General features: G+C 72.4%; 103 protein-coding genes, 1 tRNA gene and 1 riboswitch (1 of these 105 cut by a window edge). Of the genes, 68 read left to right on the top strand and 36 right to left on the bottom strand.

Annotation, left to right across the window (positions count from 1 at the left end):
- Positions 1-477: the 3' portion of a metallophosphoesterase family protein gene (locus ACIQ6Y_RS03070; protein ID WP_404032030.1), read on the top strand. The gene continues 423 nt to the left of window position 1, outside the view; the window shows 477 of its 900 coding nt (coding positions 424-900); its start codon lies off the left edge, out of view; the stop codon is at positions 475-477.
- 4 nt (positions 478-481) lie between these two features.
- Here ACIQ6Y_RS03070 and ACIQ6Y_RS03065 read toward each other — a convergent pair whose 3' ends face one another.
- Both ACIQ6Y_RS03065 and ACIQ6Y_RS03060 read right to left on the bottom strand, forming a co-directional pair.
- Positions 482-724: a hypothetical protein gene (locus ACIQ6Y_RS03065; RefSeq protein WP_404032028.1), complete on the bottom strand. Its 243-nt coding sequence runs from the start codon at positions 722-724 to the stop codon at positions 482-484.
- A 77-nt stretch (positions 725-801) separates the two neighbouring features.
- Positions 802-1461: a helix-turn-helix domain-containing protein gene (locus ACIQ6Y_RS03060; protein ID WP_404032026.1), complete on the bottom strand. Its 660-nt coding sequence runs from the start codon at positions 1459-1461 to the stop codon at positions 802-804.
- A 223-nt stretch (positions 1462-1684) separates the two neighbouring features.
- Here ACIQ6Y_RS03060 and ACIQ6Y_RS03055 point away from each other — a divergent pair, with 223 nt between their 5' ends.
- Entirely contained in the window at positions 1685-2350 is a 666-nt protein-coding gene (locus ACIQ6Y_RS03055) for a hypothetical protein (protein WP_404032023.1), read from the top strand.
- A gap of 169 nt (positions 2351-2519) precedes the next feature.
- On the top strand, positions 2520-4571 hold the full coding sequence (locus ACIQ6Y_RS03050; RefSeq protein ID WP_404032021.1) for a phosphocholine-specific phospholipase C: 2052 nt from the start codon (positions 2520-2522) through the stop codon (positions 4569-4571).
- 72 nt (positions 4572-4643) lie between these two features.
- On the opposite strand, the gene ACIQ6Y_RS03045 is transcribed toward ACIQ6Y_RS03050, so the two are convergent.
- The gene (locus ACIQ6Y_RS03045) at positions 4644-5579 is read right to left on the bottom strand and encodes a hypothetical protein (protein WP_404032019.1); all 936 of its coding nucleotides are present in this window, start codon (positions 5577-5579) and stop codon (positions 4644-4646) included.
- Positions 5576-6343 (bottom strand): phosphatase PAP2 family protein, encoded by a 768-nt coding sequence (locus tag ACIQ6Y_RS03040; protein ID WP_404032016.1) that lies wholly within the window; start codon positions 6341-6343, stop codon positions 5576-5578. The genes ACIQ6Y_RS03045 and ACIQ6Y_RS03040 overlap by 4 nt, the downstream gene beginning before the upstream one ends.
- A gap of 183 nt (positions 6344-6526) precedes the next feature.
- On the opposite strand from ACIQ6Y_RS03040, the gene ACIQ6Y_RS03035 reads away from it, so the two are divergent.
- On the top strand, positions 6527-7138 hold the full coding sequence (locus ACIQ6Y_RS03035) for a TetR/AcrR family transcriptional regulator C-terminal ligand-binding domain-containing protein (RefSeq protein WP_404032014.1): 612 nt from the start codon (positions 6527-6529) through the stop codon (positions 7136-7138).
- A gap of 148 nt (positions 7139-7286) precedes the next feature.
- Here the strand turns inward: ACIQ6Y_RS03035 and ACIQ6Y_RS03030 are convergent, their stop codons facing one another.
- Positions 7287-8351, bottom strand: a complete 1065-nt coding sequence (locus ACIQ6Y_RS03030; protein WP_404032012.1) for a DUF2510 domain-containing protein — start codon at positions 8349-8351, stop codon at positions 7287-7289.
- A 294-nt stretch (positions 8352-8645) separates the two neighbouring features.
- On the opposite strand from ACIQ6Y_RS03030, the gene ACIQ6Y_RS03025 reads away from it, so the two are divergent.
- Complete coding sequence (locus tag ACIQ6Y_RS03025; protein WP_404032010.1) at positions 8646-11315, top strand: ATP-binding protein; 2670 nt, start codon at positions 8646-8648, stop codon at positions 11313-11315.
- Positions 11316-11401: 86 nt separating this feature from the next.
- Here ACIQ6Y_RS03025 and ACIQ6Y_RS03020 read toward each other — a convergent pair whose 3' ends face one another.
- Positions 11402-12406: a DUF3048 domain-containing protein gene (locus tag ACIQ6Y_RS03020; RefSeq protein WP_404032008.1), complete on the bottom strand. Its 1005-nt coding sequence runs from the start codon at positions 12404-12406 to the stop codon at positions 11402-11404.
- Between the two features lie 184 nt (positions 12407-12590).
- Here ACIQ6Y_RS03020 and ACIQ6Y_RS03015 point away from each other — a divergent pair, with 184 nt between their 5' ends.
- Positions 12591-13781 carry a zinc-dependent alcohol dehydrogenase gene (locus ACIQ6Y_RS03015; protein WP_404032005.1) on the top strand — a complete coding sequence of 397 codons (1191 nt, stop codon included), beginning with the start codon at positions 12591-12593 and terminating at the stop codon, positions 13779-13781.
- A 1-nt stretch (position 13782) separates the two neighbouring features.
- On the opposite strand, the gene ACIQ6Y_RS03010 is transcribed toward ACIQ6Y_RS03015, so the two are convergent.
- Positions 13783-14853, bottom strand: coding sequence for an ATP-dependent DNA ligase (locus tag ACIQ6Y_RS03010; RefSeq protein ID WP_404032003.1), 1071 nt, complete (start codon positions 14851-14853; stop codon positions 13783-13785).
- A gap of 50 nt (positions 14854-14903) precedes the next feature.
- A complete protein-coding gene (locus tag ACIQ6Y_RS03005) occupies positions 14904-15155 on the bottom strand; it encodes a nickel-binding protein (protein ID WP_404032000.1) in 252 nt (83 codons plus the stop codon).
- Positions 15156-15259: 104 nt separating this feature from the next.
- Here ACIQ6Y_RS03005 and ligD point away from each other — a divergent pair, with 104 nt between their 5' ends.
- A complete protein-coding gene (gene ligD / locus ACIQ6Y_RS03000; protein ID WP_404031998.1) occupies positions 15260-16285 on the top strand; it encodes a non-homologous end-joining DNA ligase in 1026 nt (341 codons plus the stop codon).
- 45 nt (positions 16286-16330) lie between these two features.
- Positions 16331-17365 carry a LacI family DNA-binding transcriptional regulator gene (locus ACIQ6Y_RS02995; protein WP_404031996.1) on the top strand — a complete coding sequence of 345 codons (1035 nt, stop codon included), beginning with the start codon at positions 16331-16333 and terminating at the stop codon, positions 17363-17365.
- On the opposite strand, the gene ACIQ6Y_RS02990 is transcribed toward ACIQ6Y_RS02995, so the two are convergent.
- Positions 17362-18144, bottom strand: coding sequence for a VOC family protein (locus tag ACIQ6Y_RS02990; RefSeq protein WP_404031994.1), 783 nt, complete (start codon positions 18142-18144; stop codon positions 17362-17364). The two genes, ACIQ6Y_RS02995 and ACIQ6Y_RS02990, sit on opposite strands and share 4 nt — an antisense overlap.
- A gap of 184 nt (positions 18145-18328) precedes the next feature.
- Here ACIQ6Y_RS02990 and ACIQ6Y_RS02985 point away from each other — a divergent pair, with 184 nt between their 5' ends.
- The gene (locus tag ACIQ6Y_RS02985) at positions 18329-18574 is read left to right on the top strand and encodes a WhiB family transcriptional regulator (RefSeq protein ID WP_404031992.1); all 246 of its coding nucleotides are present in this window, start codon (positions 18329-18331) and stop codon (positions 18572-18574) included.
- A 55-nt stretch (positions 18575-18629) separates the two neighbouring features.
- Here ACIQ6Y_RS02985 and ACIQ6Y_RS02980 read toward each other — a convergent pair whose 3' ends face one another.
- The 3 genes from ACIQ6Y_RS02980 to ACIQ6Y_RS02970 all read right to left on the bottom strand — a co-directional run bounded on the left by ACIQ6Y_RS02980 (position 18630) and on the right by ACIQ6Y_RS02970 (position 22363).
- Positions 18630-19604 carry an acyl-ACP desaturase gene (locus ACIQ6Y_RS02980; RefSeq protein WP_404031990.1) on the bottom strand — a complete coding sequence of 325 codons (975 nt, stop codon included), beginning with the start codon at positions 19602-19604 and terminating at the stop codon, positions 18630-18632.
- Positions 19605-19821: 217 nt separating this feature from the next.
- Positions 19822-20598, bottom strand: coding sequence for a dimethylargininase (ddaH, locus tag ACIQ6Y_RS02975; RefSeq protein WP_404031987.1), 777 nt, complete (start codon positions 20596-20598; stop codon positions 19822-19824).
- A gap of 139 nt (positions 20599-20737) precedes the next feature.
- Complete coding sequence (locus ACIQ6Y_RS02970; protein WP_404031984.1) at positions 20738-22363, bottom strand: ABC-F family ATP-binding cassette domain-containing protein; 1626 nt, start codon at positions 22361-22363, stop codon at positions 20738-20740.
- Between the two features lie 341 nt (positions 22364-22704).
- Here ACIQ6Y_RS02970 and ACIQ6Y_RS02965 point away from each other — a divergent pair, with 341 nt between their 5' ends.
- Positions 22705-23544 carry an isocitrate lyase/phosphoenolpyruvate mutase family protein gene (locus ACIQ6Y_RS02965; RefSeq protein ID WP_404031982.1) on the top strand — a complete coding sequence of 280 codons (840 nt, stop codon included), beginning with the start codon at positions 22705-22707 and terminating at the stop codon, positions 23542-23544.
- Positions 23545-23564: 20 nt separating this feature from the next.
- Here the strand turns inward: ACIQ6Y_RS02965 and ACIQ6Y_RS02960 are convergent, their stop codons facing one another.
- Complete coding sequence (locus ACIQ6Y_RS02960; RefSeq protein WP_404031979.1) at positions 23565-23981, bottom strand: SsgA family sporulation/cell division regulator; 417 nt, start codon at positions 23979-23981, stop codon at positions 23565-23567.
- A gap of 228 nt (positions 23982-24209) precedes the next feature.
- Here ACIQ6Y_RS02960 and ACIQ6Y_RS02955 point away from each other — a divergent pair, with 228 nt between their 5' ends.
- Both ACIQ6Y_RS02955 and ACIQ6Y_RS02950 read left to right on the top strand, forming a co-directional pair.
- The gene (locus ACIQ6Y_RS02955) at positions 24210-25310 is read left to right on the top strand and encodes a WD40/YVTN/BNR-like repeat-containing protein (protein ID WP_404031976.1); all 1101 of its coding nucleotides are present in this window, start codon (positions 24210-24212) and stop codon (positions 25308-25310) included.
- Positions 25311-25381: 71 nt separating this feature from the next.
- The gene (locus ACIQ6Y_RS02950) at positions 25382-25705 is read left to right on the top strand and encodes a plasmid stabilization protein (protein ID WP_404031974.1); all 324 of its coding nucleotides are present in this window, start codon (positions 25382-25384) and stop codon (positions 25703-25705) included.
- 3 nt (positions 25706-25708) lie between these two features.
- On the opposite strand, the gene ACIQ6Y_RS02945 is transcribed toward ACIQ6Y_RS02950, so the two are convergent.
- Entirely contained in the window at positions 25709-26005 is a 297-nt protein-coding gene (locus ACIQ6Y_RS02945; protein WP_404031972.1) for a YciI family protein, read from the bottom strand.
- A 42-nt stretch (positions 26006-26047) separates the two neighbouring features.
- On the opposite strand from ACIQ6Y_RS02945, the gene ACIQ6Y_RS02940 reads away from it, so the two are divergent.
- Positions 26048-26743, top strand: a complete 696-nt coding sequence (locus tag ACIQ6Y_RS02940) for an endonuclease V (protein WP_404031970.1) — start codon at positions 26048-26050, stop codon at positions 26741-26743.
- A 163-nt stretch (positions 26744-26906) separates the two neighbouring features.
- A complete protein-coding gene (mmpA, locus tag ACIQ6Y_RS02935) occupies positions 26907-27053 on the top strand; it encodes a morphogenic membrane protein MmpA (protein ID WP_404031967.1) in 147 nt (48 codons plus the stop codon).
- A 7-nt stretch (positions 27054-27060) separates the two neighbouring features.
- Here the strand turns inward: mmpA and ACIQ6Y_RS02930 are convergent, their stop codons facing one another.
- Positions 27061-28230, bottom strand: coding sequence for a saccharopine dehydrogenase family protein (locus ACIQ6Y_RS02930; RefSeq protein WP_404031964.1), 1170 nt, complete (start codon positions 28228-28230; stop codon positions 27061-27063).
- Between the two features lie 91 nt (positions 28231-28321).
- Between ACIQ6Y_RS02930 and ACIQ6Y_RS02925 the strand changes: the two genes are divergently transcribed.
- From ACIQ6Y_RS02925 to ACIQ6Y_RS02905, 5 genes are all read left to right on the top strand, one after another.
- Entirely contained in the window at positions 28322-28702 is a 381-nt protein-coding gene (locus ACIQ6Y_RS02925; RefSeq protein WP_404031962.1) for an MmcQ/YjbR family DNA-binding protein, read from the top strand.
- A 142-nt stretch (positions 28703-28844) separates the two neighbouring features.
- Positions 28845-30005 carry a CaiB/BaiF CoA transferase family protein gene (locus tag ACIQ6Y_RS02920; protein WP_404031959.1) on the top strand — a complete coding sequence of 387 codons (1161 nt, stop codon included), beginning with the start codon at positions 28845-28847 and terminating at the stop codon, positions 30003-30005.
- A complete protein-coding gene (locus ACIQ6Y_RS02915) occupies positions 30002-31216 on the top strand; it encodes an acetyl-CoA C-acetyltransferase (protein ID WP_404031956.1) in 1215 nt (404 codons plus the stop codon). Before ACIQ6Y_RS02920 ends, ACIQ6Y_RS02915 begins: the two co-directional genes overlap by 4 nt.
- A 38-nt stretch (positions 31217-31254) precedes the next feature.
- Positions 31255-33435 carry a 3-hydroxyacyl-CoA dehydrogenase NAD-binding domain-containing protein gene (locus ACIQ6Y_RS02910; protein WP_404031953.1) on the top strand — a complete coding sequence of 727 codons (2181 nt, stop codon included), beginning with the start codon at positions 31255-31257 and terminating at the stop codon, positions 33433-33435.
- Between the two features lie 178 nt (positions 33436-33613).
- A complete protein-coding gene (locus ACIQ6Y_RS02905; RefSeq protein ID WP_404031950.1) occupies positions 33614-34729 on the top strand; it encodes a glycoside hydrolase domain-containing protein in 1116 nt (371 codons plus the stop codon).
- Between the two features lie 215 nt (positions 34730-34944).
- On the opposite strand, the gene ACIQ6Y_RS02900 is transcribed toward ACIQ6Y_RS02905, so the two are convergent.
- Positions 34945-35661, bottom strand: a complete 717-nt coding sequence (locus tag ACIQ6Y_RS02900) for a MerR family transcriptional regulator (RefSeq protein WP_404031947.1) — start codon at positions 35659-35661, stop codon at positions 34945-34947.
- Positions 35662-35882: 221 nt separating this feature from the next.
- Between ACIQ6Y_RS02900 and ACIQ6Y_RS02895 the strand changes: the two genes are divergently transcribed.
- From ACIQ6Y_RS02895 to ACIQ6Y_RS02880, 4 genes are read left to right on the top strand one after another with little or no spacing between them, the layout of a single operon-like run.
- Positions 35883-37352, top strand: coding sequence for an amino acid permease (locus ACIQ6Y_RS02895; RefSeq protein ID WP_404031945.1), 1470 nt, complete (start codon positions 35883-35885; stop codon positions 37350-37352).
- A gap of 43 nt (positions 37353-37395) precedes the next feature.
- Entirely contained in the window at positions 37396-37875 is a 480-nt protein-coding gene (locus tag ACIQ6Y_RS02890; protein ID WP_404031942.1) for a macro domain-containing protein, read from the top strand.
- Positions 37876-37893: 18 nt separating this feature from the next.
- Positions 37894-38382, top strand: a complete 489-nt coding sequence (locus ACIQ6Y_RS02885) for a hypothetical protein (protein WP_404031940.1) — start codon at positions 37894-37896, stop codon at positions 38380-38382.
- Between the two features lie 59 nt (positions 38383-38441).
- Positions 38442-39362: an adenosine kinase gene (locus ACIQ6Y_RS02880; RefSeq protein ID WP_404031937.1), complete on the top strand. Its 921-nt coding sequence runs from the start codon at positions 38442-38444 to the stop codon at positions 39360-39362.
- A 7-nt stretch (positions 39363-39369) separates the two neighbouring features.
- Here ACIQ6Y_RS02880 and ACIQ6Y_RS02875 read toward each other — a convergent pair whose 3' ends face one another.
- Positions 39370-40890, bottom strand: a complete 1521-nt coding sequence (locus tag ACIQ6Y_RS02875; RefSeq protein WP_404031935.1) for a M1 family metallopeptidase — start codon at positions 40888-40890, stop codon at positions 39370-39372.
- A gap of 478 nt (positions 40891-41368) precedes the next feature.
- Between ACIQ6Y_RS02875 and ACIQ6Y_RS02870 the strand changes: the two genes are divergently transcribed.
- Positions 41369-43009, top strand: a complete 1641-nt coding sequence (locus ACIQ6Y_RS02870; RefSeq protein ID WP_404031932.1) for an ABC-F family ATP-binding cassette domain-containing protein — start codon at positions 41369-41371, stop codon at positions 43007-43009.
- An 11-nt stretch (positions 43010-43020) separates the two neighbouring features.
- Here ACIQ6Y_RS02870 and ACIQ6Y_RS02865 read toward each other — a convergent pair whose 3' ends face one another.
- The 3 genes from ACIQ6Y_RS02865 to ACIQ6Y_RS02855 form a co-directional block, all read right to left on the bottom strand.
- On the bottom strand, positions 43021-44190 hold the full coding sequence (locus ACIQ6Y_RS02865) for a serine hydrolase domain-containing protein (RefSeq protein ID WP_404031929.1): 1170 nt from the start codon (positions 44188-44190) through the stop codon (positions 43021-43023).
- A gap of 293 nt (positions 44191-44483) precedes the next feature.
- Positions 44484-46886 carry a Tex family protein gene (locus ACIQ6Y_RS02860; RefSeq protein WP_404031926.1) on the bottom strand — a complete coding sequence of 801 codons (2403 nt, stop codon included), beginning with the start codon at positions 46884-46886 and terminating at the stop codon, positions 44484-44486.
- Between the two features lie 100 nt (positions 46887-46986).
- Positions 46987-47124, bottom strand: coding sequence for an LPFR motif small protein (locus ACIQ6Y_RS02855; protein WP_404031924.1), 138 nt, complete (start codon positions 47122-47124; stop codon positions 46987-46989).
- Between the two features lie 118 nt (positions 47125-47242).
- Between ACIQ6Y_RS02855 and ACIQ6Y_RS02850 the strand changes: the two genes are divergently transcribed.
- Positions 47243-48202, top strand: coding sequence for a GlxA family transcriptional regulator (locus tag ACIQ6Y_RS02850; protein ID WP_404031921.1), 960 nt, complete (start codon positions 47243-47245; stop codon positions 48200-48202).
- A 20-nt stretch (positions 48203-48222) separates the two neighbouring features.
- Positions 48223-48858 (top strand): DJ-1/PfpI family protein, encoded by a 636-nt coding sequence (locus ACIQ6Y_RS02845; RefSeq protein ID WP_404031919.1) that lies wholly within the window; start codon positions 48223-48225, stop codon positions 48856-48858.
- Here ACIQ6Y_RS02845 and ACIQ6Y_RS02840 read toward each other — a convergent pair.
- Positions 48845-49594 carry an enoyl-CoA hydratase/isomerase family protein gene (locus ACIQ6Y_RS02840; RefSeq protein WP_404031916.1) on the bottom strand — a complete coding sequence of 250 codons (750 nt, stop codon included), beginning with the start codon at positions 49592-49594 and terminating at the stop codon, positions 48845-48847. The genes ACIQ6Y_RS02845 and ACIQ6Y_RS02840 overlap by 14 nt on opposite strands.
- 291 nt (positions 49595-49885) lie before the next feature.
- Here ACIQ6Y_RS02840 and ACIQ6Y_RS02835 point away from each other — a divergent pair, with 291 nt between their 5' ends.
- Positions 49886-50395, top strand: coding sequence for an ATP-binding protein (locus ACIQ6Y_RS02835; protein WP_404033669.1), 510 nt, complete (start codon positions 49886-49888; stop codon positions 50393-50395).
- Positions 50396-50505: 110 nt separating this feature from the next.
- On the opposite strand, the gene idi is transcribed toward ACIQ6Y_RS02835, so the two are convergent.
- The 3 genes from idi to galE all read right to left on the bottom strand — a co-directional run bounded on the left by idi (position 50506) and on the right by galE (position 53304).
- Positions 50506-51099, bottom strand: coding sequence for an isopentenyl-diphosphate Delta-isomerase (gene idi / locus ACIQ6Y_RS02830; RefSeq protein WP_404031913.1), 594 nt, complete (start codon positions 51097-51099; stop codon positions 50506-50508).
- 164 nt (positions 51100-51263) lie between these two features.
- Entirely contained in the window at positions 51264-52205 is a 942-nt protein-coding gene (locus tag ACIQ6Y_RS02825) for a cation diffusion facilitator family transporter (protein ID WP_404031911.1), read from the bottom strand.
- 127 nt (positions 52206-52332) lie between these two features.
- The gene (gene galE / locus ACIQ6Y_RS02820) at positions 52333-53304 is read right to left on the bottom strand and encodes a UDP-glucose 4-epimerase GalE (RefSeq protein ID WP_404031908.1); all 972 of its coding nucleotides are present in this window, start codon (positions 53302-53304) and stop codon (positions 52333-52335) included.
- 306 nt (positions 53305-53610) lie between these two features.
- On the opposite strand from galE, the gene ACIQ6Y_RS02815 reads away from it, so the two are divergent.
- From ACIQ6Y_RS02815 to ACIQ6Y_RS02725, 19 genes are all read left to right on the top strand, one after another.
- Positions 53611-55398, top strand: coding sequence for a DUF5941 domain-containing protein (locus ACIQ6Y_RS02815; protein WP_404031905.1), 1788 nt, complete (start codon positions 53611-53613; stop codon positions 55396-55398).
- Positions 55395-56147 (top strand): sugar phosphate nucleotidyltransferase, encoded by a 753-nt coding sequence (locus tag ACIQ6Y_RS02810; RefSeq protein ID WP_404031902.1) that lies wholly within the window; start codon positions 55395-55397, stop codon positions 56145-56147. Before ACIQ6Y_RS02815 ends, ACIQ6Y_RS02810 begins: the two co-directional genes overlap by 4 nt.
- Positions 56135-57196, top strand: a complete 1062-nt coding sequence (locus ACIQ6Y_RS02805) for an iron-containing alcohol dehydrogenase family protein (protein WP_404031899.1) — start codon at positions 56135-56137, stop codon at positions 57194-57196. The genes ACIQ6Y_RS02810 and ACIQ6Y_RS02805 overlap by 13 nt, the downstream gene beginning before the upstream one ends.
- Complete coding sequence (locus tag ACIQ6Y_RS02800) at positions 57174-57953, top strand: CDP-alcohol phosphatidyltransferase family protein (protein WP_404031896.1); 780 nt, start codon at positions 57174-57176, stop codon at positions 57951-57953. Before ACIQ6Y_RS02805 ends, ACIQ6Y_RS02800 begins: the two co-directional genes overlap by 23 nt.
- Before the next feature lie 5 nt (positions 57954-57958).
- Positions 57959-58840 carry a glycosyltransferase family 2 protein gene (locus ACIQ6Y_RS02795; RefSeq protein WP_404033667.1) on the top strand — a complete coding sequence of 294 codons (882 nt, stop codon included), beginning with the start codon at positions 57959-57961 and terminating at the stop codon, positions 58838-58840.
- A 111-nt stretch (positions 58841-58951) separates the two neighbouring features.
- Positions 58952-59881 (top strand): ABC transporter permease, encoded by a 930-nt coding sequence (locus ACIQ6Y_RS02790; protein WP_404031893.1) that lies wholly within the window; start codon positions 58952-58954, stop codon positions 59879-59881.
- Positions 59874-60650: an ABC transporter ATP-binding protein gene (locus ACIQ6Y_RS02785; protein WP_404031890.1), complete on the top strand. Its 777-nt coding sequence runs from the start codon at positions 59874-59876 to the stop codon at positions 60648-60650. Before ACIQ6Y_RS02790 ends, ACIQ6Y_RS02785 begins: the two co-directional genes overlap by 8 nt.
- 374 nt (positions 60651-61024) lie before the next feature.
- Complete coding sequence (gene hpnC, locus ACIQ6Y_RS02780) at positions 61025-61936, top strand: squalene synthase HpnC (RefSeq protein WP_404031887.1); 912 nt, start codon at positions 61025-61027, stop codon at positions 61934-61936.
- Positions 61933-62883 (top strand): presqualene diphosphate synthase HpnD, encoded by a 951-nt coding sequence (gene hpnD / locus ACIQ6Y_RS02775; protein WP_404031884.1) that lies wholly within the window; start codon positions 61933-61935, stop codon positions 62881-62883. Before hpnC ends, hpnD begins: the two co-directional genes overlap by 4 nt.
- Before the next feature lie 130 nt (positions 62884-63013).
- Positions 63014-64453 carry a hydroxysqualene dehydroxylase HpnE gene (gene hpnE / locus ACIQ6Y_RS02770; RefSeq protein ID WP_404031881.1) on the top strand — a complete coding sequence of 480 codons (1440 nt, stop codon included), beginning with the start codon at positions 63014-63016 and terminating at the stop codon, positions 64451-64453.
- A complete protein-coding gene (locus ACIQ6Y_RS02765) occupies positions 64450-65589 on the top strand; it encodes a polyprenyl synthetase family protein (RefSeq protein WP_404031878.1) in 1140 nt (379 codons plus the stop codon). The genes hpnE and ACIQ6Y_RS02765 overlap by 4 nt, the downstream gene beginning before the upstream one ends.
- A 124-nt stretch (positions 65590-65713) precedes the next feature.
- Entirely contained in the window at positions 65714-67705 is a 1992-nt protein-coding gene (gene shc, locus ACIQ6Y_RS02760; protein ID WP_404031875.1) for a squalene--hopene cyclase, read from the top strand.
- Complete coding sequence (locus ACIQ6Y_RS02755) at positions 67705-68346, top strand: 1-hydroxy-2-methyl-2-butenyl 4-diphosphate reductase (protein WP_404031873.1); 642 nt, start codon at positions 67705-67707, stop codon at positions 68344-68346. The genes shc and ACIQ6Y_RS02755 overlap by 1 nt, the downstream gene beginning before the upstream one ends.
- A 5-nt stretch (positions 68347-68351) precedes the next feature.
- The gene (hpnH, locus tag ACIQ6Y_RS02750) at positions 68352-69374 is read left to right on the top strand and encodes an adenosyl-hopene transferase HpnH (RefSeq protein ID WP_404031870.1); all 1023 of its coding nucleotides are present in this window, start codon (positions 68352-68354) and stop codon (positions 69372-69374) included.
- A gap of 4 nt (positions 69375-69378) precedes the next feature.
- Positions 69379-70494, top strand: coding sequence for a flavodoxin-dependent (E)-4-hydroxy-3-methylbut-2-enyl-diphosphate synthase (ispG, locus tag ACIQ6Y_RS02745; protein WP_404031867.1), 1116 nt, complete (start codon positions 69379-69381; stop codon positions 70492-70494).
- Between the two features lie 36 nt (positions 70495-70530).
- On the top strand, positions 70531-72441 hold the full coding sequence (gene dxs / locus ACIQ6Y_RS02740) for a 1-deoxy-D-xylulose-5-phosphate synthase (RefSeq protein WP_404031864.1): 1911 nt from the start codon (positions 70531-70533) through the stop codon (positions 72439-72441).
- Positions 72438-73847 (top strand): aspartate aminotransferase family protein, encoded by a 1410-nt coding sequence (locus ACIQ6Y_RS02735; protein ID WP_404031861.1) that lies wholly within the window; start codon positions 72438-72440, stop codon positions 73845-73847. Before dxs ends, ACIQ6Y_RS02735 begins: the two co-directional genes overlap by 4 nt.
- Positions 73848-73945: 98 nt before the next feature.
- On the top strand, positions 73946-74602 hold the full coding sequence (locus ACIQ6Y_RS02730; protein ID WP_404031859.1) for a helix-turn-helix domain-containing protein: 657 nt from the start codon (positions 73946-73948) through the stop codon (positions 74600-74602).
- A complete protein-coding gene (locus ACIQ6Y_RS02725) occupies positions 74599-74718 on the top strand; it encodes a DUF6126 family protein (protein ID WP_404031856.1) in 120 nt (39 codons plus the stop codon). Before ACIQ6Y_RS02730 ends, ACIQ6Y_RS02725 begins: the two co-directional genes overlap by 4 nt.
- A gap of 21 nt (positions 74719-74739) precedes the next feature.
- Here the strand turns inward: ACIQ6Y_RS02725 and ACIQ6Y_RS02720 are convergent, their stop codons facing one another.
- Positions 74740-75534: a tyrosine-protein phosphatase gene (locus ACIQ6Y_RS02720; protein WP_404031853.1), complete on the bottom strand. Its 795-nt coding sequence runs from the start codon at positions 75532-75534 to the stop codon at positions 74740-74742.
- Positions 75535-75973: 439 nt separating this feature from the next.
- Positions 75974-76132: riboswitch (cyclic di-AMP (ydaO/yuaA leader) on the top strand.
- Between the two features lie 5 nt (positions 76133-76137).
- Between ACIQ6Y_RS02720 and ACIQ6Y_RS02715 the strand changes: the two genes are divergently transcribed.
- From ACIQ6Y_RS02715 to ACIQ6Y_RS02705, 3 genes are all read left to right on the top strand, one after another.
- Entirely contained in the window at positions 76138-77079 is a 942-nt protein-coding gene (locus tag ACIQ6Y_RS02715; RefSeq protein ID WP_404031850.1) for a peptidoglycan DD-metalloendopeptidase family protein, read from the top strand.
- 325 nt (positions 77080-77404) lie between these two features.
- Complete coding sequence (locus ACIQ6Y_RS02710; protein ID WP_404031848.1) at positions 77405-78121, top strand: DUF6250 domain-containing protein; 717 nt, start codon at positions 77405-77407, stop codon at positions 78119-78121.
- A 145-nt stretch (positions 78122-78266) separates the two neighbouring features.
- Positions 78267-79052 (top strand): SGNH/GDSL hydrolase family protein, encoded by a 786-nt coding sequence (locus tag ACIQ6Y_RS02705; protein WP_404033665.1) that lies wholly within the window; start codon positions 78267-78269, stop codon positions 79050-79052.
- A 338-nt stretch (positions 79053-79390) separates the two neighbouring features.
- On the opposite strand, the gene ACIQ6Y_RS02700 is transcribed toward ACIQ6Y_RS02705, so the two are convergent.
- A complete protein-coding gene (locus tag ACIQ6Y_RS02700) occupies positions 79391-80002 on the bottom strand; it encodes a TetR/AcrR family transcriptional regulator (protein WP_404031845.1) in 612 nt (203 codons plus the stop codon).
- 121 nt (positions 80003-80123) lie between these two features.
- On the opposite strand from ACIQ6Y_RS02700, the gene ACIQ6Y_RS02695 reads away from it, so the two are divergent.
- Entirely contained in the window at positions 80124-81677 is a 1554-nt protein-coding gene (locus tag ACIQ6Y_RS02695) for an APC family permease (RefSeq protein WP_404031842.1), read from the top strand.
- 57 nt (positions 81678-81734) lie between these two features.
- On the opposite strand, the gene ACIQ6Y_RS02690 is transcribed toward ACIQ6Y_RS02695, so the two are convergent.
- Genes ACIQ6Y_RS02690 through ACIQ6Y_RS02675 form a run of 4 tightly spaced genes read right to left on the bottom strand, consistent with a single transcriptional unit; the run spans position 81735 to position 87971 of the window.
- Positions 81735-83753: an acetate--CoA ligase family protein gene (locus ACIQ6Y_RS02690; protein WP_404031840.1), complete on the bottom strand. Its 2019-nt coding sequence runs from the start codon at positions 83751-83753 to the stop codon at positions 81735-81737.
- Complete coding sequence (locus tag ACIQ6Y_RS02685) at positions 83750-84928, bottom strand: Glu/Leu/Phe/Val dehydrogenase dimerization domain-containing protein (protein ID WP_404031837.1); 1179 nt, start codon at positions 84926-84928, stop codon at positions 83750-83752. The genes ACIQ6Y_RS02690 and ACIQ6Y_RS02685 overlap by 4 nt, the downstream gene beginning before the upstream one ends.
- Entirely contained in the window at positions 84925-86814 is a 1890-nt protein-coding gene (locus ACIQ6Y_RS02680; RefSeq protein WP_404031834.1) for a thiamine pyrophosphate-binding protein, read from the bottom strand. The genes ACIQ6Y_RS02685 and ACIQ6Y_RS02680 overlap by 4 nt, the downstream gene beginning before the upstream one ends.
- Positions 86814-87971, bottom strand: a complete 1158-nt coding sequence (locus ACIQ6Y_RS02675) for an acyl-CoA dehydrogenase family protein (protein WP_404031832.1) — start codon at positions 87969-87971, stop codon at positions 86814-86816. The genes ACIQ6Y_RS02680 and ACIQ6Y_RS02675 overlap by 1 nt, the downstream gene beginning before the upstream one ends.
- A 227-nt stretch (positions 87972-88198) precedes the next feature.
- On the opposite strand from ACIQ6Y_RS02675, the gene ACIQ6Y_RS02670 reads away from it, so the two are divergent.
- Both ACIQ6Y_RS02670 and ACIQ6Y_RS02665 read left to right on the top strand, forming a co-directional pair.
- Positions 88199-89392, top strand: a complete 1194-nt coding sequence (locus ACIQ6Y_RS02670; RefSeq protein ID WP_404031829.1) for an MBL fold metallo-hydrolase — start codon at positions 88199-88201, stop codon at positions 89390-89392.
- A gap of 214 nt (positions 89393-89606) precedes the next feature.
- The gene (locus ACIQ6Y_RS02665) at positions 89607-90992 is read left to right on the top strand and encodes a glycoside hydrolase family 5 protein (RefSeq protein WP_404031827.1); all 1386 of its coding nucleotides are present in this window, start codon (positions 89607-89609) and stop codon (positions 90990-90992) included.
- A 288-nt stretch (positions 90993-91280) separates the two neighbouring features.
- Here the strand turns inward: ACIQ6Y_RS02665 and ACIQ6Y_RS02660 are convergent, their stop codons facing one another.
- Positions 91281-91739, bottom strand: coding sequence for a pyridoxamine 5'-phosphate oxidase family protein (locus tag ACIQ6Y_RS02660; RefSeq protein ID WP_404031824.1), 459 nt, complete (start codon positions 91737-91739; stop codon positions 91281-91283).
- Between the two features lie 47 nt (positions 91740-91786).
- Positions 91787-92407, bottom strand: a complete 621-nt coding sequence (locus ACIQ6Y_RS02655; protein ID WP_404031821.1) for a LysE family translocator — start codon at positions 92405-92407, stop codon at positions 91787-91789.
- Between the two features lie 194 nt (positions 92408-92601).
- Here ACIQ6Y_RS02655 and ACIQ6Y_RS02650 point away from each other — a divergent pair, with 194 nt between their 5' ends.
- Both ACIQ6Y_RS02650 and ACIQ6Y_RS02645 read left to right on the top strand, forming a co-directional pair.
- The gene (locus tag ACIQ6Y_RS02650; RefSeq protein WP_404031818.1) at positions 92602-93300 is read left to right on the top strand and encodes a dienelactone hydrolase family protein; all 699 of its coding nucleotides are present in this window, start codon (positions 92602-92604) and stop codon (positions 93298-93300) included.
- Positions 93297-94166, top strand: a complete 870-nt coding sequence (locus ACIQ6Y_RS02645) for a universal stress protein (protein ID WP_404031815.1) — start codon at positions 93297-93299, stop codon at positions 94164-94166. Before ACIQ6Y_RS02650 ends, ACIQ6Y_RS02645 begins: the two co-directional genes overlap by 4 nt.
- A gap of 12 nt (positions 94167-94178) precedes the next feature.
- Here ACIQ6Y_RS02645 and ACIQ6Y_RS02640 read toward each other — a convergent pair whose 3' ends face one another.
- Positions 94179-95510, bottom strand: coding sequence for an erythromycin esterase family protein (locus ACIQ6Y_RS02640; protein WP_404031812.1), 1332 nt, complete (start codon positions 95508-95510; stop codon positions 94179-94181).
- Positions 95511-95912: 402 nt separating this feature from the next.
- Between ACIQ6Y_RS02640 and ACIQ6Y_RS02635 the strand changes: the two genes are divergently transcribed.
- The 14 genes from ACIQ6Y_RS02635 to ACIQ6Y_RS02570 all read left to right on the top strand — a co-directional run bounded on the left by ACIQ6Y_RS02635 (position 95913) and on the right by ACIQ6Y_RS02570 (position 108344).
- A complete protein-coding gene (locus tag ACIQ6Y_RS02635; protein ID WP_404031810.1) occupies positions 95913-97913 on the top strand; it encodes an ATP-binding protein in 2001 nt (666 codons plus the stop codon).
- An 80-nt stretch (positions 97914-97993) separates the two neighbouring features.
- Entirely contained in the window at positions 97994-98428 is a 435-nt protein-coding gene (locus tag ACIQ6Y_RS02630) for a roadblock/LC7 domain-containing protein (protein WP_404031808.1), read from the top strand.
- Between the two features lie 2 nt (positions 98429-98430).
- Entirely contained in the window at positions 98431-98802 is a 372-nt protein-coding gene (locus tag ACIQ6Y_RS02625) for a DUF742 domain-containing protein (RefSeq protein WP_404031805.1), read from the top strand.
- The gene (locus tag ACIQ6Y_RS02620) at positions 98780-99406 is read left to right on the top strand and encodes a GTP-binding protein (RefSeq protein ID WP_404031803.1); all 627 of its coding nucleotides are present in this window, start codon (positions 98780-98782) and stop codon (positions 99404-99406) included. Before ACIQ6Y_RS02625 ends, ACIQ6Y_RS02620 begins: the two co-directional genes overlap by 23 nt.
- Positions 99403-99966: a GAF domain-containing protein gene (locus ACIQ6Y_RS02615; protein ID WP_404031799.1), complete on the top strand. Its 564-nt coding sequence runs from the start codon at positions 99403-99405 to the stop codon at positions 99964-99966. Before ACIQ6Y_RS02620 ends, ACIQ6Y_RS02615 begins: the two co-directional genes overlap by 4 nt.
- Before the next feature lie 167 nt (positions 99967-100133).
- A complete protein-coding gene (tdh, locus tag ACIQ6Y_RS02610) occupies positions 100134-101162 on the top strand; it encodes an L-threonine 3-dehydrogenase (RefSeq protein WP_404031796.1) in 1029 nt (342 codons plus the stop codon).
- Between the two features lie 22 nt (positions 101163-101184).
- Positions 101185-102378 (top strand): glycine C-acetyltransferase, encoded by a 1194-nt coding sequence (locus tag ACIQ6Y_RS02605; protein WP_404031794.1) that lies wholly within the window; start codon positions 101185-101187, stop codon positions 102376-102378.
- Between the two features lie 17 nt (positions 102379-102395).
- Complete coding sequence (locus ACIQ6Y_RS02600) at positions 102396-103292, top strand: LysR family transcriptional regulator (protein ID WP_404031792.1); 897 nt, start codon at positions 102396-102398, stop codon at positions 103290-103292.
- A 294-nt stretch (positions 103293-103586) separates the two neighbouring features.
- Complete coding sequence (locus ACIQ6Y_RS02595) at positions 103587-104960, top strand: B12-binding domain-containing radical SAM protein (protein ID WP_404031789.1); 1374 nt, start codon at positions 103587-103589, stop codon at positions 104958-104960.
- An 84-nt stretch (positions 104961-105044) separates the two neighbouring features.
- Positions 105045-105602, top strand: coding sequence for a helix-turn-helix domain-containing protein (locus ACIQ6Y_RS02590; protein ID WP_404031786.1), 558 nt, complete (start codon positions 105045-105047; stop codon positions 105600-105602).
- On the top strand, positions 105602-106120 hold the full coding sequence (locus ACIQ6Y_RS02585) for a GNAT family N-acetyltransferase (RefSeq protein ID WP_404031783.1): 519 nt from the start codon (positions 105602-105604) through the stop codon (positions 106118-106120). The genes ACIQ6Y_RS02590 and ACIQ6Y_RS02585 overlap by 1 nt, the downstream gene beginning before the upstream one ends.
- 30 nt (positions 106121-106150) lie before the next feature.
- A complete protein-coding gene (locus tag ACIQ6Y_RS02580; RefSeq protein ID WP_404031780.1) occupies positions 106151-106510 on the top strand; it encodes an MmcQ/YjbR family DNA-binding protein in 360 nt (119 codons plus the stop codon).
- A gap of 412 nt (positions 106511-106922) precedes the next feature.
- Entirely contained in the window at positions 106923-108176 is a 1254-nt protein-coding gene (locus ACIQ6Y_RS02575) for an MFS transporter (RefSeq protein WP_404031777.1), read from the top strand.
- Between the two features lie 91 nt (positions 108177-108267).
- Positions 108268-108344: transfer RNA gene (locus ACIQ6Y_RS02570), tRNA-Pro, on the top strand.
- Positions 108345-108405: 61 nt separating this feature from the next.
- Here the strand turns inward: ACIQ6Y_RS02570 and ACIQ6Y_RS02565 are convergent.
- The 3 genes from ACIQ6Y_RS02565 to ACIQ6Y_RS02555 form a co-directional block, all read right to left on the bottom strand.
- On the bottom strand, positions 108406-108837 hold the full coding sequence (locus ACIQ6Y_RS02565; protein WP_404031775.1) for a hypothetical protein: 432 nt from the start codon (positions 108835-108837) through the stop codon (positions 108406-108408).
- Between the two features lie 61 nt (positions 108838-108898).
- Positions 108899-109054 carry a hypothetical protein gene (locus tag ACIQ6Y_RS02560; RefSeq protein ID WP_404031772.1) on the bottom strand — a complete coding sequence of 52 codons (156 nt, stop codon included), beginning with the start codon at positions 109052-109054 and terminating at the stop codon, positions 108899-108901.
- An 85-nt stretch (positions 109055-109139) separates the two neighbouring features.
- The gene (locus ACIQ6Y_RS02555) at positions 109140-112280 is read right to left on the bottom strand and encodes an AfsR/SARP family transcriptional regulator (protein ID WP_404031769.1); all 3141 of its coding nucleotides are present in this window, start codon (positions 112278-112280) and stop codon (positions 109140-109142) included.
- Between the last annotated feature and the right edge of the window lie 219 nt (positions 112281-112499).

Below are 112499 nucleotides of genomic sequence, written 5' to 3'. Positions count from 1 at the left end.
AAGGCCGAGGGGCTGGCCTACGCGCACAGCACCGGCATCGTGTGCAGCGACGAACACCTGCTGCACCCCGACCCCTATCCCACGCGCGAGGCCTGGTGCCGGGCGCGGGTCGAGCTGACCGAGCGCAGGCTCACCGAGGAGGCCGGTGACCTGCCGCTCGTGCTGGTCAACCACTATCCGACGGACCGGCACCCCATGGACATCCTGTGGTACCCCGAGTTCGCCATGTGGTGCGGCACCACACTGACCGCGGACTGGCACCGCCGCTTCCGGGTGGCCGCCATGGTGTACGGCCATCTGCACATCCCCCGCAGCACTGTGCTGGAGTCAGTCCCCTTCGAGGAGGTCTCCGTCGGCTACCCCCGCGAATGGCGCCGCCGCGACCGGCCGCCGGGCATCCCCCGCCCGATCCTGCCGCGCGAGTCGCCCGAGCGGGGCACGCGGATCGAGCCGGACGGGCGGACCGGGCAGGCCTGACGGGTCAGCCTCTGGGCTCGCAGCTCTGCAGCAGCCGGAAGAACTGCTCCTCGTTGCCTCTCAGGCCGGCCTCCGCCAGCGCCTGCTCCGCCTCGGCGAGCACAGCCGGCGGTACGACGGGTGGTCGGCCGGAGCCCGCAGGGCCCTCACCGCCACAGTGGTCGAAGGCGGCCCGTACGGTGTGCAGCAGGCGCAGATACGCCTGGACGGCGGTGCGTTCACGGTCGGTCAGCACGGATGTGGTCATGGGTCGGTCTCCCCGTGTCGGATGCGCCCTCGCACCCTCCAGCTTGCCCGCCACCACTGACAATCCGGCCGAACGGCTCACGCCTCCGGGCGCTTGACGCTCTCCAGGAGCATGTCCAGCCACTCCGCGACCTTGTCGCGGTGCTGGTCGGTGGGCAGTTGGGCGGCCCGCCAGGCGATGCCGCGCACCCCGTGGTCCTGGAGCAGCCGCTCCAGCGGGTCCTCGGGAGCCGAGGCGGCGGCCTCCCGCTCGCGGTCGGCGAGCTTCTGCAGCAGATCCTGCTCGGTGCGCTGGAGGGCACCGGCGAGCGCCTCGCCGTCCTCGGCGGTCAGAAAACCGGCGTGGACACGGAAGAAGCGCTGGATGGCGTCGCAGTGCTCCATGGTCGGGCGCCGGTCGCCGTTGATGAGCGCCCCCGCCTGCTGCCGGGACATGCCCGCGCCGTCGGCGATCTCCTGCTGGGTGTAGCGGCGGCCGTTGGGCTTGAGCCGGGTGCGGCGCAGTAGGTCGAGCCGCTGCACGAAACGGGCCTGCACATCGGGCTCCCCCGCGGGGCGGCCCTGGAGCAGGTCCTTCACGACGGGCTCGGGGACACCGGAGGCCACGGACAGCCGCGCCGTGTCGAACACCTCCGTGTGCGGCACGCCGAGCCGGTCGGCGAGCGCGGTGACACGAGCGACGACGGCCGTCAGGACAGCCGACGCCGTGCCGCCCGGAACCTCGTAGCCATCCGTCACCGACGTGTCTCCTACGTCTCGCACAGCCATCTCGCATGTGGTCTCCGTGAACTTCCCGGAGCGTAGCGGGTGCTTCGAACTCACATCCAGGGCTCGCCACAACTGTGGCCAATTTCAGCCGTCAACAGTCACGGAATGCCACGATAGTTGACATGCCTACGGTCTGAGCAGCAGGATCGGGGCGCCGCGAGAAGGCCGCAGAGGCAAGAGGGGTGACCTCCCGATGGCATATCAGGCAGGTGGGCAGCGGCCGGCGCCGTGGCCCGCCCCCGTCAGTCCCCAGGCCCAGGAGTATCTGCGGGACTACGCCGCGCTCGTGGAGTCCGTCCCCTTTCCCTCACTCGTCGTCGACCACCGCTGGGACGTGGTCCTGGCCAACAGCGCGTTCGAGACACTTTTCCGGGGTGTCGGCCCGCATCCGTCGGCCATGCCCGGGGACAACTTCCTGAGGTTCGTCCTGTTCCACCCCGACGCGGCGTCCGTCCTCGGCGAGCACGAGGCCCGCTGGTGCCTGCCGATGCTGGCCCACCTGGCGTCCGCCCTGGAGCGGCACGGTCACGACCCCGCCCTGCAGGCGGTGCGCCGCGAGATCGCCCAGGACCCGCTCATGGAGGCCGCCTACCGTCAGGGCCTGCCGCACTGGATGCGCGCCATGGGTGACGCGGCCGTGGAGCACGACGGCGCCGTACGGCCCCTTCTCCACCCCGACCCCAGCTGGGGCGCCACCGACTGCCGCATCGTCGACGAGACCCCCAAGTCCCTGCACGTGCTGGGCTACACACGCCTGACGATGCTCCCCCAGGGCCGCCGCCCCGCCCCTCGCGCGGGCCACCGGCGCAACCGCCGCCCGGCGGGCCACCTGACGGTGGTGTCGACCCCCGAGGGCTGAGGTACCCGGGGGCCGCGATCGACGCAAGGGGCCCAGGTACGCCACGCGCCCCTCTGTGTACGGGTGACTTTCACGCAAACGTCGCCGCACCCTTCCCTGACGTTTGCTGCTCTTGGAACACTCCTTTCGCGCACATTCCATCAGCACGAGAGGTTGGTGTCCCCCACACATGCCTGAGGTCAACCGACGTAAATTCCTCCAACTCGCGGGCGCGACCACGGCCTTCACCGCGTTGGCGAGCAGCATCGAGCGTGCGGCCGCGCTCCCGGCCAACCACCGCTCGGGCACGATCGAGGACGTCGAGCACATCGTCGTCCTGATGCAGGAGAACCGTTCGTTCGACCATTATTTCGGCAAGCTCCGGGGCGTCCGCGGCTTCGGCGACCCGCACCCGGTACGGCTCGACAACGGCAAGTCGGTCTGGCACCAGAGCGACGGCACCCGGGAGGTGCTCCCCTTCCACCCGGAGGCCGACGACCTCGGCATGCAGTTCCTCGAGGGCCTCCCGCACGGCTGGACCGACGGGCAGCAGGCGTACAACGGCGGCAACTACGACAAGTGGCTGCCCGCCAAGGGCACCACGACCATGGCGTACCTGACCCGCGAGGACATCCCGTTCCACTATGCCCTCGCCGACGCCTTCACCGTGTGCGACGCCTACCACTGCTCCTTCATCGGCTCCACCGACCCGAACCGCTACTACGTGTGGACGGGCCACACCGGCAACGACGGCCAGGGCGGCGGACCCGTCCTCGGCAACGACGAACTGGGCTACGACTGGACGACGTACCCCGAGCGCCTGGAGCAGGCGGGCGTCTCCTGGAAGATCTACCAGGACATCGGCGACGGCCTGGACGCGGCCGGCTCCTGGGGCTGGATCTCCGACGCCTACCGCGGCAACTACGGCGACAACTCCCTGCTGTACTTCAACAAGTACCGCAACGCGCAGCCCGGCGACCCGCTGTACGACAAGGCCCGCACCGGCACGAACGCCAAGGCGGGGGAGGGCTACTTCGACCGGCTGAAGGCCGACGTCCAGGCGGACAAGCTCCCGCAGATCTCCTGGATCGCCGCGCCCGAGGCGTTCTCGGAGCACTCCAACTGGCCCTCCAACTACGGCGCCTGGTACATCGCCCAAGTCCTGGACGCGCTCACCTCCAACCCGGCGGTGTGGGCGAAGACGGCCCTGTTCATCACGTACGACGAGAACGACGGCTTCTTCGACCACGTGCTGCCCCCGCTGCCCCCGATGTCGGCCGCGCAGGGCAGGTCGACCGTCGACGTCTCGCTCGACCTCTACGCGGGCGACAGCAGGCGCCCGGCCGGCCCCTACGGCCTCGGCCCGCGGGTGCCGATGCTGGTGGTGTCGCCGTGGAGCAAGGGCGGGTTCGTCTGCTCGGAGACCTTCGACCACACCTCGGTCATCCGGTTCATGGAGAGCCGGTTCGGGGTGCGCGAACCGCACATCTCGCCGTGGCGCCGCGCCATCTGCGGCGACCTGACCTCGGCCTTCGACTTCTCCCGCCCGGACAGCCGCCCGGCGTCCCTGCCGGACACCGGCGAGTACGCCCCCAAGGACCGCGAGCGCCACCCCGACTACCGCCCGACCCCGCCCGCCGACCCGAGCCTGCCCCGCCAGGAGAGCGGCCTGCGCCCGGCCCGCCCGCTGCGGTACGCCCCCGCGGTCGACGGCGCCCTGGACGCGGCGGCCGGGAAGTACACGCTCACCTTCGCCTCCGGGGCGCGGGCCGGCGCCGCGTTCTGGGTCACCGGCGGCAACCGCACCGACGGCCCCTGGACGTACACCACCGAGGCCGGCAAGACCGTCTCGGACACCTGGAACACGGCGTACTCCAGCGGCTTCTACGACCTGACCGTGCACGGCCCCAACGGCTTCCTGCGGGTCTTCCGCGGGCCCGGCAAGCAGGCGGGGCCCGAGGTCACCGCGCGCCACACGGGCGACGACATCGAGCTCACCTTCACCAACAAGGGCTCCCTCACCGCCCAGCTGAAGCTCATCGACGGCTACAGCGGTCAGCCCCGCGCGGTCAAGGTGCGCGCCGGCGGCACCGTGCGGCTCACGGTCGACCTGACGGAGAGCCGCCGCTGGTACGACCTGACCGTCACCTCCGACACCATGCCGATCTTCCTGCGCCGCTTCGTCGGCCATGTCGAGAACGGCCTGCCCGGCGTCAGCGACCCGGCGATCATCACCGACTGAGGCCCCGGGCCCGTACGCACAGCTGCCCCGGCCCGCTGCGCGCGGACCGGGGCAGCTGTGCGGATCTGTCGGCTAGGCCACGAGCCGGGCGTCGACCGGTTCGGGTTGCGGGGGAGGAGGCGGCACGGGCGCCCGTCGGCGAAGGGGCTCCGGCCGTCCGTGTGCCTTCCCGGAAGGCTCCGGCTGCTCCGGTGCGCCGCGTGACAGCAGCACCACACCCCACGCCGCCAGCGCCGCTCCCGCCAGGGCCGTCAGGATGCCGGTCGCCCCGCCCTGGAGGTGCTCGCCGAGCAGGGAGAGGCCGATCAGCGCGGCCGCGACCGGGTTGGCCAGGGTGACCATGGCGAGCGGTCCGCCCAGGCCTCCCTTGTACGCGGTCTGCGACAGCAGCAGCCCGCCCGTGGCGAAGGCGGCGACCAGGACCGCGACCCCGATCACCTGGACGCTGAGCAGAGGTCCGCTGCGGTCGGTGGCGGCCACCGTCACCGTCTGGGTCAGCGCGGAGGCGACCCCGGAGGCGAGGCCCGAGGCGGTCGCGTGCCGCAGCCCCGGCCGGGCGCCGGGCCGGGACAGCAGGCCGATGAGCAGCGCGGCGGTGCCCGCGACCGTGAGCGCCTCGGCAGGACTGAGCACGTCGTCCGGCGCGGGCCCCGAGGCCGTGGCGAGCAGCGTGGCGAGGCCCGCCAGCGTGAACGCCGTACCCTGCCACTCGGCCGCGCTCACCCGCCGGCCGGCCACCCGTGCGCCCAGCGGCACCGCGGCGACCAGGGTGAGCGCGCCCAGCGGCTGCACCACGGTGAGTGGCCCGTACTTCAGTGCCACCACGTGCAGCAGCGCGGCGGACGCGTTGAGCAGCACCGCCCACCACCAGGCCCCGCTGCCCAGCATCCGCAGCAGGCCCGCGCCCGGGGAGCGGGAGGCGAGCCGTTCCTGGGCCACCGCGGCGGCGGCGTAGGCGACGCCGGAGAACAGGGAGAGGACGACGGCGAGGGAGAACGCGGCGTTCATCGGCCCGCCCCCACCAGCACGCCGTCCTCGGCCGGGGCGAGCTGCGCGGAGCCGCGACCCGCGGTGCTGACCGTGCGGCGCGGCGCGTGCACCGCCGCCAGGGCGAGCCCGAGCAGCGCGGTCGCGACGATCGCGTCCAGCCAGTAGTGGTTCGCGGTCCCCACGATGACCAGCAGCGTCAGCAGCGGATGCAGCAGCCACAGCCACCGCCACCGTGAGCGGGTGGCGACGATCAGGCCGATCGCCACCATCAGCGCCCAGCCGAAGTGGAGCGAGGGCATCGCCGCGAACTGGTTGGAGAGATGGTCGGTCTGCGGCGGGCCGTAGACCGAGGGCCCGTACACCCGGCCCGTGTCCACCAGGCCGGTCGCCGCGAGCATCCGCGGCGGGGCGAGCGGGAACGCCAGGTGCAGCACCAGCGCGGCGGCGGTGACCGCGGCGAGCACCCGCCGGGCCCACACATAGTGCGCGGGGCGCCGCAGATAGAGCCAGACCAGGAAGGCGGCGGTGGCGGGGAAGTGCACGGTGGCGTAGTACACGTTGGCCGTGTGCACCAGCGAGTCGCCGTGCAGCAGCAGCGACTGCACCGAGGCCTCGCCGGGCAGTCGTACGGTCCGCTCCAGGTCCCACACATGGCGGGCGTTGCGGAAGGCCGCCTCGGTGTGACCCGTGGCGAGCTGCCGGCCGAACTTGTACACGAGGAAGAGCCCTGCGACGAGCAGCAGCTCGCGCAGCAGCGGTGGCCGCTCGGTCCGTGCCTTCATCCCCGGCCCCTTCACTGACGACAGACGGTGTGGTGTGTGTGGTCGTCCGTCGGCGTACCGATACGGGGAAGTACCGATACTGGACTGTACCGATACGCCAGTGTACCGATACGGTTCAGTACCGGTACACTGGCGTATCGGAAAGGTGCGTCACACTGGAGCAGTGACAGGGAGGAAGTGCCGATGACGTCGCAGGCCGCGGACCGACCGGAACAGGTCGCCTCGCGCCGCTCCAAGCTCACCCGGGAACGGGAGCAGGAGTTCTTCGACGCCGTACTCGACCAGATCCGTGAGTGCGGCTACGACGCCGTCACCATGGACGGCGTCGCGGCCAGCACGCGCTGCAGCAAGTCCACGCTCTACCGGCAGTGGAAGACGAAGCCCCAGTTCGTGGCGGCGGCGCTGCGCTCCAACCGCTGCCCGCGCTTCGCCGGCATCGACACCGGCTCGCTCGCCGAGGACCTGCGCCAGGCCGCCCGGGCCGCCGGCGGCACCTCCGACAAGGACCAGAGGCTGCTCCAGGCCCTCGGCCACGCCGTCATGCAGGACCGCGAACTCCAGCAGGCCCTGCGCGAGGCCCTCGTCGACCCCGAGATCAACGCGCTGCGCGACATCCTGCGGCGCGGTGTGGAGCGCGGCGAGGTCCCGGCGGACCATCCCGCGCTGGAGTACATCCCCGCCCAGATGTACGGCGTGCTGCGCGCACGCCCCGTCATCGAGGGCGAGTACGCCGACTCGGAGTACCTGGTCCGGTTCGTCGAGGCCGCGGTGCTGCCGGTGCTCGGCCTCACCTGAAGACCCAGGCCGCCGTCCACGGGATGACTGGACGGCGACCTGACCGCGCCGCACCGTGGGGACGGGGGCGGCGCGCACCCCCCGGCCGGGTGGAGTGCCTCTGGAGCGGAGAGGCACCCCACCCGGCCGTCGTATGCCGTAGGACGCCTCAGACGTCCTGCCCGTCGCCGCCGCCGGAGGACGCCTCGATGCCCTCGGTGACGTCGTCGAGGATCGACAGCGGCTGGTCCACGTCCAGCCCGAAGCGGACCACCACCAGCCGGCCCTTGTCGGCGGGCGAGGGGAACACCAGCGACTGGACGTAGCCGTCCGAGCCCTTGCTGGTGATCGCCTTCCAGCGCACCACATAGCCCTTCTGCCCGGCCACGGTGACCGCCTTCGAGGCCAGCACCTGGTGGGAGGTGATCTCCCCGTAGCTGCCGCCGTAGGACTCCTTGGCGTTCGCGGCGATGTCCGCCTTCGCCACCGCCTCCGGCGTGGTGCCCTTGGTGCCCAGGAGCTCGGCCGGGGCCGAGTACGCGCCGCCCTTGGTGCACTGCTGGGAGGGGTCGGCCGGGCACTTGTAGGTGGTCTCGGACGTCATCTGCGCGCCCACCGTCATCGCCTGGCCCGACCAGCCCTCGGGCACCGGCATGCTGATCGCGTTGACGGGGTCCTGGAGCGTGCCGCCGCCCTCGACCTCGGGCGCCCGGCCGCCGCCGTCCCCGGGGCTCTCCTCGGGGCTCTTCTCGGGGTCCGGCGAAGGCCCGCCGGACCCGCCGCCGTCGCCGAACGGGCCGCCCTGCCCGCCGTCCCGGCCGTCCGGCGCGCCCCGGTCCTGCTGGGTGCCGGCCCGGTCCGAGCCGCCGTCGTCCTTGGTCAGCGCGTACACGCCGACCCCGATGCTCGCGAGCACCGCCGCCGCCACCGCGACCGCTATCCCCGTACGCAGCCCACGCCGCTGCCCGCCCGGAGCAGCGCCGGGCTGACCCGGATAGCCGGGGTAGGCGGGAAACGCGGCCTGCGTCGGCATCGCCGCGAAACCGGGCTGGCCGGGCTGGGGCGGCGGGCCCTGGTACCCCGGCTGTGCCGGCGGCGGCCCCCAGGGTGCGGCCGAGCCCGCGGGACGGATCCGCTCCGTCCATGCCCCGCCGTCCCACCAGCGCTCGGTGGCGGGACCGTCACTTTTCTGCCCGGGGTCGGGGTACCACCCGGGGGGAGTCACCTGCGTCATACCCCCACCGTATGAGGCAACCGTGAAAGCGCGATGAGAGGGCGGCCTCCGCGCCCACGGGATGCGGCGGAACCCGGGCAGTTACGGTCGTACAGCACCGAAAGGGTGTCAACTCCCCCCGGGGCCGCCCCCGATGACGTCGCTCCGTGGCAGCTCACCCGCCCCGCGCGTCGCCCGCGCGCACGCTCCGTCACCCGTGACGGCAACAGCTGCGCCGACCCGCCACCGCCGGGCCCGCCGGACGGCTACGCTCGACCTCTGTACGTCGTCCGGGCGACTTGGGGAGGTAGCGGGATGACGGAGGTACGGCCCACGGCGGCCGCCTCGGCTACCCTGTGGGAGCGTGACGAGGAAGTCGCCGCCATCGCACGGGCGGTCGACACCCTGTGCGCCGACCGCGCGTCCGCGGGCAGCCTGCTGCTGTACCGCGGCGAAGCCGGCCTCGGCAAGACCGCCCTGCTGCACGAGGCCCGCCGCATCGCCGAGGAACGCGGCTGCACCGTCTGGTCCGCCAGGGGCGGCGAGGCCCTGCGGTCCGTCCCCTTCCACGTCGTGCGCCAACTGCTGCAGCCCGCCCTCGTCTCGATGCTGCCCGAGGAGGCCCGCGACTACCTCGACGACTGGTACGACATCGCAGGCCCGGCCCTCGGCATAGTCGAGCCGACGGAGCGTCAGGCCGACCCGCAGGGCGTGTGCGACGGCCTCGTCGCCGCCGTACGCCGCCTCGCCCGGCGCGAGTACCCGCTGGTGCTGCTGGTCGACGACGCCCACTGGGCCGACCAGGAGACCCTTCGCTGGCTCGCCGCGTTCGCCGAGCGCATCGACGACCTGCCCGTGCTCGTGCTGGTCGCCCGCAGGCCCGGCGAGACGGCCGGGGAGAGCGCCCGCTACCTCGAGGAGATCGCCGCCGCGGGCCGGACCGTCACCAACCTCAGCGCCCTCACCCCCGACGCCACCGCCGGACTGACCCGTGTCACCCTCGGCGCCCACGCCGACGCCCCGTTCTGCCGCGAGGTCTGGGCCGTCACCGGCGGCAACCCCTACGAGACCGTCGAACTCCTCGCCAAGGTCCAGGACAGCGAACTGGAACCGACCGAGACCTCGGCCGGTGAACTGCGCGCCCTGAACCGCTCGGCACGCGGCGGCGGACTGGTCGCCCGACTGGAGGGACTCGGCGTCGAGGCCACCCGGTTCGCCTGGGCCGCCGCCATCCTCGGCACCGGCATCTCCGTCGACCTCGTCGCCAAGCTCGCCACCATGCCCCGCAACGAGGCCGCGCGCTGCGCCGAACTGCTCCAGGGCGCCCGCATCCTCACCACACCCGACCAACCCGAGAGCGGCGAGCTGGAGTTCGTGCACCCGCTGATCGCCAGCGCCGTCTACAACTCCATCCCCGAGGCGCTGCGCACCGCCATGCACGGCATCGCCGCCAAGGTCGTCACCGACTCCGGCCTCGGCGCCGCGGCCGCCTCCCGCCATCTGCTCCAGGTCCACCCGGACGACGACGCCGAACTCGTGGGTCAACTGCGCGAGGCCGCCGCCGAACACCTCGCCGTCGGCGCCCCGGACGCCGCCCGCCGCTGCCTGGAACGCGCCCTGGAGGAACCGCCCCGGCCCGAGGTGCACGCCCAGGTGCTCTACGAACTGGGCTGCGCCACCCTGCTCACCGCGCCCGCCACCACCATCGGCCATCTGCGCACCGCCCTGTCCATGCCCGGCCTGGACGGCGCCGAGCGGGTGGACGCCGTCTTCCGCCTCTCCCAGGCGCTCCTGCACAACGACCAGCTGGAACAGGCCGTGCGCACCGTCGAGGCGGAGGCCGCCCGGCACGAGGACGGGCCCGCGAGGCTGCGCCTGCAGGCCGTGCAGTACATGTGGGAGGGCATCTACGCCGGCGAGGCCACGTCCCCCGGCCGCTCCGAGCGGCTGGCCCGGCTCGCCGCCACCTGCACCGGCCGCGACAACTCCGAGCGCGCCCTGCTCATCCTGCGCGGCTTCGACGCCATGACCCACGGCGAGAACGCCGAGGAAGTCGTCGAGCTGTGCGACCGCGCCCTCGTCAACGGCCGCCTCGCACCCGGCCTCGGCTGGACCGACACCGAGTGGGGCATCGAGCTGCTGATGATGCTCGGCAGCTCCTACGCCTACGCCGACCGGCTCGACCGCGCCGAGAGCCTGTTCTCCGAGGCCCTGCGCGCCTACACCACGGCCGGCTGGAGCGGCGGCCACCTCTCCCTGGCCAACGCCTTCCTGGGCCTCGCCTACCGCAGGCAGGGCCAACTGCGCGACGCCGAGAAGGTCCTGCGCGAGTCGCTGCGCCTCGCCGAGCGCGTCGGCCGGGGCCTGCCCCTGTACTGGTCGGCGACCTGCGGGCTCGTCGACACCCTGCTGGCCCGCGGCCATGTCGAGGCCGCCTGGGCGATCGCCGAGCAGTACGGCTTCGCCCCGCCCTACCCCTCCACCATCGTGCTGCCGGACACCCGCTCCGTGCGCGGCCGGCTGCTGCTGGCCGTCGGCCGCACCAAGGAGGGCATCAACGAACTGGGCGAGGCGGAGAAGGCGGCCGTCGCCCGCGGCGGACACAACCCCGTCCTCGCGCCCTGGACCGTCGACCTCGCCCGCGCGCTCGCCGCGGAGGACCCGGCCCGGGCCGCCCAACTGGCCGCCGACGCCCGTCGCCAGGCCGAGCGGTTCGGCACCGACACCGCGATCGGCGAGGCCCTGCGCTGCGCGGCCGCCCTGGAGACGGGACAGGAGAAGGTGCGCCTCGCCGCCAAGGCCGTCGCCTTCCTGGAGGCCTCGCCCTGCCAGTACGAGCACGCGGCCGCCCGGATCGAGCACGGCCTCGCGGCCCGCTCGGTGGCCGAGCTCAACCGCGGCCTGTCCCTGGCCCGTTCCTGCGGCGCGGACGGCCTGGTCGCCCAGGCGCGCGAGGCACTGGAGAGGGGACAGGGACTGAGCTAGTTCATCAGGGCTCGCGTCAGGCTCGGCCCAGGACTTGGCCCAGGCCTTGCTCAAGCCCTGGCTCGGGCCCTGGCTCGGGCCCTGGCTCAGGCCTTGGCGAACACCACCCACACCTGGCCCTCGGCGAAGTTGACCGGCTTGCCGTCCTTTGTCGCGAACCGCGTGCCGTCGGTGGCCGTCGGCCGCGACCAGGTCACGTCGAAGGCCTTGCCGTCGCGCAGCACCTTCGCCCGGCCCGTACCGACCGTCTCGGTGAACGGCGTGTTGTTGCCCAGCGAGTCGAAGTAGTCGGACTTGCGCAGCTTCACGTACTGCACCACGACCGTCGGCGGAGCGAGCCGGCCCGCGTCGGTGGTCGTCGCGCCCACCCCGTCCATCGAGACCAGCCAGCCGTGATGGCTCGCCGACCAGATGAAGGTGAAGCGGGCCGCGGGGTACTTCACCGTCTCGTAGGCGTCGGCTGTTCCGCCCTTTGGCGCGGCGCCGTAGGAGAAGCCGGTGGTCAGCGCGGCGGCGCCGGGTGCCTCGGGCAGCAGCGCGGCGGGCCGCAGATAGAGGTTGTGCGGGGCCGGCCGGTCCGGGCCGCGGTAGAACGCGCCAGACGTGCGCCCCGGCGGCTCCGCCCGCAGCGGCGCCCGGTCGATCAGCGGCATCAGCTTGCTCTGCGCCCCCGAGTAGGCGAGCGTCGGCTGCTCGAACTGGCGCAGCAGCTCCAGATCGGTCTCCCGGGCGCTGCGCACCGGCCCGACCGCCGCCGGCAGCTTGCTCGCGTACACCGCCATCAGCCGGCTCATGCCGCCCTCGACCTGCTCGGCGTAGACGACGTCCGCGCTGTCCAGCCCGGTGTGCGGGCGGGCGCGGCGGGAGTTGTCGATCTTCACCGCGAGGACGGACCCCGCGGCCGCCCGGCTGTGCCCGGGCTTCTGGTCCGGGCTGCTCCCGTCGTCCTTGGAGCCGCCGTTCCCCGAGGTGCAGCCCGCGGCCAGGGAGGCCGCCACCACGGCGGCCAGCAGCGCCGCCGTCGTTCTGCCGCGCCGTGCTCGCGCTCTGTGTGCCGTGCTCACCGTCGCCACCCGCCCGTCCTCTGCCATGATTGTGCGCTTGTCAGGTCATTGCAGGCCATACCCCCTCCCATGGGGTGCCGGGCCGCACATCCCCCATTGGCCGCCCGGAATCGGCCCGATCGGCCCACGCCCGGTTCACCGCGGCCGGCCCGGGTACCCGGGCGGCGGCCGGCCCGGAACGAGCACAGGGACGAGCAGAGGGGATCGCGCGATGAAGGCTGTGACCTGGCAGGGCAAGCGGGACGTACGCGTGGAGGACGTGCCCGACCCGCGGATCGAGGAGCCGACGGACGCCGTCATCCGGGTCACCTCCACCGGGCTGTGCGGCTCGGACCTGCATCTGTACGAGGTGCTCACCGCGTTCATGACGCCCGGCGACATCCTCGGCCACGAGCCGATCGGCATCGTCGAGGAGGTCGGCGCCGGAGTGCCCGACCTCGCGGCGGGGGACCGGGTCGTCGTGCCCTTCCAGATCGCCTGCGGCAACTGCTGGATGTGCCTGAACGCGCTGCCCACCCAGTGCGAGACCACCCAGGTCACCGGCGAGGGCATGGGCGCCGCCCTGTTCGGCTACACCAGGCTCTACGGCTCCGTGCCCGGCGGTCAGGCCGAGTATCTGCGCGTGCCGCAGGCCCAGTTCGGGCCCATCAAGGTGCCCGAGGGCCCGCCCGACGACCGGTTCCTCTACCTCTCCGACGTCCTGCCCACCGCCTGGCAGGCCGTCGCCTACGCGGGTGTCCCCGAGGGCGGCAGCATCGCCGTCCTCGGCCTCGGCCCCATCGGCGACATGGCCTGCCGGGTCGCCCAGGTCCGCGGCGCGGGCCGGGTGTTCGGGGTCGACCTGGTGCCGGAGCGGCTGGAGCGGGCACGGGCGCGGGGCGTCGAGACGTACGACCTCAGGGCGTTCGACGACGAGAAGGAGCTGGTCACGGCGATCCGCGACCAGACCGACGGGCGCGGCCCGGACGCCGTGATCGACGCGGTCGGCACCGAGGCGCACGGCAGCGCCGCCGCCCGCCTCGCCCAGCAGGCTGCCTCCATGCTGCCCCGGAAGATCGGCGGGCCCCTCGCCGAGCGGTTCAGCGTGGACCGGCTCGCCGCCCTCCACACCGCGATCGAGCTGGTCCGCCGCGGCGGCACGCTGTCCCTCGTCGGCGTCTACGGAGGCATGGCCGACCCGCTGCCCATGCTCACCCTGTTCGACAAGCAGCTCCAGATCCGCATGGGCCAGGCCAACGTACGCCGCTGGAGCGACGAGATCCTGCCCTACCTCACCGACGAGGACCCCCTCGGCGTCGACGACTTCGCCACCCACCGGCTGCCGCTGAGCGACGCGCCGCACGCGTACGAGATGTTCCAGCGCAAGCAGGAGGGCGCGGTGAAGGTGCTGATGCAGCCCTGACTCAGGAACGCTCGCCGAGGATCTCCGCGAGGTCGTAGCGCACCGGCTCCTCCAGTTGCGCGTAGGTACAGCTGTCCGCCGTACGGTCCGGGCGCCAGCGGCGGAAGCGGGCCGTGTGCCGGAAGCGCGCGCCGTTCTCCATGTGGTCGTAGGCGACCTCCGCCACCCGCTCCGGGCGCAGCGGCACCCAGGACAGGTCCTTCTTGCCCGACCAACGGCTCGGCGCCCCCGGCAGCCGGGCCGTCTCGTGCGCGGCCTCGTCCGACCAGGCCGCCCACGGATGCCCCGCGACCTCGTCCATCCGCAGCGGCTCCAGCTCCCGCACCAGCTCGGCGCGCTTCTGCATCGTGAAGGCCGCCGAGACGCCGACGTGCTGGAGGGTGCCCCTGTCGTCGTAGAGGCCGAGCAGCAGCGAGCCGACCACGGGGCCGCTCTTGTGGAAGCGGTAGCCCGCCACGACGACGTCCGCGGTGCGCTCGTGCTTGACCTTGAACATGGCCCGCTCGTCCTGGAGGTAGGGCACGGTCAGCGGCTTGGCGATCACACCGTCGAGACCCGCCCCCTCGTACTGCTCGAACCAGCTCTGCGCGGTCTGAAGGTCCGTCGTCGCGGGCGCCAGGTGCACCGGCGGGGTCACGTCTTGCAGCGCCCTGGTGAGCAGGGCCCGGCGGTCGGTCAGCGGGACGTCGAGGAGCGACTCGTCGTCCAGGGCGAGCAGATCGAACGCCACGAACGACGCCGGCGTCCGCTCGGCCAGGGTCCGCACCCGGGAGTCGGCGGGGTGGATGCGCTCGGTCAGCGCGTCGAAGTCCAGCCGCCCCTCACGGGCGATCACGATCTCCCCGTCCAGCACGCACCGCTTCGGCACCCGCTCCCGCAGCGCCCCCACCAGTTCCGGGAAGTACCTGGTCAGCGGCTTGCCGGTACGGCTGCCCAGCTCGACGTCGGCGCCGTCGCGGAACACGATCGCCCGGAAGCCGTCCCACTTCGCCTCGTACTGCATCCCGGGCGGGATCCTCGCCACCGACTTGGCGAGCATCGGCTTCACGGGCGGCATGACGGGCAGGTCCATAAATCGACTCTAAGAGTCGATCGCCGGGCCTGCCCCTGGTGGATACGCCGCTAGACCGACAGCGGCACCGGGTGGATCTCGTCCGGGGCGCCGCCGAGGCGCTCGTGGACCCGGGTCACGGCCTCGGCCGACGGTGCCTCCGTCAGGCAGAAGACCGTCCCTGACTCAGGGTCCGCCCAGGTGTGCTCGATGCGCACACCCATCTCCTGCTCCATCGCGACGGCCGCGTCATGGCCCTGGCGCAGCTGGTCCGCCGTGACGCCGGGCATCCCCCCGTGATGGACGTCCATGAACATCGTCATGACCTCGCACCTCTTCTCCGTACGCGCCGGTTCCTGCTCCTTCCATCCTGCGTCCGTGGAGGTCCGATATGCGAGGTATGGGGCGTACGCATACCGTGACTCGCATGGGTGACGCGGTGGAACTGGAGGCGGGCGGCCGGACCGTACGGCTGTCCAACCCGGACAAGGTCTTCTTTCCCGAGCGCGGCTACACCAAGCTGGACCTCGCGCGCTACTACCAGGCGGTCGCCCCCGGCATCCTGCGCGCCCTGCGCGACCGCCCCACCACCCTGGAGCGCTACCCCGACGGGGTGACCGGCGAGTGGTTCTACCAGAAGCGGGCGCCGAAGAACATGCCCGACTGGATCCCCACCGCCCACATCACCTTCCCCAGCGGACGCAGCGCCGACGAGATGTGCCCCACCGAGGAGGCCGCCGTGCTGTGGGCCGCCCAGTACGGCACGCTCACCTTCCACCCCTGGCCGGTGCGCCGCACCGATGTGGACCGGCCCGACGAACTGCGCATCGACCTCGATCCGCAGCCCGGCACCGACTACGCCGACGCCGTCCGCGCCGCCCATGAACTGCGCGCCGTGCTGGACGAGTTCGGCGGACTGCGCGGCTGGCCCAAGACCTCCGGCGGACGCGGACTGCATGTCTTCGTGCCGATCGAACCGCGCTGGACCTTCACCCAGGTCCGCCGCGCCGCCATCGCGGTCGGCCGGGAGCTGGAGCGCCGGATGCCGGAGCAGGTGACCATCAAGTGGTGGAAGGAGGAGCGCGGCGAGCGCATCTTCATCGACTACAACCAGACCGCCCGCGACCGCACCATCGCCTCCGCCTACTCCGTACGCCCCCGCCCGCACGCCCCCGTCTCCGCGCCGCTGCGCTGGGAGGAGGTCGGGGAGGCCCAGCCCGGCGACTTCGACATCACGACCATGCCCGCGCGGTTCGCCGAGCTCGGCGACGTCCACGCCGACATGGACGAGCACGCCTACTCCCTGGAGACCCTGCTGGAGCTGGCCACCAAGGACGAACACGACCACGGCCTCGGCGACCTGCCCTATCCGCCGGAGTACCCCAAGATGCCGGGCGAGCCGAAGCGGGTGCAGCCGAGCCGGGCGAGGAAGCCGGGGCCGGAGCCCTCCTGATGTCTGGCTATCCTGATCGGCGAGCCGCCGATGAGGAGTTGAGCCGTGACCGAGACCGCTCCGCGCCCCACCCTGGAGGCCGTGGCCGCGCGGGCCGGGGTGTCACGAGCCACCGCCTCCCGCGTGGTCAGAGGCGGCGACGGGGTGCGCGGACCCCTCGTGGAGAGGGTCCTGCGAGCCGTCGAGGAACTGGGATACGTCCCCAACCAGGCGGCGCGCAGCCTGGTGACGCGGCGGCACGACGCCGTCGCGGTCGTCGTCGCCGAGCCCGAGACACGGGTCTTCGCCGACCCGTTCTTCGCCCTCCATCTGCGCGGCATCAGCAAGGAACTGACCGCCCACGACAACCAGCTCGTCCTGCTGCTCACCGAGGGCCGCGAGGACCACGCCCGGGTGGGCCGCTATCTCGCCGCCGGACATGTCGACGGCGCGCTGGTGTTCTCGCTGCACCTCGACGACCCGCTGCCCGGCCTGATCCGGCGGGCCGGGGTCCCGGCCGTGTTCGGCGGACGCCCCGGCTGGGCCGACGGGGCGGACGAGGGCGCCGCGCCGACGGTGTACGTGGACTGCGACAACAGGGGCGGCGCGCGGGACGCCGTACGGCATCTGGCGGGGCTCGGCCGGACGCGGATCGCGCACATAGCGGGGCCGCTGGACCAGACGTCGGCCGTGGACCGGCTCGACGGCTACCGGGACGTGGTGGGCGAGGCCGACCCCCGGCTGATCGCGCAGGGCGACTTCACGCCGGCCGGCGGGGAGCGGGCGATGCGCGAACTGCTTCAGCGCTGCCCCGACCTGGACGCCGTGTTCGCCACCAACGACCTGTCCGCCGCGGGCGCCCTGCGCGTGCTGCGCGAGCACGGGCGGCGGGTGCCCGAGGACGTCGCCCTGATCGGCTTCGACGACCTGCTCCCGGTCGCCGAGCAGACCGACCCGCCCCTGACCACGGTCCGCCAGGACATCGAGGAGATGGGCCGCCGCATGGCCCGCCTGCTCCTCGACCACATCACCGGCGGCGCCGCACCCCACCCCGGCGCCACCATCCTCCCGACGACACTGGTCCGCCGGGCGAGCGCCTAGCGCGCCGCGCTGGTCATGACCGCGAAGCGGGCCCCGTAGGGGTCGGCCAGTCTGGCGACGCGGCCGACGTCGGGGATGTCGGTGGGGGGTGTGCGGACCGTGCCGCCCAGTTCGCGGGCCCGGGCGGCGGTCGCGTCGGTGTCCGTCACTTCGACGTAGACCAGCCAGTACGGGTCGCCCGTTTCGCCGGAGTCCTCGTCGAGCGGGACCAGGCCGCCGAACATGGCGTCCTCGCCCTGCCCGGAGGGGTTGACGCAGGTGTAGGAGCCCCCGGGGAAGCTGACCGAGGACGTCTCCCAGCCGAGCACCTTGTGATAGAAACCGGCGGCCGCGGCGATGTCCGGTGTGTACAGCTCCAGCCAGCGCAGGGAGCCGGGGTCCCGCACCAGGTCCACGCCCTTGTTCAGACGGGGCTGCCAGACGCCGAACGGCACGCCCGCCCGGTCGCCGAGGATCGCCATGCGGCCCTGGTCCGTCACGTCCATCGGCTCGAACACGACCGAGCCGTGCGCCGCCCGTACGGCCTCGGCGGTGGCGTCGGCGTCGGGGGTCTGGAAGTACACCGTCCAGGACGGCGGGCCCTGTTCGGGCGTGGTCTGCATGCCCCCGGCGACGGTCCGGCCGTCGAGCTGGAACAGGCCGTACCCGCCGACCTCGGGGCCGCCCGGGACGAACCGCCAGCCGAACAGGGCGCCGTAGAAGGCAGCCGCGCCGTCGATGTCCGGCGTACCGACGTCGATCCAGTTCGGCGCGCCATGGACGAAACGGGTGGTGAGCATCATCGCCCTCCTCGGCAGGGGTCCGCTGTCCGCACTGCCGAGTCTCGCACCGCCCACTGACAACCGCGCGCCGCCGTGCGCGGCGCGTCCGGGACGGGCATCATCGACCGGCCGGGGGCCCTGCCGGACGTCCGTTGATCCCGCGTTGATCGAACGTTTTTCGCCGCCCGGCACGATCTCGTCCATGCACAACGACACCCTCACCCCGGCCGCGCCCGCCTGGCAGGCCCAGGCCCTGTGCGCCGAGACCGGGGCCGACTTCTTCTTCCCCGAGCCCGGCAGCTCGGTCCGCGAGGCCAAGCGCATCTGCGCCATGTGCGACATGCGCCCGGCCTGCCTGGAGTACGCCCTTGAACACGACGAACGCTTCGGCGTCTGGGGCGGCCTGTCCGAGAAGGAACGCCTGACCCTGCGCCGCACCTCCCGCTGACGCCCTGCGCCGCCGGACGGCCGGGCGGCTGGGCGGCTGGGCGGCCGGGGTCGGCTCAGCCGGCCGCGCGCGCGGCCATACGGGCCTTGCGGGCCGCCAGCTTCTCGTCGAACTTGGCGGCCTCCGCGTCGAGGCCGCCCATGTAGAGGCCCAGCTCCTCCTGGGCCTGGAGGCCCTCGGGGCCGAGGCCGTCGATCTCCAGCACCTTCAAAAAGCGCAGGACGGGCTGGAGGACGTCGTCGTGGTGGATACGGAGGTTGTAGACCTCGCCGATGGCCATCTGCGCGGCGGCCCGCTCGAAGCCGGGCATCCCGTGGCCGGGCATCCGGAAGTTGACCACGACGTCCCGCACGGCCTGCATGGTGAGGTCGGGCGCGAGCTCGAAGGCGGCCTTGAGCAGGTTGCGGTAGAAGACCATGTGCAGGTTCTCGTCGGTCGCGATGCGCGCCAGCATCCGGTCGCACACCGGGTCGCCGGACTGGAAGCCGGTGTTGCGGTGCGAGATGCGGGTCGCCAGCTCCTGGAAGGCGACGTACGCGATCGAGTGCAGCATCGAGTGCCGGTTGTCCGACTCGAAGCCCTCGCTCATATGAGCCATGCGGAAACGTTCCAGCTGGTCAGGGTCCACCGCGCGGGACGCCAGCAGGTAGTCCCGCATGACGATGCCGTGCCGGCCCTCCTCCGCGGTCCAGCGGTGCACCCAGGTGCCCCAGGCGCCCTCCCGGCCGAACAGCGTGGCGATCTCGTGGTGGTAGCTGGGGAGGTTGTCCTCGGTCAGCAGGTTGACGACCAGTGCGATCCGGCCGATCTCGGTGACCTTCGACTGCTCCTTGCCCCAGGCCTCGCCGTCCTCGAAGAAGCCCGGGAAGTTACGGCCGTCGCTCCACGGCACGTACTCGTGCGGCATCCAGTCCTTGGCGACCTTCAGATGCCGGTTCAGCTCCGTCTCGACGACTTCCTCCAGTGCGTACAGCAGCCGGGCGTCGGTCCAGACGGAGGGGCTGCCGAGATGGGGGGAAGTGATCGTCACAGGTACTCCAGGGGGCCACGGGGTCAAGCGGAACGCACCGGCGCGAAGCGCCGGAACCTACGGGATCGTAGGCTACGAATCCGTAGGTTACGAAGCCGTAGGTTAAGGCCGCAGTAAAGAACCCTGTCAAGATCGCTGGTCAGCGGCCTGCGACGGAGATGCAGACAGCCCCGGGACCCGCAGGTCCCGGGGCTGTCCGGTGGGTCGGCTCACCCGATCACGTGTACAGCTCACGCAGTCGCACCGAGAGACATGTCACACAGCCCTCGAGCTTCTCGAACTCGGAGATGTCCACCACGACCGGGGCGTAGCCGAGCGAGGCGTACAGTTCGGCGGTCTTCGGCGCGCTCGCGGCCATCAGCAGCTTGTTGCCGCCCAGCAGCACCACATGCGCCCCCGACTCCTCCGGAACCGGAAGGAAACGCCCGAACAGCGACGGCGTGTCCATCATCGGGATGTGCCCGACGACCGTGCCGTCCGGCAGCGCGGTCACCGCCGTCTTCAGGTGCAGCACCTTCGTCACCGGCACCGACACCACCCGCGCGCCCAGCGGCTCGAAGGCCGCCCGCAACTGCTGCACCCCGGCCGCGTTGGTGCGCCCGCCCCGCCCGACGTAGATCATGTCGCCGATCTTCAGCACGTCGCCGCCGTCCAGCGTGCCCGGCTCCCAGATCCAGTTCACCGAGCAGCCGAGACTCGCCACGGCCTCCTCGACCGCGGCGGTCTCCGCCCGCCGGGACTCCGCGCCGGGACGCGAGATCAGCGCCACGTTCTTGTACATCACGACCGTGTCCTCGACGAACACCGCGTCCGGGCAGTCGTCCGCGGGGTCCACCTCGATGGTCTCCCAGCCGTGCTCGCGCAGCGCCTCGCCGTACGCCTCCCACTGCTCCACCGCGAGCTCGGCGTCGACCTCGGCGCGCTCGATGTGCGTGACGAGGCCGTCGGCGAGACGGGGTCCGGGGCGGCGGATGAGGGCCTTCTTGCTGGGCACGAGGGTGTCTCCGTATCGGTGGGGCTTCACCGGCGCGTCGTGGCTGCGCCGGTTGGCCATCATGCAATGCGGTCCGGTCCGGACAAAACCCCCGGCGTCAGGATGTGGCCCTCCTGAGATACTCCGCGGTAACCGAGCGTCAGGCCGGATACGCGATGTCCTCCGGCGTGATCTCCTTCAGTTCTCCCTCCTCCACCAGCAGCCAGCGCGTGATGCCGATCGACTCCAGGAACGGCAGGTCGTGGCCGGCCACGATCAGCGCCCCCTCGTACGACTCCAGGGCCGAGGTGAGCTGCCGTACGCTCGCCATGTCCAGGTTGTTCGTCGGCTCGTCCAGCATCAGCAGCTGCGGGGCCGGCTCCGCCAGCATCAGCGCGGCCAGCGCGGCCCGGAAGCGTTCGCCGCCGGACAGCGTGGACGCCTGCTGGTCGGCTCGGGCGCCCCGGAACAGGAAGCGCGCGAGGCGCGCCCGGATCCGGTTGTTGGTGGCGCCCGGCGCGAACCGGGCCACGTTCTCGGCGACCGTCAGCCCGTCGTCGAGGACGTCCAGCCGCTGGGGCAGGAACCGGTGCGGCACATGTGCCGTCACCTCGCCCGACACCGGCGCCAGTTCCCCGGCGATCGTGCGCAGCAGCGTCGTCTTGCCCGCGCCGTTGCGCCCGATCAGCGCCACCCGCTCCGGCCCGTGCAGATCGAGCCCGCCCTTGACCCGGCTGCCGTACGCCGGCTGCAGGTCCCGGAGCGTGAGCACGGTCCGGCCCGGCGGTACGGCGGTGTACGGCAGGTCGACGCGGATCTCGTCGTCGTCCCGTACGGCCTCCGCCGCCTCGTCGAACCGCTCCCTGGCCTCGGCGAGCTTCTCCTCGTGCATGATGCGGTGCTTGCCGGCGGACACCTGGGCCGCCCGCTTGCGTGCCCCCATGACGATCTTCGGCTCGCGCTTCTGCTCGTACATCTTCTGGCCGTACCGCTTGCGGCGGGCCAGCTTCACAGCTGCGTCGACCAGTTCGCGCTTCTGCTTCTTCAGGTCGGCCTCGGCCACGCGGACCATCCGCTCGGCGGCCTCCTGCTCGGTGGCGAGGGCCTCCTCGTAGGCGGAGTAGTTGCCGCCGTACCAGGTGACCTCACCGCCGCGCAGATCGGCGATCTGGTCGACCAGGTCGAGCAGTTCACGGTCGTGGCTGACCACGACCATGACGCCCGGCCAGGACCGTACGGCCTCGTACAGCCGCCGGCGGGCGTACAGGTCGAGGTTGTTGGTCGGCTCGTCCAGCAGCAGCACGTCCGGGCGCCGCAGCAGCAGCGCGGCCAGGCGCAGCAGCACCGACTCGCCGCCCGACAGCTCGCCGATCGTGCGGTCCAACTCGATGTGTCCGAGACCCAGTTCGCCGAGGGTGGCGAGGGCGTGCTCCTCGACGTCCCAGTCGTCGCCGACCGTCTCGAAGTGTGCCTCGGACACGTCGCCCGCCTCGATGGCGTGCAGCGCGGCACGCTGTGCGGCGATCCCGAGGGCCTCGTCGACCTTCAGGCCCGTGTCGAGCGTGACGTTCTGCGGGAGATGGCCGACCTCGCCGGTGACGCGCACGGTGCCGTCACTGGGCTCGAGTTCACCGGCGATGAGCTTCAACAGCGTTGATTTCCCCGCCCCGTTGACCCCGACCAGGCCGGTGCGGCCGGGCCCGAAGGAGACGTCGAGGCCGTCGAGCACGGTGGTGCCGTCGGCCCAGGAGAAGGACAGGGAGGTACAGGTGATGGAAGTAGACATAAGGCGCCTCCGCGGTTGCTCGCAGTGATCAAGGGCAAACGCGTGTAGAGACACCGCGGCCACGGAAGGACGAGACGGCCCGGGGCATGAAAAAAGCCCTGTTCGTCGGGGGACAGCTCGAATACCGAGGTCGCACGCGGCGGAACACACCTCAAGAGGTGTGACGCGGTGTCTCAGGACCTCAGTAGAGCAACGTCCTTCTCCGATCGACGACAACAGGACCTTCTACACCGTACGGGCGACCCCTGTGCCTGTCAACGCATTACCGGCGGCGACCGCCCGCACGGCGATGTCGGATTCCTGCCAGACCCCTTACGCCCAGGGCTGGTTGAGTGAACCGCATGACGACGAACCCGCACCCGCTCCACGACTTCGCACTCGCCTTCCGCGCCCTGCACGTCCCCGGCCGCCCCCTGGTCCTGCCCAACGCCTGGGACCTGGCCAGTGCCCGCCTGGTGGAGGACGCGGGCGCCGCCGCCGTGGCCACCACCAGCGCCGGCCTCGCCTGGGCCCTCGGCACCGCCGACGGCGACCGGCTGGAGCGGGACCGCGCGCTCGGGGCCGTCGCCGGGATCGCGGCGGCCGCGCGGGTGCCGGTGACCGCGGACATCGAGAGCGGCTACGCGGCCGACGCGGCCGGAGTCGGCGACACCGTCCGCGCGGTGATCGCCGCCGGCGCGGTCGGCGTCAACATCGAGGACGCCCTGTACGAGCCCGGGGCGGGCCCGCTGCGGCCGGTCGCCGAGCAGGCCGAGCGTATTGCGGCTGCGAGGGAAGCCGCCGACGCCGAGGGCGTGCCGCTGTTCGTCAACGCCCGGATCGACACCTTCCTGCGCGGTGCCGGGGGAGTGGACCTCACCCTGGAGCGAGCCGCCGCGTTCGTGGCCGCGGGCGCCGACGGCATCTTCGTCCCCGGGGCCGTCGACCCGGGGACCGTCAAGCTGCTCGCCGACGGCATCGACGCGCCGCTGAACGTCATGGCAGGGCCCGGCGCGCCGTCGGTCGCCGAACTCGCCGCGCTCGGTGTCGCGCGCGTCAGCGTCGGCGCGGGCCTCGCCCTCACCGTGCACGCGCTGACCCGCCGGGCCGCGCGGGAGCTGCTGGCCGACGGGACGTACGAGGCCCTGACCGACGGGGCCGACTACGGGGAGCTCAACGCCCTGTTCACCGACGAGCGTTGACCGCCCGGGCCGGCCACCGGTCAGCAGGCGTCGCGCATCAGCTCCGCCAGGTCGCGGTCCAGGTCGACCACGAGGTGCTCATGGCCGGCCGGCACCAGTTCCTCGGTCGCGTCCAGGAAGCGCCGCACCTCGGCCGAGTGCAGATGCACCACCGCGGTGCCCTCCGGGGCGCGGAACTCCAGTTCGGTGCGGTCGTAGCCGTACGGCCGGACCCGGACGTCGCCGTGCCCCTCGGCGTTCTCCAGGCCCGCCGCCAGCAGCTCGCGGGCGAAGGTCCAGCACACCTCCACCCCCTCCAGGGTGGCCTGGGCCGGGAACGTCATATGGACGGCGAACGGGTCGCGGCGGTCGTAGTGCAGCGTCGCGGGAATGTGCTGCATCCGCGGCGCGGCGGCCACGAGACGGGCCTCGACGGGCTGATCTATCACGGTGGACAAGGCCTTGCTCCCTTGCGACGGCGGGGACGGGCTTCCGGGTGGATGAGGCCGGTCACAGGAAGAGACGTAGGAACCGGCCGCGGCGTGCACAGGTATCTCCAGTGACCTCTGTCACCGTGTTCCATCACTGCGGCGACTCAGTCCTGCGTTCTGCCCGGCATGCCGGACGGGCCACGGCCCTCTGGACGGGGCCCGGGCGGTCGGCTAGCTTCGCGCGCCATGAGGCGTATGGGGAGCACGCGAGGGACGGGACGGCCGAGGCGCACAGCGAAGGCGGTGGTGGCGGCGCTGGCCTGCGGGGCGGCACTGGCCGCGCTGGCCGCCGTACCGGCGCAGGCGAGGCAGCATGAGCGGACGCCGCACTGGGCGCTGAAGGACACCGGCACCCCCGAGGTCCGCTTCCGGGGCCTGGCCGCCGTCAGCCGGCAGGTCGCCTGGGTGTCCGGCAGCGCCGGAACGGTCCTGCGCACCACCGACGGCGGCGCGAGCTGGCGGAACGTCTCGCCGCCCGGCGCGGCCGAGCTGCAGTTCCGGGACATCGAGGCCTTCGACGCCCGGCGGGCGGTGGTGCTGGCCATCGGTGAAGGCGAGTCCTCCCGGGTGTACCGCACCGAGGACGGCGGGGCGACCTGGACGGAGTCCTTCCGCAACACCGACGCGCGGGCCTTCTACGACTGCCTCACCTTCTTCGACCACCGCCACGGCCTCGCCATGAGCGACCCGGTCGAGGGCAGGTTCCGCATCCTGTCCACCGGCGACGGCGGCCGCACCTGGCAGGTACTGCCGGACGACGGCATGCCCGCGGCGCTGGAGGGCGAGGCCGGGTTCGCGGCGAGCGGCCAGTGCCTGGTCGCCTCCGGGCCCAAGGACGTCTGGCTGGCCACCGGCGGCGGCGCGCACGCGCGCGTGCTGCACTCCGCGGACCGCGGCCTGACCTGGACCGCCACCGACGCGCCGATCCCGGCCGGCGACCCCGCCCGCGGTGTCTTCGGCCTGGCCTTCCGTGACCGTACGCACGGACTGGCGGTCGGCGGCGACTACCGCCCCGACCAGGCCTCCCCGCAGGCCGCGGCCCGCACCCGCGACGGCGGGCGCACCTGGCAGCCGGCCGCGCGGCCCCCGGCCGCCTACCGTTCCGGCGTCGCCTGGCTCCCGCACAGCCGCACCGCCGCCCTCGCCGTCGGCCCCACCGGCACCGACCTGACCACCGACGCAGGGCGCACCTGGCGGACCGTCGACACCGGTTCGTACGACACGGTCGACTGCACCCCCGACCACGCCTGCTGGGCGTCCGGCGAGAAGGGCCGCGTGGCCCGTCTGGAGGACTGACCGCTCCCGCCGCGTGCCGTCACCGCGAAACGCGGGTACCCGGTGACGGCACGTGAAAGGAGTGAGTGCACATGCCACGCGGTTCCAGCCCCAAGCGGGAACGCCAGTACGAGCACATCAAGGAGAGCGCGGAGGAACGGGGAGAGAGCACGTCCCGCGCCAAGGAGATCGCCGCGCGCACCGTGAACAAGGAACGCGCCCGCTCCGGCGAGTCGAAGACCGCGAGCCGCACCTCGACCCAGGACATGTCGTCGGGCAAGCGGGGCGGCCAGCGCTCCGGCAAGGGTTCCCAGGGACCCACCTACGACCAGCTGTACGAGGAGGCCAAGCGCCGCAACATCCACGGCCGTTCGGACATGAACAAGGCGCAGCTGCAGCGCGCGCTGGGCAAGTGAACCTCAGCGGGGCGCCTCGCGGTACCGCTCCAGACCAGGCGCCGTCTTCGTGGCGACGAACTCCGTGACGCGGTAGTCGCTCACCCCGGCGATCACGAACGGGTCGCTCGCGACGACCCGTTCGATCGCCGCGCGGTCCTCGGCGACGGCGATGATCACCCCGCCGTCACGAGGGTCCTTGCGCCCCGACGCCAGGAACCGCCCCTGCGCGTACTGCTCGTCGAGCCAGACCATGTGCGCCGGCAGCACCGCGTCCACGGCCTCCAGCGGGGCGGTGTAGGTCAGTTCGAGGACAAACATGATCGCGAGCCTATCCCGGGGGACCGTACGCTCGTGTCCATCATGACGACGACCGTACGCATCCCCGCGGGCTGGCCCGCGACCGAGGAAGAGGCCCGCGCGGTGCAGGACGAACTGCGCGGTCGAGTGGTCCTGGACGAGCCGGGCCCACCGCCCGGCACGGGCCATGTCACCGGGGTCGACGTGGCCTACGACGACGAGCACGACCTTGTCGCGGCGGCCGCGGTCGTCCTGGACGCGGCGAGCCTGGACGTGGTGGCCGAGGCGACGGCCGTGGGCCGTGTCTCCTTCCCCTACGTCCCCGGCCTGCTGGCTTTCCGTGAGATCCCCACCGTCCGCGCCGCCCTCGACGCCCTGCCGTGCCCGCCCGGCCTCGTCGTCTGCGACGGCTACGGCCTCGCCCACCCCCGCCGCTTCGGCCTGGCCAGCCACCTGGGCGTGCTGACCGGGCTGCCGACGATCGGCGTCGCGAAGAACCCGTTCACCTTCACGCATGACGACCTCGCCGCCTCGCGCGGCTCCACCGCGGCCCTCCTGGCCGGCGGTGAGGAGGTCGGCCGTGCGCTGCGCACCCGCGACGGGGTCAAGCCGGTGTACGTCTCCGTGGGCCACCGCGTCTCCCTCGACAACGCCTGCGCCCACGTCCTGCACCTCACCCCGCGCTACCGCCTCCCGGAGACGACCCGCCACGCGGACGCGCTGTGCCGACAGGCGCTGCGGGGGGCGAGTGGGGGGTGATCCTCCAGCGAGGTGACCCTCCAGCGGGGTGATCCACCGGCGCGGGGACCTTCCGGCGCGGGGACCTTCCGGCGAGGGAGTGACACCTACGTAGGTATCCCACCCCCGGCCTGAGTACGCGTACGGATATCCGGCCACCTCCCTCGCCCGGAAGGCTGGCCGCATGCCTACGCACCGTGCCTCCAAGCCCGTGGCCACTCCGACCCAGCCCGTCGAGCGGGTCGTGACGGCCGCACTGGTCCTCGCCGCGCTCGCGGCCCTCGCCTGGATCGCCGGGATGATCTACACGCTCGCGCAGTGGCCCCTCTAGGCGTGGTTCAGCGGCGTGCCGCCACCCGGAAGGTGATGCCCGCGCGGGTCAGCCGGTCGATGAGTGCGTCGCCCATCGCCACCGCGGTCGTGACCTGTCCGGCCGTCGGGGGCAGATCGTCGAGGGCCAGGGAGAGCGCCGCCTCGGCGAACATCTTCGCCGTCTCGCCGTAGCCGGGGTCGCCGCCGGCGACCTCGGTGTACACGCGCCGCCCGCCGCCCTCGCCGACGAACCGTACGGAGAACCAGCTCCTGGCCCGCTTCTCGGCGCTCGGCCCCTCGCCGGGCTGCAGCCGGTCGGACAGCCAGCGGCGCGCGGCCGGGACCTGCGCGGCCGCGAACAGCGCGCCGACCGCCGCGACCCCGCCCAGCGCGACCGGCAGATGCCGTACGGCGGCGTAGTGGCGGTAGCGGAAGTCGGGGCCGTAGCGCTCCAGCGCCTTGGCCGAACGGCCCACGATCTGCGGGTCGATGGTCGGCAGGGGCAGGGCCCACGCGCCGACCTCGGCGGCGTAGCGGGGCGCACCGGTGGGCGTCGTCGCCCGGCGGCCCATCAGGCGCGGCTCGTGCCGCCGCCGGTCCCGGGCGGCCGCGATCATCTGCCGTCCGCGCGCGAACTGCCCCAGCGCGGAGGCGAAGGTGCCGCCCGAGAAGGTCGCGTCGGCGGTGACGTAGCCGTCCACGGTGAGCGGCACGCCCTCCGGCAGCTGCCGGACGGTGAAGTACGCGCCCAGGTCGTGCGGTACGGAGTCGAAGCCGCAGGCGTGCACCAGGCGGGCGCCCGTCTCCCGCGCGCGGGCGTCGTGCCGGACGTACATCAGGTCGACGAACTCCGGCTCACCGGTGAGGTCCAGATAGTCCGTGCCCGCGTCGGCGCAGGCGGCGACCAGTTCCTCGCCGTAGCGCACGTACGGGCCCACGGTCGAGGCCACCACGCGCGCGTGCCGCGCGAGATCGCGCACGGAGTCAGGGTCGGCCACGTCGGCGCGCAGCACCCCCACCCCGGGCAGGCTCTCGCGCAGCCGCTCCAGCTTCGCCTCGTCCCGGCCGGCGATCGCCCAGCGCAGCCCCTCGGGGGCGTGGGCCGCCAGATACTCGGCGGTGAGTCTGCCGACGAAGCCGGTGGCTCCGAAGAGCACGATGTCGTAAGGACGGTCCGTCCCGTTCAGCCTGCTCATGACACCCCTCGATCCCGCGGCCCGCGCCGTTGTCGGTGGCTGAGGCTAGCGTGAGGAGTGCGGAGCCCGACGACGAGCCCGGAGGTGTGCGGTGGCGGTGGCCCGAAGTGCCCTGAAGAAGTGGGAGAAAGTGCGCCAGTTCGCCCTCGGGCTGCCCGACGCGGCGGAGGACTTCCCGTGGGGCGAGACCGTCGTCAAGGTGAACAAGAAGGTGTTCGTCTTCCTCGGTGTCACCGACGGCGGCCACCCTCTGGGCGTCACCGTGAAGCTCAAGGACGAGACCGCGCACGCGCACGCCCTCAGCGCGCCGGGCGCCGAACCCGCCGGGTACGGCCTCGGCAGAGCGGGCTGGGTCAGCGTCCCGCTGGAGGGGACCGGCTCCCCGAGCGCGGACCTGCTGTGCGACTGGGTGGAGGACAGCTACCGCGCGGTGGCGCCCAAGCGGCTGACGGCCGAGCTCGACGCCCGCTGAACGGCGCCCCGGTCGCTGTCGGGCCCGCCCCCGTCGCCGTAGATTGTCTAAGCGCTTGCTCTTCCGCTCTTGCCGGAAGTGGAACGCGTTCTTAGCATCACTGGTGTTACATCAGAAGTGTCACAAGCGGCTGGGGGCCGGGATGGCGACGGCGAGGACGTCAGGGCAGGGCCCGCTGACAGGCGTGCGCGTGGTGGAGCTGGCCGGCATCGGCCCGGGGCCGTTCGCCGCGATGCTGCTGGCCGACCTCGGCGCGGACGTGGTGCGCGTGGACCGCCCCGGCGGCCCGGGGCTCGGCATCGACCCGGCGTACGACATCACCAACCGCAACAAGCGCTCGGTGGTCGTCGACCTGAAGTCCGCCGACGGGCCCGCGCGGGTGCTCGACCTCGCCGCGCGCGCCGACGTGCTGATCGAGGGCTACCGCCCCGGTGTCGCCGAACGCCTCGGGGTCGGCCCCGCGGACTGCCACGCCCGCAACCCCGCCCTCGTCTACGGCCGGATGACCGGCTGGGGCCAGGAGGGCCCCCTCGCCCAGCGCGCCGGCCACGACATCGGCTACATCGCCGTCACCGGCACCCTCGGCATGATCGGCGCCCCCGACGGACCCCCGGCCGTCCCCGCCAACCTCGTCGGCGACTACGCGGGCGGCTCCCTCTACCTGGTCGTCGGTGTCCTCGCCGCCCTGCACCACGCCCGCGCCACCGGCACCGGCCAGGTCGTCGACGCGGCCATCGTCGACGGCACCGCCCACCTCGCCTCGATGATCCACGGCATGCTCGCCGCCGGCGGCTGGCAGGACCGGCGCGGCGCCAACCTGCTGGACGGCGGCTGCCCGTACTACGGCACGTACGAGACCTCCGACGGCCGGTACATGGCCGTCGGCGCCCTGGAGGGGCAGTTCTACGACGAGTTCCTGCACCTGCTCGGCATCCCCGAACTCGCCCCGGCCCGCGCCGACTTCACCCGCTGGGGCGAACTGCGCGAGGCGATCGCGGCCCGCTTCGGCACCCGCACGAGGGACGAGTGGACGGCCGTCTTCGAGGGCTCCGACGCGTGCGTGGCGCCGGTGCTGTCGCTGCGCGAGGCCCCGCACCACCCGCATCTGGCCGCCCGCGGCACCTTCACCGACCACGGCGGCCTCACCCAGCCGGCCCCCGCGCCCCGCTTCTCCGCCACCCCCACCGCCGTCCGCGGCGGCCCCGCCCTGCCCGGCGCCGACACCGACGACGTGGCCCGCGACTGGGACGTACCGCGACTCCTCGACACCCCCGAAACCCTCGTCGAAAGGCCTCTTCCGTGAGCACCGAAGCGTATGTGTACGACGCGATCCGCACCCCGCGCGGGCGCGGCAAGGCGAACGGCTCCCTGCACGGGACCAAGCCGGTCGACCTGGTCGTCGGGCTCATCCATGAGATCCGTGCCCGCTTCCCCGGCCTCGACCCGGCCGCGATCGACGACGTCGTGCTCGGCGTGGTCGGTCCGGTCGGCGACCAGGGCTCCGACATCGCCCGGATCGCGGCGATCGCGGCCGGACTGCCGGACACGGTCGCGGGCGTGCAGGAGAACCGCTTCTGTGCCTCGGGCCTGGAGGCGGTCAACCTCGCCGCGGCCAAGGTCCGTTCGGGCTGGGAGGACCTGGTCCTCGCGGGCGGCGTGGAGTCCATGTCGCGCGTGCCGATGGCCTCCGACGGCGGCGCCTGGTTCAACGACCCGATGACCAACCTCGCCACCAACTTCGTGCCGCAGGGCATCGGCGCCGACCTCATCGCCACCATCGAGGGCTTCACCCGCCGGGACGTCGACGAGTACGCGGCCCTGTCGCAGGAGCGCGCCGCCACCGCCTGGAAGGACGGCCGCTTCGAGCGCTCCGTCGTACCGGTGAAGGACCGCAGCGGCCTGCTCGTCCTCGACCACGACGAGCACATGCGCCCGGGCACCACCGCCGACTCCCTCGCCAAGCTCAAGCCGTCCTTCGCGGACATCGGGGAGCTGGGCGGCTTCGACGCGGTCGCGCTGCAGAAGTACCACTGGGTGGAGAAGATCGACCACGTCCACCACGCGGGCAACTCCTCCGGCATCGTCGACGGCGCCTCCCTCGTCGCCATCGGCTCGCGCGAGGTCGGCGAGCGCTACGGCCTCACCCCGCGCGCGCGGATCGTCTCCGCGGCCGTCTCCGGCTCCGAGCCCACCATCATGCTCACCGGCCCGGCGCCCGCGACCCGCAAGGCGCTGGCCAAGGCGGGCCTGACCATCGACGACATCGACCTGGTCGAGATCAACGAGGCGTTCGCCGCGGTCGTCCTGCGCTTCGTGAAGGACATGGGCCTGACGCTGGACAAGGTCAACGTCAACGGCGGCGCCATCGCCCTCGGTCACCCGCTGGGCGCCACCGGCGCGATGATCCTCGGCTCGCTGATCGACGAACTCGAGCGCCAGGACAAGCGGTACGGCCTCGCCACCCTGTGCGTCGGCGGCGGCATGGGCATCGCCACGATCGTCGAGCGCGTCTGACCCCCCTTCCCGACGGATCACCACGGAGCAACCTCCCCATGAGCACTCAGCCCACCACCATCCGCTGGGAGCAGGACCGCAGCGGCGTCGTCACCCTCGTCCTCGACGACCCGGACCAGTCCGCGAACACGATGAACGCCGCCTTCCGCGCCTCCCTCGCCATGGTCACCGACCGCCTGGAGGCCGAGAAGGACACCATCCGCGGCATCATCCTCACCTCCGCCAAGAAGACGTTCTTCGCGGGCGGCGACCTGCGCGACCTCATCCGGGTCACCCCCGAGACCGCGCAGGAGCTGTTCGAGGGCGGCCTGGAGATCAAGCGGCATCTGCGCCGCATCGAGACCCTCGGCAAGCCGGTCGTCGCCGCGATCAACGGCGCCGCGCTGGGCGGCGGTTACGAGCTCGCCCTCGCCTGCCACCACCGCATCGCCCTGGACACCCCCGGCACCAAGATCGGCTGCCCCGAGGTCACGCTCGGCCTGCTGCCCGGAGGCGGCGGTGTCGCCCGTACCGTACGGCTGCTGGGCATCACGGACGCGCTGCTGAAGGTGCTCCTGCAGGGGCAGCAGTACAACGCCCGCCGCGCCCAGGAGAACGGCCTGGTCCACGAGGTCGCCGAGACCCAGGAGGAGCTCCTCGCCAAGGCACGCGCGTTCATCGAGGCCCACCCTAAGTCGCAGCAGCCCTGGGACGTCCCCGGCTACCGCATCCCCGGCGGCACCCCGGCCCACCCGAAGTTCGCCGCCAACCTGCCTGCCTTCCCGGCCAACCTGCGCAAGCAGACCGGCGGCGCCCCCTACCCGGCTCCGCGCAACATCCTCGCCGCCGCCGTCGAGGGCGCCCAGGTCGACTTCGAGACCGCCCAGGTGATCGAGGCCCGCTACTTCGTGGAGCTGGCCGCCGGGCAGACCTCGAAGAACATGATCCAGGCGTTCTTCTTCGACCTCCAGGCCGTCAACTCCGGCGCCAACCGCCCCCAGGGCATCGAGCCGCGCCAGGTCCGCAAGGTCGCCGTCCTCGGCGCCGGCATGATGGGCGCGGGCATCGCCTACTCGTGCGCCCGCGCGGGCATCGACGTCGTCCTGAAGGACGTCTCCCTCGAAGCCGCCGTCAAAGGCAAGGGCTACTCCGAGAACCTGTGCGCCAAGGCCGTCTCCCGGGGCCGCACCACCCAGGAGAAGGCGGACGCCCTGCTCGCCCGCATCACGCCCACCGCCGAGGCCGCCGACCTCGCGGGCTGCGACGCCGTCATCGAGGCCGTCTTCGAGGACACCTCCCTCAAGCACAAGGTGTTCCAGGAGATCCAGCACGTCGTCGCCCCGGACGCCCTGCTGTGCTCCAACACTTCAACCCTGCCCATCACCGCCCTCGCCGAAGGCGTGGAGCGCCAGGCCGACTTCATCGGGCTGCACTTCTTCTCGCCGGTCGACAAGATGCCGCTGGTCGAGATCATCAAGGGCGAGCGGACCGGCGACGAGGCCCTCGCCCGCGCCTTCGACCTGGTCCGGCAGATCAACAAGACGCCGATCGTCGTCAACGACTCGCGCGGCTTCTTCACCTCCCGTGTCATCGGCCACTTCATCAACGAAGGTGTCGCCATGGTCGGCGAGGGCATCGAGCCCGCCTCCGTGGAGCAGGCGGCCGCGCAGGCCGGCTACCCGGCCAAGGTCCTCTCCCTGATGGACGAGTTGACGCTCACCCTCCCGCGCAAGATCCGCAACGAGACGCGGCGCGCCGTCGAGGAGGCGGGCGGCACCTGGCAGGAGCACCCGGCCGAGGCGGTCATCGACCGCATGGTCGACGAGTTCGGCCGCACCGGCCGCAGCGGCGGAGCCGGCTTCTACGACTACGACGAGACCGGCAAGCGGGCGGGCCTGTGGCCGGGCCTGCGCGAGCACTTCACGCGTGAGGGCGCACAGATCCCCTTCGAGGACATGCAGGAACGCATGCTGTTCTCCGAGGCCCTGGACACCGTCCGGCTGATCGAGGAGGGCGTGCTGACCTCGGTCGCCGACGCCAACATCGGCTCGATCTTCGGCATCGGCTTCCCGGGCTGGACGGGCGGTGTGCTCCAGTACATCAACGGCTACGAAGGAGGCCTGCCCGGCTTCGTGGCACGCGCGCGTGAACTCGCCGAGCGCTACGGCGACCGGTTCGACCCGCCCGCTCTGCTGATCGAGAAGGCCCAGAACGGAGAGACCTTCACCGACGCACGCTGACACGCCCGTTGATCCACCACGGCCCCGGCACTCCCGCCGGGGCCGTGGTGCATCAACTACGTAATAGGGCTGGAACAGGACGGTACGACCTCTTGCCGCGAACCGGGCGAGGCTCGACTCTTGGGCCACACTCCATTGCGCGCCCAGGGGGGCCGTCATGTCGCACCAGCGCCCTGCCATGCGAAGACTTCTCGCCGTCTCCGCCTCCTGCGTCCTGGGCCCGGCCGCCGTGCTGGCGGCCGCCCCCACCGCCTCCGCCGAACCGACAACTCCCGTCACCTACCCGGCGGGCGCGACCGCGACCCGCCACTCCGGACTCGCCTTCGACACCTGCACGGCCCCGCCGCTCAGCTCGATCCGCGCCTGGAACGCCTCGCCGTACCGCGCCGTCGGCGTCTATGTCTCCGGCGTCAACCGCACCTGCACACAGCCTGAGTTGACCGCGTCCTGGGTGGCGTCGGTGTCCCAGCTGAGGTGGCGCCTGCTGCCCATCCACAAGGGCCTCCAGCCGCCCTGCGGCGCCCGCCCCTCCGACGCCAAGATCAGCAGAACCCTGTCGACCGCGCGCTCCCAGGGCACCGCCGCCGCCACCCAGGCGATCAGCGCCGCCAAGGCCCTCGGCATGCTGCCCGGCAGCGCGCTCTACAACGACATCGAGCACTACGACCAGACCGACACCGGCTGCCGCAACGCCGTCCTGACCTACCTCTCCGCCTGGACCAAGGAGTTGCACCGCGTCGGCTGGGTCTCCGGCGTCTACATGAACCTCAACCTCGGCGCCAAGCAGCTCTCCGACGCCTACACCTCCACCACCTACGCCCGCCCCGACGCCCTGTGGATAGCCCGCTACGACGGGCTCGACTCCCTCAAGGGCTGGGCGAACATCGCCGACTCCAAGTGGGCCCGGCACCAGCGCGTCAAGCAGTACCGGGGCAGCCACGACGAGACGTACGGCGGGGTGAAGCTCAACATCGACAACGACCGGCTCGACGCGCCCGTCGCCACGGTGGCGTACTCCTACAAGGTGACCAGCGCGACCCCGCTCAACGCCCGCACCGGCCCCGGCACCGGCTACCCCGTCGCCGCGACCTACGCCCCCGGCGCCACCCTCAGGGTCGTCTGCCAGACCCCCGGCACCAAGGTCGGCACCACCTCGGTGTGGAACAAGCTCAGCAACGGCCGGTACGTCACCGACCACTACGTCAGCACCCCGTCCAGCACCGGCTACAGCGCCCCGCTGCCCCGCTGCCCCGCTGCACCTACCCCTACCAGGCGACCGCCGCCGGCGGACTGACCGAGCGCAGCGGCCCCGGCAACGGATACGCGGCCGTCGGCACACTCCCCAACGGGGGACTGGCCTGGATCACTTGCCAGCGCCCCGGCACCACGGTCGGCACGACCGCGGTGTGGAACCGGCTCGACAACGGCCACTACGTCAGCGACCGGTACGTGGCCACGCCCAGCTCCACCTCGTACAGCAGGCCCATCCCGCGCTGCTGACAGCAGGGTTCACGCGCAGGGGTCCGTGAGCCACGCGCGCAGCTCTTCCCGCAGCGAGCGCTGAAACGTCGTCAGCAGTGCCTCGACGACCAGCGGATGCATGTGCGCGGAGAGCGACTTCACCTCCTGCGGGGCGCGTTCGGCCACCGCCTCCCGCAGCAGCCGCGACAGGTCGGCCGCCGCCGCCCGCGAGTGCTCGATCAGAGCCGTGCGGGCGGCGAGCAGCGTCTCCTGCGACAGCGGTACGTCGAGCAGCTCGACCCCGAGCCGCAGCAGCCCGGTGTCCACCCGGAAGCGGCCGTCGTCCTCGCGGGCGATCACATCCATCGCCGCCAGCCGCTCCACGTCCTCGTCGGCGAGCGGCCGCCCGGCCAGCCGCGCCAGCTCCTCGCGCGCCACCGACTCCACCGCCTCCGGCGCCCAGGACGCCACGACGGCCCGGTGGATCGCGAGGTCGTGCGCGCTCAGCCCGGGAGGCAGCGCGCGCAGATGGCGCTCGATCGCCGCCAGCGTCATGCCCTGCCGCTGAAGCTCCTCGATGAGCGCCAGCCGGGCCAGGTGCTCCGGGCCGTAGTGCCCGACGCGGCGCGCGCCGATCACCGGGGGCGGCAGCAGGCCCTTGGTGCCGTAGAAGCGCACGGTGCGGACCGTGACGCCCGCACGGGCGGCCAGCTCGTCGACCGTGAGGCTCGGCTCCCCGGTGCCCGTGTCCGTGTCCGTCGTCATGTTCAGCAGTATCGCTGTGACACCGGTGGTGTGACACCCATGGCTGTCATTCCCGTCTCCGCCTGTGAGAAGTAACGCTCTGTGACGTGGCTCACCGCATGCGATGCGAAGGCTGTGGGAAGGTGCTGCCTTGGTCTGTGCCGTGAATCCACGGTGAGGACCATGTCATGCAAGGCCGCTCGGCGTAACCCGCCTGGGCGCACCAGAGAGTGGAAACACCCGTGAGCAAGGACGCCGTGGACACGGCACAGGTCGCCGCCCACCCCCAGGCGACGTCTCAGGCGCCCGCCGACGCGGGCGACGCCGGTTACAGCAAGGGTCTCAAGCACCGCCACGTCAACATGATCGCGATCGGTGGCGCCATCGGCACCGGGCTCTTCCTCGGCGCCGGCGGCCGGCTGCACAACGCGGGCCCGGCGCTCGCGCTCGCCTACCTCGTGTGCGGCGTCTTCGCCTTCTTCGTGGTCCGGGCGCTGGGCGAGCTGGTCCTGTACCGGCCGTCGTCCGGCTCCTTCGTGTCGTACGCGCGCGAGTTCCTCGGCGAGAAGGGCGCGTACGTCGCCGGCTGGATGTACTTCCTGAACTGGTCGACGACCGGTATCGCCGACATCACCGCGATCGCGCTGTACACCCACTACTGGAGCGCGTTCACCAGCATCCCGCAGTGGGTGCTGGCCCTGATCGCGCTGGCGGTGGTCCTCGCGATCAACCTCATCTCGGTGAAGATCTTCGGCGAGATGGAGTTCTGGTTCGCGATCGTCAAGGTCGCCACCCTCGTCGCCTTCATGCTCGTCGGCATCTTCCTGCTGGCCACGCAGCACGAGGTCGGTGGCCAGACGCCCGGCCTGCACGTGATCACCGACAACGGCGGCGTCTTCCCGCACGGCCTCATGCCGGTCGTCCTCGTCATGCAGGGCGTGATCTTCGCGTACGCCGCCCTGGAGCTGGTCGGCGTCGCCGCCGGCGAGACCGCCGAGCCTGAGAAGGTCGTCCCGCGCGCGGTGAACTCGATCATGTGGCGCGTGGGCGTGTTCTACGTCGGCTCGGTCGTCCTGCTGGCCCTGCTGCTGCCCGGCTCGGTCTACTCGGCCGACCAGAGCCCGTTCGTGACGGTCCTGTCGAAGATCGGCGTGGAGGGCGCGGGTGACGTGATGAACCTGGTGGTCCTCACGGCCGCCATGTCGTCCCTGAACTCCGGCCTCTACTCCACCGGCCGCATCCTGCGCTCGATGGCGATGGCGGGCTCCGCCCCGAAGTTCACCGCCCGCATGAACCGCAGCCAGGTCCCCTACGGCGGCATCCTGCTCACCTGCGCGGTGTGCGTCCTCGGCGTCGGCCTGAACTTCCTCATGCCGAGCCAGGCCTTCGAGATCGTGCTGAACCTCGCCTCCCTCGGCATCATCAGCACCTGGGTGATCATCATGATCTGCCACCTGATCTTCGTCCGCCGCGCCAAGGCCGGCGAGGTCACCCGGCCCCACTTCCGCCTCCCCGGCAGCCCGGTCACCGAGATCGCGACCGTCGCCTTCCTCCTCGTCTGCCTCGGCATGATGTGGAACGACCCCGAGGTCGGCCGCAAGACCCTCTTCGCCATCCCCGTCATCGCCGCCATGCTGGTCGCCGGCTGGTACGCCATCCGCCGCCGCGCCGCGAAGACGGAGGCCCAGGAGCTGACGGAGCTCACCAAGTAGCAGCTCAGCGGCCACTGTCAGTGGCATCGCCTACGGTGGCGTCATGTCGGAGATCGTTTACGTCCGAGGTGACGCCACCGTTCCGTCGGTGAAGGGCGCGAAGGTCATCGCCCATGTCTGCAACGACATCGGGGGCTGGGGCAAGGGATTCGTCCTCGCGCTGTCGCGCCGCTGGCCGCAGCCGGAGGCCGCGTACCGCGCCTGGCACCGCGAGCGCGCGAGGAACGACTTCGGGCTCGGCGCGGTCCAGCTCGTCCAGGTCGGGCCCCATGTCTGGGTGGCCAACATGATCGGGCAGCGCGGCATACGGACCGGCAGCAAAGGCGTGCCCGTGCGGTACGAGGCCATCGACGCCGCGCTGGACCGGCTGGCCGGGCCGGTGAGCGAGCTGGGCGCCTCCGTGCACATGCCGCGGATAGGGTGCGGTCTCGCCGGAGGCAAGTGGTCGCGCGTCGAGCCGCTGATCGAGGAGCGGCTGGTGCGGCGGGGGATCGCGGTCACGGTGTACGACCATGAAGGCTGACCGGGAAGCGGGTGACGCATGGAACTGATTCCCCTGGAGATCGGTCCGCTGAATCCCCAGGTGCTGGAGATGGCGGTCGCCCTGGTGCTGTTCGCCGGCTGCTACACCGTCCTGGCCCGGCTGCTGCGCCGGATGAACGACGTGCTCGACATCCGCGAGCAGGCCACGGACGGCGTCGACCGCCAGGCCCGGGAGGCGTACGAGGTGGCCGAGGCCGTCCGCGACACGGCCCTCGCCGTGATCGCCGAGGCCCGGCACGACGCCGCCCGGATCCGCCAGCAGGCCCGGGAGGAGGGCGCGGCCCTCATCGCCGACGCCCGCGCCGAGGGCATACGCGAACGCGACGCCCTGCTCGCCGAGTTTGCGGCCCGCATCGAGGCCGACCGCGCCACGGCGAAGGCCGAACTGCGCCCGTTCGCCTCGGCGTTGGCGGAGGAACTGGCGACCCGTGTCCTCGGCGAACCCCTCGCGCCGGCGCCCCGCACGGCCGCGGCGGAGACACGCTGACCCCACGAGCGAGCCGTTACGCTGCCGACGGGGTCGCGGATCACCAGGAGGGGCCGGACATGAACCGCAGCATCGACGTCCTCGTACTCGGCGGGGCGGGCGTCGACACGATCATCCACGTGCCGCAGCTGCCGCTCCCGTACGCCGACAGCTACATGATCGAGGACGGCATCAGGGCCCGCGCCGGGCAGACCGGAGACTTCGTCGCCCTGGGGCTGAACAGCCTCGGCCTGCGCACCCACCACCTCGACATGCTCGGCGACGACCCCGAGGGCGACCTCGTGCGCGCCCTGCACCGGGACAAGGGCATCGCGCTGACCGCCGTACCGCAGCCCGCCGGCACCAAACGCGCGGTGAACCTCGTCGGACCCGACGGCCGCCGTCTGTCCCTGTACGACAGCAGCCGCGGCCACGCAGACGACCGGATTCCCGAGGACGTGCTGCGCCCCCTGGCCGAGGCCAGCCGCCATGCGCACGTGTCCATCACCCAGCCGTGCGCGCACACCCTGCCGCTGCTGCGCGAGTCCGGCGCCACGATCTCCACCGATCTGCACAACTGGGACGGCGAGAACCCGTACCACGAGCCCTTCGCGCACACCGCGGACGTCGTCTTCCTCTCCGCCACCGCCCTCACCGACCCCGAGGCCGTCATGCGCGGCATCGCCGAGCGCGGCCGCGCCGAGGTGGTCGTCGCCACGGACGGCGCGGACGGCTCCTATCTGCTGACCGGCGGCGAACTGACCCACGTCCCCGCGGTGCCGCCGCCCGCACCGGTGGTGGACTCCAACGGCGCGGGCGACGCGTACGCCGCCGCCTTCCTCTACGGCCGCCTCACCGGCGAACCCCCGCACCGCTGCGCGCTGTACGGCGCGGTCGCGGGGGCGTACGCCTGTACGGTGCCGGCGACCCGGGCGGCCGCCATCCCGGAGGCGGAACTCCTCGCCCGCGTCGGCGAGCTGGAGTCACTGCCTCTGGGCTAGGGCCCGCTCAGTGCTGGTGCTGGTGCTGGTGCTCGTGCACGTCGTTCGTCGCGGCGATCTTCTTCCACGACTTCGGCTGCACGGGCACACCGGCCGACGGAAGTGCCGGCGCGATGGACGCGGTGCGGGCCGCGGGGGCGGCGGGCTTCTCCGGCTGGAACAGCCAGGTGTCGAACAGTGCGTCGAGCTGCTGCCCGGACACCTGCTCGGCGTACGCCACGAAGTCCGCGACGGTCGCGTTGCCGTAGGCGTACCGCTGCGGCCAGCCCTTGAGGACCGCGAAGAACGCCTCGTCGCCGATCTCGTTGCGCAGCGCCTGCAGAGCCAGCGCGCCCCGGTCGTAGACGGCGATGTCGAACTGGTTCTCCGGCCCCGGGTCGCCCGGCTTCACCGTCCAGAACGGGTCGTCCGCGCCGCGCGAGGCGTACACGTAGTCGGCGATCTCCTGCGCCGTGCCCTCACCCTCGTGCTCGGACCACAGCCACTGCGCGTACCGCGCGAAGCCCTCGTTGATCCAGATGTCCTTCCAGCCGGCGACCGACACCAGGTCGCCGTACCACTGGTGGGCCAGCTCGTGCACCACCACGGAGGTGTTCGTGCCGTTCGCGAACTGCCGCGGGCTGTAGAAGGGCCGGGTCTGCGTCTCCAGCGCGTAGCCGGTGTTGGTGTTCGGCACATACCCGCCGAGCGCGTTGTAGGGGTACGGACCGAAGTACTCGGTCAGCCAGTCGGCGATCTCGCCCGAGCGCTCCACGCTCGCCCGCGCGGCCCCGTAGTTGTCGCCGAGGTCCTTGCTGTAGGCGTTGACGACGGGGATGCCGCTGTCGGTGGTCCCGGTGGTGATGTCGAACTTCCCGACCGCGAGCGTGGCCAGATAGGTGGCCTGCGGCTTGTTGGAGCGCCAGTTCCAGCGGGTCCAGCCGAGCCGCGAACTCGTCGACTGCAGACGGCCGTTGGAGATGGCCTGGGTGCCGTCCGGCACCAGCACCGACACGTCGTAGGTGGCCTTGTCCAGCGGGTGGTCGTTGCTCGGGAACCACCACCAGGCCGCCTCGGGCTCGTTCGCCCCGACACCGCCGTCCGCAGTGCGGTGCCAGCTGGTGAAGCCGTACGCCTGCTTCTGCGAGGGCACGCCGTGGTAGCGGACCACCACGGTGACGTCCGTGCCCTTGGGCAGCGGCGTCCGCGGCGTGATCTCCAGCTCGTGCTCGCCCGAGGTTTTGAAGGACGCCTTGCTGCCGTTGACCCGCACCTCGCTGACGTCCAGCAGAAAGTCCAGATCGAACCGTGACAGGTCCTGCGTGGTGCGCGCCAGCAGGGTCGCGGTCCCCTCCAGCTCGTCCGTCGCCGGCTGGTACTTCAGCCGCAGGTCGTAGTGGGAGACGTCGTATCCGCCGTTGCCGTAGGCCGGGTAGTAGGGGTCGCCGATGCCCGGTGCGCCGGGGGAGAAGCCCGCGGCCGATGCCGGGATCGCCAGCAGTACGGTGGCCGCCGCCAGTGCGCCCGGCGCGATGATTCTGCGGTGCACGAAAGCTCCAAGTCGTAGGGGCCCGAAGTCCGTTCGACCCTATTCAGTCCCGGCGCCCCCAGGCGTGTCCATGACCCCTGCTGTCACAGGAATGCCATGCGGTCGAAACAGGCCACCGGTCGCGCCGCGGGTTTCCCAGGCCTGCGCCTGGACGTCCCCTTGCCGGGCGGGCGTCACCTGGGATGGGGGGGCTGCGGATGTCGGTACGTGGGTGGGCCGGGGTGCCGCGCAGGAGCGGTCCGCCGGTGAGGGCGGGGGTGTCGACCTGGAGCGGTCCGCCGACGGAGTCGCGGTCGCCGATGCGGACCGGGGTGTCGACCGGGGCCGGTTCCCTGACGGGGGCGGAGCACCGACCGGCAGCGGCCCACCGACGGGGGGCCGGAGCGCCCACCAGGGCCGGCCCGTCGGCGAGGCGGGCGCGTCGACCAGGATCTGCCCGTCGGCGGCACCCCGCGTGCCGACTAGGATCGGCGTCCTGATGACTGCCACTCTCGTCGCGAAGAATCTCGCCGCCGGACACGGCGACCGCTCGCTGTTCAGCGGACTGGACCTGGTCGTCGCCCCCGGCGACGTGATCGGTCTGGTCGGGGCGAACGGCGCCGGGAAGTCCACCCTGCTGCGGCTGCTCGCCGGACTCGCCGTACCCGAGCAGGGGGAGATCCGGCTCTCCCCGCCCACCGCCACCGTCGGCCACCTCCCGCAGGAGCCGGAGCGCCGGGCCGGGGAGACGGTCCGGGCGTTCCTGGCCCGCCGCACGGGCGTGGCGGAGGCGCAGCGGGTCATGGACGAGGCCACCCAGGGCCTCGTCGACGGCACGCCCGGTGCCGACGACGCCTACGCGGCGAGCCTGGACCGCTGGCTGGGCCTCGGCGGCGCCGACCTGGACGAACGCGCCGAGGAGGTCGCCGACTCCCTGGGCCTCGCCGTCGACCTGGACCAGCCGATGACCTCCCTGTCCGGCGGCCAGGCGGCACGGGCCGGCCTCGCCTCGCTCCTGCTGTCCCGCTACGACGTCTTCCTGCTCGACGAGCCCACCAACGACCTCGACCTGGACGGCCTGGAACGCCTGGAGCGCTTCGTCGGCGGCCTGCGCGCCGGCACCGTCGTCGTCAGCCACGACCGCGAGTTCCTCACCCGCACGGTCACCAAGGTCCTCGAACTTGACCTCGCCCAGCAGCAGATCACCCTCTACGGCGGTGGCTACGAGGCCTACCTGGACGAGCGGGACACCGCCCGCCGGCACGCCCGCGAGGACTACGAGGAGTACGCCGACAAAAGGGCCACGCTCCAGGACCGGGCGCAGATGCAGCGCTCCTGGATGGACAAGGGCGTCAAGAACGCCCGGCGCAAGGCGAGCAACGACAACGACAAGATCGGCCGCAAGTTCCGCAGCGAGGCCAGCGAGAAGCAGGCCGCGAAGGCCCGCCAGACCCAGCGCATGATCGAACGCCTGGAGACGGTCGAGGAGCCCCGCAAGGAGTGGGAGCTGCGTATGGAGATCGCGTCGGCCCCCCGCTCGGGCGCGGTCGTCGCGACCCTGCGGGACGCGGAGGTCCGCCGCGGCGACTTCACCTTCGGCCCGGTCTCCCTCCAGATCGACTGGGCCGACCGGGTCGCGGTGACCGGCGCGAACGGCGCGGGCAAGTCCACCCTGCTCGGCGCGCTGCTCGGCCGCGTCCCCCTCGACGCCGGGCACGCCGCCCTCGGCTCGGGCGTCCTCGTCGGCGAGGTCGACCAGGCCCGCAAGCTGTTCCACGGCACCGAGGCCCTGCTGGACGCGTTCTGCGCCGCGGTCCCCGACACCGAGCCCGTCGAGGTCCGCACCCTGCTGGCCAAGTTCGGCCTGAAGTCGGACCACGTCCTGCGCCCGGCCGCCACCCTGTCACCCGGCGAACGCACCCGGGCCGCCCTCGCCCTGCTCCAGGGCAAGGGCGTCAACCTCCTCGTCCTCGACGAGCCGACGAACCACCTCGACCTCCCGGCCATCGAGCAACTGGAGTCGGCCCTCGACGCCTACGAGGGCACCCTCCTGCTGGTCACCCACGACCGCCGCATGCTCGACGCCGTGCACGTCACCCGCCGCCTGGAGGTCGCCGACGGCAAGGTCACCGAACGCTAGGCCCCGCGAACTCAGGCCTTGCCCTTCAGCAGCGCACACACGAAGTCCTCCTGGACCGCGCGCAACCGCTGCAGCAGCTCGGGCGTCTGCGCCTGGTTGATCTGGCTGGTGACGGAGAAGGTCAGGGAACGGCGTCCGTCGGGCGTGGCAGCGATCAGCTGGGTGTAGCCCGCCGTGTTGCCGGTGTGCCCCAGCACGACCCCGCAGCGGGTCGTGTACCGGAACAGCGCCAGCCCGGCGTCGTTGCGCCCCGGCCCGGCGGGCTCGGACGCGCCGCCCGGGATCCAGCGCCGCTGCTTGCGTACGACGTCGGGCCCGTACAGCCTGCCGCCCACATAGCCCCGTACGAAGCGGGTCATGTCGGTGGGCGTGGACACGATCCCGCCGGAGGCCCACACGCCGGACATGCCGATGAGCTCGCTGACGTCCTCCGGGGGCTCGGTCGGGCTCACCGCATAGCCGTGCAGATACGGCTCCGGCATCTCGTACCCCTGCGGCAGGCTGGTCTGCCGCAGGGCCAGCGGGCGGTACACCAGCTCCTCCAGCAGCCGCTCGTACGGTGTTCCGGTGACGGCCTCGGCCATCAGGGCGACGGCGATGTTGTCGGAGTTGGAGTACTGGTAGCGGCTGCCCGGCGGGAACAGCAGGGTCTGCCCGGCGAAGTCCAGCAGCCGGCGCGAGTCGAAGCGGTGGTGCGGGTCGGCCCGCAGGATCGCGATGAACTCGGGGCTGCGTGAGTAGTCGGGCAGCCCGCTGGTGTGGTTGAGCAGTTGCCGCAGCGTCACCGCGTGCCATGCCTCCGGCAGCCTCGGGAGCAGCTTGCCGAGGGTGTCGCCGAGGTGCAGGTCGCCCGACTGGACGAGGGACAGGGCGACGGCGCCGCTGAACGCCTTCGCCGTACTGGCGATGCGCATGTGGTCGTGCGGGCGGGGCGTCCGGCCCGTCTCCACATCCGCGACCCCGGCCCGGACGACCCGGCTGTGCTTCTCGTCCTGGAGCACCGCGATCACCCCGGGCGGCCCTCCGGGAGTCCGCACCAGCTCCTCCAGCCGCCGCTGCAACCCGGCGTCGTCGCGCGGCGGTTCGGGATGCCCGGCCGCCGTCGCCGGGCCGGGGGACAGCAGAGCGAGACAGAGCGCGATCAGGGACGCGGCAGCAGTCGGGGCAGGACGAGGGGGCATCGATCACTCCAGTACGGCGACGACGGGGAATCCAGCCTCGCCCCGCCCCGCCCACGACGCCCTCCGCGACTGCTGCACTCGGCCCAACGAAGCCGCACCGCCCGGCCCCGGCCACTGGACCCGCCACAACGGAGCCGCACCGCCCGGCCCCGACCGCCGGACCCGCCACAACGGAGCCGCACCGCCCGGCCCCGGCCGCCGGACCAGCCCCAGAGACACGCCACGCCGGCCCGGAGTTGACCCCGGGCCGGCGTCACAGGTCATTCATCCACCGCCTGGCGCTCCGACAGGCGTCAGCGGCCCTTCTTCGGGTTCAGCAGACCCGCCTTGCGCAGGGCGTCGGCCATCGCGCTGTTCGCCGGTGCCGGAGCCTGACGGGAGCCACCGCCACCGCCATTGCCGCCGCCACGGCCACCGCCGTTGCCGCCCCCGCTCCCGCGCCCCTGCCGCTGCTGCGGAGGACGCCCGCCGCCCCGCTGCTGGCGCCGCTCACCGCCGGAGGCCTGCGCCTCGTCGTCCAGGCGCAGCGTCAGCGAGATCCGCTTGCGCGGGATGTCCACCTCGAGGACCTTCACCTTGACGATGTCACCCGGCTTGACGACGTCCCGCGGGTCCTTCACGAAGGTCTTCGACATGGCCGAGACATGCACGAGCCCGTCCTGGTGGACACCGACGTCGACGAACGCCCCGAACGCGGCCACGTTGGTGACGACGCCCTCCAGGACCATCCCGGAGGCCAGGTCGGAGATCTTCTCCACGCCCTCCTTGAAGGTGGCCGTCTTGAAGGCGGGCCGCGGGTCGCGCCCCGGCTTCTCCAGCTCCCTGAGGATGTCGGTGACGGTCGGCAGACCGAAGGTCTCGTCGACGAAGTCGGTCGGCCTGAGCGAGCGCAGCACCGCGGTGTTGCCGATCAGCGAGGCCACCTCCTGACCCGCGGTCTTCACCATCCGCCGCACCACCGGGTACGCCTCGGGGTGCACGCTGGAGGAGTCCAGCGGGTCGTCGCCGCCGCGGATGCGCAGGAAGCCCGCGCACTGCTCGTACGCCTTCGGGCCGAGCCGCGCCACCTTCTTCAGCGCGGAGCGGGAGGTGAAGGGCCCGTTGGCGTCGCGGTGCGCCACGATGTTCTCGGCGAGGCCGGAGGAGATGCCGGACACCCGCGCGAGCAGCGGCGCGGAGGCGGTGTTGACGTCCACGCCGACGCCGTTCACACAGTCCTCGACCACCGCGTCCAGCGAGCGCGACAGCTTCACCTCGGACAGGTCGTGCTGGTACTGGCCGACACCGATCGACTTCGGATCGATCTTCACCAGCTCGGCCAGCGGGTCCTGCAGCCGCCGCGCGATCGACACCGCGCCGCGCAGCGACACGTCCATGTCCGGCAGCTCCTGCGAGGCGAACGCGGACGCCGAGTACACGGACGCGCCCGCCTCGGACACCATCACCTTGGTGAGCTTCAACTCCGGGTGCTTGGCGATGAGTTCACCGGCGAGCTTGTCGGTCTCGCGGGACGCGGTGCCGTTGCCGATCGCGACCAGCTCGACCGCGTGCTCCTGCGCCAGCCGCGCCAGCTTGGCGATCGCCTCGTCCCACCGGTTGGCCGGGACGTGCGGGTGGATGACGTCCGTGGCGACGACCTTGCCGGTCGCGTCGACGACGGCGACCTTCACACCCGTACGGAAGCCGGGGTCCAGGCCGAGCGTCGCGCGCGTGCCCGCCGGGGCGGCGAGCAGCAGATCGCGCAGGTTGGCGGCGAACACCCGCACCGCCTCGTCCTCGGCGGCCGTACGCAGCCGCAGCCGCAGGTCGATGCCGAGGTGGACGAGGATGCGGGTGCGCCAGGCCCAACGGACGGTGTCGGTCAGCCACTTGTCGCCGGGGCGGCCGCGGTCGGCGATGCCGAACCTGTTCGCCACCAGCCCCTCGTAAGACGAAGGACCCTCCGTGGGCTCCTCCGGCTCCAGGACGAGGTCGAGGACCTCCTCCTTCTCGCCGCGCAGCATCGCCAGGATGCGGTGCGAGGGCAGCTCGGTGAACGGCTCGGCGAAGTCGAAGTAGTCGGCGAACTTCGCGCCCGCCTCCTCCTTGCCCTCGCGCACCTTCGCCGCGAGGCGCCCGCGCACCCACATGCGCTCGCGCAGCTCGCCGATCAGGTCGGCGTCCTCCGAGAACCGCTCGGTGAGGATCGCCCGGGCGCCGTCCAGCGCGGCCTGCGGGTCGGCGACGCCCTTGTCGGCGTCGACGAACGCCGCCGCGGCCGCGAGCGGTTCCACGCCCGGGTCGTTCAGCAGCCCCTCGGCCAGCGGCTCCAGCCCCGCCTCGCGGGCGATCTGCGCCTTGGTGCGCCGCTTGGGCTTGTACGGCAGATAGATGTCCTCCAGGCGCGCCTTCGTCTCCGCGCCCCGGATCTGCGCCTGAAGCCCCTCGGTGAGCTTGCCCTGCTCGCGCACCGACTCCAGGATCGCCGCCCGGCGCTCCTCCAGCTCCCGCAGATAGCGCAGCCGCTCCTCGAGCGTGCGCAGCTGCGCATCGTCGAGCATCTCGGTGGCTTCCTTGCGGTAGCGGGCGATGAAAGGCACCGTCGAACCGCCGTCGAGCAGCTCGACGGCGGCCTTGACCTGCCGCTCCCTTACGCCGAGCTCCTCGGCGATCCTGCTCTCGATGGACCCTGCTCCGAGGGACCCGGGTGTCGTCACGATCCCGTACCGCCTTCTACTTCGGGTTGCGCGGCAATTGTGGCAGGTGACACCGACAGCACGGGATCAGGGCAGGCGGACGGGCGTGGCAGGCGGCCCCTCATACGTGGCGCGCACCGCGTCGGCCGCTGGACGAGGCACCCCCGAACAGCCGGGCCACCGCCCGGAAGGGCAGCGTCACGACCGTCGCGATGGCCCCGCCGATCTGGCGCAGAACATCCGCTATGGCTCGGAACACGTCGAACTCCTCTCGTTGCCGTGTCCGCCGGGTACCGCGCGCGTCCCCGCGCACACATGGCAGGAAAGGTGGGGTGCTCGTCATTGCGGCCGTCGGCGGGGTTCCGAAGAATCGAGGCATGGCGCAGCGAACCGTGCTCGTGGTCCTCTTCGACGACGTCCAGAGCCTCGATGTCACAGGCCCCGTGGAGGTCTTCGCGGGGGCGGACACCTGCACGCCGGGGTCGTACGAGATCCGTACGGCCTCCCTGGACGGCGGTCCCGTACGCACCTCCAGCGGCCTGACCCTCGTACCGGACGGGGCGCTGCCGGACGAGGCCGGGCCGGATCTGCTGGTGGTGCCGGGCGGCCGGGGCACCCGCCGCGCGGACCCGCGGCTCGTGGACTGGCTGCGGCGCAACGGCCCGCGCGCCCGGCGGCTGGTGTCCGTGTGCACCGGCGCGATCCTGCTGGCCGAGGCCGGACTGCTGGACGGCCGACGCGCCACGACCCACTGGGCGTACTGCGAGAAGCTGGCCCGCGACCACCCGGAGATCGACGTCGACGCCGACCCGATCTTCGTGCGGGACGAGCACGTGTGCACCTCCGCCGGTGTCACCGCGGGCATCGATCTGGCCCTCGCCCTGGTGGAGGAGGACCTTGGCCGGGACGTGGCGCTCACGGTCGCCCGGCATCTGGTGGTGTTCCTGCGCCGGCCGGGCAACCAGGCCCAGTTCAGCGCGCAGCTCGCCGCCCAGACCGCGTCGCGCGAACCGCTGCGCGACGTCCAGCAGTGGATCACCGAGCACCCCGGCGGCGACCTGTCCGTCGAGGCGCTCGCCGCCCGCGCCCGGCTCTCCCCGCGCCACTTCGCCCGCGCCTTCCGCACGGAGACCGGGCTGACCCCCGGCCGCTACGTGGACCGGGTCCGACTGGAGCACGCCCGCCGGCTGCTGGAGGACACCGGCGACGGCGTGGAGGAGATCTCCCGCGCCAGCGGCTACGGCACACCGGAGGCCATGCGCCGCGCCTTCGTACGCATCCTCGGAACGGCCCCGGCCGAGTACCGGCGCCGCTTCCGCCCCGCGACCACCGAATGACCCCCGACGAAGGGACACCCATGCAGATCGCGATCGTCCTCTACGACCGCTTCACCGCCCTCGACGCCGTCGGCCCCTACGAGACCCTCGGCCGTCTCCCCGACGCCGAACTCGTCTTCGTGGCCGAGGAGTCGGGCCCCGTCCGCACCGACACCGGCGCGCTCGCGATGGTCGCCGACCGCACCTTCGCCGAAGTGCCGCACCCGGACATCGTGGTCGTGCCCGGCGGTCCCGGACAGACGCCGCAGATGGAGAACGTGGCCCTGCTCGACTGGCTGCGCGCGGTGGACGCGACCAGCACCTGGACCACGTCCGTGTGCACCGGCTCCCTGCTGCTCGCCCGGGCCGGGCTGCTCGAGGGCCGCCGGGCGACCTCGCACTGGCTGGCCCTGGACTTCCTGGCGAGCCTCGGCGTGGAGTCCACCGGCGAACGCGTCGTCTTCGACGGCAAGTACGTCACCGCCGCCGGCGTCTCCTCCGGCATCGACATGGGCCTCGCCCTGGTCGGAAGGATCGCCGGCGACGAGCACGCCCAGGCCGTCCAGCTGCTCACCGAGTACGACCCCCAGCCGCCCTACGACGCGGGCTCGCCGGCGAAGGCGCCCGCGCACCTGGTGGAGGAGTTCCGCGGCAAGAGCCGCTTCATCCTGACGTAGTCCAGGTGAAGCGCGGCGGCCTGCGCTCCAGGAACGCGGCGACGCCCTCCGCGGTGTCGCCGCTGCCGCGCGCCTGCTCGGACCAGTGCGCGTCGCGGTCGGTGCGCCCGTTCGCGAACTCCTTGGCGGCGGCCTGGGTGAGCTGCGAGCGGGAGGTCAGGATCCGGGTGAACTCCCCGACGCGCTTGGCGAGTTCGCCCTCCGGCAGCACCTCGTCCACCAGGCCGGTGCGCAGCGCCCGCTGCGCGTCGATCAACTCGCCGGAGAACAGCAGGTACTTGGCGGTGGCCGGCCCCACCAGGGACACCAGTCGGCGTGTGGAGGAGGCCGGGTAGACGATCCCCAGCTTGGCCGGTGTCACCCCGAACAGCGCGCCCTCCTCGGCGAACCGCAGATCGCAGGCCGCCGCCAACTGGGCCCCGCCGCCCACGCAGTGCCCCCGGATCGCCGCGAGCGTCGGCTTCGGGAAGGCGGCCAGCGCCTCCTCGGCGTCCCCCGCGAGCGACTGCGCCCGCTGCGGCGAGCCCTGGAGCGTGGAGATGTCCGCCCCGGCGCAGAAGGTGCCGCCCTCCCCGGTCAGCACCAGCGCCCGTACGGCCGTGTCGGCGGCGAGCCGGTCCAGCAGCGGCGGCAGCGCGGCCCACATGGCGGCGGTCATGGCGTTGCGCTTGGCCGGGTGGTGGATCACGACCGTGGCCACGGACTCGGTGACGCTGTGCAGCAGCTGCGGCTCCATGGGCCGGATGCTAACCCGCACCCCGGTGCGCGCCGCTGTGCGACGGATCACCCGGACCCGGGAAGAACCCCCGGCAAAAAGGGCGAGGCCGCACGCAAACCCGTACAACCCGAAAAGTTCGCGAAGTCGGCATGAGAGGGGCAGGAGCAGTCCCACAACTGACCCTGTCATACGCAGGTGGTCACAAACGCTCGATAGTCGGTGAGTTGTGGTCAGTCATCCGGAGCGGAGCGACTCATTACCAACACTCGACGTGTGGTGACAATCGAGCGCGAGGGTGGCGACCGGACGATGGAGACCCACGGGTGCGGGCCCGCCCCACACCCAGCAGGCGGCGCGGACGCGCCCCTTGAGACGGGTCCGCCGGACCCGCTGCCGTACGAAGGCGTCTGGCGGTTCACCGCCCCCGCCGTGGACGCCTCCGTCCCGCAGGCACGGCACGCCGTGCGGGACCTGCTGTACCGACAGGGCGTGCCCGTCTCGGACGACCTGGTGCAGGGGCTGCTGCTGATCGTCTCGGAGCTGGTGACCAACGCCGTACGGCACGCGGCCCTGCTGTCGCCGATGCTGGCCGTGGAGGTCGCCGTGGGCGCGGAGTGGGTGCGGGTGTCCGTCGAGGACAACCACCCCTACCGCCCGACCGCCCTGGAGGCCGACCACGGCCAGACCGGCGGCCGGGGGCTGCTGCTGGTGCGGGAGATCACCCGTGAGGCGGGCGGCGTGTGCGACGTGGAGCACACGGCGAGCGGCGGCAAGGTGATCTGGGCCGCCCTGCCGCTCAAGCCCACCGCGCAGCCCTGAGGCTCACCGGTCGCCGTGCGGCCCCGAGGCTCACCGACCGTCGTGCGGCCCTGAGGCTCACCGACCACCGCGCGGCCCTGAGGTCCACCGGCCGTCGGGAGCCCTGAGGCTCACCAGCCGGACGCGTCGCCCGTCAGCTCGCGGACCGCCGGGCGCGCGGCGTCCAGGACGGTCATGAACCAGGCGGAGAACACGTCCTTGGCATGCCGCTCGGCGAGCTCCGCGGGCGTCACGAAGGCCGTGTCGCCGACCTCCTCCGGGTCCGGCCGCAGCGGGGACTGCACGAGGCCCACGAAGAGGTGGTTGTACTCCTGCTCCACCAGCCCCGAGTCCGGGTCCGGGTGGTTGTAGCGCACCGTGCCCGCCTCGGCCAGCAGCGACGGGGAGACCCCCAGCTCCTCGTACGTCCGCCGGGCCGCCGCCGCGAAGGGCGCCTCGCCCGGGTAGGGGTGGCCGCAGCAGGTGTTGGACCACACGCCGGGGGAGTGGTACTTGCCCAGCGCGCGCTGCTGGAGCAGCAGCCGGCCACGGGCGTCGAAGAGGAACACCGAGAACGCCCGGTGCAGCTGCCCCGGCGGTTGATGGGCGGCGAGTTTCTCCGCGGTGCCGATCGTCACGCCGTCCTCGTCGACGAGTTCCAGCAAGATCGCTTCCGCGGTGCCCTTCGACGCGTTCGGCGTCGCGGTGGCAGGTGTGATCGGCATACCCATCCTTCGCCTCGGTCCTCGCGCCCCAGTCTGCCGTACGGAACAGGCGCTCCCCGCACTTCCCGCTCGCGGTACGCCATAAGAGGGGCCCGATGGGCGAACTCCGCCCGGGGCGCCGACGCCGGAGTCACCCGATCGGGCCGCGGCAGATCCCCCGAGGGTCAGTGGCAAAGGTGCGCCTCGTGCTCGGCGTGACCGCCCGGCTCCAGCTGGAAGGTGCAGTGCTCGACGTCGAAGTGGCCGCCCAGGCAGCCCTGGAGTTCGTGCAGCATCTTCTCGTGGCCGATCGCGTTCAGGACCTCCCCGCTGACGACCACGTGCGCCGACACCACCGGCATCCCCGAGGTGATCGTCCAGGCGTGCAGGTCGTGCACGTCCTCCACCCCGTCCAGCGCCAGGATGTGCGAGCGCACCTCCGCCATGTCGACGCCCTTGGGGGCCGACTCCAGCAGCACGTCGAGGGTCTCGCGCAGCAGCCGCAGGGTGCGCGGGACGATCATCAGGCCGATCACCAGCGAGGCGATCGGGTCGGCCGGCTGCCAGCCGGTGGTCAGGATCACCGCGGCCGAGATCAGCACCGCGACCGAGCCCAGCGCGTCCGCCGCGACCTCCAGGAAGGCGCCGCGCACGTTCAGGCTGTCCTTGCTGCCGCGCATCAGCAGCGTCAGCGACACGAGGTTCGCGGCGAGACCGACCAGCGCGAAGACGACCACCGGCCCGCCCTCGGTGCCCGCGGGCGTGATGAACCGCTGGACCGCCTCGTACAGGACGTAGCCGCCGACGCCGAGCAGCAGCAGACAGTTGGCGAGGGCGGCGAGGATCTCGGCGCGGGCGTAGCCGAAGGTGCGGTTGGCACTCGCCGGGAGGTTCGCGAAGTGGATCGCCAGCAGCGCCATGCCGAGGCCGAGGGCGTCGGTGGCCATGTGCGCCGCGTCCGCGATCAGGGCGAGGGAGTCGGCGACCAAACCGCCGACGATCTCGACCACCATCACGCCGAGCGTGATCGCGAGAGCGACCCTCAGCCGTCCGCGGTACGCCGCGGTCGCGGTACCGCCCGGCGAGGCGTGCCCGTGCGTGTGCCCGTGGTCATGGCCAGCCCCCATGAAAAACGCCCTCCTGTGTTCGGCCCGGGGCACCCAGTCAACTACGGGAGGGGGGTATCCGGCAACGCGGCACTGAACACCGTTGTCATATGCCCTGACCTGCGCAAACGAACCGCAGGTCAGCGGCTCAGCGAGCGTGCAGCCGCTGCCACCCCTCCCACGCCGACGCGACCATCTCGCGGACGTCGTGCCGTGCGGTCCAGCCCAGTTCCTTCGCCGCCAGGTCGGCCGAGGCGACCGCGCGGGGGGCGTCGCCGGGGCGCCGGCCCTCCACCAGGGCCGGGCGGGTGTCACCGGTGACCTCGCCGATCAGGGTGACCAGCTCGCGCACGGAGACCCCCACGCCACGGCCGATGTTGACCGTGAGGTCGCCCGTGGCGTCCTCGGCGGCCAGGCGCCGGGCGGCCGCGAGGTGGGCCTCGGCCAGGTCGGCGACATGGATGTAGTCACGGATGCAGGTGCCGTCGGGCGTCGGGTAGTCGGCGCCGAAGATTCGCGGGGCCTCGTCGCGGGTCAGCCGGTCGAAGACCATCGGGACGATGTTGAACACCCCGGTGTCGGCCAGCTCGGGCGCGGCCGTGCCGGCCACGTTGAAGTAGCGCAGGCACACCGTCGCGATGCCGTGCGCCCGGCCCGCGGCGCGCACCAGCCACTCGCCGGCCAGCTTGGTCTCGCCGTAGGGGTTCACCGGCGCACAGGGCGTGTCCTCCGTGATGAGGTCCACATCCGGGGTGCCGTAGACGGCGGCGGAGGAGGAGAAGACGAAGCGGCGGATCCCGGCCTCGGCGACCGCGTCGAGGAGTGTGGCCAGACCGCCCACGTTCTCCGCGTAGTACCAGGTCGGCCGCGCGACCGACTCCGCGACCTGCTTGCGGGCCGCGAGATGCACCACTCCGGTGATCCGGTGCTCGGCGAACACGCGCCGCAGCAGGTCCGCGTCCAGCGCGGAGCCCCGGACCAGCGGGACCCCTGCGGGCAGCCGTGCCGGGACGCCGGCCGAGAGGTCGTCCAGCGCCACCACGCTCTCCCCGGCCCCTGCCATGGCCCGCGCCACATGAGCCCCGATGTATCCGGCACCGCCGGTGATCAGCCATGTCATGGTGAGCCACCCTAAGCGGACCACGGGCGGGCGAGCGGGCCGGCCGCAGGTCGCGGAACGGCCGTACGTCGCGAATGTCCGTTCTGGAACCGCGAATTTTGTCTGCCCGGCCCCGGATCACCCATGATGATCGCGACGGAGGTCACGAGCAGACCGTGTCGACCGGACCGTGAACGGCCGGTGAACGCGGCTTTCCCAACATCCGATAGCCTCTGCCGACATGCCGCCCGCCTGGTGCAGCCAAGGGGCGTCCCCATCATGTACATGACCGACGCGGGCGCGTCGGGACCCAGGGAGTGAGTTCGGTTGCCGACCGCCATCCTCACCGGTCAGCCGGTCCCCGGATCGTCGATCGAGGGCGATCTGCGGTCCCTCGGCTTCGACGTCCGCGTGGCCTCCGGCGCCGATGACACCGCGGCCCTGCTGGCGCAGGCCCCGGCCGATGAGCGGGTCGCGGTCGTGGACCCGCGCTTCGTCGGCCATGTGCACGCCCTCCGCCTCGGTCTGACCGACCCCCGCTTCCCGCTGGCCGCCGTGCCCGGCGCCGTCACCGCCCAGCCGGCCGGCCGCCAGGCCCTCACCCGCGCCCTGACCCGGGAGAGCGGCGAGGGCACCGGCCCGGTCGCCGTCGACAGCCTCGCCGACCGCCTGATCACCGCCCTGGACGCCGACGGCGCCGGCCTGCACCGCCCCGAGCTGGGCTCCCTCGTCGCCACCGTCCCGGCCGACCCGCAGGCCCGCAACGAGGCCCGGCAGGCCGTCACGGCCGTCGACGACGAGGCCGTACGCCTGAAGTCGGCCGTGAAGGCCCGCGACGGCTTCTTCACCACCTTCTTCATCAGCCCCTACTCCCGCTACATCGCCCGCTGGTGCGCCCGCCGCGGACTGACCCCCAACCAGGTCACCACCGCGTCCCTGCTCACCGCGCTGATCGCGGCGGGCTGCGCGGCCACCGGCACCCGCGGCGGCTTCGTCGCGGCCGGCGTCCTGCTGATCTTCTCCTTCGTGCTGGACTGCACCGACGGCCAGCTCGCCCGCTACTCCCTGCAGTACTCCACGCTCGGCGCCTGGCTCGACGCCACTTTCGACCGGGCCAAGGAGTACGCCTACTACGCGGGCCTCGCACTGGGAGCGGCCCGCGGCGGGGACGACGTGTGGGCCCTCGCCCTCGGCGCGATGATCCTCCAGACCTGCCGGCACGTGGTCGACTTCTCCTTCAACGAGGCCAACCACGACGCCACCGCCAACACCAGCCCCACCGCCGCCCTCTCCGACAAGCTCGACAGCGTCGGCTGGACGGTGTGGGTGCGCCGGATGATCGTGCTGCCGATCGGCGAGCGCTGGGCGATGATCGCGATCCTCACCGCGGCCACCACGCCCCGCATCACCTTCTACGCCCTGCTCATCGGCTGCGCCTTCGCGGCGACCTACACCACGGCCGGCCGCGTGCTGCGGTCCCTGACGCGCAGGGCGGAGCGCACCGAGCGGGCGGCGAAGGCGCTGGCGGACCTCGCCGACAACGGCCCGCTCGCGGAGGGGCTGAGCAAGGTCGCGTGGCCGCTGAAGACCCCGTTCGCCTCGGCGCTGACGGGTGCCGCCGTGATCGTGGTCACCGCCGGTATCGCCCCGTACGGCAGCCGGCTGTCCGCCCTCGCCGCCGTCTTCTACGTCTGCTTCTCCGCCCTCGCCCTGGCCCGCCCCCTCACCGGCGCCCTCGACTGGCTGGTCCCGCCCTTCTTCCGGGCGGCCGAATACGGCACCGTCCTGATCCTCGCGGCCAAGTCCGAGGTGAACGGAGCCCTTCCTGCGGCTTTCGGCCTGGTGGCGGCGGTCGCCTACCATCACTACGACACGGTGTACCGCATCCGCGGGAACGCCGGAGCGCCCCCGGCCTGGCTGGTGCGCGCCATCGGGGGGCAGGACGGGCGGACGCTGCTCGTCGTCGTGCTGGCCGCGCTGCTCACCGGTTCGCAGTTCACGCTCGCGCTCACTGCGGTGGCCGTGGTCGTCGCCCTGGTGGTGCTCGTGGAGAGCATCCGCTTCTGGGTGTCCGCAGGGGCGCCCGCCGTACACGATGAAGGAGAACCCGCATGATCGGCCTCGTGCTGGCGGCCGGCGCCGGACGCCGACTGCGCCCCTACACCGACACCCTGCCCAAGGCACTGGTGCCGGTGGGGCCCGCGGGCATAGAGGGCGAGCCCACGGTCCTGGACCTCACCCTCGGCAACTTCGCCGAGATCGGTCTGACCGAGGTCGCGGTCATCGTCGGCTACCGCAAGGAGGCCGTGTACGCGCGCAAGGAAGCGCTGGAGGCCAAGTACGGCCTCAAGCTCACCCTGATCGACAACGACAAGGCCGAGGAGTGGAACAACGCCTACTCCCTGTGGTGCGGCCGTGACGCCCTCAAGGACGGCGTGATCCTCGCCAACGGCGACACCGTGCACCCGGTCTCCGTCGAGAAGACGCTGCTCGCCGCCCGCGGCGAGGGCAAGCGGATCATCCTCGCCCTGGACACGGTGAAGGACCTGGCCGACGAGGAGATGAAGGTCGTCGTCGACCCGGAGACGGGCGTCAAGAAGATCACCAAGCTGATGGACCCCGCCGAGGCGACGGGCGAGTACATCGGTGTCACCCTGATCGAGGGCGACGCCGCCCCCGAGCTGGCCGACGCGCTGAAGACCGTCTGGGAGACCGACCCGCAGCAGTTCTACGAGCACGGCTACCAGGAGCTCGTGAACCGAGGCTTCCGGATCGACGTCGCGCCGATCGGCGAGGTCGACTGGGTCGAGATCGACAACCACGACGATCTCGCCCGGGGACGGGAGATCGCGTGCCGCTACTGACCCGGCTGATTCCCTCACCCGTCGTCGTCGACATCCGCCCCGGCGCCCTCGACGACCTCGGCGGTGTGCTCGCCGACGAGCGCATCTCGCACTCCGGCCGCCTCGCCGTCGCCGTCAGCGGCGGCTCCGGCGCCCGGCTGCGCGAGCGGCTCCAGCCCGCCCTGCCCGGCGCCACCTGGTACGAGGTCGGCGGCGGCACCCTCGACGACGCCGTCCGGCTGGCCGCCGAGATCAAGGCGGGCCACTTCGACGCGCTCGTCGGGCTCGGCGGCGGCAAGATCATCGACTGCGCCAAGTTCGCCGCGGCGCGCGTCGGCCTGCCGCTGGTCGCCGTACCGACCAACCTCGCGCACGACGGCCTGTGCTCACCGGTCGCCACGCTCGACAACGACGCAGGGCGGGGCTCCTACGGCGTACCGAACCCGATCGCCGTCGTGATCGACCTGGACGTCATCCGGGAGGCCCCGGTGCGCTTCGTGCGGGCCGGGATCGGCGACGCGGTGTCCAACATCTCGGCCATCGCCGACTGGGAGCTGGCCCACCGGGTCAAGGGCGAGAAGATCGACGGCCTGGCCGCCGCCATCGCCCGGCAGGCCGGCGAGGCCGTGCTGCGCCACCCCGGCACCATCGCGGACACCGGCTTCCTCCAGGTGCTCGCCGAGGCGCTGGTGCTCAGCGGCATCGCCATGTCGGTGTCGGGCGACTCCCGCCCGTCCTCCGGCGCCTGCCACGAGATCAACCACGCCTTCGACCTGCTCTACCCCCGCCGCGCAGCCGCCCACGGCGAGCAGTGCGGCCTGGGCGCGGCCTTCGCGATGTATCTGCGCGGGGCCCACGAGGAGTCGGCCGCCATGGCCGAGGTGCTGCGCAGGCACGGGCTTCCGGTGCTCCCGGAGGAGATCGGCTTCACGACCGACGAGTTCGTCAAGGTCGTGGAGTTCGCCCCGGAGACCCGGCCCGGCCGCTACACGATCCTCGAACACCTCGACCTGAAAACCGACCAGATCAAGGACATCTACGCCGACTATGTCAAGGCCATCGGTAGCTGAACTCCGTCCGGTCGTCCACCCCCCGGGGGTCAAGGACCGGCGCAGCGGTGAGCACTGGATGGGGCGCCTCTACATGCGTGAGGTGTCCCTGCGGGTCACGCGCCACCTGGTGAACACCCGCGTCACACCCAACCAGCTCACGTACCTGATGACCCTGTTCGGCGTGCTCGCCGCCCCGGCCCTGCTGGTGCCGGGCGTCACGGGCGCGGTCCTCGGCGCGGTCGCGGTGCAGATGTACCTGCTGCTGGACTGCGTCGACGGCGAGGTCGCGCGCTGGAAGAAGCAGTACTCCCTCAACGGCGTGTACCTCGACCGGGTCGGCGCCTATCTCACCGACGCCGCGGTCCTGGTCGGCTTCGGCCTGCGGGCCGCCGACGTGTGGGGCAGCGGCCGTATCGACTGGCTGTGGGCGTTCCTCGGCACCCTCGCCGCGCTCGGCGCGATCCTGATCAAGGCGGAGACCGACCTGGTCGCGGTCGCCCGGCACCAGGGCGGGCTGCCCCCGGTGAAGGAGGCCGCCGCCGAGATGCGCTCCTCCGGCATGGCACTGGCCCGCAAGGCCGCCGCCGCGCTGAAGTTCCACCGCCTGATCCTCGGCATCGAGGCGTCGCTGGTGATCCTGCTCCTGGCCTTCGCCGACCAGGCGCGCGGCGACCTGTTCTTCTCGCGGCTCGGCGTCGCGGTGATGGCGGGTGTCGCGGTGCTGCAGACGCTGCTGCACCTGGTGTCCATCCTCGCTTCCAGCAGGCTGAAGTGAGTGCCATGAAGGTCGGCGCGGTGATCATCACCATGGGCAACCGCCCCGACGAGCTGCGGGCCCTGATCGACTCGGTCGCGGGGCAGGACGGCGACCCGGTCGAGGTCGTCGTGGTCGGCAACGGCTCGCCGGTCCCTGACGTCACGGAGTTCTCGTCGGTTGTCCGCACCGTCGAGCTGCCCGAGAACCTCGGCATCCCCGGCGGCCGCAACGTCGGCATCGAGGCCTTCGGTCCCGGCGGCACCGACGTCGACATCCTGCTGTTCCTCGACGACGACGGCCTGCTCGCCCGCACCGACACCGCCGAGCTGTGCCGGCAGGCCTTCGCGGCGGACGACAAGCTGGGCATCATCAGCTTCCGCATCGCCGACCCGGACACCGGCGTCACCCAGCGCCGGCACGTCCCCCGGCTGCGGGCCTCCGACCCGATGCGCTCCTCGCGGGTGACGACCTTCCTCGGCGGCGCCAACGCCGTCCGTACGAAGGTGTTCGCCGAGGTCGGCGGGCTGCCCGACGAGTTCTTCTACGCCCATGAGGAGACCGACCTGGCCTGGCGGGCGCTGGACGCGGGCTGGATGATCGACTACCGGTCGGACATGGTCCTGTACCACCCGACGACCGCGCCCTCGCGGCACGCGGTCTACCACCGGATGGTCGCCCGCAACCGGGTCTGGCTGGCCCGCCGCAACCTCCCCGCCCTGCTGGTCCCGGTCTACCTCGGCGTGTGGCTGCTGCTCACCCTGGCGCGCAGGCCCTCGCGGCCCGCGCTGAAGGCGTGGTTCGGCGGATTCCGGGAAGGCTGGACCACGTCCTGCGGGCCTCGCCGGCCGATGAAGTGGCGTACGGTGTGGCGGCTGACCCGACTGGGCCGGCCCCCGGTGATCTGACAAGCTCGACCTGGGAGCACCGGCGACAGGGCCTCATCGACAGGCCCTGGGCCCGCCGGTCCCGCCACGCCCGCATCGGCTGCGTACATCGAAGACGGAAAGTTTCCACCAGTGAGTGAGACCACCCAGGACGGAGGAGTCGCGGTGACCGCGTCCCCGTCCCCCGACGAGACCATGACGGCGGCCCAGCTCGCCGAGAAGTACGGCCTGACCGTCAGCGGCGCCAGGCCCTCGCTCGTCGACTACGTCCGCCGGCTCTGGGGCCGCCGGCACTTCATCCTGGCCTTCTCCCAGGCGAAGCTGACCGCCCAGTACAGCCAGGCCAAGCTCGGCCAGCTGTGGCAGGTGGTCACCCCGCTGCTGAACGCGGCCGTCTACTTCTTCATCTTCGGTGTCATCCTCGAGGCCGACCGCGGCATGTCCCGCGAGGTCTACATCCCGTTCCTGGTCACCGGCGTGTTCGTGTTCACCTTCACGCAGAGCTCGGTGATGGCGGGCGTCCGGGCGATCTCCGGCAACCTGGGTCTGGTGCGCGCGCTGCACTTCCCGCGGGCCTCGCTGCCCGTGTCCTTCGCGCTCCAGCAACTCCAGCAGCTGCTGTTCTCGATGCTGGTGCTGTTCGCGGTGACCGCCGGCTTCGGCAGCTACCCGGACCTGTCCTGGCTGCTGATCGTGCCGACGCTGGCGCTGCAGTTCCTGTTCAACACCGGCCTCGCCCTGATCATGGCGCGGGCCGGCGCGAAGACCCCGGACCTCGCGCAGCTGATGCCGTTCGTGATGCGTACGTGGATGTACGCGTCCGGCGTGATGTTCTCCATCCCGATCATGCTGCAGGACAGGCCGGCCTGGCTGGCGAACGTCCTGCAGTGGAACCCGGCCGCGATCTACATGGACCTGATGCGCTTCGCGCTGATCGACGGCTACGGCTCCGAGAACCTGCCGAACCACGTCTGGGCGGCCGCGGCCGGCTGGGCCGTGCTCTTCATGGTGGGCGGGTTCGTGTACTTCTGGAAGGCCGAGGAGAGGTACGGCCGTGGCTGAGACCCGAGTCCCCACCGTCATCGCCGACGAGCTGCACATCGTCTACCGCGTCAACGGCGCCAAGGGCGGCAAGGGCAGCGCGACGGCGGCCCTGAGCCGGATACTGAAGCGAGGCTCCGACGACACGGCGCGGGGTGTGCGCAAGGTGCACGCCGTCAAGGGCGTGTCCTTCGTCGCCTACCGGGGCGAGGCGATCGGCCTGATCGGCTCCAACGGCTCCGGTAAGTCCACCCTGCTGCGGGCCATCGCCGGCCTGCTGCCCGCCGAGAGCGGCAAGGTCTACACCGACGGCCAGCCCTCCCTGCTCGGCGTGAACGCGGCGCTGATGAACGACCTCACCGGCGAGCGCAACGTCATCCTCGGCGGCCTCGCCATGGGCATGTCCCGCGAGGAGATCAAGGAGCGCTACCAGCAGATCGTCGACTTCTCCGGCATCAACGAGAAGGGCGACTTCGTCACCCTGCCGATGCGCACCTACTCCTCCGGCATGGCGGCCCGGCTGCGCTTCTCCATCGCCGCCGCCAAGGACCACGACGTGCTGATGATCGACGAGGCCCTCGCCACCGGCGACCGCTCGTTCCAGAAGCGCTCCGAGGCCCGCATCCGCGAACTGCGCAAGGAAGCCGGCACGGTGTTCCTGGTCAGCCACAACAACAAGTCGATCCGCGACACCTGCAACCGGGTGCTGTGGCTGGAGCGCGGCGAGCTGCGCATGGACGGCCCCACCGAAGAGGTGCTCAAGGAGTACGAGAAGTTCACCGCCAGGTGACCCGGTGACACCCTCGGGGCCCCGCCGGACGCGCTCCGGCGGGGCTCTCCTGCTGCCCCGCACATGCAAAGGAAACGTCAACTCCGGCCACCCGCAGGAATCTTGGGCGGCAATCGGTGTTGTCTTGTGATGTGCGGGACACCCCCGAGGTCCGCGCGGCGTTGTACAACGTAAGCTGTACCGGTGCCCAATCGCGGCAAGTGGGGCGATAATGCGCGACACCGCCCACCGGGGCACCGCGGCGGGCGCCGGGCGGCGTGTCCGAAATAGTGTGTATTGGGTCGGCAGTGTAGAACGGGAGATGTGACGGCAATGGCGACGGAAACTCCCCGGCTCCGCGAGGCATGCGCCGTCCCCGCCCAGGGCAGCGAACGGTGACGGGAACCGGCACCGCGCGCACCGGCGATCCCGAGCGCGACACCCTGGACAAGGCCGCGACCGAGAACTTCCCCGTGGCCCCCTTCTTCCTGCCCCGCGCCTGGCGCACCGACCTCATGGCCGTCTACGGCTTCGCCCGCCTGGTCGACGACATCGGCGACGGCGACCTGGCCCCCGGCGGCGCCGACGCCCGGCTGCTCGGCGTCCCCGCGGAGCGGGCCGAGGACCGCATGGTCATGCTGGACGCCTTCGAGACCGACCTGCGGCGCGTCTTCGACGGATCGGACGGCGCACCCCGCCACCCGCTCCTGCGCCGGCTGCAGCCGACTGTCCGCCGCCACGCGCTCACCCCCGGACCGTTCCTCGGGCTGATCGCCGCCAACCGCCAGGACCAGCTCGTCGGACGCTACGAGACCTACGACGACCTGCTCGCCTACTGTGAGCTGTCCGCCAACCCCGTCGGCCGGCTCGTCCTCGCCGTCACCGGCACCGCCACCCCCGAGCGCATCCGCCGCTCCGACGCGATCTGCACCGCCCTGCAGATCGTCGAGCACCTCCAGGACGTGGCCGAGGACCTCGGCCGCGACCGGATCTATCTGCCCGCCGAGGACATGAAGCGATTCCATGTCCAGGAGGCGGATCTCGCCGCGAAAACCGCGGGCGCGTCGGTGCGCGCTCTGGTTGCATACGAGGCCCAGCGCGCCCGCGAGCTGCTGGACGACGGCGCCCCCCTGGTGGGGAGCGTCCACGGCAGGCTGAAACTGCTGCTCGCAGGGTTCGTGGCAGGGGGAAGGGCGGCGCTCGGCGCCATCGCCGCCGCCGAACACGACGTACTTCCCGGCCCGCCGAAACCCGGCAGATTCCAGTTGCTGCGCGAGGTGGGCGTGACTTTGCGAGGAGAGGGGTGATCCGGACCGTGGAGGCCGATCCACTCGTGTCCGCACCGGTACTCGCCGCCTACAGCTACTGCGAGGCCGTCACCGAACAGCAGGCGCGCAACTTCGCGTACGGCATCCGGCTGCTGCCCACGCCCAAGCGGCGGGCGATGTCGGCGCTGTACGCGTTCTCGCGCCGGGTCGACGACATCGGTGACGGGGCGCTCGACGGCGACGTCAAGGCCGCCCGGCTGGAGGACACCAGGGCGATGCTCGCCCGGGTACGTGCGGGCGACATCGCAGAGGACGACACCGACCCGGTCGCGGTCGCCCTCACCCATGCCGCCCAGGCCTTCCCGATCCCGCTCGGCGGCCTGGACGAACTGATCGACGGCGTCCTGAAGGACGTACGCGGCGACACCTACGAGACCTGGGACGACCTCAAGGTGTACTGCCGCTGTGTGGCGGGCGCCATCGGCCGGCTCTCGCTCGGCGTGTTCGGCACCGCACCGGGGGCGCGCGGCGCCGAGCGCGCGCCGGAGTACGCCGACACGCTCGGGCTCGCGCTCCAGCTCACCAACATCCTCCGGGACGTCCGCGAGGACGCCCAGGGCGGGCGCACCTACCTGCCCGCCGACGACCTCGCCAAGTTCGGCTGCTCGGCCGGCTTCGGCGGGCCGACCCCGCCGGAGGGCTCCGACTTCGCCGGCCTCGTGCACTTCGAGGTCCGCCGGGCCCGCGCCCTGTTCGCCGAGGGCTACCGGCTGCTGCCCCTGCTCGACCGGCGCAGCGGCGCCTGCGTCGCGGCCATGGCAGGCATCTACCGCCGCCTCCTGGACCGCATCGAACGCGACCCCGAGGCGGTCCTGCGCGGCCGTGTCTCCCTGCCCGGCCACGAGAAGGCATACGTCGCCGTCCGCGGACTCTCCGGTCTGGACACCCGGCACGTCGTGCGCCGCACGGTCCGGAGGCGCGCCTGATGCACCGCACCGACCGAGCCGGCCGCAGCGCCCGCGGGCGCGGGGCAACCCTGCGTGTCCGGGCGGCGTCCCTGACTTCAGCGGGGGGCCGTGCAGTGTTCAACGACCCCGGCGTGGGGGAGAGGGCGCGATGAGCGACGGCACACAGCCGCAGGAGCGGCCATACGCGAACGCAGGCGACGCCGCCGACGGGGCGGGCAGACATGCCGTCGTGGTCGGCGGCGGACTCGCCGGTGTCACCGCCGCGCTCGCCCTCGCCGACGCCGGGATGCGGGTCACCCTGCTGGAGGGCAGACCGAGGCTGGGCGGCCTGGCCTTCTCCTTCCAGCGCGGCGACCTCACCGTCGACAACGGCCAGCACGTGTACCTGCGCTGCTGCACCGCCTACCGCTGGTTCCTCGACCGGATCGAGGGCGCTGCCCTCGCCCCGCTCCAGGACCGGCTCGACGTGCCCGTCCTCGACGTGACCCGGCCCGAGGGCCGACGGCTCGGCAGACTGCGGCGCGACGCGCTGCCCGTGCCCCTGCACCTGGGGCGCAGCCTCGCCACCTACCCGCATCTCTCGCTCGCCGACCGCGCCAAGGTCGGCCGTGCCGCGCTCGCGCTCAAGGGCCTCGACCTCGCCGACCCGGCCCTGGACGCACTCGACTTCGGCAGCTGGCTGGCCGCGCACGGTCAGTCGGCGCGCGCCGTGAAGGCCCTGTGGGACCTGGTCGGGGTCGCCACCCTCAACGCGGTCGCGGGGGACGCCTCCCTGGGGCTCGCCGCGATGGTGTTCAAGACCGGTCTGCTGTCCGACCCGGGCGCCGCCGACATCGGCTGGGCCCATGTCCCGCTGGGCGAACTGCACGACAAGCTGGCCCGCAAGGCGCTCGACTCCGCGGGCGTACGCACCGAGACCCGTACACGCGTCACCTCCATCTCCCAGTACGACAACGCACGTTGGAGCGTTCACGTTCCCGGCGAGACCATCGAGGCGGACGCCGTCGTGCTCGCCGTGCCGCAGCGCGAGACGTACGACCTGCTGCCCGCCGGAGCCCTCGACGCGCCCGAGCGGCTGCTGGAGATCGGTACCGCGCCCATCCTGAACGTTCATGTCGTCTACGACCGCAAGGTGCTCGACGCGCCGTTCCTCGCCGCGCTCGGCACGCCCGTGCAGTGGGTCTTCGACCGCACCCACGCCTCCGGTCTGAAGACCGGCCAGTACCTGGCGCTCTCCCAGTCGGCCGCACAGGACGAGATCGACGAACCCGTGGCTGCCTTGCGCGAGCGGTACCTGCCCGAGCTGGAGAAGCTGCTGCCCCGCACCCGGGGCGCCGGGGTGCTGGACTTCTTCGTCACCCGGGAGCGCACCGCCACCTTCGCCCCCGCCCCCGGCGTCGGACGCCTCAGGCCCGGCGCCCGTACCAAGGCCCCCGGCCTCTATCTGGCCGGAGCGTGGACCGCCACCGGGTGGCCCGCGACCATGGAGAGTGCGGTCCGAAGCGGTGTGAGCGCGGCGGACGCCGCGCTGCGCGCCCTGGGCCGGCCCCGCCCCCGCCACCTCTTCGAGTTCGAGGAGGCCGCATGAGACTCGACGAGCCCGCGGCAGGCCGCCCCCGCACCCCCGGTACCGCAACAAGAGGAGAGACTGTGCCCACTGTGCCCCCGGCCTCGACGGCCGCTCGAGAGACCGCGGTGGACGTGACCGCGCTCCTGGAGCGCGGCCGGACCCTGGCCACACCGGTACTGCGGGCGGCCGTCGACCGCCTGGCGTCTCCCATGGACACCGTTTCCGCCTACCACTTCGGCTGGATCGACGCCGACGGCAGGCCCACCGCCGGCGACGGCGGCAAGGCCGTACGCCCCGCGCTCGCCATCATGTCCGCCGAGGTCACCGGTGCCGCGCCGGAGGTCGGCATCCCCGGAGCCGTCGCCGTCGAGCTGGTGCACAACTTCTCGCTGCTGCACGACGACCTGATGGACGGCGACGAGCAGCGCCGCCACCGCGACACCGTCTGGAAGGTGCACGGCCCCGCCCAGGCCATCCTGGTCGGCGACGCCCTGTTCGCCCTGGCCAACGAGGTCCTGCTGGAGCTCGGCACCGTGGAGGCCGGCCGCGCGACGCGCCGGCTGACCACCGCCACCCGCGCGCTGATCGACGGCCAGGCCCAGGACATCTCCTACGAGCACCGCGACCGCGTCAGCGTCGAGGAGTGCCTGGAGATGGAGGGCAACAAGACCGGCGCCCTGCTGGCCTGCGCCAGCTCCATCGGAGCCGTCCTCGGCGGCGCCGACGACCGCACCGCCGACACCCTGGAGAAGTACGGCTACCACCTCGGCCTCGCCTTCCAGGCCGTCGACGACCTGCTCGGCATCTGGGGCGACCCGGACGCCACCGGCAAGCAGACCTGGAGCGACCTGCGCCAGCGCAAGAAGTCCCTGCCGGTCGTCGCCGCCCTCGCCGCGGGCGGCTCCGCCTCGCGCCAGCTCGGTGAGCTGCTCGCCGCGGACGCCGAGAGCAGCGACTTCGCCAGCTTCTCCGAGGATGAGTTCGCCGCCCGCGCCAAGCTCATCGAGGAGGCCGGCGGCCGCGAGTGGACCGCCGAGGAGGCCCGCCGCCAGCACGCCGTCGCGATCGAGGCGCTGCACTCGATCGACATGCCCGAGCGGGTGCGGGCGCAGTTCACGGCGCTCGCCGACTTCGTCGTCGTACGGAAGAGATGATCACTATCGGCCGAATAACCCTCGCGTAGTCGCCGGCCGGTGCCCCGGGCACCACTGACGCACCGGCCGACGGCGGACCCACAGCAGACGCACGACCGCGCACGACTGCAGTGAAGGGGAAGCCATGACAGCGACGACCGACGGAAGCACCGGGGCCCTGCCGCCCCGTGCTGCCGCGGCCAGCGAACCATCCAGCATCACCCCCGAGACGGCCGGGGTCCGGCTCGCCGCCGAACGTGCCGTGCGGCGCGCCACCGACCACCTCCTCGCCCGCCAGGACCCCGAGGGCTGGTGGAAGGGCGACCTCGAGACGAACGTGACGATGGACGCCGAGGACCTGCTGCTGCGTCAGTTCCTCGGCATCCGCGACGAGGCGACCACACGGGCCGCGGCCCTCTTCATTCGTGGCGAGCAGCGCGAGGACGGCACCTGGGCCACCTTCTACGGCGGACCGGGCGAACTGTCCGCCACCATCGAGGCGTACGTCGCCCTGCGGCTGGCCGGCGACGCCCCCGACGCGCCCCACATGGCGAAGGCCTCGGCCTGGATCCGCGAGCGCGGCGGCATCGCCGCGGCCCGGGTGTTCACCCGGATCTGGCTGGCCCTGTTCGGCTGGTGGAAGTGGGAGGACCTGCCCGAACTCCCCCCGGAACTCATCTATCTGCCGCCGTGGGTGCCGCTCAACATCTACGACTTCGGCTGCTGGGCCCGGCAGACCATCGTCCCGCTGACGATCGTCTCCGCCAAGCGCCCGGTGCGCCCGGCGCCCTTCCCGCTCGACGAGCTGCACACCGACCCCGCCGACCCCAACCCGGCCAAGCCCCTTGCCTCGGTGGCCAGTTGGGACGGTGCCTTCCAGCGTCTGGACAAGGCGTTGCACGTCCTGCGCAAGGTCGCCCCGCGCCGGCTGCGCAAGGCCGCGATGAACTCCGCGGCCCGCTGGATCATCGAGCGGCAGGAGAACGACGGCTGCTGGGGCGGCATCCAGCCGCCGGCCGTCTACTCGCTGATCGCGCTGCACCTGCTCGGCTACGACCTGAAGCACCCGGTGATGCGTGAGGGCCTGGCCTCGCTGGACCGTTTCACCGTGTGGCGCGAGGACGGCGCCCGGATGATCGAGGCCTGCCAGTCGCCGGTGTGGGACACCTGCCTGGCGACCATCGCGCTCGCCGACGCGGGCCTTCCCGCCGACCATCCGCAACTGGTCAAGGCCGTCGACTGGATGCTCGGCGAGGAGATCGTCCGGCCCGGCGACTGGTCCGTGAAGCGCCCCCAACTCCCGCCCGGCGGCTGGGCGTTCGAGTTCCACAACGACAACTACCCCGACATCGACGACACCGCGGAGGTGGTCCTCGCGCTGCGCCGGGTCCGCCATCACGACCCCGACCGCGTGGACGGGGCGATCGGCCGGGCCGTGCGCTGGACCCTCGGTATGCAGTCCAGGAACAGCGCGTGGGCCGCCTTCGACGTCGACAACACCAGCCCGTTCCCCAACCGGCTGCCGTTCTGCGACTTCGGCGAGGTCATCGACCCGCCCTCGGCCGACGTCACCGCGCACGTCGTGGAGATGCTCGCCGTCGAAGGGCTCGCCCACGACCCGCGCACCCGGCGCGGCATCGCCTGGCTGCTCGCCGAACAGGAGCCGGACGGCTCGTGGTTCGGCCGCTGGGGCGTCAACTACATCTACGGCACCGGGTCCGTGGTGCCCGCCCTGACCGCGGCCGGGCTGCCCGGCTCGCACCCCGCGATCCGGCGGGCCGTCGCCTGGCTGAAGTCCGTCCAGAACGACGACGGCGGCTGGGGTGAGGACCTGCGCTCCTACAAGGACAAGCGCGGCTGGAGCGGACGCGGCGCATCCACCGCCTCACAGACCGCCTGGGCGCTGCTCGCCCTGCTGGCCGCGGGGGAGATGCACTCCAAGGCCGTCGAGCGGGGTGTCGGGTGGCTGGCGGCGACCCAGCGCGAGGACGGTTCCTGGGACGAGCCGTACTTCACCGGCACCGGCTTCCCCTGGGACTTCTCCATCAACTACCACTTGTACCGGCAGGTGTTCCCGCTCACCGCACTCGGCCGGTACGTCCACGGCGACCCCTTCACCAGGGTCGAGGGGGGTTGATGGCGACCACCCCCGTCCCGGAACCGCTGCTGATCGCCTGCGCGCTCGGCATCGAGCACCTGGCCCTGCGCCTGGGCGACCGCGGCGGCGCGGACGGGCCGGTCACCGTGCTGCGCACCGGCATGGGCCCCAGGGCGGCGGAGCGCTCCGTCACCCGGGTCCTCGCCGACCCGGCCCTGGCGGGCGCCGCCGTGCTCGCCACCGGCTTCTGCGCCGGGCTCGCCCCCGGCATGCACCCCGGCGACCTGGTCGTCGCCGAGGAGACCCGCGACCCGCGCGGCAGCACCCCGTGCGTGGGCACCGAACTGCTGGTCAAGGAGCTGGTACGGGCCCTGCCGGGCCGCACCGTGCACACCGGGCCGCTCACCGGCTCCGACCACGTCGTGCGCGGCGGCGAGCGCTCCGCGCTGCTCGCGACCGGCGCGATCGCCGTCGACATGGAGTCCGCCGCCACCCTCCTGAGCGCCGTACGGACGGGCGAACGCCCGGTTGCGGCCGTCCGGGTGGTCGTGGACGCCCCGGAACACGAACTCGTCCGGATCAGCACGGTACGCGGTGGAATATCAGCCTTCCGAGTGCTTCGCTCCGTCCTTCCCGCTTTCTTCGAATGGCACCGTTCTTTGCTGCTCCCTGGGAGGTGAGCCAGATGGCCATGCCGCTGCGCCAGTCCATCAAGGTCGCTACATACCTGGCCGAACAGAAGCTCCGCAGGCGTGACAAGTTCCCGCTCATCGTCGAGCTGGAGCCGCTGTTCGCCTGCAATCTCAAGTGCGAGGGCTGCGGCAAGATCCAGCACCCGGCCGGGGTGCTCAAGCAGCGTATGCCGGTGGCGCAGGCCGTCGGCGCGGTGCTCGAATCCGGTGCGCCGATGGTGTCCATCGCCGGCGGCGAACCGCTGATGCACCCTCAGATCGACGAGATCGTCCGCCAGTTGGTGGCCAAGCGGAAATACGTCTTCCTCTGCACCAACGCCATGCTGCTGCGCAAGAAGATCGACAACTTCACGCCCTCGCCCTACTTCGCCTTCGCCGTGCACATCGACGGACTGCGTGAGCGCCACGACGAGTCGGTCGCCAAGGAAGGCGTCTTCGACGAAGCGGTGGAGGCGATCAAGGAGGCCCAGCGGCGCGGCTTCCGGGTCACCACCAACTCCACCTTCTTCAACACCGACACCCCGCAGACCATCGTCGAGGTGCTGAACTTCCTCAACGACGACCTCAAGGTCGACGAGATGATGATCTCGCCCGCCTATGCCTACGAGAAGGCCCCCGACCAGGAGCACTTCCTCGGCGTGGAACAGACCCGCGAGCTGTTCCGCAAGGCTTTCGCGGGCGGCAACCGGCGCCGCTGGAGGCTCAACCACTCCCCGCTGTTCCTGGACTTCCTCGAGGGCAAGGTCGACTTCCCCTGCACCGCCTGGGCGATCCCCAACTACTCCCTCTTCGGCTGGCAGCGCCCCTGCTACCTGATGAGCGACGGCTACGTGTCGACGTACCGCGAACTCATCGAGGACACCGACTGGGACAAGTACGGCCGCGGCAAGGACCCGCGCTGCGCCAACTGCATGGCGCACTGCGGCTACGAGCCGACCGCCGTGCTGGCCACCATGGGCTCCCTGAAGGAGTCGCTGCGGGCCATGCGCGAGACGGTCAACGGAAACCGGGAGTGATGTCATGACCGCCATCCCCTTGGGCGTGCCCGAGGTACCGGCCCGGCCGATCGCCGAGCGGCGCGTGTCGCGGCAGATCCACGTCGGGCCGGTGGCGGTCGGCGGCGGCGCCCCGGTGTCGGTGCAGTCGATGACCACGACCCGCACCTCCGACATCGGCGCCACCCTCCAGCAGATCGCCGAGCTGACCGCGTCCGGCTGCCAGATCGTCCGGGTCGCCTGCCCCACGCAGGACGACGCCGACGCCCTCGCGACCATCGCGCGCAAGTCGCAGATCCCGGTGATCGCCGACATCCACTTCCAGCCGAAGTACGTGTTCGCCGCGATCGAGGCGGGCTGCGCGGCCGTACGCGTCAATCCCGGCAACATCAAGCAGTTCGACGACCGCGTCAAGGAGATCGCGCAGGCCGCCAAGGACCACGGCACACCCATCCGCATCGGCGTCAACGCCGGCTCCCTGGACCGCCGCCTGCTCCAGAAGTACGGCAGGGCGACGCCGGAGGCGCTGGTCGAGAGCGCGCTGTGGGAGGCGTCCCTGTTCGAGGAGCACGACTTCCACGACATCAAGATCTCGGTGAAGCACAACGACCCGGTCGTGATGGTCGAGGCGTACCGGCAGCTCGCCGAGAGCTGCGACTACCCGCTGCACCTGGGCGTGACCGAGGCGGGCCCGGCGTTCCAGGGCACGATCAAGTCGGCCGTGGCCTTCGGCGCGCTGCTCAGCAGGGGCATCGGCGACACCATCCGCGTCTCGCTGAGCGCCCCGCCCGCAGAAGAGGTCAAGGTCGGCATCCAGATCCTGGAGTCCCTCGGCCTGCGGCAGCGGCGTCTGGAGATCGTGTCCTGTCCCTCGTGCGGGCGCGCCCAGGTCGATGTGTACAAGCTGGCCGACGAGGTCACGGCCGGCCTGGAGGGCATGGAGGTGCCGCTGCGGGTCGCCGTGATGGGCTGTGTCGTCAACGGGCCCGGCGAGGCGCGTGAGGCCGACCTCGGCGTCGCCTCCGGCAACGGCAAGGGCCAGATCTTCGTCAAGGGCGAGGTCATCAAGACCGTACCCGAGTCGAAGATCGTGGAGACCCTCGTCGAGGAGGCACTGAAGCTCGCGGAGCAGTCGAAGTGAATTGAGTACGAGGCACGGACCGAAGGGGGCCCGAGCGTGACGATTCTGGAGAACATCCGGCAACCACGCGACCTGAAGTCGCTGTCCGAGGCGGAGCTTCGCGAACTGTCCGACGAGATCAGGGAGTTCCTGGTGCACGCGGTCTCCCGAACCGGCGGCCACCTCGGGCCCAACCTGGGAGTGGTGGAGCTGTCCATCGCCCTCCACCGGGTCTTCGAGTCACCGACCGACCGCATCCTGTGGGACACCGGCCACCAGAGCTACGTCCACAAGCTGCTGACAGGACGTCAGGACTTCTCCAAGCTGCGCGGCAAGGGCGGCCTGTCCGGCTACCCCTCGCGCGAGGAGTCCGAGCACGACGTCATCGAGAACAGCCACGCCTCCACCGCGCTCGGCTGGGCCGACGGACTCGCCAAGGCCCGCCAGGTGCAGGGGGAGAAGGGGCATGTCGTCGCGGTCATCGGCGACGGCGCCCTGACCGGCGGCATGGCCTGGGAGGCGCTGAACAACATCGCGGCCGCCAAGGACCGCCCGCTGATCATCGTCGTCAACGACAACGAACGCTCCTACGCCCCCACCATCGGCGGCCTCGCCAACCACCTGGCCACCCTGCGCACCACCGACGGCTACGAGAAGGTCCTCGCCTGGGGCAAGGACGTCCTGCTGCGCACCCCGGTCATCGGCCACCCCCTCTACGAGGCCCTGCACGGCGCCAAGAAGGGCTTCAAGGACGCCTTCGCCCCCCAGGGCATGTTCGAGGACCTGGGCCTGAAGTACGTCGGCCCGATCGACGGGCACGACATCGGCGCGGTCGAGTCCGCGCTGCGCCGCGCCAAGCGCTTCCACGGGCCGGTCCTCGTGCACTGCCTGACGGTGAAGGGCCGCGGCTACGAACCCGCCCTCGCGCACGAGGAGGACCACTTCCACACCGTCGGTGTGATGGACCCGCTGACCTGCGAGCCGCTCGCGCCCTCCAACGGGCCGTCCTGGACCTCGGTGTTCGGCGAGGAGATCGTCAGGATCGGCGAGGAGCGCGAGGACGTCGTCGCCCTCACCGCCGCCATGCTGCACCCCGTCGGGCTCGGCAGGTTCGCCGAGCGCTTCCCGGACCGGGTCTGGGACGTGGGCATCGCCGAGCAGCACGCGGCGGTCAGCGCGGCCGGGCTCGCGACCGGCGGACTGCACCCGGTCGTCGCCGTGTACGCCACCTTCCTCAACCGCGCCTTCGACCAGCTCCTGATGGACGTCGCCCTGCACCGCTGCGGGGTCACCTTCGTGCTGGACCGGGCCGGGGTCACGGGCGTCGACGGGGCCTCGCACAACGGCATGTGGGACATGTCCGTGCTCCAGGTCGTGCCGGGCCTCAGGATCGCCGCCCCGCGTGACGCCGGCCAACTGCGCGCCCAGTTGCGCGAGGCGGTCGCCGTGGACGACGCGCCGACGCTGGTGCGCTTCCCGAAGGAGTCCGTCGGCCCGGAGATCCCGGCCGTGGGGCGGGTGGGCGGCATGGACGTCCTAGGACGATCCGAACGCCCCGAGGTGCTGCTGGTCGCCGTCGGGGTGATGGCCCCGGTCTGTCTCCAGACGGCCGAGCTGCTTCAGGCCCGGGGCATCGGCTGCACGGTCGTGGACCCGCGCTGGGTCAAGCCGGTCGATCCCGCCCTGCCCGAACTGGCCGCCGGGCACCGGCTGGTGGCCGTTGTCGAGGACAACAGCCGTGCCGCCGGGGTCGGTTCGGCCGTCGCCCTGGCACTCGGCGACGCCGACGTCGACGTACCGGTGAGGAGATTCGGCATCCCCGAGCAGTTCCTCGCGCACGCCAAGCGCGGTGAGGTGCTGGCCGACATCGGGCTCACGCCGGTCGAGATCGCCGGGCGGATCGGTGCGAGCCTGGCCGTGCGGGAAGAGACGTCAGAAGCCGATCCGGTCGAGGAGCAACCCGCATGACCACCACCGAACCCGCCGCCGGGACCGGGCAGTTCGACCTCGGCAGACTCCTCGCCGAGCGCGCCGCCGAACGCTACGAGCTGCACAGCAAATACCTCAACCACCAGCTCCCGCGCATGCTGCACACCATCGGCTTCGACAAGGTGTACGAGCGTGCCGAGGGCGCCTACTTCTGGGACGCCGACGGGAACGACTACCTCGACATGCTCGCCGGGTTCGGGGTGATGGGCCTCGGCCGGCACCACCCGGTCGTCCGCAAGGCGCTGCACGACGTCCTCGACGCGGGCCTCGCCGACCTCACCCGCTTCGACTGCCAGCCGCTGCCCGGACTGCTCGCCGAGAAGCTGCTCGCCCACAGCCCCCACCTGGACCGGGTGTTCTTCGGCAACAGCGGCACCGAGGCGGTGGAGACCGCCCTGAAGTTCGCCCGCCGCGCCACCGGCAAACCGCGCGTCCTCTACTGCGACCACGCCTTCCACGGCCTGACCACCGGCTCCCTGTCCGTCAACGGCGAGGACGGCTTCCGCGACGGCTTCGCCCCGCTGCTGCCCGACACCGCCGTCCCCCTCGGTGATCTCGACGCGCTGGCAAGGGAGTTGAAGAAGGGCGACGTGGCCGCCCTCATCGTCGAGCCGATCCAGGGCAAGGGCGTCCACGAGACACCGCCCGGCTATCTGCGCGCCGCGCAGGAACTGCTGCACCGGCACAAGGCGCTGCTCGTCGCCGACGAGGTGCAGACCGGCCTCGGCCGGACCGGCGACTTCTACGCCTATCAGCACGAGGACGGGGTGGAACCGGACCTGGTGTGCGTCGCCAAGGCCCTGTCCGGCGGGTACGTCCCCGTGGGCGCGACCCTCGGCAAGGACTGGATCTTCAAGAAGGTCTACTCGTCGATGGACCGCGTCCTCGTCCACTCGGCGAGCTTCGGCTCCAACGCCCAGGCCATGGCGGCCGGCCTGGCCGTGCTGTCCGTCATGGAGAACGAGCAGATCGTCGCGAACGCACGGGCCACGGGCGAGCTGCTGAGGTCCCGGCTCGCCGCGCTGGTCGACCGTTACGAGCTGCTGGCCGACGTACGCGGCCGGGGGCTGATGATCGGCATCGAGTTCGGCCGGCCCAGGTCGCTGAAGCTGCGCAGCCGCTGGGCCATGCTCCAGGCCGCCCGCAAGGGCCTGTTCGCGCAGATGGTCGTCGTCCCGCTGCTCCAGCGGCACCGCATCCTCACCCAGGTCTCCGGGGACCACCTGGAGGTGATCAAGCTGATTCCGCCGCTGATCGTCGGGGAGAAGGAGGTCGACCGGTTCGTCGACGCCTTCACCGAGGTCATGGACGACGCGCACAGCGGGGGCGGGCTGATGTGGGACTTCGGCAGGACGCTGGTGAAGCAGGCGGTGGCCAACCGCTGAGGGTTGCAGCTGGGGCTTACCGCTGTGAGGGGCTTACCGCGTTTGCCTCTGAGGCAATAAATTTGCCCGAGAGGCAAGCCTGCGGCTGAATGGAGAGCATGAGCTCTCACGAGACCGAGCCTTCAGTGGACGAGCCTGCCGCGGACGAACCGGCCGCCGAGGCGCCGGTGGGTGACCTGCCCGCCGTCGCGCCCCAGCTGCGCGCCCTGCGGCGCCGGGCCTCCCTCACGCTGGAGGCGGCCGCGCGGTCCGCCGGGCTCTCGCCCGCGCATCTGTCCCGGCTGGAGACCGGCCGGCGCCAGGCCTCGCTGCCGATGCTGCTCGCGCTCGCCCGCATCTACGGTACGACCGTCTCCGAGCTGCTGGGGGAGCGGGTCGCCGACCGGGACGCCGTCGTACGAGCCGACGACATGGAACCGACCCGGGCGGGCGGCTGGACCTACTGGCAGGCCGGTGCGCCCGGCCGCGGCATGCAGGCCCTGCGGGTGCACGTGCCGTACGGCTCCCAGGGCGACATCGTGCGCGTGCACCCAGGCGAGGAGTGGCTGCACGTGCTGACGGGGCGGCTGCGGCTGCGCCTCGGCGACACCGCGCACCGCCTCGGTCCCGGGGACAGCGCGCACTTCGACTCGCTGACCCCGCACCGCATCGCCGCCGAGGACGAGGGCGGCGTCGACCTTCTCTTCGTCCACACCCTGCTGCAGAGCCCCACGGCCGCGTTGTGCCTGGGCCCCATGACGGGAGACACGCCATGAGCGACATCGAGGAGAAGTTTCCCCGCACCCTGTGGATCCGGCTGCTGATCTACATCGTGGCCGGGCACGTCTTCGCCGGGTTCCTCTATCTGCTGTTCGAGGTCGGAGCCAAGTAGGCTCCCGCCGCTCAGGCCGGCTCAGTCGAGCAGCCGGTCCCGCAGCCGCTCGCGCGTGTCGGGCGTCACACCGAGGCCCCGCTCCAGATAGGCGTCGACCCCGCCCCAGGTCTCCTCGATGGTCTCCATCGCCGCCGTCAGATACTCCGCGCGGGCGTCGAACAGCGGGCTGAGCAGCTCCATGACCTCGGGCGAGTAGGCGGAGGCGTCGCCGTTGCGGCGCACCTTGTAGCGGCGGTGCTTGGCGTTCGACTCCAGGTAGTCGGTGAGGATGGCGTCGCGCTCGACGCCCAGGGCCAGCAGGGTCACGGCGATCGACAGGCCGGCGCGGTCCTTGCCCGCGGCGCAGTGCATCAGGGCGGGGACGCTGTCCTCGGCGAGGGCGTGCAGCACCTGGGAGTGCTCGGCGGTGCGCTCCTTGACCATGATCCGGTACGAGGTGATCATCCGGTTCGCCGCCTTGCCGTCGGCGAGGATCGCGCGCAGCTGGTCCAGGTCGCCCTCGCGGACCATCTTCCAGAACTCGGCGCCGTCGGCCGGGTCGCTCAGCGGAAGGTTGACGTTGCGCACGCCCGGCAGCTCCACGTCCGGGCCCTCCAGCTTCTGGTCCGCCGCGTTGCGGAAGTCGAAGATCGTGTGCAGGCCCAGGGTCGTGAGAAAGGCCGCGTCCTCGGCGGTCGCGTGCGCGAGGTGGCCGCTGCGGAAGAGCACGCCCTGGCGCACCCGGCGTCCGTCGACGGTCGGCAGTCCGCCCACGTCACGGAAATTGCGGACTCCGGCCAGCTCCGGCTCGGTCGACGGGACCTGCTGCGTCACGTGGGGCTCCCTCCGGTCGGGTCCCGCCGGCGCGGCTCGACCGACGGGCACGTCCATGACCATACGACTGACCCTACGACACGGCTTCCCTGGGATATGTATGTGCCGCTTCTCCGTCTGCGTCGCATCTGGGCTTTCTGTCCGAATTAGCGCCTTCCTTCCAACTCGCTCTGGAATAAAGGAACGTGGAGCAGCGTCACGTGAGCAGCGTCATAGCCGTGACCGTGCGTCGCCCGTCATGCTCACGTAATCAATGCGTTTTTCAAGGGCATTTGGCGAATGCGGAACGGCCGAAATGCACGGAGGGTGACCGGGAATTCCCGAAAGGGATCAAGAAGAAGGCCTTCGGGTGGAACCTCTTGCTTGTCCCTTTGCGTCTTGGTCGCTTACGTTCGCCACCGATCCGGACGGACGCCTAATCCTGCCGCCGACCGGAGCCCGCGCAAACCCACCCGTGTACGGCAGGAGCGGGGGACCCACAGGTACATCCGCCTGTTCCGGTCTCCGGAAACAGGCTCGGGGTTAAGCCGCGCCCGGCGCGGCCGGACATCTCCAGTCCGCACCCGACAGCTCACCTCGCAGGCGCCGGAGAGGAAAACGCCCATGCCCGCGAAGGGTAAGCACCGCCGTCCCAAGGCCCAGCGCCTGACCCGTTCCATCGCCGTCGCCGGTACCGGTGGCGCCGCACTCGCCCTGCCGCTTCTCGCGGCCACCGGTGCGAATGCCGCGACCGGACAGTCCGTCCCCGAGAAGGCCGTCAGCTCGGCCGCGACGGTCCAGAAGACCGCCATCAAGGCCGCCGAGAAGAAGGCCGCGACGCCGCGCACGTATTCCGTGAAGGTCGGCGACTATCTCTCGAAGATCGCCCAGGAGCAGCACGTCAGCGGTGGCTGGCAGAAGCTGTACCAGGACAACCGTGAGGTCGTCGGCAGCGACCCGTCGCTGATCCACCCGGGCCTGAAGCTGTCGCTCGGCAAGAAGGCCGCGGCCACGCAGTCCTCCGAGTCCGCCGCGAAGAAGTCCGCCGCCCCGCAGAAGTCCGAGGCGCCGAAGCCGGCCACGCAGTCCTCCGAGACCGCTGACTCCTCGAAGGCCTCCGAGCCGGCCGCCACCCAGGCGGACACCACCGCGGCGAACGGCTACACCGCCCCCGTGAGCGGAGCCACCGTCGGCACCGGCTACCGCGTGGCGGGCAGCATGTGGTCCAGCGGCTACCACACCGGCGCCGACTTCGTCGTCCCGACCGGCACCTCGCTCAAGGCCGTCGGCGCGGGCACCGTGGTCTCCGCGGGCTGGGGCGGCGCGTACGGCAACCAGGTCGTCGTCAAGCTCGCCGACGGCTACTACGCCCAGTACGCCCACCTGTCCGCGCTGTCCGTCTCGGCCGGCCAGACGGTGACCGCCGGGCAGCAGGTCGGCCTCTCCGGCGCGACCGGCAATGTGACCGGCCCGCACCTGCACTTCGAGATCCGCACCACCCCGGACTACGGCTCCGACGTCGACCCGGTCGCCTACCTCCGCTCGCACGGCGTCGCCATCGGCTGACGCCCGCGGCCCACACCGCCGAAGGCCGGACCCCGATCCCCGGGTCCGGCCTTCGGTGTGTCCGGACCCGGAGATTCGTGATCTCCGTGTTGCGGCGGTGTGGCGGAGTCTGCCGGGGTGTCGACAGCGGCGGCGTGTTGTGGCCAGAGTGGTCCCCGACAGGACGGCAAGCGCTTTCTGCTGGCGTCCTGGCGCGTTCGGTGGTGTACGCCCACGCCGTCGAGGTGACCGTGGTCGAACTCACCGACGCGCGCCCGGAGTTGCCCGAGATCCGGTCGGCACTCCATGGCTGCCCCCGCTCACCCCCGCCGAAGGAGCCTCTTCCGTGACGACCACGCGCAGAACGTTCGGAGCCCTGGCCGCCGGAGCGGCCCTCGCGGCGCTCGCCCCGGCCGGTCTTGCGAGCGCGAGCCCCCGCCACGGGCGTCTGCTCGCCCACGACGACTTCCGGCACGGCCTCGGCCGGTGGGCGACCGAACTGCAGGACGGCGGCACGGTCACCGCGTCCGGCGGGGTGCTGGAGGTGGACGTACCGGCTGGGGTCACGGTCTGGTTCCGGCAGCGGCTCGAAGGCCCGTATGTGCTGGAGTACACGGCCGTGCCGGTGTCCGAGGGCGGCGTCAACGACCGTGTCTCCGACCTCAACAACTTCTGGAATGCGGTCGACGCCCGCTCCCCGCACGACCTGTTCGCCACCCCGCGCGGCGGCGCCCTCGCCGAGTACGACCACCTCAGGACGTACTACGCCGGCTACGGCGCCAACGGCAACACCACCACCCGGCTGCGCCGTTACGTCGGTGAGGCGGGGGTCCGGCCACTCGTGTACGACTACACCGAGCCGTTGCTCGTGCCCAACCAGCCCCACCATGTGCGGATCGTGTCGGCCGGATCGCGCGTGCAGTGGTGGAACAACGGCCGGCTCGTGTTCGACTACACCGACCCCGAGCCGTACACCGGCGGGCACTTCGCCTTCCGTACGGTCTGGAGCCACTTCCGGATCAGTGAGTTCCGGATCTGGCGACCGCACCCCCAACAGGGCTGAACGGGAGGTTATTCCCGGACTTGCCGAGACTTTAGGCGTGGCTTATCTCACCGCCCGTCAACCCCGCCCTACGGTCGCGTAGGTCACATTCGAGGAGGAATCATGGGCCGATGTGGCAGACGATTCGAAGAGTGACAGCAGATCAGTGATCGGGTCGTACGTGGCGGTGGGGGACAGCTTCACCGAGGGCGTCGGCGACCCCGGCCCCGACGGGGCGTTCGTCGGCTGGGCCGACCGGTTCGCGGTGCTGCTCGCGGACCGACGGCCCGAGGGCGACTTCGAGTACACCAACCTCGCCGTGCGCGGGAAGCTGCTCGACCAGATCGTGGCGGACCAGGTGCCGCGGGCCGTGGAACTCGCCCCGGACCTGGTCAGCTTCTGCGCGGGCGGCAACGACATCATCCGGCCCGGCACCGACCCCGACGACGTCGCCGAGCGCTTCGAGCGGGCGGTCGCCGCGCTCACCGAGGTGGCCGGCACGGTGCTGGTGACGACCGGCTTCGACACCCGCGGCGTGCCCCTTCTGAAGCATCTGCGCGGCAAGATCGCGACGTACAACGGCCATGTGCGGGCCGTCGCCGACCGCTACGGCTGCCCGGTGCTCGACCTGTGGTCCCTCAAGTCCGTCCAGGACCGCCGCGCCTGGGACCACGACCGGCTCCACCTCTCGCCCGAGGGCCACACCCGCGTCGCCCTGCGCGCCGGACAGGCCCTCGGCCTCGACATCCCGGCCGACCCCGAGCAGCCCTGGCCGCCCCTCCCGCCCCGCGGCACCCTCGACGTCCGCCGCGACGACGTCCACTGGGCCCGCGAGTACCTCGTCCCCTGGATCGGCCGCCGCCTGCGCGGAGAGTCCTCCGGAGACCACGTCACGGCGAAGGGCACTCTGAAGCCGGACGAGATCAAGCTGAGGATCGGGGTCGTGGCTTAAGGGGCCCTTCTTGGGGGCGCGGGGAACTGCGCGAGCAACCAGAGACGGCGTGCAGTCGGCGAACAACCGGCGCCCCCCAAAGGGGCGCGGGGAACTGCGCGAGCAACCAGAGACGGCGCGCAGTCGGCGAACAACCCGCGCCCCCACGGCGACGGCCGGTGCCGAGCCCGACCTCCAGGAGGATCGGAGCTGTGGGGCAACGCCCCAAAGGGGCGCGGGGAACTGCGCGAGCGACCAACGACGGCATGCAGTCGGCGATGAACCGTCGCCCCCCACGGCGACGGCCGGTGCGAGACGCCGAGAGATATGACCGCCCCGGACCGAGCCGAGCCCGACCTCTAGGAGGTCAACGCCTCGACGGACAGCCCCAGTTCCCGCGCCAACGCCTCGTCCACCCACTCCGTGGCCCGCGCCCGCGACACCGCGCCCGGGTAGGAGGTGAGCTGGACCGCGAGCCCGTCGAGGAGGGCGGTCAGGCGCAGGGCCGTGGTGGTCGGGTCCGGGCACTGGAACTCACCCGCGGCCACGCCCTCGGCGATGACCTCCGCCAGCGCGGCCTTCCACTGCCGGTCGAGTTCCCGCGTGACATCCCGCAGGGCCGGCTCGCGCAGGGCCGCCGCCCAGCCCTCGATCCACAGCCGCCAGCCCTTGGCCTGACCGGTGGGGGCGTACCAGCGCACGGCCGCCCGCAGCCGACGCAGCGCGGACGTGCGGCGGCCGAGCAGCCCTCGCAGACGGGCCAGATCGCCCTCGGCCGCGTGCGTGAACGCGGCGGCGACCAGCTTCTCCTTCGTCGAGAAGTGATAGAGCACCAGCGCGTTGCTCACGCCCAGGGCCGCGGCCACGTCGGCGATCCGCACCGCGGCCACGCCTCGTGCCTCGATCTGCTCGATGGCGGCCCGCAGCAATTCCTCGCGCCGCTCTTCCACGCTCAACCGCACTCTCGCCACGCGGTTCACCCTACACAGCGACCCCCGACGCGAGCTCTTGACACCCCCGTGCGGCCGGGCCACAGTACCGCACTACTGACTGCCCATTCAGTCAGTAGCTGTCGTCAGTAGGAGTCCGCCCGTGACCCACGCATCGACCACCTCCACTCCTTCGCAGGGCCCCGGCGCCCCCGACCTCTCCGCGGGCTGGGGCGAGCAGCGCACCCGGCTGCGCAAGGATCTGCGCCGGCTCGACGTGCTGTTCTTCCTCATCTGCACGCTCGTCGGCCTCGACACCATCGGCTCGGTCGCCGCCCAGGGCCCGCAGGGCCTGACCTGGATGGCGATCCTCGCGCTCGTGTTCTTCCTGCCGTACGGCCTGCTGGTCGCCGAACTCGGCGCCGCCTTCCCGGTGCAGGGCGGCCCCTACGTCTGGACCCGGCTCGCCTTCGGCCGCCTCGTCGCGGGCGTCAACCAGCTCCTGTACTGGATCTCCAACCCCGTCTGGGTCGGCGGCAGCCTGTGCATCATCGCGCTCACCACCTGGGAGGAGTTCTTCACCCCGCTGCCGGGCGCCTGGAAGTACGCCGCAGGACTGCTGTTCATCTGGGGCGGCGCGCTCGCCGTCGTGCAGTCGGTGAGGATCGGGAAGTGGGTGCCGATCACCGGCGCCGTCGCCCGGATCGTCCTGCTCGGCTTCTTCCTGGTCTCGGTCGTCGTCTACGCCGTCCGACACGGCGTCCACGCCCTGCCCGCGGGCGACTTCGCCCCCACCTACGCCGGGTTCGTCGCCCTCGTCCCGGTCCTCATCTTCAACTACGTCGGCTTCGAACTGCCCAGCTCCGCCGCCGAGGAGATGCGCAACCCGCGCCGCGACATCCCGCTGTCCATCCTGCGCTCCGGCTTCGCCGCGCTGCTGCTCTACGGCGGCCCGATCCTCGGCATCCTGTTCGTGCTGCCGGGCGAGCGCATCGGCAGCCTGGGCGGGTTCATCGACGCCTGCAAGGCCGTCTTCACCGTGTACGGCGGCTCCATCGCGGCCGACGGCACGGTCACCCTGACCGGCTTCGGCGCGGTCTGCGGCGGCATCGCGGCGGCCGGCCTGATCCTCGGCCTGCTCACCTCCGGGGTGACCTGGGCGATGGGCGCCCACCGCGCCCAGGCGGTGGCCTGCGCGGACGGCGCCGGACCGGCCTGGCTCGGCCGCATCTCCGAACGGCACGGCACCCCGGTCCGGGTGAACCTGCTCTCCGCCGTCCTGGCCTCCGTGCTGTTCGTCGTCGCCCTGGGCCTCAGCGGCGGGGACGGCGAGAAGTACTTCGCGGCCGGACTGGGCCTGACCATCTCCACCACCTTCATCTCCTACGTCATCACCTTCCCCAGCCTCGCCGTACTGCGCCGCAGGTACCCGGACGTGCCCCGCCCCTACGCCGTCCCCGGCGGCCTGTTCGGTGCCCGGCTGGTCGCGGGTCTGGCCACCGCGCTGGTCGCCTTCACCGTCGTCGTGCTGATCTGGCCGGGCTTCGGCGTCGGCTGGTTCGGCACGGAAGGCAGCGCGGCGGACTCCCTGCCGGAGTCGTTCGCCGGACAGCGCCTGCAGTACACGCTGAGTCAGGTGGTGCCGCTGGCCCTGTTCGTGGGGATCGGGCTCGTGTTCTACGCCGCCGGGGCGCGGACCCGCAGAGAGAAGGGCTAGCCGCTCTCAGGTCGTACGAAAGGGGGCCTCCCGCGCGGGAGGCCCCCTTCGCTGTGCTCAGCCCAGTACGGCGTGCGCGTCCAACGCGAGCGCACCGCCCGGGTGCACCAGCAGCGGGTTGACCTCCAGCTCGGCCAGCTCCGGATGCTCGGCGGCCGCCCGGGCCACGGCGCACAGCGCGGCCGCCGCGGCGTCCAGGTCGGCGGCCGGGGCGCCGCGCCAGCCGGTCAGCAGCCGGGCGTGCCGCGGCTCCAGCAGCAGCGCACGCGCGCGTACGGGCGTCAGCGGGGCCTGCGCGAGGGCCGTGTCGGCGAGCAGCTCCGCCGTGACACCACCCGGCCCGACCATCACGACGGGCCCGAACGCCGGGTCACGCCGGACACCGACGATCAGCTCATGCGCGTACGGCGGTGTCGCCATGGCCTCCACGACGTAACCGTCGGCCCCGGTGGCCTCGCGCATCCGCGTGAACGCGGCCCGCAGAGCCTCCTCGTCACCGAGGCCCAGGGCCACTCCACCCGCCTCCGTCTTGTGCGCCAGACCCATCGCCTTCAGCGCCAGCGGGTAGCCCACGCGAAGTGCCGCCTCGGCCGCCTCCTCGGCGTCGTTGACGAACGCGGCGGCCGGGAACACGACGCCGTACGACGACAGCAGCTCCCGTACGGACTCGTAGCCGCCGTCCGTGACGCGGTACGCCGCCTGCGACACGGCCGGGGGCGTGTGCGGGAGGGCCGCGGTGAGCCGGGCGGCCGCCATGAGGGCCGTGGCCGCCTGCTCGACGCGCTCGTACACCGGCACGCCCCGCTCGCGCAGCACGGCGAGGGCGGGGGTGTCGCGGGCCATGGTGTGCACGACGAGCGGGCGCCCCGCGCGCGTGGCCGCGTCGGCCAGGGCCCCGGCCACCTCGCACTCGCGGGCCGTCTGGGCGGGGTTGGCGGTGGCGTAGTCACCGAAGTAGCCGGTGAGCACGACCGCGTCGGTGTCGCCGCCCGTGAGCAGTTCGCCCGCCACGCGCGCGTAGACGGCGAGATCGGCCTCGCCCGCGCCCGCCAGGTCGACAGGGTTGCGGCAGCCGGCCCCGGCCGGGAGCTGCGCGGCCAGCCGCGCGGCGGCCGGGTCCTGCAGGGGCGGCACCTCGGCGCCGCGCTCCGCGAACGCGTCGGCGGCCAGCGCGCCCTGGCCGCCGCTGTCGCCGACGATCGCGACCCGGGTCCCGGCCGGCCGGGCGGGCGCCAGCAGGCACAGCGCGGTGTCGACCAGTTCGCCCGCCGTCCGCAGCAGCAGCGCCCCGCTGTCCCGGCACACGGCCGCCACGGTGTCGTACGGGCTGACCAGGGCGCCCGTGTGCGAGGCGGCGGCGCTGGCGGAGGCGGCGCTGCGGCCGACGGTCAGCAGCAGCACCGGCTTGCCCGCGGCGTGCGCGGCCCGCAGGACCCCGGCCAGGCGGCGGCCGTCGCGGAAGTCCTCCACGTAGGCCGCGATCACCCGGGTCGGCGGATGGCCGACGAGCGACTCCAGGGCGTCGGCCGCGTCGATGTCGCGCTGGTTGCCCAGCGACACGAACCGCGAGAAACCCTGCCCCGCGCGGGCGAGGAGCCGCCCGATCTCCAGCGCGAGGTTCCCGCTCTGCGACACCAGACCGACCGCACCCGCCGGGAACTCGCCCCAGCTCAGCCGCAGTTGGCTGCTCGTGTCCACCAGGCCCATGCAGTTCGGGCCCAGCAGCCGGGCACCCCGGCCGGTCACCAGCTCGGCCAGCGACCGCTCCTCGGCCGGGTCCGTGCCGGAGGTGATGACGGTCAGACAGCGGGCGCCCGCGCCCAGGGCGTCGCCGACCACCGGGCGCACCTGCGCGGACGGCACCGCGACCACCACATGGTCGCAGGCCAGCCCGTCCAGCCCGGTGCGGAACGGCACGCCGTCGAGGCTGCCGCCCCGCCGGTTCACCAGGTGCACGGCACGGCGCTCCCGCCCCGCGAGGGCGCCCTTGGCGAGCCAGTAGCCCCACTTCTCGGGGTTCTCGGAGGCGCCGACGACCGCCACGGACGCGGGGTCGAACAGCGCGTCCCGGGTCATCGGTACCAGCCGAAGCGCTCGGCGATCACCGGCAGCCGCTCCTCCACGAGGGCGTGCGCGGCGGCCCGCGGTGTCGTGCCGTCGGCCTCCGCGCGCGCCAGCATCTGGTCGACCAGCGCCCGCATCGAGCGACGGGTGTGCGCGAACGCCTCGTCCGGGTCCGCACCGATGTCGCCGAACAGCGTCCACCACCACCACGCGTTCGTCCCCGAGTTGACCACCACGTCCGGCAGCACCGTCACCCCCCTCGCGGCCAGCAGCTCCTCCGCCTCGGCGACCACGGGCATGTTGGCCGCCTCGACGATCCAACGTGCCCGCACCCGTCGCTGGTTCCCGGCGTCGATCGCGTACGACACGGCCGCCGGGACGAGGATCTCCGCCTCCACCGACAGCCAGTCCTCGCCGGGCAGTTCACGGGCGCCGGGCCGCAGCACCGCCCGGTCCACGGTGCCGTACGCGTCGCGCGCCGCGAGCAGCGCCTCGACGTCGAGCCCGGCCGGGTCGGCGATCGTGCCCTTGACGTCGGCGACCGCCACGACCGTCAGGCCCGCGCGGGCGAGGAAGCGGGCCGTGGCGCCGCCCATCGTGCCCAGCCCCTGCACGGCCACGCGCGTGCCCGCGTACCGCACACCCGCGCGGTCGAGCGCCGCGAGCGCGGCCTCGGCGACGCCGCAGCCGCCGACCAGCTCGTCCAGCCCGATGCCGTCCACCTCGACCGCGAACGCGTCGGCGAGCCGCGCCCGTGCGGCCGTCTCGTCGTCGAGCAGCGGATACACGGCCTGGATCGAGGAGACGAGCCCCGCCTCGGCGGCCGCCCGGTCCACCAGGTCCTGGGTGAGTCCGAGGTCCTCACCGGTGGTCCAGAACCGCTCGATGTACGGCCCCATGGCGCGCAGGTAGCGTACGAGCAGCCCGTACGCCTCCGGGTCCCGGGGGTCGCAGTCGATACCGCCCTTGGCGCCGCCGAGCGGGATGTAGCGGCTTCGCGGGTCGTAGTGCAGGGCCTCCTTCATGGTCATGCCCCGGGCGAGCCCGGCGACCTCGTCCAGGGTGCAGCCCGGCCGCATGCGCAGTCCGCCGCTGGAGACACCGCGCACCAGCCGGTCGACGACCAGGAAGCCCTGCCGTCCGGTGACGTGGTCCGTCCAGGTGAGCGACAGCAGGGGCGTGGTCATGAGGTCTCCTCGGGGACGGTGATCAGGGTGGGGCCGGGCCGGCCCAGGGCCTCGGTGAGGGCGTCGGCCAGCTCCCGCGGGGTGCACGCGCGCGTGCCGTGTCCGCCGTAGGCGCGGGCCAGCGCGGGCAGGTCGACCGGCGCGAGATCCACCCCCGTCGGGGTGTCGCCGCGCGCCCTCATCTCGTCGCGGATCTCGCCGTAGCCGCCGTTGTCGAACACCACGACCGGCAGCGGGAGCCCGAGCTGTGCCGCGGTGGCCAGCTCCTGCACGGTGAACTGCAGCCCGCCGTCACCGCTGAGGGCCACCACCTGGCGGTCGGGGCACGCGGTCTTCGCGCCGATCGCCGCGGGCAGCGCGTAGCCCAGGGTGCCGAAGCCTGTGGGGTGCAGAAAGCGGCCCCGCGGGCCCAGGGGGAGGTGCGGGAGGGCGCCGTAGTAGCAGCACTGGGCGCTGTCGGAGGTGAGCACGGCGTCCTCGGCGAGGACCTCGCGGACGGCCTTGAGGTACGGCATCCAGCGGGCGTCCCGCACGGCGGTCCCGGCGTCGCGGGCGGCGCGCAGCGCGCCGAGGTCGTCGGGCACGCGCGGGCCGCCCTCTTCGGGCACGCGCGTGTCGGCCACTTCAAGCACCTGCGGGCCGGCTTCTTCGGGCACGCGGGTGTCGGCCACTTCAAGCACCTGCGGGCCGGCTTCTTCGGGCACGCGCGTGTCGGCCACTTCAAGCACGTACGGGCCGGCTTCGTCGGGTACGCGCGCGTCGGCCCTTTCGCGCACGCAGATGGCGGCCTCTTCGGGCACGCGCGTGCCCGCCCTCTCGCGTACGCGCGGGTCGATTTCTTCCGTCACGCGCGTGTCGGCCCTTGGGGCCACCCATGGCACGCGCGCGCGGCCGTTCATCTCGGCGAGCAGCGCCTCCAGCGCGGTGCGCGCGTCCGCCACGAGCGCCACGTCCGCGGGCAGCCCGGCGTACATCTGATCCGGGTCGATGTCGATCCGCACCAGTACGCCGTCCAGGACGGGCGGCGGTGCCGACCACAGGTCGGACTCGGCCAGCTCGGTGCCGACGGCGACGACCACATCCCGCGCGGACAGCCACTTCTGCACGACGGAACTGTGCAGCGAGACGCCGAGGGAGAGCGGGTGGGTCTCCGGCACGATGCCCTTGCCGTTGGCGGTCGTCACCACCGGCGCGCCCAGCAGCCCGGCGAGCCGCAGGCACTCCGCCCCGGCGCCGCGCGCCCCACCGCCGAGCACCAGAGCGGGCCGGACGGCCCCGGCGAGGGCCCGTACGGCTTGGTCGACGGCATTGGGGTCCGGGGCCGCGGGCGGGACGTCCGGGGCGAGGCGGACGGGCCCGACGGGCGCCCGCGCGGTCAGCAGGTCCAGCGGCACCTCGATGTGGGCGGGGCGCGGACGACCCGTGCGGAAGAGCGTGAACGCGCGGGCCACGGCGGCGTCGATCTCGGCCACCGACGACACCCGGTGACTGAACGCGGCGACGCCCCGCAGCGCCTCCGTCTGGCTGCGCATCTCGTGCAGCATGCCGGTCGCGAGACGCGGATGGGCCAGCGGCATCCCGGGCGAGACCACCAGCAGCGGCACGCTGTCCGACCACGCCTGGCCGACCGCGGCCATGGTGTTGAGCAGGGCGGGCCCGGTGGTCGTCAGGACGACACCCGGCCGGCCCGTCACGCGCGCGTACCCGTCGGCGGCGTACCCCGCGCCCTGCTCGTGGCGGGGCGCCACATGGCGTATGCCGTACGGCGTGAGGTGCCGGTAGATCTCCAGGTTGTGGGTGCCCGGGATGCCGAAGGCGTCGGTGACGCCGTGCGCGGCCAGCGCGCGGACCAGGGCGTGCCCGCCGCTGAGGACGTCGGCCGCCATCACAGGCTCCGCGAGATGACGAGCCGCATGATGTCCGAGGTGCCTTCCTCGATCTCCTCCAGCTTGGCGTCGCGCATCCACTGCTCCACCGGGAACTCCCGCGAGTAACCCCAGCCGCCCAGTGTCTGCACGGCGGCCCAGGTGCAGTACGTGGCCGTCTCCGAGGCGGTGAGCTTGGCCATTGCGGCCTCGGCGGTCGCGTCCAGCCCGGCGTCCAGGCGCTTGGCGGCCCGCCAGGTCATCAGCCGGGCCTGCTCCACGCGCGTGCGCATGTCGGCGAGGCGGAAGGCGACCGCCTGGTGCTCGATGATCGGCTTGCCGAACTGCCGGCGTTCGCGCGCGTAGTCGCGTGCGTACTCGTACGCCGCCCGGGCCACGCCCGTCGCGGCGGCGCCGAGCACCGCGCGGGAGATGTCGAAGGTGCGCATCAGCCCGTGGAAGCCCCGGCCCTCCGCGCCCAGGCGGTGCTCCTCGGGCACGAAGGCGTCCGCGAAGAAGATCTCCCGGCACACGATCGCCCGCTGACCCATCTTGCGCATCGGGTCCCCGAAGGAGACGCCCTCGGTGTCCTTGCGCAGCAGGAACGCGCTCACCCCGCGCGAGCGCTCGGCGGGGTCGGTCTTGGCGAACACGACGTACTGGTCGGCCTCGCCCGCGTTGGAGATCCACGCCTTCTGGCCGCTGAGCAGATAGCCCCCGCTGGTGCGGCGGGCGGCGGTGACGATGGACGCGGCGTCGGAACCCGCCCCCGGCTCGGTGGTCGCCAGGGCCGTCATCGGGGTGTCGGGCCCGGCCAGCGGGGTCAGCCACTCCCGCTTCTGCTCCTCGGTGCCCAGCTCCAGGACGGGGTCGGCGAAGAAGCCGTTGGAGCACAGCAGATTGCCGATGCCCAGGTCGCCGACGCACAGCTCCTCCTGGACGAGGACCTGCGTGAAGACGTCGGTGAAGCCTCCGCCGCCGTACTCCTCGGGCAGCATGAAGCCGGTGATGCCCACCTCGGCCGCCTTGCGCCACAGGTCCCAGGGCGTCTCCACGTCCGCCTCGTCGACGGCACGCGCGCGGGGGCGGATCTCCTCGCGTGCGAAGGCGCGGGTCAGCTCGACGATGTCGTGCTGCTCGCCGGTGAGCGCAACCAGCTCGGTGGGGAGGTCGGACATGGTGCCTCCAAGGCCGCGAGGGAGTGGGCCGCCGGACGGCGACCTGGGCCAGCTACTGAATCATCAGTCAGTATCGAAACGCGGCTCGGGCTCTGTCAACGTGCTGAACGGATCATCAGTAGGCGGCCGGGAGCGCACCCGGTCGCACGGCTGTGACGGGGGCGCCCCGGCGTTGTCGGTGGGGCGGACCATAATGGGAGACCTCACCCACTCCACCTGGAGGTACCGTGGCCGGACCCCGTTCCCTGAGTGCCGGGCTGAGCGCGCTGCAGCCCGAGGCCTTCGGCGTGGACCCCAGCGGTGAGCGCCTGGCTCGTATCCGCAGATCGCCGCACTTCAAGGACGGCGTCTTCCAGAACCCCGGCGGGCCCTCCCGCACCCGGCCCTCCGGCTCGCCCCTGGACTTCGCCAGGCTCTACTTCGACAAGGACGCCCGCACCCGCCGGGCCCCGAGCGCCCGCATCCCGGTGCATGCCACCACCCTCGCCGACATCGCCCGGCCGCCCGCCTCCGGGCTGCGGCTGACCTGGATGGGCCACTCCAGCGTCCTCGCCGAGATCGACGGCACGCGCGTGCTCTTCGACCCCGTGTGGGGAGAGCGCTGCTCGCCGTTCCCCTTCGCCGGGCCGAAGCGGCTGCACCCCGTGCCCCTGCCGCTCGCCGCGCTCGGCCCGGTGGACGTGGTCGTGATCTCCCACGACCACTACGACCACCTGGACCTGCCCACGATCAAGGCGCTGGCCGGCACGGACACCGTCTTCGCCGTCCCGCTCGGCGTCGGCGCGCACCTGGAGCACTGGGGAGTCTCCGCCGACCGGCTGCGCGAGCTGGACTGGCACGAGTCGACCCGGATCGGCGGGCTCACCCTGACCGCCACCCCGGCCCGCCACTTCTGCGGCCGAGGTCTGCGCAACACCCAGCACACCCTCTGGGCGTCCTGGGTCGTCGCCGGCGAGGAGCACCGCGTCTACCACAGCGGCGACACCGGCTACTTCGACGGCTTCCAGGCCATAGGCACGCAGCACGGCCCGTTCGACGCGACGATGATCCAGCTCGGCGCGTACAGCGAGTTCTGGCCGGACATCCACATGACCCCGGCCGAGGCCCTGCGCGCCCACCTCGACCTCCAGGGCGGCGCCCCCGCGGGCGTGCTGCTGCCGATCCACTGGGCCACCTTCAACCTCGCCCCGCACGCGTGGGCCGAGCCGGGGGAGTGGACCAAGGACGCCGCCGAGGAGGCCGGCCAGGCCGTCGCCTTCCCGCGGCCCGGCGAGCCCTTCGAGCCCGGCGGCAAGCTGCCCGCCGAGCCGTGGTGGCGCGCGGTGTCCGCGCCGGTGCCGCACCTGTGGCGCCGGCCCGGCACCGTGGAGGTCACCGGCGAGACCCCGCGCGGCGATCTCGACCTGGCGGGAGATCGCTGACGCGGTTCGCTGGGACCGGGTGACCGAGTCGGTCCGTCGGGTGCTGCGCAGGGCACTGTCACCAGGTGACCGGCAGGTGATTCCCGGGACGAGGGCAGGAGCCGACGCGCGGGGTGGTGCCCGGCGAGGTGTGTCACACCTCTTGATGCACCGTCAGTTCTGCTGATGAGATCTCCCGCACGCCGTCGTTCCGACCGTGCCGGAGGTTGCGCCCGTGTACCGACGACTGTTCGCCGCACTCGTCTGCTGTGCCCTGCTGGGAGCCGGGACCGCCGCTCACGCGGAGACCGCGCCGCGGGCCACGGACATTCCGAGGCTCACCGACGACCGCGGCCGGGTGCTCACCCTGCGCGGCTGGAACGTAGAGGACAAGACCCACCGCGGGGAGCAGGCGCTCTCCGCGATCACCGAGCGGCACTTCAGGGATCTGCGCGACAACGGCTTCAACTTCGCCCGGCTGCTGGTCTTCTGGGACGACCTGGAGCCCGAGCCCGGCCGCTACAGCGAGGACTACCTGCGCAGGATCGAGCGCGTGCTGGACTGGGCGCACAAGTACCGCGTCCAGGTGCTCATCGACGCCCACCAGGACGTCTTCGGGCCCGCGTTCGGCCACCGCGGCATCCCCGCGTGGGCGACCAGGACCGACGGGCTGCCCTTCACCCCGCACCCGCAGGACTGGTTCTCCGAGTACTTCGAGCCCGCCGTGCAGCGGGCGTTCACGCATCTCTACGAGGACGACGACCTGCGCCGGGCCCAGTCCGGCATGTGGCGCGTGCTGGCCGGCCGCTTCGCGCACCACCCGGCCGTCCTCGGCTACGACCTGATCAACGAGCCCATGGGCGAGCTCCGCCCCGGCGAGGACCTGCCGACGGCCGCCGCGCGGATCGAGGCCGAGCAGCTCACCCCGATGTACAACCGGCTGGCCGACGCGGTCCGTTCCAAGGACCGGGACGCCTGGATCTTCTTCGAGCCGACCCCGCTCGTCGGCGAGGGCGTGCCCACCGCGCTCGGCCGGATCGACGACCCGAAGGCGGTGTACGCCCCGCACTTCTACAACACCGCGATGGAGGCCGGCGCCGACTACGACCCGGCGGCCGGCTGGATCGAGGCCTACGAGGCGGCCGTCACCGCCTACCCGCGCGAGCAGCGTGTCCCGGTGGTCGTGGGGGAGTGGGGGCCGCTGAACAACTCCCTGCCGAACATGGGCCTGTTCTACCGCGACGCGCTCGCCTCCCTGGGCCGCTACACTTCCGGCTGGGCGGGCTATGTGTGGTGCTACGGCGGCGGCTACTGCGCCCTGGACGACAAGGGCGTACTGCGCCCCAACAAGGACCGCACGGCCGCCCCGTACGCCCCGGCCGTCGCCGGCACGGTCACCGCCGAGAGGCAGGTCCCCGAGACCGGCGCGTACCGGCTCGTCTACCGCGCCGGGCGCGGGATCACCGAGATCCGCGTCCCCTCCCGGCCGGGCGGCTGGCACCTCTCCCTGACGGGCCCCGCCACGACATCGACCCCCGACCTCCCGGCCGACCGCTCGGCCACGGCCCGCGTCCACGCCCGCCCCGGCGCCCGGGTGACGGTGACCGTCACTCCGCGCTAGGGCCTGTCTTCCGGATCAGGCCGGCTGCGAGGCGCTTCCGCCTCCTGGCGGGGTCGAGCGGGGTCTGGTGCGTGCAGCTGCAAGGCGGAGGAGGGAGTCGACGCGATGGGGGTCCCCCCGCTCGAGCGAAGCCGAGAGTGGGGGAGTCGGCGAGTGACGACAACGCGGCTGGGGGTCCCCCCACGCCCTTAAGGCAGTGGGGGAGTGCGTGCCAGGCCCCGCGACGCCGGCGTGATCCGGAAGACAGGCCCTAGGCCCCGCCGGCGCCGGCCTGGTCCGAGAGAGGCCTCAGCCCTCGATGTCGAGCGCCGTGCCGTACAGCCGCTGTGCCTTGAGGCGGATCACGACGCGGTGCTCGTCGACGAGGCCGCGCAGGAAGGCGTCCTCGTCCTCGGGCCGGGCGTCGGCCGGGATCATCGACAGCAGTTCCCGGCCGACCGCGTCGCCGGGGGCGACCGTCGGCTCGGAGACCTCCGCCTCGCCCTCCACGACCGCGAACGACCACACGTTCCCACCCTGGACGTGCAGGGCCGCGCGCGGCTCGCGGCGCAGGTGCTGCACCTTGACGCGGTCCGCCGTCGTGGAGAAGCGGGCGACACGGGCCTCAGGGTCCCAGCTGTAGAGCATGGTCGTCAGATGCGGGTGGCCGCTGCGCTTGGTCGTGGCGAGAGTGCCGAACCGCTGTCCGCCCAGCAGATCGGAGAGCGCTTCGTCGGACAGGGCGCGAGGTGCTGGTCCTTGGGTCATGCCGTGATCAACTCCCGCTCCCCGTACGGCATTCCCAGGTCCCGCCGTCAGCCCTCGACGGCCATCCGCACACCGAGCAGCAGCAGGACGCCGCCCGACACCTGCTCCAGGCGCTTGCGCACCCCCGCCCGGGACAGAAGCCCCCGCAGCCGGTGCACGAACCACACGTACAGCGCGTAGTAGCCCACCTCGTACACGGCCCAGATCGCCGCAAGACCCACCATCGTGGGCAGCTCGGGCGCCCCCTCGGGCACGAACTGCGGCAGGAACGACATCGCGAACACCGCCGCCTTGGGGTTGGCGAGGTTCAGCAGCAGGCCCGAGCGGTACGACGCCCAGCCGGACCGGACCCTGGGGTCCGCGTCGTCCTGCCAGGAGTGGTCCCCGCGCCGGACCGCCCGCAGGGTCTGCACCCCGAAGCCGATGAGCACGACGGCACCGACGATCCGCATCACGTCGTACGCCACCTCGGAGGCCGCGAGCAGCGCGGTCAGCCCGAAGGCGGCGACCAGGCCCCAGACGAACACGCCCGTCTCGTTGCCGAGCACCGTCAGGAAGCCGGCGCGCCTGCTCCGCAGCGACTGCCGGATGATCAGCACGGTGCTGGGGCCGGGAGAGGCCGCGATCAGGGTGCAGGCGCCGAGGAAGGCGAGCAGCGTGCTCAGCATGGGCACCGCCCCGGCGTGCGCGGGTCCGTCGTCGTCATGCGGCTCAGTATGGTCCCGGGGCCCACCCCGCTCCCACGGGATTTCCACGCCGGCCCGCCCCGGCACGGTCGCATCGCCGCAGCGCGGGTACGCGGCCAGGGAGAGGCCGGGCGCACGGCCGTACGCCTACGACGACGGCGGAAGCGGTGATCGGGATGTTCTCCGAACTGGTGCAGGTGTCCGCGGGCGGCGTGCGGCTCCAAGGCGATCTGGTCGTGCCCTCGGCCGCGCGGGCGGTCGTGCTCTTCGCGCACGGCAGCGGCAGCTCCCGGCACAGTGCCCGCAACCGCCGGGTCGCCGCTGACCTGCGCACCGCCCACCTCGGCACCCTGCTGATCGACCTGCTCACCGAGCGGGAGGAACGCCACGACGCGCGCACCGGCGAGCACCGCTTCGACATCGCGCTGCTCGCCGGGCGCCTGGCCGGCGCCGTCGACTGGCTCGACGGGCACCCGGAGACGCGCGGGCTGCCGGTCGTCCTGTTCGGCGCGAGCACCGGCGCGGGTGCCGCCCTGGTGGCGGCCGAGGCCCGCCCGGACCGCGTCCTGACCGTGGTCTCCCGCGGCGGCCGGCCCGACCTGGCCGGGGCGGCCCTGAAGACCGTACGTGCGCCGGTGCTGCTCCTCGTCGGCGGCGCGGACCCGGAGGTGCTGCGGCTCAACCAGGAGGCCGCCCGGCGGCTGCATGCCCCGCACTCGCTGCGGGTCGTGCCCGGCGCCACGCACCTGTTCGCGGAGCCCGGCGCGCTGGAGCAGGTCACCGGGGCGACCCGCGTGTGGTGCGACGAGCAGCTGCGGGCCATGGCCGGCTCCCTGACCGGCTCCGCGTCGACGCACCCACGGGAGGAGCGATGACCACGGACCGACCACGCTCCGGCACCGTGCTCGTGGGGCTCGACGACACCCCGCAGGCCTGGCTGGCCGCCGACTGGGCGGCCCGGGAGGCGGAGCTGCGCGGCGCCGTCCTGCGGATCGTGCACGCCGTCCCCGCCGTCTCCGCGGCGACGGACCCCGAGGGGCGGGGCGAGACCGACGCGCGTGTCCTGGACGCGGCCGCCGGTGTGCTGGACGACGCCCGCGCCCGCACCGCCGCCGCACACCCCGGGCTGCGCACCGACGCCGCCCTCGGCCACGGCCTGCCCGCCGAGGTCCTCCTCGACGCCTCCCGCGACGCCGACCTGATCGTGGTCGGCACCCGCGGCCGGGGCGGCTTCACCGGTCTGCTGCTCGGCTCGGTGAGCCTGAAGACGGCCGCCCACGCGGACCGGCCCGTGGTCGTCGTACGGGGCCACACGGAGAGGGCGGCCCACGGCGACGTCGTGGTCGGCATCCGCGACGAGCGCGACGAGGACGCCGTACGCTTCGGCCTCGCCGAGGCGGCCCTGCGCAGGACCGCCGTACGGCTGGTGCACGCCTGGACCCCGATGACCCGGGCCGGGCTGATGGTGCCCCAGGTCAGCCAGGTCGACGCCGAACAGCGACTGCACCGGCAGCTCCTTGAGCACGCGGCCCGGCCCGCCGCCGAGTATCCGCAGGTGCACACCGAGACCGTGCTCGCCATCGGGTCGGCCGCGGGTGCGCTGGTGGAGGCGTCGGAGGGGGCCGCGCTGATCGTCGTACCGCGCCACCCGCCGGCCGAGCGGCTCGGCATGCGGCTGGGCAGCGTCGTCCACGCCGTCGTGCACCACGCGAGCTGCCCGGTCGCCGTCGTGCCCGCCTGAGGGGCGGCCGCGTCAGACGCCCGCCGGCCAGGTCTGCTGCTCCGCGTCCGGTGCGGCCGACGACCCCAGCGGGGTCAGGGCGTCGGTGCGGTCCAGCCAGCAGAAGGCGTCGTAGCGCTGTGCCAGGACCGTGGGGACGTAGTTGCCCATGTGCTCGTGCCGCGGCCGGTAGACCACGCCGATCGCGCGGTGCCCGTGCTCCTCGTGGTACCACCGGGCCGGGCCGGTCGACGGCACCCGCTGCAACTGCACGTGCGGGAAGACGAACATCGCCCGCTCGCCGGGCAGCGCTCCGTGCAGCAGGTCCTCCAGGCTGCCCGTGCGGGCCGGCGGTACGTCCATGACCCGCGGCTCGCCGCCCCAGCGCTCGGCGGCGACCACCGTGCCGGAGTGCGAGCCGAAGCCGACCAGCACCACCCCGCGGCCGATGTGCCGCTCACGCACCAGCTGCCCGAGGTTGACCATTCCGGTCTCCGCCATGTCGGTCGCGCGGGCGTCCCCGATGTGCGAGTTGTGCGCCCACACCACCGCCTTGGCGCCGGAGCCGTGATGCTCCATGAGCCGGTCCAGCGTGTCGGCCATGTGATGGTCGCGGACGTTCCAGGCCTCCAGGCCGCTGCCGAGCATGGCCCGGTAGTAGCGCTCGGCGCCGGCCAGGATCTCGGCGTTCTGCCGCGCCGCGAACTCGGCCGCGGGGGAGTCCGCCGACGCCGTGCTCCCCGCCCGCCGCCGCATCTCGGTCAGCAGGGTCACCACCTCGCCCGCGCACCCCTCCGGCGTGAGCCCCATGGCCAGCGCGTAGGCCTGCGGATCCTCGGCGTACGGCTCGAAGCAGCGGTAGGCGTCCAGCGCGTGCTCCACCTGGTCCGGGTCGTGCTCGCGCAGATGCCCGAGCACCGCGTGCAGCGACTCCCACAGGCTGTAGACGTCCAGCCCGTAGAACCCGACGCGCCGCTCGGGCGGCGTCCCGCCGTTGTGCCGCCGCAGCCACCGGGCGAAGGCCGTCACCTCGCTGTTGCCCCACATCCAGGCCGGCCAGCGGCGCAGCCCCGCCAGCACCTGGCCCGGGTCCTCCGGCGCGCCCGCCGCCCAGGTCACCGAGTCGTGCACGGCCCGGCAGTCCGGCCAGTCGCCCTCCACCGCCACGAACGAGAACCCCTTCTCCTCGATCAGCCGGCGCGTGAGCAGATCCCTGACCCGGTGGTAGTCGGCGGTGCCGTGGGACGCCTCGCCCAGCAGCACATAGCGGGCGTCGCCGACGCGCTCCAGCAGGGGGTCCAGCGACGCCGGGTCGGTCAGCGGGTGCGCCTCGTCCCGGATACGGGCGTGATCGGTGTCGGACACGACTCGGCTCCCTCCCGGAAGGGTGCGGGGCCGGGTTCCCCGGGGACCTGCCGCGAAACGCTCGCGGGAACGCCCGGACGGGTCACGCCACGACAGGCGCCCTCGGGAGCCAACCGACCGGCCGGTGCGGCAAGCGTCGGCCCGCGCCACGCGAGGTCACCGAGTGTGAGCGTTTCTGATCGTCTCGGACCGCTTCGGGGCGTGTTCCGACGGCGTCGCCGAGAGGGTTATCGGGCAGTCGTGCGAAGGCTCATACCAGAGCGGGACGGTTCGTGGAGGAGTTTGTCAACTGCCCACCGCACATGATGCGTTGGCGACTACTGTCAGTGTCCGTCGGGCGACGCAGGGCCGATCGTCGCGGCCCTTCTTCGCGCCAGCAAACGGACCAGTACGAGGACACCGATGTCTCACCTCCGCGCACCCGCCGCACGCGCAGACCGCCGCGAGGGCGGACGGCACGGACGGCCGGTCGCCCGTACCGCACCCGCGCTGCCCGAGGCCCACATACGGTCCCAGCTGCTGCGGCTGGCCGTGCTGCCGCCGACCGCGGTCGCCCTCGGCGCCAGCGCCGCCGTCCTGTTCACCGTCCGCTCCACCGGCGCGCGCACCGGCCTCACCCTGTGGGCCGTGCTCACCGGAGCGGTGTGCGTGACCCTCGCCGGCATCGTGATCGCCGCCGTGGCCGCCGACCGGGCCGCCCGGTCCGTGCACGAACGCGTCGGCGCCCTGCGCCGCGGCAGCGCACGCCGCGAGGCCGATCTGCGCACCCTGGTCGAGGCACTGCGCCGGGGCGAGCCCCCGCCCGCGCGGGCGCCGCGCTCCCGGCCGCCCGCGGACGCCGACGACTTCGAGCTGCTCGCCGCCGACCTGGCCCGCGCGCACGACGGCGCCGTCACCGCCGTCGTGCAGGCCGCGCAACTGTCCAGCCAGACCGGCAGCGAGCAGAAGCTCGAGGTCTTCGTCAACCTCGCGCGGCGCCTTCAGTCGCTGGTGCACCGCGAGATCGCGACGCTGGACGAGCTGGAGAACGAGATCGAGGACCCCGATCTGCTCAAGGGCCTCTTCCACGTCGACCACCTCGCCACCCGCATCCGCCGCCACGCCGAGAACCTCGCCGTGCTCGGCGGGGCCGTCTCGCGCCGCCAGTGGAGCAACCCGGTCCCCATGACCGAGGTGCTGCGCTCGGCGATCGCCGAGGTCGAGCAGTACTCGCGGGTCCGGCTCGTGCCCCCGATCGACGGCGAGCTGCGCGGGCACGCCGTCGCCGACGTCATCCACCTGCTCGCCGAGCTCGTCGAGAACGCCACGGTGTTCTCCGCCCCGCACACCCAGGTGCTGCTGCGCGCCAACCTCGTCACCTCGGGCCTCGCCGTCGAGGTCGAGGACCGCGGGCTCGGCATGCCCGTCGGCGAGCAGAACCGGATGAACGCCCTGCTCGCCGACCCCGACCAGGTCAACGTCGCCAGCCTGCTGGCCGACGGGCGCATCGGCCTCTTCGTCGTCTCCCAGCTGGCCCGCCGCCACGGCATCACCGTGCGCCTCCAGACCAACATCTACGGCGGTGTCCAGGCGGTCCTGGTCGTACCCCAGGACGTGCTCGGCGGACAGCCGGGCGCCGCCGAGGGCGGGACTGCGGTACCGGCACCCGCAACCCCTCCGCAGGGTGAAGGCGCCGGCCCGGCCGGGGGTGCGCCAGGGGTACGCCGTGACCAACCGGCCCGGCACATCCGGTCGGTCCCGTCGCCCGAGCCCTCGACGGCGTCCACGGCCACGGTCACCTCTGCGCCTGCGGGGTCCGTCGTGCCGTACCCGGTCCCGTCGACCTCCCTGCCCACACCCCCGTACGGCGTCCCGACCGCCCAGGAACCCGCCCCGGCGCCCGTGTCCTCCGGGTCGGCGGCCACCGGGCGGGCCGCCGCCGTGCCGCTGCCGGTGCGCGGGGCGCGCCAGGAGCGGCGGACCCCGGCCGAGGCCAGGCCCGGCATCCGGCCCGACGAGCGGCCATTGGTTGAGGAGCACGCCGCCGCGCCGCCCGTGCCGCGCAACGGCGCCGTCCGCGGCACCATGGGCAAGCCCCGGCTGCCCAGGCGCCGCGCCCAGGAACACCTCGTGCCCCAGCTGCGCGAGCGGCCCGCGCCCCGCCCCGACGCCGACGAGCACGTCGGTCACGACCCCGGCCTGATGGCCGCCTTCCAGCGCGGCATCGGCCTGGCGGAGGCGCAGCAGAGCCTGGAGGCGGCGCACACCGGGACCGACCTGACGGCCGGTCACCACCCCCCGCTGCCCTACCGGGACGCCGCCCAGGACGTCGTACCGGCAGCCCCTGAACCCCGTACGACACCGCACTCGGCGGACGGATCCGACCACACCGCCCGGCACGACGGGAGCGCACCAGCCGGATGACCCCCCACGCCCCCAGCCCCCACGCCGTCGGCATCCCCGGCGCGACGGCGGCCCCCCGTATCCCAAGGAGTCGAACCACCATGGCGACCGACGCGCCGACCGGCCATGTTTCCGACCTCGACTGGCTGATGAGCGGCCTCGTGCAGCGCGTGCCGCACACGACCAGCGCGGTCCTGCTGTCCTGCGACGGCCTCGTGAAGTCCGTGCACGGCCTCGACCCCGACAGCGCCGACCACATGGCCGCCCTGGCCTCCGGCCTGTACTCGCTCGGCCGCAGCGCGGGCGCCCGGTTCGGCGACGGCGGGGACGTACGACAGGTCGTCGTCGAACTCGACAACACGCTGCTGTTCGTCTCAACCGCCGGGTCCGGCACCTGTCTCGCGGTCATGGCGGGCCGCGAGGCCGACGCCGCCGTGCTCGGCTACGAGATGGCCATGCTCGTCAAGAGCGTGCGCCCCTACCTGGTCACCGCCCCCCGCCAGCACGCCGTCGAACCTCCGGTGATGAGGCGTTGAGCGTGGCGGCGGCCGGTGACGGGCCCTGGCTCGACGAAGCGGCGGGACGGCTCGTGCGCCCGTTCACGATCAGCAACGGCCGCACCCGCCCCACCCACGCGCTCGACCTCATGTCGCAGGTCATGGCCACCGGGGTCACCCCCCTCGGCCATCCGGGCCCGGAACACGCGCTGGCCCTCGACCTGTGCCGGGCACCCATATCGGTCGCCGAGGTGGCCGCCCACCTGAAGCTGCCGGCGGCGGTCACCAAGGTGCTGCTGTCCGACCTCGTCGACTGCGGGGCGCTCACCACCAAGCCCCCCGAGTTCCACCACAACCCCACGGACCGGGCCCTTCTGGAGGCAGTGCTCGATGGACTACGACGACAGCTCTGACTACGACGGCGCCACGGACCCCTTCCCCACCGCACTCAAGATCCTGGTGGCGGGCGGCTTCGGGGTCGGCAAGACCACGTTCGTCGGCGCGGTCAGCGAGATCGCCCCGCTCTCCACGGAGGAGCTCCTCACCACGGTCAGCGCCGCGACCGACAACCTCGACGGCATCGAGAACAAGCTCGAGACCACCGTCGCCATGGACTTCGGCCGCATCACCCTGGACCCCGAACATGTGCTGTACCTGTTCGGGACCCCGGGGCAGCAGCGGTTCTGGTTCATGTGGGACGAACTGTCCGAGGGCGCCCTCGGCGCGGTCATCATCGCCGACACACGCCGCCTGGAGGAGTGCTTCGCGGCCGTCGACTTCTTCGAGGAACGCGGGCTCGCCTTCATCGTCGCCGTCAACGAGTTCGACGGCGCCTACCGCTACCACCCCGAGGAGGTGCGCGCCGCGCTCGACCTGGACCCGGACATCCCCGTCGTCTGCTGCGACGCCCGGATCTCCAGCTCCGGCGTGCAGACGCTGCTCACCCTGGTGCGTCACCTCATCGCCCACGCGCCCGTCGGCTCCGCACCCACCGAGAGCGAGGGGGTACGCAGATGAGCTACGACCCGCCCCGCCCGGTCGGCCGGCTGCTGCTCACGCCGCAGGACACCGAGGCCCCCGCCCGCGCCCGCCGACTGCGCGGACTGGGCCTCGGCGAGCGTCCCGAGCCCGCGCTCGACACCTTCGCGGCCCGTCTCGCCGGGCGCACCGGGACGACGTACGCCATGGTCAACTTCCCCGACGAGAAAGGGCAGTTCTTCGCCGGACTGCATGCGCCCGAGGCCGCGCCGGTCCTGCGGGAGGACGGCACGCGCGTCGAGATCGGCCGCTTCCTGCCCCGCGACCACGGCTTCTGCCCCCATGTCGTCGCCCGGCGCAAGGCGCTTGCCCTGCAGGACGTGCGCGACTTCCCCCGCTTCGCCGGCAACGCCGTCGTCGACGACCTCGGCATCCGCTCCTACCTCGGCGCCCCGCTGCTGGACAGCACCGGCATGGTCCTCGGCACGGTGTGCGTCGCCGATGTGGCGCCGCGGACCTGGGGACGGGAGGGGCTGGACGCCATCAAGGCGGCCGCCGCCGAACTCGTCGTACGACTGGAGGGCGGGCCGCCGCACTGAACGGGGCCGGTGGGGCGTGAAGGAAAGCTGTGGCGGCGCTTAAGAAAAGCTCGATGGACTGCGGGGCGCGCGATACGGCAGATTGCTGTGCGATTCCCCATCTGCCCCCGTCCACGGGTTCCTTCGGCGTGCCCGCGGCCGGGATCACACCCTCAGGAGCCGCATCCGTGAAGGCGCTGGTCAAGGAGAAGGCGGAGCCCGGGCTCTGGCTCGTGGACGTCCCCGAGCCGCGGATCGGTCCCGGTGATGTGCTGATCAAGGTGCTGCGCACCGGCATCTGCGGCACCGACCTGCACATCCGCTCCTGGGACGGCTGGGCGCAGCAGGCGATCCGCACCCCGCTCGTGGTCGGGCACGAGTTCGTCGGCGAGGTCGTCGAGACCGGCCGGGACGTCAGCGACATCGCCGTCGGCGACCGGGTCAGCGGCGAGGGACACCTGGTGTGCGGCAAGTGCCGCAACTGTCTGGCCGGCCGCCGCCATCTGTGCCGGGCCACGGTGGGCCTCGGCGTGGGCCGCGACGGGGCCTTCGCGGAGTACGTCGCCCTGCCCGCCTCCAACGTCTGGGTGCACCGCGTCCCCGTCGACCTCGACATCGCGGCGATCTTCGACCCGTTCGGCAACGCCGTGCACACCGCGCTGTCCTTCCCGCTGGTCGGCGAGGACGTCCTGATCACCGGCGCCGGACCGATCGGCCTGATGGCCGCGGCCGTGGCCCGGCACGCGGGCGCCCGCAACGTCGTGATCACCGACGTCAGCGAGGAGCGCCTGGACCTGGCCCGCAAGATCGGCGTCAGCCTGGCCCTGAACGTCTCGCGCCTGTCCATCGCCGACGGCCAGCGCGAGCTCAGCCTGCGCGAGGGCTTCGACGTGGGCCTGGAGATGTCCGGCAACCCCGTCGCGATGCGCGACATGATCGCCAACATGACCCACGGCGGCAAGATCGCCATGCTCGGCCTGCCCGCGCAGGAGTTCCCCGTCGACTGGGCCAGGATCGTCACCTCCATGATCACGATCAAGGGCATCTACGGCCGCGAGATGTTCGAGACCTGGTACGCGATGTCCGTCCTGCTGGAGGGCGGCCTCGACCTCGCCCCCGTCATCACCGGCCGCTACGGCTACCGCGACTTCGAGGCGGCCTTCGCCGACGCCGCGAGCGGCCGCGGCGGCAAGGTCATCCTCGACTGGACCGCGTAACCCTTCCCTAGGAGCTTCTGGAATGTTCGACTCCGTGCGCGACGACCTGCGCGCCACCCTCGACGAGATCCGCGCCGCCGGTCTGCACAAGCCCGAGCGCGTGATCGGCACTCCGCAGTCGGCGACCGTGAGCGTCACCGCGGGCGGCCGCCCCGGAGAGGTCCTCAACTTCTGCGCCAACAACTACCTCGGCCTCGCCGACCACCCCGAGGTGGTCGCCGCCGCCCACGAGGCGCTGGACCGCTGGGGCTACGGCATGGCCTCCGTGCGCTTCATCTGCGGCACCCAGGAGGTGCACAAGGAGCTGGAGGCCCGCCTGTCGTCCTTCCTCGGCCAGGAGGACACGATCCTGTACTCCTCCTGCTTCGACGCCAACGGCGGCGTCTTCGAGACGCTGCTCGGCCCCGAGGACGCGGTGATCTCCGACGCGCTGAACCACGCGTCGATCATCGACGGCATCCGGCTGTCCAAGGCCCAGCGCTTCCGCTATGCCAACCGTGATCTGGACGACCTGGAGCAGCAGCTGAAGGAGGCCCAGTCCGCCCGGCGCCGGCTGATCGTCACGGACGGCGTCTTCTCCATGGACGGCTATGTCGCGCCCCTGCGGGAGATCTGCGACCTCGCCGACCGCTACGACGCCATGGTCATGGTCGACGACTCGCACGCGGTCGGCTTCGTCGGCCCCGGCGGCCGCGGCACCCCCGAGCTGCACGGCGTGATGGACCGCGTCGACATCATCACCGGCACCCTCGGCAAGGCCCTCGGCGGCGCCTCCGGCGGCTATGTCGCCGCCCGCGCCGAGATCGTCGCCCTGCTGCGCCAGCGCTCCCGCCCGTACCTCTTCTCCAACACGCTCGCCCCGGTGATCGCCGCCGCCTCCCTGAAGGTGCTGGACCTGCTGGAGTCGGCGGGGGAGCTGCGGGAGAAGCTCGCGTCGAACACCGCGCTGTTCCGCCGCCGGATGACCGAGGAGGGCTTCGACGTCCTTCCCGGCGACCACGCCATCGCGCCCGTGATGATCGGCGACGCGGCGGTCGCCGGCCGTATGGCGGAGCTGCTCCTGGAGCGCGGCGTCTACGTGATCGGCTTCTCCTACCCGGTCGTGCCGCAGGGCCAGGCCCGCATCCGCGTGCAGCTCTCGGCCGCGCACTCCACCGAGGACGTCGACCGCGCGGTGGACGCCTTCGTCGCCGCGCGGGCGGAGCTGGCCGCCTGACCTGAGAGAATCGGTACGTGATCGAAGCGCGGCGGCTGCACATCCTCCGTGCGGTGGCCGACCATCGCACGGTGACCGCGGCTGCCGCCGCGCTCTACCTCACGCCCTCCGCGGTCTCCCAGCAGCTGACCGCCCTGGAGCAGGAGACCGGGCACCGGCTCGTCGAGCGCGGTGCCAAGGGCGTACGGCTCACCCCTGCGGGTGAGATCCTGCTCAGCCACACCAACGTTGTCCTGGCCCAGCTGGAGCGGGCCGAGGCGGAGCTGGCCGCGTACAGCTCGGGCGCGGCCGGCACGGTCACCGTCGCCGCCTTCGCGACCGGCATCGCCCAGGTCGTCGCGCCCGCGGTGGCCTCCCTCGCCGAGTTCGCGCCCGGCATACGCATCCGTGTCCTGGACGCGGAGGGCGACGCCAGCCTGCCGATGGTGCTCGACCGGCAGGTCGACGTGGCCGTCGCCGTGGAGTACCGCGGGGCGCCCTCCGCCGACGACCCGCGCCTCACCCACGTCCCGCTGTACGCCGAGCCCTTCGACGCCGTGGTCCCGGTCAGCCACCGGCTCGCGGAGACAGCCGAGGTGCCGCTGGCGGAGCTGGCCAAGGACCCGTGGATCGGCCCGTACCCCGGCAACCCCTGCCACGACGTGGTGGTCCTGGCCTGCGAGAACGCCGGCTTCCAGCCCCGCCTGGAGCACTCCTCCGACGACTTCCGCGCGGTCGTCGCCCTCGCCTCGGCCGACACGGGCGTGGCCCTCGTGCCGCGCTCGGCGCTGCGCGGCATGGACCTGACGGGCGTGGTCGTCCGCCCGGTGGACGGGGTGGCCCCGACGCGCAGGGTCTTCGCGGCCGTACGCCGGGGTGCGGAGGAGCATCCGCTGATCCGGCCGGTGCTGGAGGCGCTGGCGGGGGCGGCGTAGGCGTAGGCGTAGGCGGGAAACGGACGGACCCTGTGCTGGGGTGGCGGGGAACCGGACGGGTCGCCGTCCCGGGGTGGCGGGAACAATCGGACGGTGGGGCCCGGAGTCTGGGGTGGCGGGGAACCGGGCGGACCCCGTCCGGCGTGGCGGGAACCGGGCGGTAGCGGTCCGGAGTCTGGGGTGGCGGGAACCGGGCGGTAGCGGTCCGGCCTGGGGTGGCGGGAACCGGGCGGTAGCGGTCCGGAGTCGGGGGTGGCGGGAACCGGACGGTGGCGGTCCGGAGTCTGGGGTGTCATGCGCGTGACGATGATCCTCCCGGCCCTCACCGAGGCGACCAGCCCGCTGTTCCGGCCCATCAAGTACTCGCTGTTCCCGCCCCTGGGCCTGGCCACCCTGGCGGGATATCTGGACCCCGGCGACGAGGTCGCGCTCTACGACGAGCACGTCGAGCGCCTCGACCTGGAGTCCCTTCCGACGCCGGACCTGGTGGTGATCCAGCCGTACATCACCTCCGCCCGGCGCTCCTACGAGATAGCCGACCACTTCCGCGCCCGGGGCGTGCACGTGGCCATGGGCGGGCTGCACGTGACCTCGCTGCCCGAGGAGGCCGCGGCGCACGCCGACACGGTCTTCACCGGCCCGGGTGAGGACACGTGGCCGCTGTTCCTGAAGGACTTCCGCGACGGCGCCCCGGCCCGCCGCTACGACTCCACCCTGCGCACGCTGGCCGGACTGCCGCCCGTACGCCGGGACTTGATCAAGCGGCACCTGTACCTCGTCCCCAACTCGATCGTCGTGACGCGCGGCTGCCCCCACCACTGCGACTTCTGCTACAAGGACGCCTTCTTCGAGGGCGGCAAGTCCTTCTACACCCAGGCCGTCGACGACGCGCTCGCGGAGATCGACCGGCTCCCCGGCCGGCACCTCTACTTCCTCGACGACCACCTCTTCGGCAACCGCCGTTTCGCCGAGGGCCTGTTCGACGGCATGACCGGCGGAGGACGGCTGTGGCAGGCGGCGGCCACCGTCAACTCCATCATGAAGCCGGGCCTGTTGGAGAAGGCGGTCGAGGCGGGACTGCGCAGCCTGTTCATCGGCTTCGAGACCGTCAACGACGCCAACCTCGCCGAGCGCCGCAAGAACCAGAACGTCGGCACCGACTACGCGGCAGTGGTGCGGCGCGTCCACGACGCCGGGGTCATGGTCAACGCCAGCTTCGTCTTCGGGCTCGACCAGGACGGCCCGGACGTCTTCGACCGCACGGTCGAGTGGGCCGTGGACCAGGGCATCGAGACGGCCACCTTCCACATCATGACCCCGTATCCGTCGACCGGACTGTGGAAGCAGCTGGAGTCCGAGAACCGCATCCTGCACCGCGACTGGGACCAGTACGACACGCGCCATGTGGTCTATGAGCCGCGCGGCATGACGGCACGTCAGCTGGAGGACGGCTACTGGCGGGCCTACCGCGACTTCTACCGCTGGTCGAACATCTGGCGCGGCTCGGCGGCCCAGCCCGGCCGGCACGAGCGATTGCGGCACCTCGCCTACGCGGGCGGCTGGAAGAAGTTCGAGCCCGCGTGGGACCTGCTCATCCGCTCCCGGCATGTGGTGCGAGCACTGCCCGCGCTGGAGCGGACGCTGGCCGCGTTCGGCGGGCGAGAGTGAGGGCGACGGACGGGAGCGAGAGCAACGAGCGGGAGTGAGGGCGATGTAACACGGCTGTCTCATATCCGGGATAGCGTCCCGGATATGAGACAGCCAGACCTTCGTCTGGGCGCCCGGCTCGCCGAGCTGCGTGCCGAACGTGGCTGGTCGCTGGGGGAGTTGGCCGAGCGCAGCGGTATCAGCCGCTCGACCCTCTCCCGCGCCGAGCGAGCCGAGATCAGCCCCACCGCCTCCCAGCTCAACCGGCTGTGCGCGGTGTACGGGCGGACCATGTCCCAGCTGCTCAGCGAGGTCGAGGCGGAGCCGGCCCCGGTGCTGCGGTCGGCCGACCAGCCGGTCTGGGAGGACCCCGCCGCCGGTTTCGTACGACGTTCCGTGTCGCCGCCGCATGCCGGGCTGCGCGGCGAACTCGTCGAGGGCAGGCTCGCCCCCGGCGCGGACCTGGCCTACGACCGGCCGCCCGTGCCGGGCCTCGAACAGCACATATGGCTGCTGGAGGGGGAGTTGGAGGTGACCGCGCAGGAGGTGACGCACGCCCTCGGTGCGGGCGACTGTCTGCGGCTGCGGGTGTGGGGGCCGACGCGGTTCCGGTGCACGGGGCCGCAGTCGGCGCGCTATGTCCTGGCGGTGGTGCTGCCGTGATGGTGACCCGCCTGAGCGAATTCCAAGTGCACGACCTGGCCGAGGAATTGGCCGAGCTGCTGACCGACACCGTGGAGAGCGGCGCCTCGATCGGCTTCCTCGCGCCGATGGACGCCGCGGCGGCCCTCGCCTGGTGGCGGGAGCGTGCCGCGGCCGTGGCCGCCGGGCAGCTCGGGGTGTGGGCCGCGCACGAACGCGACCGACTCGTCGGCACCGTGAGCCTCGCCTTCCCGGACAAGCCCAACAGCCGGCACCGCGCCGAGGTCGTCAAGCTGATGGTCCACCGCGACGCCCGGGGCCGCGGCCTCGGCCGCACCCTGCTGAGCGCGGCGGAGGAGGCCGCAGCCGCGGCCGGCATCACCCTGCTCCACCTCGACACGGAGACCGACAGCCCCGCCGAGCGCCTCTACCGGTCCGCGGGCTGGACCAGGGTGGGCGTCATCCCCGACTACGCGGCGAGCCCGGCGGGTGTGCTGTGCGGGACGACCATCTACTACAAGCGCCTCTGCGCAGGTTGATTGTCAGTGGTGGGCGCTACGGTGCGTGTCATGCCGGAAGCCGAAGACGTACGCCGTGTCGCCCTGTCCCTGCCGGACACGACGGAGAAGGTCGCCTGGAACATGCCCACGTTCCGGGTGGCCGGGAAGATGTTCGCGACCTTGCCCGAGGACGAGTCGTCCATGGCCGTGCGCTGCCCCAAGGAGGAGCGCGACGAGCTGGTGATGTCCGAGCCCGACAAGTTCTGGATCGCCGACCACGAGGCCCAGTTCGCGTGGGTCCGGGTGCGGCTCGCCGCCCTGGAGGACGAGCACGAACTGCGCGACATCCTCGCCGACTCCTGGCGCCAGGCGGCCCCGCCGCGACTCCTCGAAGCCCACCCGGGGCTGGGGCTGCCGGCAGCCGACTGAGACCGCACTGCCGTTTCCCGGCCCCGGAAAATCCCTCGGCGCGGATGGCACCGCGTGGCATGATCCGGGGGCACAGGTCTGGACCAGTCGCTCGGTCGGGGAGGGGTTGCGCAGGATGTCGGGGAGGACGTCGCAGCAGTCGGAGCCGGGGGGAGCGGGGTCGGGGGGCCTGGGTTCGGAGTCAGGGGGAGCGGGGTCGGGGGGCCCGGGCTCGGGGTCAGGAGAGGCGGGGTCGGGACGTCCGGGTTCGGAGTCAGGGGGAGCGGGGCCGGGGCACCTGGGCTCGGGGTCGGGGGGCCTGGGCTCGGAGTCGGCGGGAGCGGGAGCGGGGGACCTGGGCTCGGGATCGGGCGGAGCCGGGCCAGGGGTCCATGGGCGGGCGCCCGGGGGAGCGAAGCAACCGGTCCGGGCCGTGTCCGGCGAAGGCGCGGCGCGGCCCCTCTGGTCGCGGGACTTCGGTCTCTTCTTCGTCGCCCGGGCCGTCGCGCGGCTCGGCGACACCATGCTGCCCGTGGCGCTCGCCGCCGGTCTGCTCCAGCACGGGTACGGGGCGGGCGCGGTCGGTCTGGCGATGGCCGCGACCGCGGCCGCCTTCGCCGGACTGGTCGTCTTCGGCGGCGTGATCGCCGACCGGTTCAGCACCCGCAAGCTCATGATCGGCGCCGACCTCGTACGGCTCGGCACCCAGGCCCTGACGGCCGTCCTCTTCTACACCGGCCATGTCGTGCTCTGGGAGATCTGCGTCATCGGCGTGATCAACGGCGTGGCCGGGGCCGTCTTCCAGCCGGGCGTGGCCAGTACGGTGCCCCGGCTCGCCACGGACGTCCAGGGCGCCAACGGCGCGATACGCGTCGCCGAGTCCGCCGCCCAGCTCGCCGGGCCCGCCTTCGCCGGTGTGCTGGTCGGCCTCGCCGCGCCGGGCGGTGTCTTCGCCGCGCACGCCGCCACGTACGCCGTCAGCGCCCTGTGCCTGCTCCTGCTCCGCCTGCCGCCGCTCGCCCACGCCGGAGGGGCCCCCGGGCGCGGGGCGCGGGCCTTCCGGGCCGACCTGGTCGAGGGCTGGCGCGAGTTCCGCTCCCGCACCTGGATGTGGGGCGTGATCGCCATCTGGTGCCTATACATGATCGCCGTATGGGGACCTTCGGTGCCGCTCGTCGCGACGGAGGTCGTGCAGCAGCACGGGGCGGGCGCGTACGGCCTGGTCAACTCCGCCCTCGGGGCCGGCACGGTCGTCGGCGGCCTGATCGCCCTGCGGCTGCGTCCGCGCCGCATGCTGCGGGCCGGCGCCGTCGCCGTGATCGGCTTCACGGCGTTCCCGACAGCCGTCGGACTCGGGCTGGACGTGCCCGCCATGGCGGCGGGAGCCGCGACAGCCGGGGCGGGCCTGTCCTTCTGGGGCGTGATGTGGGCGACCACCGTCCAGACCCAGGTCCAGCCGGACGTCCTGAACCGCATCCATGCCTACGACGTCGCGGGCTCCCTCGCGATGATGCCGGTCGGCCAGGCCCTGGCCGGCCCCGCCGCGTCCGCCCTCGGCACCCACCGGGTCCTGCTGATCAGCGGCGCCGTCAGCCTGGTGGTGGCGGCCGCGCTGCTCGCCGTCCGCCCCATCCGCGACCTGGTCCGCGTCGACCCGGCCCCGTCCTCCGCGGGCGCCCGGACCTGAGGCCCCGGAAATGGAGTGCGCGACCACCGACCGGAGTGCGGTATGGTTTCTCTGCACGTTCGGCCCGGGGAAACCCCAGGTCAGACGGCACCGGGACGTGGCGCAGCTTGGTAGCGCACTTGACTGGGGGTCAAGGGGTCGCAGGTTCAAATCCTGTCGTCCCGACCAGCTTCTACGCAGGTCGAAGGCCGTTTCTCTCCATGGGAAACGGCCTTTTCCGTGTGCCCTGTCAGACCTGCTCGTCCGGCTCGCCCGCGGGCGGCGCCGGCGGCGCGGTGAAGGTGAGCCCCGAGAAGTCGCGGCCCTGGATCACGGGCGCGGAGAAGGTGCCTCCGCTGATGCTGTTGTGTACGGTCCCCGCATCCAGCCGCTCGGCCGACTCGCGCCACTGTCGCAGTCCCGCGTGGAACTCGGCGTCCAGGGCGGCCCGTACCGCCAGTGCCGTGCTCAGTGCCTGGGCCCGGGTGGTGTCGTCCGGGGCGTCGGCCAGCCGGGCGAGTTCCGCCTCCCCCGAACTGACGGCCGAGGCGTCCTCGTTGCCGTCCGGCCGCCGGAACCGCCGCCGCACCAGCGCGCTCAGCCCGCCCCACGCCTCCCGGCCGACCTCTCCGCCGGCGCCTCCCGCGAGCGCCGCCAACAGTGCCACCGAAATCGGCTCCACGCCGTAACCCCCTTCTCGGTGGGGGTGGCGGCCTGGGCAGCCACCCCGGTGTGCCGGCCGGTTACCTGGCGGGCCTCATCATGATGCAGCCGTACGTCCCGACCGCTTGGGCCGAGGTGTGCCCGGCAGCCGGCGCGCCGAGCGCATTCGTGCCGAGAATGCCGAATGCGGCGACGAGGCCGGCCTGAACGGCCAGGCGACCCACCTTCTTGCTCACGGAAGTGCTGTCCTTTCGCAGTTGCGGATCTTGCGAACGGACACTAGCCGATGAGCTGCTTATGTGTGAAATCCATGGTCAAGAGCTATTCGGCGACCCCCAAAGAGCGTACGTCGAGTTCAGTTTTGGCCAATGCTTCGGCCGCCTTGGCCCTCTCGTCCGCGTCATGCGTGCGGTCCGCCAGGGAAATGGCCGAGCGCAGGTTCTCCTCGGCGGCAGCGGGCCGTCCCGCGTCCCGGTGGGCCTCACCCAGGCACCGCAGGGCCCGAGTCTCCTGATGGGCGGCGCCGATCGTACGGGCGACGTCCAGGGCGTCCAGAAGGTGCCGCACGGCCGTGTCGGGCTCTCCGGCCCTGCGGTGCGCCTCGCCCAGGCCGATCAAGGCGTCGGCCTGACTCTTCAGATCGCCGAGTGCCCGGAATTCCGTGAGCGACTGCCGGTAAAGGGGAATCGCGGCGGCTGTGTCACCGGATTCCGTAAGGGCGTCGGCAAGGCTGCAACGGGCCGTGGCCCGGTCGTAGCGATTGCCCGAATTCTCCAGAAGGATGAGCGACTCCTCGAACGAGCGGCGGGCGGATTCTAGGTCCCCGGTACGCATGTGAAGATCGCCGATATTGTTGAGCGACTTTCCCCGCGCGGCATGATCTCCCGCCTCCGTGAAACCGGCGAGTGATTTCTGGAAGTGCTCCAGAGCGCGACCGTGCTCGCCCAGAAAAAGCAGGATCACCGCGATGTTGTTGTGCAGCCGCGCGACCGCCAGAGAATCACCGGACAGGGTGACGATGGCGAACGACTTCTGGAAGAGCACGAGTGCGGCCCGATGGTCACCCAGGTGCCACTTCAGTGTGCCGAGCGTCCGCAGCGCCTCGGCCTCGGCCTGCGTGTCCCCGGTCTCCCGTGCCGTCCGCAGGGCCCGTTCTCCCGTCTCGGCGGCCTCCGCATACCGCGCCGTGCTGGCATACACCGCACTCAGATGGAACAACCCCCGACACAACGCCCCCCTCTCCCCCGACCGCCCCCAGTGATCGACGGCCTCCTCCAGGACAGTCCTGGCGTCATGCCAGTGGCACTGTTCGTTGAGGAAGCCGGCCAGGGAGTAGGCGAGCCGGGCCGCGGCATCGGGGCGGCCCGTGGTGCGGGCATGCTGCTCCACGGCCAGGAGGTTCATGCGCTCGGCGGCCAGCCAGGTGCGGGCGGCCTCGGCGTCGGGCCAGTGGGGCAGGTCGCTGCCGGGGTGCTCGGCGGGTGAGCCCGGTCTGGTGCGGTGGGGATAGGCGAGCCGGTCGGCACGGTCGGCGGCGTCCAGGCAGAAGTCGGTGAGGCGGCGCAGGACGGCGGCCCGGTCCTCGGCGCTGTCGTCCGCCAGGGCCCGGTCACGGCCGTACTCGCGCAGCAGGTCGTGGTAGTGATACCGGTCGGGGACCGGCTCCCGCAGCAGGTGGCAGGCCAACAGCGACTCCAGCATCCGCTCGGCCGCCGCCGGCGGCACACCGAGCGCGGCCGCCGCCGACTCCGCGGTGAGGTCAGGGCCCGGATGCAGGCTGAGCCGGCGGAACGCGGTGCGCTGCTCGTCGGTGAGGGTCTGGTAGGTCAGGCCGAAGGCCCGGACCATCTCCTGCTCGGCGTCCCTGATCTCGCCGAGCCGGTACCCGGTGCGGGCGAGGCGGTCGGCCAGCGTGCCCGGCGTCCAGGAGGGGTGGGCGTGGAACCGGCTCGCGACCAGCTCGATCGCCAGCGGCAGATTGCCGCACAGGCGGACGATACGGGCGATCTCCCCGGTGTCGCGGGTGCGCTCCTCCCCGGCGAACGCGCGGAACAACACAACGGCGTCGTCGGTTGGCAGCACGTCCAGCGGGATGTGCCGGGCGTGCGGCAGGCCGGTCAGATGGCGCCGGCTGGTGATGATCGTCAGCGAGGGCGAGCCGCCCGGCAGCAGCGGCCGGATCTGCTCGGCGCTGACGGCGTCGTCCAGGACGATGACGGCCCGGCGCTCGGCGAGCAGGGTCCGCCACAGGGCGACGCGGCCCTCCAGCTCGACGGGGATGGTCGTGGCGGGCGTACCGAGCAGCCGCAGGAGTGTGGCCAGCGCCGCGTCGGGGCTGAGGGGATCGCCGGCGGGTGAGTGACCCCGCAGATCGAGGTACAGCTGCCCGTCGGGGAAGCGCTGCGAGAGCCGATGCGCCCCGTGCACGGCCACGGCGGTCTTGCCCACCCCGGCCATGCCGCTGACGGCGCTGACGGACTGCAGGCTGATCACCGAGCCGCCCTCCGGTGCGGCGTCCACCGCGGCGCTCAGGGCCCGCAGCTCGGTCGACCGGCCGATCAGAGGCGGCTGATGCGGCAGATTCCGCGGCGGAGGCGGAGGCGGAGGCGGTGTCGGTGTGGGAAGCGGCTGCGGCTGCGGCACCGGCGTGCGCGGTGTCCCCGCAGCCGAGCGGAGCGCCGCCGTGGGCCCGCCGCCGAGCAGCTCGGCCACCGGGCGGCGTTCCAGGATGCCCCGGTGGATCCGGTCCAGCTCGGCGCCCGGACGGGAACCGTACTGGGTCATCAGCAGCCGACGGGCCTCCTGATGGACCCGCAGCGCGTCCGTGTACCGGTCGCTTCCGTAGTACGCCAGCATCAGCTGGCCCGCCAGGGTCTCGTCGCCCGGATGCCGCTCGACGAGCGCGGACAGCTCGGCGCCCGCCTCCGCGAAGCGGCCCAGCCGCAGCAGGGCCGCGGTGCGTGAGACGGTGGCGCCGAGCCGGCGCTCCGCGAGGTTCCTGCGCACGGTCTCCGCCCACAGCCCGGGCAGACCCGCCAGCGCCTCGCCCCGCCACAGCCGCTCGGCGCGGTCGAGGGCGTCGAACCTCCGCTCGTCGTCGCCGTCGGAGGCGAACTTCCCTGCCTCGGCGACGAGTTGCTGGAAGCGGTGCCAGTCGACCGACGCGCGGTCCGTCTCCAGCGTGTACGTGTGGGCGCGGCTGACGATACGGGGTGCCCTGTTGCCGGAGGGGTCGGCGAGTCTCAGGCGCCGGCGCAGGCGCGAGACATAGGAGTGCACGTTCTCGCGGGCGTGCGGCGGCGGTTCACCGTCCCAGAGCCGGTCGGTGAGCGTGTCCAGGGCGATCGGCCGGCCCGCCTCCAGGGCCACGGTCGCCAGCAGAGCGCGCTCCTTGTCCGAGGCGATCTCCACTTGCCGGCCGTCCACGCACAGACCCACCGGTCCCAGTAACTGGAATTCCATCGGCGCCTCCCGCCGGCCCGGTCATTTCCAACTAGCAGGGGGGTGGTAATGGACTGTCATGGACTGACGAGCATGACATCCGGCCGAAGTCCTTTCCAGACGCGGCTGCTTGCTGACTGAAACTGGCTGAACCCTTGGCCAACGGACGTCTGCCGGAGGGGAGTTGGCGCCCCTGGCCGAATCGCTTCCGTCTATGCAACCGATCGCATCGATGGATAC

It is taken from the genome of Streptomyces sp. NPDC096205 (assembly GCF_044763135.1).
Lineage (GTDB): Bacteria > Actinomycetota > Actinomycetes > Streptomycetales > Streptomycetaceae > Streptomyces.
Note: the sequence above shows the minus strand (reverse complement) of the source record. Positions and strands in the feature narration are given on the sequence as shown.

Bases quoted from the DNA above. Each gene is read 5' to 3' on its own strand.
- ACIQ6Y_RS02755 (WP_404031873.1), top strand. From the start codon at position 67,705: ATGGCGACCACCCCCGTCCCGGAACCGCTGCTGATCGCCTGCGCGCTC.
- ACIQ6Y_RS02905 (WP_404031950.1), top strand. From the start codon at position 33,614: ATGCGAAGACTTCTCGCCGTCTCCGCCTCCTGCGTCCTGGGCCCGGCC.
- ACIQ6Y_RS03020 (WP_404032008.1), bottom strand. From the start codon at position 12,406: ATGGCAGAGGACGGGCGGGTGGCGACGGTGAGCACGGCACACAGAGCG.
- ACIQ6Y_RS02765 (WP_404031878.1), top strand. From the start codon at position 64,450: ATGAGACTCGACGAGCCCGCGGCAGGCCGCCCCCGCACCCCCGGTACC.
- hpnE (WP_404031881.1), top strand. From the start codon at position 63,014: ATGAGCGACGGCACACAGCCGCAGGAGCGGCCATACGCGAACGCAGGC.
- ACIQ6Y_RS03030 (WP_404032012.1), bottom strand. From the start codon at position 8,351: ATGACGCAGGTGACTCCCCCCGGGTGGTACCCCGACCCCGGGCAGAAA.
- ACIQ6Y_RS02595 (WP_404031789.1), top strand. From the start codon at position 103,587: ATGCGCGTGACGATGATCCTCCCGGCCCTCACCGAGGCGACCAGCCCG.
- ACIQ6Y_RS03055 (WP_404032023.1), top strand. From the start codon at position 1,685: ATGGCATATCAGGCAGGTGGGCAGCGGCCGGCGCCGTGGCCCGCCCCC.
- ACIQ6Y_RS02725 (WP_404031856.1), top strand. From the start codon at position 74,599: ATGAGCGACATCGAGGAGAAGTTTCCCCGCACCCTGTGGATCCGGCTG.
- ispG (WP_404031867.1), top strand. From the start codon at position 69,379: ATGACCGCCATCCCCTTGGGCGTGCCCGAGGTACCGGCCCGGCCGATC.
- ACIQ6Y_RS02885 (WP_404031940.1), top strand. From the start codon at position 37,894: ATGGAACTGATTCCCCTGGAGATCGGTCCGCTGAATCCCCAGGTGCTG.
- ACIQ6Y_RS02840 (WP_404031916.1), bottom strand. From the start codon at position 49,594: ATGGAGCCGCAGCTGCTGCACAGCGTCACCGAGTCCGTGGCCACGGTC.
- ACIQ6Y_RS02645 (WP_404031815.1), top strand. From the start codon at position 93,297: ATGACCACGGACCGACCACGCTCCGGCACCGTGCTCGTGGGGCTCGAC.
- ACIQ6Y_RS02650 (WP_404031818.1), top strand. From the start codon at position 92,602: ATGTTCTCCGAACTGGTGCAGGTGTCCGCGGGCGGCGTGCGGCTCCAA.
- ACIQ6Y_RS03045 (WP_404032019.1), bottom strand. From the start codon at position 5,579: ATGAACGCCGCGTTCTCCCTCGCCGTCGTCCTCTCCCTGTTCTCCGGC.
- ACIQ6Y_RS02675 (WP_404031832.1), bottom strand. From the start codon at position 87,971: ATGTCCGACCTCCCCACCGAGCTGGTTGCGCTCACCGGCGAGCAGCAC.
- ACIQ6Y_RS02800 (WP_404031896.1), top strand. From the start codon at position 57,174: ATGTCAAGGCCATCGGTAGCTGAACTCCGTCCGGTCGTCCACCCCCCG.
- ACIQ6Y_RS02985 (WP_404031992.1), top strand. From the start codon at position 18,329: ATGCACAACGACACCCTCACCCCGGCCGCGCCCGCCTGGCAGGCCCAG.
- ACIQ6Y_RS02870 (WP_404031932.1), top strand. From the start codon at position 41,369: ATGACTGCCACTCTCGTCGCGAAGAATCTCGCCGCCGGACACGGCGAC.
- ACIQ6Y_RS02735 (WP_404031861.1), top strand. From the start codon at position 72,438: ATGACCACCACCGAACCCGCCGCCGGGACCGGGCAGTTCGACCTCGGC.
- ACIQ6Y_RS02865 (WP_404031929.1), bottom strand. From the start codon at position 44,190: ATGCCCCCTCGTCCTGCCCCGACTGCTGCCGCGTCCCTGATCGCGCTC.
- ACIQ6Y_RS02690 (WP_404031840.1), bottom strand. From the start codon at position 83,753: ATGACCCGGGACGCGCTGTTCGACCCCGCGTCCGTGGCGGTCGTCGGC.
- ACIQ6Y_RS02715 (WP_404031850.1), top strand. From the start codon at position 76,138: ATGCCCGCGAAGGGTAAGCACCGCCGTCCCAAGGCCCAGCGCCTGACC.
- ACIQ6Y_RS02635 (WP_404031810.1), top strand. From the start codon at position 95,913: ATGTCTCACCTCCGCGCACCCGCCGCACGCGCAGACCGCCGCGAGGGC.
- ACIQ6Y_RS02945 (WP_404031972.1), bottom strand. From the start codon at position 26,005: ATGTTTGTCCTCGAACTGACCTACACCGCCCCGCTGGAGGCCGTGGAC.
- mmpA (WP_404031967.1), top strand. From the start codon at position 26,907: ATGCCTACGCACCGTGCCTCCAAGCCCGTGGCCACTCCGACCCAGCCC.
- ACIQ6Y_RS02730 (WP_404031859.1), top strand. From the start codon at position 73,946: ATGAGCTCTCACGAGACCGAGCCTTCAGTGGACGAGCCTGCCGCGGAC.
- ACIQ6Y_RS02835 (WP_404033669.1), top strand. From the start codon at position 49,886: ATGGAGACCCACGGGTGCGGGCCCGCCCCACACCCAGCAGGCGGCGCG.
- ACIQ6Y_RS03065 (WP_404032028.1), bottom strand. From the start codon at position 724: ATGACCACATCCGTGCTGACCGACCGTGAACGCACCGCCGTCCAGGCG.
- ACIQ6Y_RS03025 (WP_404032010.1), top strand. From the start codon at position 8,646: ATGACGGAGGTACGGCCCACGGCGGCCGCCTCGGCTACCCTGTGGGAG.
- ACIQ6Y_RS02970 (WP_404031984.1), bottom strand. From the start codon at position 22,363: ATGTCTACTTCCATCACCTGTACCTCCCTGTCCTTCTCCTGGGCCGAC.
- ACIQ6Y_RS02590 (WP_404031786.1), top strand. From the start codon at position 105,045: ATGAGACAGCCAGACCTTCGTCTGGGCGCCCGGCTCGCCGAGCTGCGT.
- galE (WP_404031908.1), bottom strand. From the start codon at position 53,304: ATGACATGGCTGATCACCGGCGGTGCCGGATACATCGGGGCTCATGTG.
- ACIQ6Y_RS02940 (WP_404031970.1), top strand. From the start codon at position 26,048: ATGACGACGACCGTACGCATCCCCGCGGGCTGGCCCGCGACCGAGGAA.
- ACIQ6Y_RS02965 (WP_404031982.1), top strand. From the start codon at position 22,705: ATGACGACGAACCCGCACCCGCTCCACGACTTCGCACTCGCCTTCCGC.
- ACIQ6Y_RS02880 (WP_404031937.1), top strand. From the start codon at position 38,442: ATGAACCGCAGCATCGACGTCCTCGTACTCGGCGGGGCGGGCGTCGAC.
- ACIQ6Y_RS02655 (WP_404031821.1), bottom strand. From the start codon at position 92,407: ATGCTGAGCACGCTGCTCGCCTTCCTCGGCGCCTGCACCCTGATCGCG.
- ligD (WP_404031998.1), top strand. From the start codon at position 15,260: ATGGGTGACGCGGTGGAACTGGAGGCGGGCGGCCGGACCGTACGGCTG.
- ACIQ6Y_RS02950 (WP_404031974.1), top strand. From the start codon at position 25,382: ATGCCACGCGGTTCCAGCCCCAAGCGGGAACGCCAGTACGAGCACATC.
- ACIQ6Y_RS02910 (WP_404031953.1), top strand. From the start codon at position 31,255: ATGAGCACTCAGCCCACCACCATCCGCTGGGAGCAGGACCGCAGCGGC.
- ACIQ6Y_RS02630 (WP_404031808.1), top strand. From the start codon at position 97,994: ATGGCGACCGACGCGCCGACCGGCCATGTTTCCGACCTCGACTGGCTG.
- idi (WP_404031913.1), bottom strand. From the start codon at position 51,099: ATGCCGATCACACCTGCCACCGCGACGCCGAACGCGTCGAAGGGCACC.
- ACIQ6Y_RS02685 (WP_404031837.1), bottom strand. From the start codon at position 84,928: ATGACCACGCCCCTGCTGTCGCTCACCTGGACGGACCACGTCACCGGA.
- ACIQ6Y_RS02580 (WP_404031780.1), top strand. From the start codon at position 106,151: ATGCCGGAAGCCGAAGACGTACGCCGTGTCGCCCTGTCCCTGCCGGAC.
- ACIQ6Y_RS03015 (WP_404032005.1), top strand. From the start codon at position 12,591: ATGAAGGCTGTGACCTGGCAGGGCAAGCGGGACGTACGCGTGGAGGAC.
- ACIQ6Y_RS02825 (WP_404031911.1), bottom strand. From the start codon at position 52,205: ATGGGGGCTGGCCATGACCACGGGCACACGCACGGGCACGCCTCGCCG.
- ACIQ6Y_RS02890 (WP_404031942.1), top strand. From the start codon at position 37,396: ATGTCGGAGATCGTTTACGTCCGAGGTGACGCCACCGTTCCGTCGGTG.
- ACIQ6Y_RS02680 (WP_404031834.1), bottom strand. From the start codon at position 86,814: ATGGCGGCCGACGTCCTCAGCGGCGGGCACGCCCTGGTCCGCGCGCTG.
- ACIQ6Y_RS02955 (WP_404031976.1), top strand. From the start codon at position 24,210: ATGGGGAGCACGCGAGGGACGGGACGGCCGAGGCGCACAGCGAAGGCG.
- ACIQ6Y_RS02620 (WP_404031803.1), top strand. From the start codon at position 98,780: ATGGACTACGACGACAGCTCTGACTACGACGGCGCCACGGACCCCTTC.
- ACIQ6Y_RS02585 (WP_404031783.1), top strand. From the start codon at position 105,602: ATGGTGACCCGCCTGAGCGAATTCCAAGTGCACGACCTGGCCGAGGAA.
- ACIQ6Y_RS02660 (WP_404031824.1), bottom strand. From the start codon at position 91,739: ATGACCCAAGGACCAGCACCTCGCGCCCTGTCCGACGAAGCGCTCTCC.
- ACIQ6Y_RS02605 (WP_404031794.1), top strand. From the start codon at position 101,185: ATGTTCGACTCCGTGCGCGACGACCTGCGCGCCACCCTCGACGAGATC.
- ACIQ6Y_RS02900 (WP_404031947.1), bottom strand. From the start codon at position 35,661: ATGACGACGGACACGGACACGGGCACCGGGGAGCCGAGCCTCACGGTC.
- ACIQ6Y_RS03040 (WP_404032016.1), bottom strand. From the start codon at position 6,343: ATGAAGGCACGGACCGAGCGGCCACCGCTGCTGCGCGAGCTGCTGCTC.
- ACIQ6Y_RS03050 (WP_404032021.1), top strand. From the start codon at position 2,520: ATGCCTGAGGTCAACCGACGTAAATTCCTCCAACTCGCGGGCGCGACC.
- ACIQ6Y_RS02810 (WP_404031902.1), top strand. From the start codon at position 55,395: ATGATCGGCCTCGTGCTGGCGGCCGGCGCCGGACGCCGACTGCGCCCC.
- ACIQ6Y_RS03010 (WP_404032003.1), bottom strand. From the start codon at position 14,853: ATGGACCTGCCCGTCATGCCGCCCGTGAAGCCGATGCTCGCCAAGTCG.
- ACIQ6Y_RS03035 (WP_404032014.1), top strand. From the start codon at position 6,527: ATGACGTCGCAGGCCGCGGACCGACCGGAACAGGTCGCCTCGCGCCGC.
- shc (WP_404031875.1), top strand. From the start codon at position 65,714: ATGACAGCGACGACCGACGGAAGCACCGGGGCCCTGCCGCCCCGTGCT.
- ACIQ6Y_RS02555 (WP_404031769.1), bottom strand. From the start codon at position 112,280: ATGGAATTCCAGTTACTGGGACCGGTGGGTCTGTGCGTGGACGGCCGG.
- ACIQ6Y_RS02615 (WP_404031799.1), top strand. From the start codon at position 99,403: ATGAGCTACGACCCGCCCCGCCCGGTCGGCCGGCTGCTGCTCACGCCG.
- ACIQ6Y_RS02930 (WP_404031964.1), bottom strand. From the start codon at position 28,230: ATGAGCAGGCTGAACGGGACGGACCGTCCTTACGACATCGTGCTCTTC.
- ACIQ6Y_RS02990 (WP_404031994.1), bottom strand. From the start codon at position 18,144: ATGCTCACCACCCGTTTCGTCCATGGCGCGCCGAACTGGATCGACGTC.
- ACIQ6Y_RS02795 (WP_404033667.1), top strand. From the start codon at position 57,959: ATGAAGGTCGGCGCGGTGATCATCACCATGGGCAACCGCCCCGACGAG.
- ACIQ6Y_RS02850 (WP_404031921.1), top strand. From the start codon at position 47,243: ATGGCGCAGCGAACCGTGCTCGTGGTCCTCTTCGACGACGTCCAGAGC.
- hpnH (WP_404031870.1), top strand. From the start codon at position 68,352: ATGGCCATGCCGCTGCGCCAGTCCATCAAGGTCGCTACATACCTGGCC.
- ACIQ6Y_RS02920 (WP_404031959.1), top strand. From the start codon at position 28,845: ATGGCGACGGCGAGGACGTCAGGGCAGGGCCCGCTGACAGGCGTGCGC.
- ACIQ6Y_RS03005 (WP_404032000.1), bottom strand. From the start codon at position 15,155: ATGACGATGTTCATGGACGTCCATCACGGGGGGATGCCCGGCGTCACG.
- ACIQ6Y_RS02845 (WP_404031919.1), top strand. From the start codon at position 48,223: ATGCAGATCGCGATCGTCCTCTACGACCGCTTCACCGCCCTCGACGCC.